The organism is Pontibacillus chungwhensis BH030062 (assembly GCF_000770675.1).
Lineage (GTDB): Bacteria > Bacillota > Bacilli > Bacillales > BH030062 > Pontibacillus > Pontibacillus chungwhensis.
The window spans coordinates 1-115,343 of sequence record NZ_AVBG01000012.1 but is presented as its reverse complement, the minus strand read 5'-3'; the positions used below and the strand labels follow the sequence as shown (position 1 = coordinate 115,343).

117 protein-coding genes, 1 other RNA gene and 2 other annotated features are annotated in these 115,343 nt (G+C 40.2%); of the genes, 24 read left to right on the top strand and 94 right to left on the bottom strand.

Annotation, left to right across the window (positions count from 1 at the left end):
- Positions 1 to 122: 122 nt before the first annotated feature.
- On the bottom strand, positions 123 to 740 hold the full coding sequence (locus N780_RS14875) for an NfeD family protein (protein ID WP_036785866.1): 618 nt from the start codon (positions 738 to 740) through the stop codon (positions 123 to 125).
- Between the two features lie 135 nt (positions 741 to 875).
- On the opposite strand from N780_RS14875, the gene yqfZ reads away from it, so the two are divergent.
- Both yqfZ and ispG read left to right on the top strand, forming a co-directional pair.
- The gene (gene yqfZ, locus N780_RS19330; protein WP_052115100.1) at positions 876 to 1,259 is read left to right on the top strand and encodes a protein YqfZ; all 384 of its coding nucleotides are present in this window, start codon (positions 876 to 878) and stop codon (positions 1,257 to 1,259) included.
- A gap of 104 nt (positions 1,260 to 1,363) precedes the next feature.
- Positions 1,364 to 2,476, top strand: coding sequence for a flavodoxin-dependent (E)-4-hydroxy-3-methylbut-2-enyl-diphosphate synthase (ispG, locus tag N780_RS14865; protein ID WP_036785833.1), 1,113 nt, complete (start codon positions 1,364 to 1,366; stop codon positions 2,474 to 2,476).
- 37 nt (positions 2,477 to 2,513) lie between these two features.
- Here ispG and N780_RS20110 read toward each other — a convergent pair whose 3' ends face one another.
- Both N780_RS20110 and N780_RS14855 read right to left on the bottom strand, forming a co-directional pair.
- Positions 2,514 to 2,981, bottom strand: a complete 468-nt coding sequence (locus tag N780_RS20110) for a DUF4190 domain-containing protein (protein WP_198135869.1) — start codon at positions 2,979 to 2,981, stop codon at positions 2,514 to 2,516.
- 177 nt (positions 2,982 to 3,158) lie between these two features.
- Positions 3,159 to 3,866: a transglycosylase SLT domain-containing protein gene (locus N780_RS14855; protein ID WP_052115099.1), complete on the bottom strand. Its 708-nt coding sequence runs from the start codon at positions 3,864 to 3,866 to the stop codon at positions 3,159 to 3,161.
- 194 nt (positions 3,867 to 4,060) lie between these two features.
- On the opposite strand from N780_RS14855, the gene N780_RS14850 reads away from it, so the two are divergent.
- A complete protein-coding gene (locus tag N780_RS14850) occupies positions 4,061 to 4,333 on the top strand; it encodes a DUF2624 domain-containing protein (RefSeq protein WP_036785853.1) in 273 nt (90 codons plus the stop codon).
- A 120-nt stretch (positions 4,334 to 4,453) separates the two neighbouring features.
- Positions 4,454 to 5,353 (top strand): deoxyribonuclease IV, encoded by a 900-nt coding sequence (locus N780_RS14845; RefSeq protein WP_036785831.1) that lies wholly within the window; start codon positions 4,454 to 4,456, stop codon positions 5,351 to 5,353.
- 228 nt (positions 5,354 to 5,581) lie between these two features.
- On the opposite strand, the gene N780_RS14840 is transcribed toward N780_RS14845, so the two are convergent.
- Entirely contained in the window at positions 5,582 to 6,910 is a 1,329-nt protein-coding gene (locus tag N780_RS14840; RefSeq protein ID WP_036785828.1) for a DEAD/DEAH box helicase, read from the bottom strand.
- A gap of 206 nt (positions 6,911 to 7,116) precedes the next feature.
- Here N780_RS14840 and N780_RS14835 point away from each other — a divergent pair, with 206 nt between their 5' ends.
- Positions 7,117 to 8,064 (top strand): 4-hydroxy-3-methylbut-2-enyl diphosphate reductase, encoded by a 948-nt coding sequence (locus N780_RS14835; protein WP_036785825.1) that lies wholly within the window; start codon positions 7,117 to 7,119, stop codon positions 8,062 to 8,064.
- Positions 8,065 to 8,102: 38 nt separating this feature from the next.
- On the opposite strand, the gene N780_RS14830 is transcribed toward N780_RS14835, so the two are convergent.
- The 23 genes from N780_RS14830 to rpsU all read right to left on the bottom strand — a co-directional run bounded on the left by N780_RS14830 (position 8,103) and on the right by rpsU (position 29,198).
- Entirely contained in the window at positions 8,103 to 8,600 is a 498-nt protein-coding gene (locus tag N780_RS14830) for a carboxymuconolactone decarboxylase family protein (protein ID WP_036785821.1), read from the bottom strand.
- A gap of 13 nt (positions 8,601 to 8,613) precedes the next feature.
- Positions 8,614 to 9,735, bottom strand: a complete 1,122-nt coding sequence (locus N780_RS14825) for a Nif3-like dinuclear metal center hexameric protein (RefSeq protein WP_036785818.1) — start codon at positions 9,733 to 9,735, stop codon at positions 8,614 to 8,616.
- Positions 9,728 to 10,438, bottom strand: coding sequence for a tRNA (adenine(22)-N(1))-methyltransferase (locus N780_RS14820; protein WP_036785815.1), 711 nt, complete (start codon positions 10,436 to 10,438; stop codon positions 9,728 to 9,730). Before N780_RS14820 ends, N780_RS14825 begins: the two co-directional genes overlap by 8 nt.
- 484 nt (positions 10,439 to 10,922) lie before the next feature.
- The gene (gene cccA / locus N780_RS14815; RefSeq protein ID WP_036785811.1) at positions 10,923 to 11,303 is read right to left on the bottom strand and encodes a cytochrome c550; all 381 of its coding nucleotides are present in this window, start codon (positions 11,301 to 11,303) and stop codon (positions 10,923 to 10,925) included.
- A 101-nt stretch (positions 11,304 to 11,404) separates the two neighbouring features.
- A complete protein-coding gene (locus tag N780_RS14810; RefSeq protein ID WP_036785808.1) occupies positions 11,405 to 11,941 on the bottom strand; it encodes a hypothetical protein in 537 nt (178 codons plus the stop codon).
- A gap of 101 nt (positions 11,942 to 12,042) precedes the next feature.
- Entirely contained in the window at positions 12,043 to 13,167 is a 1,125-nt protein-coding gene (rpoD, locus tag N780_RS14805) for an RNA polymerase sigma factor RpoD (RefSeq protein WP_036785805.1), read from the bottom strand.
- A gap of 36 nt (positions 13,168 to 13,203) precedes the next feature.
- Positions 13,204 to 15,027 carry a DNA primase gene (dnaG, locus tag N780_RS14800; protein ID WP_036785801.1) on the bottom strand — a complete coding sequence of 608 codons (1,824 nt, stop codon included), beginning with the start codon at positions 15,025 to 15,027 and terminating at the stop codon, positions 13,204 to 13,206.
- 501 nt (positions 15,028 to 15,528) lie between these two features.
- Positions 15,529 to 16,335: a pyruvate, water dikinase regulatory protein gene (locus tag N780_RS14795; protein WP_036785797.1), complete on the bottom strand. Its 807-nt coding sequence runs from the start codon at positions 16,333 to 16,335 to the stop codon at positions 15,529 to 15,531.
- 18 nt (positions 16,336 to 16,353) lie between these two features.
- Complete coding sequence (gene ccpN, locus N780_RS14790) at positions 16,354 to 16,983, bottom strand: transcriptional regulator CcpN (protein ID WP_036785795.1); 630 nt, start codon at positions 16,981 to 16,983, stop codon at positions 16,354 to 16,356.
- Positions 16,984 to 17,235: 252 nt separating this feature from the next.
- A complete protein-coding gene (gene recO, locus N780_RS14785) occupies positions 17,236 to 17,979 on the bottom strand; it encodes a DNA repair protein RecO (protein WP_332307821.1) in 744 nt (247 codons plus the stop codon).
- Positions 17,980 to 18,005: 26 nt separating this feature from the next.
- A complete protein-coding gene (locus N780_RS19575; protein WP_084599635.1) occupies positions 18,006 to 18,152 on the bottom strand; it encodes a YqzL family protein in 147 nt (48 codons plus the stop codon).
- Between the two features lie 95 nt (positions 18,153 to 18,247).
- Positions 18,248 to 19,150 carry a GTPase Era gene (gene era, locus N780_RS14780; RefSeq protein WP_036785789.1) on the bottom strand — a complete coding sequence of 301 codons (903 nt, stop codon included), beginning with the start codon at positions 19,148 to 19,150 and terminating at the stop codon, positions 18,248 to 18,250.
- An 807-nt stretch (positions 19,151 to 19,957) separates the two neighbouring features.
- A complete protein-coding gene (locus N780_RS14775; protein ID WP_036785786.1) occupies positions 19,958 to 20,329 on the bottom strand; it encodes a diacylglycerol kinase family protein in 372 nt (123 codons plus the stop codon).
- The gene (gene ybeY, locus N780_RS14770; protein ID WP_084599633.1) at positions 20,304 to 20,771 is read right to left on the bottom strand and encodes an rRNA maturation RNase YbeY; all 468 of its coding nucleotides are present in this window, start codon (positions 20,769 to 20,771) and stop codon (positions 20,304 to 20,306) included. The genes N780_RS14775 and ybeY overlap by 26 nt, the downstream gene beginning before the upstream one ends.
- A gap of 2 nt (positions 20,772 to 20,773) precedes the next feature.
- Positions 20,774 to 22,918 carry an HD family phosphohydrolase gene (locus N780_RS14765; RefSeq protein WP_232299547.1) on the bottom strand — a complete coding sequence of 715 codons (2,145 nt, stop codon included), beginning with the start codon at positions 22,916 to 22,918 and terminating at the stop codon, positions 20,774 to 20,776.
- A gap of 60 nt (positions 22,919 to 22,978) precedes the next feature.
- Positions 22,979 to 23,938 carry a PhoH family protein gene (locus tag N780_RS14760; RefSeq protein ID WP_036785780.1) on the bottom strand — a complete coding sequence of 320 codons (960 nt, stop codon included), beginning with the start codon at positions 23,936 to 23,938 and terminating at the stop codon, positions 22,979 to 22,981.
- Positions 23,939 to 23,941: 3 nt separating this feature from the next.
- Complete coding sequence (gene yqfD / locus N780_RS14755) at positions 23,942 to 25,129, bottom strand: sporulation protein YqfD (RefSeq protein ID WP_036785777.1); 1,188 nt, start codon at positions 25,127 to 25,129, stop codon at positions 23,942 to 23,944.
- 9 nt (positions 25,130 to 25,138) lie between these two features.
- On the bottom strand, positions 25,139 to 25,432 hold the full coding sequence (gene yqfC, locus N780_RS14750; protein WP_036785773.1) for a sporulation protein YqfC: 294 nt from the start codon (positions 25,430 to 25,432) through the stop codon (positions 25,139 to 25,141).
- A 79-nt stretch (positions 25,433 to 25,511) separates the two neighbouring features.
- A complete protein-coding gene (locus N780_RS14745) occupies positions 25,512 to 26,045 on the bottom strand; it encodes a YqfB family membrane protein (RefSeq protein WP_036785770.1) in 534 nt (177 codons plus the stop codon).
- Between the two features lie 34 nt (positions 26,046 to 26,079).
- The gene (gene floA / locus N780_RS14740) at positions 26,080 to 27,069 is read right to left on the bottom strand and encodes a flotillin-like protein FloA (RefSeq protein WP_036785767.1); all 990 of its coding nucleotides are present in this window, start codon (positions 27,067 to 27,069) and stop codon (positions 26,080 to 26,082) included.
- Positions 27,070 to 27,081: 12 nt separating this feature from the next.
- Positions 27,082 to 28,416 carry an NfeD family protein gene (locus N780_RS14735; RefSeq protein WP_036785764.1) on the bottom strand — a complete coding sequence of 445 codons (1,335 nt, stop codon included), beginning with the start codon at positions 28,414 to 28,416 and terminating at the stop codon, positions 27,082 to 27,084.
- Positions 28,417 to 28,562: 146 nt separating this feature from the next.
- Positions 28,563 to 29,009: a GatB/YqeY domain-containing protein gene (locus N780_RS14730; RefSeq protein ID WP_036785759.1), complete on the bottom strand. Its 447-nt coding sequence runs from the start codon at positions 29,007 to 29,009 to the stop codon at positions 28,563 to 28,565.
- A 15-nt stretch (positions 29,010 to 29,024) separates the two neighbouring features.
- A complete protein-coding gene (rpsU, locus tag N780_RS14725; protein WP_036785757.1) occupies positions 29,025 to 29,198 on the bottom strand; it encodes a 30S ribosomal protein S21 in 174 nt (57 codons plus the stop codon).
- A gap of 314 nt (positions 29,199 to 29,512) precedes the next feature.
- Here rpsU and N780_RS14720 point away from each other — a divergent pair, with 314 nt between their 5' ends.
- Positions 29,513 to 30,442 carry a Na/Pi symporter gene (locus tag N780_RS14720; protein WP_036785754.1) on the top strand — a complete coding sequence of 310 codons (930 nt, stop codon included), beginning with the start codon at positions 29,513 to 29,515 and terminating at the stop codon, positions 30,440 to 30,442.
- 78 nt (positions 30,443 to 30,520) lie between these two features.
- Here N780_RS14720 and deoC read toward each other — a convergent pair whose 3' ends face one another.
- The 13 genes from deoC to gpr all read right to left on the bottom strand — a co-directional run bounded on the left by deoC (position 30,521) and on the right by gpr (position 46,010).
- Positions 30,521 to 31,192: a deoxyribose-phosphate aldolase gene (gene deoC, locus N780_RS14715; protein ID WP_036785751.1), complete on the bottom strand. Its 672-nt coding sequence runs from the start codon at positions 31,190 to 31,192 to the stop codon at positions 30,521 to 30,523.
- A gap of 162 nt (positions 31,193 to 31,354) precedes the next feature.
- Positions 31,355 to 32,716 carry a tRNA (N(6)-L-threonylcarbamoyladenosine(37)-C(2))-methylthiotransferase MtaB gene (gene mtaB / locus N780_RS14710; protein ID WP_036785748.1) on the bottom strand — a complete coding sequence of 454 codons (1,362 nt, stop codon included), beginning with the start codon at positions 32,714 to 32,716 and terminating at the stop codon, positions 31,355 to 31,357.
- Between the two features lie 4 nt (positions 32,717 to 32,720).
- A complete protein-coding gene (locus N780_RS14705) occupies positions 32,721 to 33,473 on the bottom strand; it encodes a 16S rRNA (uracil(1498)-N(3))-methyltransferase (RefSeq protein WP_036785746.1) in 753 nt (250 codons plus the stop codon).
- Positions 33,474 to 33,491: 18 nt separating this feature from the next.
- On the bottom strand, positions 33,492 to 34,430 hold the full coding sequence (prmA, locus tag N780_RS14700) for a 50S ribosomal protein L11 methyltransferase (RefSeq protein ID WP_036785743.1): 939 nt from the start codon (positions 34,428 to 34,430) through the stop codon (positions 33,492 to 33,494).
- A 29-nt stretch (positions 34,431 to 34,459) separates the two neighbouring features.
- On the bottom strand, positions 34,460 to 35,584 hold the full coding sequence (gene dnaJ, locus N780_RS14695; protein WP_036785741.1) for a molecular chaperone DnaJ: 1,125 nt from the start codon (positions 35,582 to 35,584) through the stop codon (positions 34,460 to 34,462).
- 187 nt (positions 35,585 to 35,771) lie between these two features.
- Positions 35,772 to 37,598 carry a molecular chaperone DnaK gene (gene dnaK, locus N780_RS14690; RefSeq protein WP_036785737.1) on the bottom strand — a complete coding sequence of 609 codons (1,827 nt, stop codon included), beginning with the start codon at positions 37,596 to 37,598 and terminating at the stop codon, positions 35,772 to 35,774.
- A gap of 38 nt (positions 37,599 to 37,636) precedes the next feature.
- Positions 37,637 to 38,218 carry a nucleotide exchange factor GrpE gene (gene grpE / locus N780_RS14685; RefSeq protein WP_269746718.1) on the bottom strand — a complete coding sequence of 194 codons (582 nt, stop codon included), beginning with the start codon at positions 38,216 to 38,218 and terminating at the stop codon, positions 37,637 to 37,639.
- Positions 38,219 to 38,340: 122 nt separating this feature from the next.
- Positions 38,341 to 39,384, bottom strand: coding sequence for a heat-inducible transcriptional repressor HrcA (gene hrcA, locus N780_RS14680; protein ID WP_036785731.1), 1,044 nt, complete (start codon positions 39,382 to 39,384; stop codon positions 38,341 to 38,343).
- A gap of 87 nt (positions 39,385 to 39,471) precedes the next feature.
- A complete protein-coding gene (gene hemW, locus N780_RS14675) occupies positions 39,472 to 40,620 on the bottom strand; it encodes a radical SAM family heme chaperone HemW (protein ID WP_036785728.1) in 1,149 nt (382 codons plus the stop codon).
- Positions 40,621 to 40,775: 155 nt separating this feature from the next.
- The gene (lepA, locus tag N780_RS14670) at positions 40,776 to 42,599 is read right to left on the bottom strand and encodes a translation elongation factor 4 (RefSeq protein ID WP_438942511.1); all 1,824 of its coding nucleotides are present in this window, start codon (positions 42,597 to 42,599) and stop codon (positions 40,776 to 40,778) included.
- A gap of 686 nt (positions 42,600 to 43,285) precedes the next feature.
- A complete protein-coding gene (locus tag N780_RS14665) occupies positions 43,286 to 43,633 on the bottom strand; it encodes a DUF3679 domain-containing protein (RefSeq protein ID WP_036785722.1) in 348 nt (115 codons plus the stop codon).
- Between the two features lie 23 nt (positions 43,634 to 43,656).
- Entirely contained in the window at positions 43,657 to 44,835 is a 1,179-nt protein-coding gene (gene spoIIP / locus N780_RS14660) for a stage II sporulation protein P (protein ID WP_232299548.1), read from the bottom strand.
- Positions 44,836 to 44,906: 71 nt separating this feature from the next.
- Complete coding sequence (gene gpr, locus N780_RS14655; RefSeq protein ID WP_036785719.1) at positions 44,907 to 46,010, bottom strand: GPR endopeptidase; 1,104 nt, start codon at positions 46,008 to 46,010, stop codon at positions 44,907 to 44,909.
- Positions 46,011 to 46,185: 175 nt separating this feature from the next.
- On the opposite strand from gpr, the gene rpsT reads away from it, so the two are divergent.
- The gene (gene rpsT / locus N780_RS14650; protein WP_036785716.1) at positions 46,186 to 46,452 is read left to right on the top strand and encodes a 30S ribosomal protein S20; all 267 of its coding nucleotides are present in this window, start codon (positions 46,186 to 46,188) and stop codon (positions 46,450 to 46,452) included.
- Between the two features lie 327 nt (positions 46,453 to 46,779).
- Here the strand turns inward: rpsT and holA are convergent, their stop codons facing one another.
- Positions 46,780 to 47,817 (bottom strand): DNA polymerase III subunit delta, encoded by a 1,038-nt coding sequence (gene holA / locus N780_RS14645; protein WP_036785713.1) that lies wholly within the window; start codon positions 47,815 to 47,817, stop codon positions 46,780 to 46,782.
- A gap of 338 nt (positions 47,818 to 48,155) precedes the next feature.
- Here holA and N780_RS19570 point away from each other — a divergent pair, with 338 nt between their 5' ends.
- Positions 48,156 to 48,290 carry a YqzM family protein gene (locus tag N780_RS19570; protein WP_036785709.1) on the top strand — a complete coding sequence of 45 codons (135 nt, stop codon included), beginning with the start codon at positions 48,156 to 48,158 and terminating at the stop codon, positions 48,288 to 48,290.
- Positions 48,291 to 48,384: 94 nt separating this feature from the next.
- On the opposite strand, the gene N780_RS14635 is transcribed toward N780_RS19570, so the two are convergent.
- The 3 genes from N780_RS14635 to N780_RS14625 form a co-directional block, all read right to left on the bottom strand.
- Positions 48,385 to 50,610, bottom strand: coding sequence for a DNA internalization-related competence protein ComEC/Rec2 (locus N780_RS14635; RefSeq protein ID WP_036785706.1), 2,226 nt, complete (start codon positions 50,608 to 50,610; stop codon positions 48,385 to 48,387).
- A 14-nt stretch (positions 50,611 to 50,624) separates the two neighbouring features.
- Positions 50,625 to 51,203 carry a ComE operon protein 2 gene (locus tag N780_RS14630; RefSeq protein ID WP_036785703.1) on the bottom strand — a complete coding sequence of 193 codons (579 nt, stop codon included), beginning with the start codon at positions 51,201 to 51,203 and terminating at the stop codon, positions 50,625 to 50,627.
- A gap of 66 nt (positions 51,204 to 51,269) precedes the next feature.
- On the bottom strand, positions 51,270 to 51,845 hold the full coding sequence (locus tag N780_RS14625; protein WP_036785700.1) for a helix-hairpin-helix domain-containing protein: 576 nt from the start codon (positions 51,843 to 51,845) through the stop codon (positions 51,270 to 51,272).
- An 82-nt stretch (positions 51,846 to 51,927) separates the two neighbouring features.
- On the opposite strand from N780_RS14625, the gene comER reads away from it, so the two are divergent.
- The gene (gene comER / locus N780_RS14620) at positions 51,928 to 52,749 is read left to right on the top strand and encodes a late competence protein ComER (RefSeq protein WP_036785697.1); all 822 of its coding nucleotides are present in this window, start codon (positions 51,928 to 51,930) and stop codon (positions 52,747 to 52,749) included.
- Between the two features lie 56 nt (positions 52,750 to 52,805).
- On the opposite strand, the gene N780_RS14615 is transcribed toward comER, so the two are convergent.
- From N780_RS14615 to N780_RS14580, 8 genes are read right to left on the bottom strand one after another with little or no spacing between them, the layout of a single operon-like run.
- Positions 52,806 to 53,564, bottom strand: coding sequence for a class I SAM-dependent DNA methyltransferase (locus N780_RS14615; RefSeq protein WP_036785694.1), 759 nt, complete (start codon positions 53,562 to 53,564; stop codon positions 52,806 to 52,808).
- A gap of 1 nt (position 53,565) precedes the next feature.
- Positions 53,566 to 53,934: a ribosome silencing factor gene (gene rsfS, locus N780_RS14610; RefSeq protein ID WP_036785691.1), complete on the bottom strand. Its 369-nt coding sequence runs from the start codon at positions 53,932 to 53,934 to the stop codon at positions 53,566 to 53,568.
- A gap of 3 nt (positions 53,935 to 53,937) precedes the next feature.
- Entirely contained in the window at positions 53,938 to 54,519 is a 582-nt protein-coding gene (gene yqeK, locus N780_RS14605; protein WP_036785687.1) for a bis(5'-nucleosyl)-tetraphosphatase (symmetrical) YqeK, read from the bottom strand.
- Positions 54,506 to 55,075, bottom strand: a complete 570-nt coding sequence (locus N780_RS14600; RefSeq protein WP_036785684.1) for a nicotinate-nucleotide adenylyltransferase — start codon at positions 55,073 to 55,075, stop codon at positions 54,506 to 54,508. Before N780_RS14600 ends, yqeK begins: the two co-directional genes overlap by 14 nt.
- Positions 55,076 to 55,089: 14 nt before the next feature.
- Positions 55,090 to 55,380, bottom strand: a complete 291-nt coding sequence (gene yhbY, locus N780_RS14595; protein ID WP_036785681.1) for a ribosome assembly RNA-binding protein YhbY — start codon at positions 55,378 to 55,380, stop codon at positions 55,090 to 55,092.
- Positions 55,374 to 56,222, bottom strand: coding sequence for a shikimate dehydrogenase (aroE, locus tag N780_RS14590; protein ID WP_036785678.1), 849 nt, complete (start codon positions 56,220 to 56,222; stop codon positions 55,374 to 55,376). Before aroE ends, yhbY begins: the two co-directional genes overlap by 7 nt.
- An 18-nt stretch (positions 56,223 to 56,240) precedes the next feature.
- Positions 56,241 to 57,341, bottom strand: coding sequence for a ribosome biogenesis GTPase YqeH (yqeH, locus tag N780_RS14585; protein ID WP_036785676.1), 1,101 nt, complete (start codon positions 57,339 to 57,341; stop codon positions 56,241 to 56,243).
- Positions 57,329 to 57,859 (bottom strand): YqeG family HAD IIIA-type phosphatase, encoded by a 531-nt coding sequence (locus tag N780_RS14580; protein ID WP_036785674.1) that lies wholly within the window; start codon positions 57,857 to 57,859, stop codon positions 57,329 to 57,331. Before N780_RS14580 ends, yqeH begins: the two co-directional genes overlap by 13 nt.
- A 421-nt stretch (positions 57,860 to 58,280) precedes the next feature.
- On the opposite strand from N780_RS14580, the gene N780_RS19565 reads away from it, so the two are divergent.
- The 9 genes from N780_RS19565 (at position 58,281) to N780_RS20105 (ending at position 65,068) form a co-directional block, all read left to right on the top strand.
- Positions 58,281 to 58,421, top strand: a complete 141-nt coding sequence (locus N780_RS19565; RefSeq protein ID WP_084599643.1) for a sporulation histidine kinase inhibitor Sda — start codon at positions 58,281 to 58,283, stop codon at positions 58,419 to 58,421.
- A gap of 189 nt (positions 58,422 to 58,610) precedes the next feature.
- A complete protein-coding gene (locus tag N780_RS14575; RefSeq protein WP_036785671.1) occupies positions 58,611 to 60,944 on the top strand; it encodes a Na+/H+ antiporter subunit A in 2,334 nt (777 codons plus the stop codon).
- Between the two features lies 1 nt (position 60,945).
- Positions 60,946 to 61,284 carry a Na(+)/H(+) antiporter subunit C gene (locus tag N780_RS14570; protein ID WP_036785668.1) on the top strand — a complete coding sequence of 113 codons (339 nt, stop codon included), beginning with the start codon at positions 60,946 to 60,948 and terminating at the stop codon, positions 61,282 to 61,284.
- Complete coding sequence (locus tag N780_RS14565; RefSeq protein WP_036785665.1) at positions 61,277 to 62,758, top strand: Na+/H+ antiporter subunit D; 1,482 nt, start codon at positions 61,277 to 61,279, stop codon at positions 62,756 to 62,758. The genes N780_RS14570 and N780_RS14565 overlap by 8 nt, the downstream gene beginning before the upstream one ends.
- A 6-nt stretch (positions 62,759 to 62,764) precedes the next feature.
- Positions 62,765 to 63,241 carry a Na+/H+ antiporter subunit E gene (locus N780_RS14560; RefSeq protein ID WP_036785662.1) on the top strand — a complete coding sequence of 159 codons (477 nt, stop codon included), beginning with the start codon at positions 62,765 to 62,767 and terminating at the stop codon, positions 63,239 to 63,241.
- Between the two features lie 16 nt (positions 63,242 to 63,257).
- Positions 63,258 to 63,551, top strand: a complete 294-nt coding sequence (locus tag N780_RS14555) for a Na(+)/H(+) antiporter subunit F1 (RefSeq protein ID WP_156969197.1) — start codon at positions 63,258 to 63,260, stop codon at positions 63,549 to 63,551.
- On the top strand, positions 63,532 to 63,900 hold the full coding sequence (gene mnhG / locus N780_RS14550) for a monovalent cation/H(+) antiporter subunit G (protein WP_036785656.1): 369 nt from the start codon (positions 63,532 to 63,534) through the stop codon (positions 63,898 to 63,900). Before N780_RS14555 ends, mnhG begins: the two co-directional genes overlap by 20 nt.
- Positions 63,901 to 64,121: 221 nt before the next feature.
- Positions 64,122 to 64,841, top strand: coding sequence for an RNA polymerase sporulation sigma factor SigK (gene sigK / locus N780_RS14545; RefSeq protein WP_036785653.1), 720 nt, complete (start codon positions 64,122 to 64,124; stop codon positions 64,839 to 64,841).
- Between the two features lie 71 nt (positions 64,842 to 64,912).
- The gene (locus tag N780_RS20105) at positions 64,913 to 65,068 is read left to right on the top strand and encodes a hypothetical protein (RefSeq protein ID WP_198135868.1); all 156 of its coding nucleotides are present in this window, start codon (positions 64,913 to 64,915) and stop codon (positions 65,066 to 65,068) included.
- Positions 65,069 to 65,116: 48 nt separating this feature from the next.
- Here the strand turns inward: N780_RS20105 and N780_RS14540 are convergent, their stop codons facing one another.
- The 3 genes from N780_RS14540 to N780_RS14530 all read right to left on the bottom strand — a co-directional run bounded on the left by N780_RS14540 (position 65,117) and on the right by N780_RS14530 (position 66,908).
- A complete protein-coding gene (locus N780_RS14540; RefSeq protein WP_036785650.1) occupies positions 65,117 to 65,350 on the bottom strand; it encodes a YrhC family protein in 234 nt (77 codons plus the stop codon).
- A 70-nt stretch (positions 65,351 to 65,420) separates the two neighbouring features.
- Entirely contained in the window at positions 65,421 to 66,113 is a 693-nt protein-coding gene (mtnN, locus tag N780_RS14535; protein ID WP_036785648.1) for a 5'-methylthioadenosine/S-adenosylhomocysteine nucleosidase, read from the bottom strand.
- Positions 66,114 to 66,167: 54 nt separating this feature from the next.
- Positions 66,168 to 66,908 carry a YrrS family protein gene (locus N780_RS14530; RefSeq protein ID WP_036785645.1) on the bottom strand — a complete coding sequence of 247 codons (741 nt, stop codon included), beginning with the start codon at positions 66,906 to 66,908 and terminating at the stop codon, positions 66,168 to 66,170.
- Positions 66,909 to 67,081: 173 nt separating this feature from the next.
- On the opposite strand from N780_RS14530, the gene N780_RS14525 reads away from it, so the two are divergent.
- Positions 67,082 to 67,324 carry a hypothetical protein gene (locus tag N780_RS14525; protein ID WP_036785642.1) on the top strand — a complete coding sequence of 81 codons (243 nt, stop codon included), beginning with the start codon at positions 67,082 to 67,084 and terminating at the stop codon, positions 67,322 to 67,324.
- Positions 67,325 to 67,331: 7 nt separating this feature from the next.
- Here the strand turns inward: N780_RS14525 and N780_RS14520 are convergent, their stop codons facing one another.
- The 18 genes from N780_RS14520 to N780_RS14435 all read right to left on the bottom strand — a co-directional run bounded on the left by N780_RS14520 (position 67,332) and on the right by N780_RS14435 (position 86,848).
- A complete protein-coding gene (locus N780_RS14520; RefSeq protein WP_036785639.1) occupies positions 67,332 to 69,044 on the bottom strand; it encodes a peptidoglycan D,D-transpeptidase FtsI family protein in 1,713 nt (570 codons plus the stop codon).
- 935 nt (positions 69,045 to 69,979) lie between these two features.
- Positions 69,980 to 70,456, bottom strand: coding sequence for a transcription elongation factor GreA (gene greA, locus N780_RS14510; protein WP_036785633.1), 477 nt, complete (start codon positions 70,454 to 70,456; stop codon positions 69,980 to 69,982).
- A gap of 185 nt (positions 70,457 to 70,641) precedes the next feature.
- Positions 70,642 to 71,274, bottom strand: a complete 633-nt coding sequence (gene udk, locus N780_RS14505) for a uridine kinase (protein WP_036785630.1) — start codon at positions 71,272 to 71,274, stop codon at positions 70,642 to 70,644.
- A 125-nt stretch (positions 71,275 to 71,399) separates the two neighbouring features.
- A complete protein-coding gene (locus tag N780_RS14500) occupies positions 71,400 to 72,038 on the bottom strand; it encodes an O-methyltransferase (RefSeq protein ID WP_036785628.1) in 639 nt (212 codons plus the stop codon).
- 120 nt (positions 72,039 to 72,158) lie between these two features.
- Positions 72,159 to 73,277, bottom strand: a complete 1,119-nt coding sequence (gene mltG / locus N780_RS14495) for an endolytic transglycosylase MltG (protein ID WP_052115095.1) — start codon at positions 73,275 to 73,277, stop codon at positions 72,159 to 72,161.
- Between the two features lie 625 nt (positions 73,278 to 73,902).
- Positions 73,903 to 74,187, bottom strand: coding sequence for a DUF1292 domain-containing protein (locus N780_RS14490; RefSeq protein WP_036785625.1), 285 nt, complete (start codon positions 74,185 to 74,187; stop codon positions 73,903 to 73,905).
- A 9-nt stretch (positions 74,188 to 74,196) separates the two neighbouring features.
- Complete coding sequence (gene ruvX, locus N780_RS14485; RefSeq protein ID WP_036785622.1) at positions 74,197 to 74,616, bottom strand: Holliday junction resolvase RuvX; 420 nt, start codon at positions 74,614 to 74,616, stop codon at positions 74,197 to 74,199.
- Between the two features lies 1 nt (position 74,617).
- Positions 74,618 to 74,884, bottom strand: coding sequence for an IreB family regulatory phosphoprotein (locus N780_RS14480; RefSeq protein WP_036785619.1), 267 nt, complete (start codon positions 74,882 to 74,884; stop codon positions 74,618 to 74,620).
- Between the two features lie 90 nt (positions 74,885 to 74,974).
- Positions 74,975 to 77,620, bottom strand: a complete 2,646-nt coding sequence (alaS, locus tag N780_RS14475) for an alanine--tRNA ligase (protein ID WP_036785617.1) — start codon at positions 77,618 to 77,620, stop codon at positions 74,975 to 74,977.
- 88 nt (positions 77,621 to 77,708) lie between these two features.
- Positions 77,709 to 77,944, bottom strand: a binding site (T-box leader).
- Positions 77,945 to 78,000: 56 nt separating this feature from the next.
- Complete coding sequence (locus N780_RS14470) at positions 78,001 to 79,068, bottom strand: AI-2E family transporter (RefSeq protein ID WP_036785614.1); 1,068 nt, start codon at positions 79,066 to 79,068, stop codon at positions 78,001 to 78,003.
- Positions 79,069 to 79,667: 599 nt separating this feature from the next.
- Entirely contained in the window at positions 79,668 to 79,820 is a 153-nt protein-coding gene (locus tag N780_RS19560; protein WP_084599619.1) for a YrzQ family protein, read from the bottom strand.
- Positions 79,821 to 79,844: 24 nt separating this feature from the next.
- Complete coding sequence (locus N780_RS14465; protein WP_036785611.1) at positions 79,845 to 80,033, bottom strand: YrzR-like zinc ribbon domain; 189 nt, start codon at positions 80,031 to 80,033, stop codon at positions 79,845 to 79,847.
- A 145-nt stretch (positions 80,034 to 80,178) separates the two neighbouring features.
- On the bottom strand, positions 80,179 to 82,515 hold the full coding sequence (gene recD2, locus N780_RS14460; RefSeq protein WP_036785608.1) for an SF1B family DNA helicase RecD2: 2,337 nt from the start codon (positions 82,513 to 82,515) through the stop codon (positions 80,179 to 80,181).
- Positions 82,516 to 82,530: 15 nt separating this feature from the next.
- A complete protein-coding gene (locus tag N780_RS14455) occupies positions 82,531 to 83,202 on the bottom strand; it encodes a tetratricopeptide repeat protein (RefSeq protein ID WP_036785606.1) in 672 nt (223 codons plus the stop codon).
- Positions 83,203 to 83,459: 257 nt separating this feature from the next.
- The gene (mnmA, locus tag N780_RS14450) at positions 83,460 to 84,572 is read right to left on the bottom strand and encodes a tRNA 2-thiouridine(34) synthase MnmA (RefSeq protein ID WP_036785603.1); all 1,113 of its coding nucleotides are present in this window, start codon (positions 84,570 to 84,572) and stop codon (positions 83,460 to 83,462) included.
- 13 nt (positions 84,573 to 84,585) lie between these two features.
- Positions 84,586 to 85,731: a cysteine desulfurase family protein gene (locus N780_RS14445; RefSeq protein ID WP_036785600.1), complete on the bottom strand. Its 1,146-nt coding sequence runs from the start codon at positions 85,729 to 85,731 to the stop codon at positions 84,586 to 84,588.
- A gap of 21 nt (positions 85,732 to 85,752) precedes the next feature.
- Positions 85,753 to 86,172: a cysteine metabolism transcriptional regulator CymR gene (cymR, locus tag N780_RS14440; protein ID WP_036785597.1), complete on the bottom strand. Its 420-nt coding sequence runs from the start codon at positions 86,170 to 86,172 to the stop codon at positions 85,753 to 85,755.
- Positions 86,105 to 86,848, bottom strand: a complete 744-nt coding sequence (locus N780_RS14435) for a YczE/YyaS/YitT family protein (protein ID WP_052115102.1) — start codon at positions 86,846 to 86,848, stop codon at positions 86,105 to 86,107. The genes cymR and N780_RS14435 overlap by 68 nt, the downstream gene beginning before the upstream one ends.
- Positions 86,849 to 87,135: 287 nt before the next feature.
- On the opposite strand from N780_RS14435, the gene N780_RS14430 reads away from it, so the two are divergent.
- Together N780_RS14430 and N780_RS14425 are read left to right on the top strand one after the other, a co-directional pair.
- Positions 87,136 to 88,413: a replication-associated recombination protein A gene (locus N780_RS14430; RefSeq protein WP_036785594.1), complete on the top strand. Its 1,278-nt coding sequence runs from the start codon at positions 87,136 to 87,138 to the stop codon at positions 88,411 to 88,413.
- A gap of 112 nt (positions 88,414 to 88,525) precedes the next feature.
- A complete protein-coding gene (locus N780_RS14425) occupies positions 88,526 to 89,248 on the top strand; it encodes an RsfA family transcriptional regulator (protein WP_036785591.1) in 723 nt (240 codons plus the stop codon).
- A gap of 32 nt (positions 89,249 to 89,280) precedes the next feature.
- Here N780_RS14425 and N780_RS14420 read toward each other — a convergent pair whose 3' ends face one another.
- The 5 genes from N780_RS14420 to N780_RS14405 all read right to left on the bottom strand — a co-directional run bounded on the left by N780_RS14420 (position 89,281) and on the right by N780_RS14405 (position 94,170).
- On the bottom strand, positions 89,281 to 90,036 hold the full coding sequence (locus N780_RS14420; protein WP_036785588.1) for a tRNA threonylcarbamoyladenosine dehydratase: 756 nt from the start codon (positions 90,034 to 90,036) through the stop codon (positions 89,281 to 89,283).
- Positions 90,037 to 90,177: 141 nt separating this feature from the next.
- Positions 90,178 to 90,369: non-coding RNA, 6S RNA (gene ssrS, locus N780_RS19555), on the bottom strand.
- Between the two features lie 81 nt (positions 90,370 to 90,450).
- Positions 90,451 to 92,244, bottom strand: a complete 1,794-nt coding sequence (gene aspS, locus N780_RS14415) for an aspartate--tRNA ligase (RefSeq protein ID WP_036785585.1) — start codon at positions 92,242 to 92,244, stop codon at positions 90,451 to 90,453.
- Positions 92,241 to 93,524 (bottom strand): histidine--tRNA ligase, encoded by a 1,284-nt coding sequence (gene hisS / locus N780_RS14410; RefSeq protein ID WP_036785582.1) that lies wholly within the window; start codon positions 93,522 to 93,524, stop codon positions 92,241 to 92,243. The genes aspS and hisS overlap by 4 nt, the downstream gene beginning before the upstream one ends.
- A gap of 103 nt (positions 93,525 to 93,627) precedes the next feature.
- Positions 93,628 to 93,857 (bottom strand) — a binding site (T-box leader).
- A 136-nt stretch (positions 93,858 to 93,993) separates the two neighbouring features.
- The gene (locus tag N780_RS14405; protein ID WP_036785579.1) at positions 93,994 to 94,170 is read right to left on the bottom strand and encodes a helix-turn-helix domain-containing protein; all 177 of its coding nucleotides are present in this window, start codon (positions 94,168 to 94,170) and stop codon (positions 93,994 to 93,996) included.
- A 140-nt stretch (positions 94,171 to 94,310) separates the two neighbouring features.
- On the opposite strand from N780_RS14405, the gene N780_RS14400 reads away from it, so the two are divergent.
- A complete protein-coding gene (locus tag N780_RS14400; RefSeq protein WP_156969195.1) occupies positions 94,311 to 95,828 on the top strand; it encodes an N-acetylmuramoyl-L-alanine amidase family protein in 1,518 nt (505 codons plus the stop codon).
- Positions 95,829 to 95,948: 120 nt separating this feature from the next.
- Here N780_RS14400 and dtd read toward each other — a convergent pair whose 3' ends face one another.
- From dtd to N780_RS14365, 7 genes are all read right to left on the bottom strand, one after another.
- Positions 95,949 to 96,395: a D-aminoacyl-tRNA deacylase gene (gene dtd, locus N780_RS14395; RefSeq protein ID WP_036785573.1), complete on the bottom strand. Its 447-nt coding sequence runs from the start codon at positions 96,393 to 96,395 to the stop codon at positions 95,949 to 95,951.
- Between the two features lie 11 nt (positions 96,396 to 96,406).
- Entirely contained in the window at positions 96,407 to 98,617 is a 2,211-nt protein-coding gene (locus tag N780_RS14390; protein WP_036785570.1) for a RelA/SpoT family protein, read from the bottom strand.
- Positions 98,618 to 98,827: 210 nt separating this feature from the next.
- Entirely contained in the window at positions 98,828 to 99,340 is a 513-nt protein-coding gene (locus N780_RS14385; protein WP_036785567.1) for an adenine phosphoribosyltransferase, read from the bottom strand.
- Positions 99,340 to 101,691: a single-stranded-DNA-specific exonuclease RecJ gene (recJ, locus tag N780_RS14380; protein ID WP_036785563.1), complete on the bottom strand. Its 2,352-nt coding sequence runs from the start codon at positions 101,689 to 101,691 to the stop codon at positions 99,340 to 99,342. Before recJ ends, N780_RS14385 begins: the two co-directional genes overlap by 1 nt.
- 420 nt (positions 101,692 to 102,111) lie before the next feature.
- Positions 102,112 to 102,435, bottom strand: a complete 324-nt coding sequence (locus tag N780_RS14375) for a LapA family protein (protein WP_036785560.1) — start codon at positions 102,433 to 102,435, stop codon at positions 102,112 to 102,114.
- A gap of 352 nt (positions 102,436 to 102,787) precedes the next feature.
- On the bottom strand, positions 102,788 to 105,145 hold the full coding sequence (gene secD / locus N780_RS14370) for a protein translocase subunit SecD (protein ID WP_036785557.1): 2,358 nt from the start codon (positions 105,143 to 105,145) through the stop codon (positions 102,788 to 102,790).
- 195 nt (positions 105,146 to 105,340) lie between these two features.
- Positions 105,341 to 105,658: a post-transcriptional regulator gene (locus tag N780_RS14365; RefSeq protein WP_036785554.1), complete on the bottom strand. Its 318-nt coding sequence runs from the start codon at positions 105,656 to 105,658 to the stop codon at positions 105,341 to 105,343.
- A 143-nt stretch (positions 105,659 to 105,801) separates the two neighbouring features.
- Between N780_RS14365 and spoVB the strand changes: the two genes are divergently transcribed.
- Positions 105,802 to 107,352 (top strand): stage V sporulation protein B, encoded by a 1,551-nt coding sequence (spoVB, locus tag N780_RS14360; RefSeq protein ID WP_036785551.1) that lies wholly within the window; start codon positions 105,802 to 105,804, stop codon positions 107,350 to 107,352.
- A gap of 155 nt (positions 107,353 to 107,507) precedes the next feature.
- Here spoVB and N780_RS14355 read toward each other — a convergent pair whose 3' ends face one another.
- From N780_RS14355 to N780_RS14345, 3 genes are all read right to left on the bottom strand, one after another.
- Positions 107,508 to 108,188, bottom strand: coding sequence for a class I SAM-dependent methyltransferase (locus N780_RS14355; protein WP_036785548.1), 681 nt, complete (start codon positions 108,186 to 108,188; stop codon positions 107,508 to 107,510).
- A 63-nt stretch (positions 108,189 to 108,251) separates the two neighbouring features.
- Positions 108,252 to 108,920, bottom strand: a complete 669-nt coding sequence (locus N780_RS14350; protein ID WP_036785546.1) for a DUF421 domain-containing protein — start codon at positions 108,918 to 108,920, stop codon at positions 108,252 to 108,254.
- Positions 108,921 to 108,986: 66 nt separating this feature from the next.
- Positions 108,987 to 110,291 (bottom strand): ArsB/NhaD family transporter, encoded by a 1,305-nt coding sequence (locus N780_RS14345; RefSeq protein ID WP_036785543.1) that lies wholly within the window; start codon positions 110,289 to 110,291, stop codon positions 108,987 to 108,989.
- A gap of 128 nt (positions 110,292 to 110,419) precedes the next feature.
- On the opposite strand from N780_RS14345, the gene N780_RS14340 reads away from it, so the two are divergent.
- Entirely contained in the window at positions 110,420 to 110,797 is a 378-nt protein-coding gene (locus N780_RS14340) for a TIGR04086 family membrane protein (protein ID WP_036785539.1), read from the top strand.
- 43 nt (positions 110,798 to 110,840) lie between these two features.
- On the opposite strand, the gene yajC is transcribed toward N780_RS14340, so the two are convergent.
- From yajC to ruvA, 6 genes are read right to left on the bottom strand one after another with little or no spacing between them, the layout of a single operon-like run.
- Positions 110,841 to 111,110, bottom strand: coding sequence for a preprotein translocase subunit YajC (gene yajC, locus N780_RS14335; protein ID WP_036785536.1), 270 nt, complete (start codon positions 111,108 to 111,110; stop codon positions 110,841 to 110,843).
- 38 nt (positions 111,111 to 111,148) lie between these two features.
- Entirely contained in the window at positions 111,149 to 112,288 is a 1,140-nt protein-coding gene (tgt, locus tag N780_RS14330) for a tRNA guanosine(34) transglycosylase Tgt (protein ID WP_036785533.1), read from the bottom strand.
- A 21-nt stretch (positions 112,289 to 112,309) separates the two neighbouring features.
- The gene (gene queA, locus N780_RS14325) at positions 112,310 to 113,335 is read right to left on the bottom strand and encodes a tRNA preQ1(34) S-adenosylmethionine ribosyltransferase-isomerase QueA (RefSeq protein ID WP_036785531.1); all 1,026 of its coding nucleotides are present in this window, start codon (positions 113,333 to 113,335) and stop codon (positions 112,310 to 112,312) included.
- A gap of 21 nt (positions 113,336 to 113,356) precedes the next feature.
- A complete protein-coding gene (locus tag N780_RS14320; RefSeq protein ID WP_036785528.1) occupies positions 113,357 to 113,557 on the bottom strand; it encodes a DUF2905 domain-containing protein in 201 nt (66 codons plus the stop codon).
- On the bottom strand, positions 113,550 to 114,554 hold the full coding sequence (ruvB, locus tag N780_RS14315; protein ID WP_036785525.1) for a Holliday junction branch migration DNA helicase RuvB: 1,005 nt from the start codon (positions 114,552 to 114,554) through the stop codon (positions 113,550 to 113,552). Before ruvB ends, N780_RS14320 begins: the two co-directional genes overlap by 8 nt.
- A gap of 15 nt (positions 114,555 to 114,569) precedes the next feature.
- Positions 114,570 to 115,190 (bottom strand): Holliday junction branch migration protein RuvA, encoded by a 621-nt coding sequence (gene ruvA / locus N780_RS14310; RefSeq protein ID WP_036785522.1) that lies wholly within the window; start codon positions 115,188 to 115,190, stop codon positions 114,570 to 114,572.
- Positions 115,191 to 115,343: the final 153 nt, after the last annotated feature.

The window sequence follows — 115,343 nt, the reverse complement described above, 5'->3', positions numbered from 1 at the left end:
AATGAAAAAAGAGTAAATAATGGCACTCCTAACACCCCGTTAGAAAATATTTCTTATCCACCGAAGAGTATGCACGTTAAATATTAACGGAGTGTAAAAATGCACATAATTTAACGTAAATTTTATGTCTTTTTGACTAGGATTCTAGTCCCATCCACTTGTTCAACCACAATTTCTTCATCCTTTTCAATCCAATGACCATTTGAAACAGCGCTATATTCCTGCTCACCGATTTTAATTGTCCCAACAGGTCTTAATTGCGTGAGAGTGATTCCTGTCTGCCCACTTAAAGTCGCGTAACTTTCATTCATCGAATTGTATCCCGCTTCTGAAGAAAGCTTGTCAACGAGCGTAATCTTAGTCCACAAATCCCTTTTCGGAAATACTCTTAGAAATAATAAAGAACTGATTGCACCAATGAGCACACCACATACCCCGTAAGCTCCTGTTACCCAGTCAGGTGCACTCATACCGACTACAAGCAACATACTGATACTGCCTACCGTTGTAAGAGTACCATCATTGATGAACTTAGCATCCAAAATAATCAGAGCAAGGCTGATGACATATACAATCATCATAATAACGAACATACTTGGATCTAAATGTGTAAGAAAGTAAAACGTAATAAAGCCAATGCCAACGACACCAAAAATCCCTCTCATGTTGACTAACAATTCTCCAAATAAAAATAAAGTGCCAAGTCCCGTAATAACTAAAGCAAGCCAGGCCGCATCCATTGCAATCACAGCAAGCCCCCCTTTTCCTTCATATCTATTTAAGTATACGTTTGTTTTCATAATTTTGTTTCAAAAAGAATGGAATTTCATTTATTTGTAGAACTATTACTACAGGCCAAAAGGGAGTGAAAGTAAATGAATCCAATTCTGAAAAGAATGCTTTTCATTGTTACAATGATTTTATTTTTTGTTAGTATTGGACATGACCTGACTACAGGCACTTTTCCTAAGGAACTTGTTTCCAAAGCTGAAGATCAGGAAGCACAAGAAAATCAAGAATCAACGAAAAGCTCAGACCCTAGTATTGAACAAGAACGTTTCCGCGTTATTGAACACCGTGTCAAAGCAGGAGACACGGTCTTATCCATTATGGAGAAGATAAACAAGGATGGTCCACCAGTTACGATTGAACAAATGCTCGCCGATTTTGAGTCCATAAACAAAGGTCAAGACCCCAACACCATTAAAATGAACGAGATCTACTTATTCCCTTATTACCACAAAAACGAAAAACATTAGAAAATTTGAAGACTCGTGACTTCATATTTTTTTCTTTTGCCCTTATAATGAGTGTGGTATCTTTATAATCATGAAACATCGCATTTGTAAAAAGGAGCGATTATATGCCTATTACACACAGAAAAGATACGCGTCCTGTACGCGTAGGCGATCTTGTGATCGGTGGAAGCAATAAAGTTGTCATCCAGTCAATGACAACAACAAAGACGCATGATGTAGAAGCAACTGTTGCTGAAATCGAAAGACTAGAAGAAGCTGGTTGTCAGGTCGTCCGCGTTGCTTGCCCAGACGAGCGAGCTGCTGACGCTATTTCTGAGATAAAAAAACGAATTAACATTCCACTCGTAGTCGATATTCACTTTGACTATAAATTAGCACTGAAAGCAATTGAAGGTGGAGCTGACAAAATCCGCATTAACCCAGGTAACATCGGGAAACGTTGGAAAGTGGAAGCTGTTGTAAATGCAGCCAAAGCTAAAGGTGTACCGATTCGAATTGGTGTTAACGCAGGTTCACTTGAGAAGCGTATTTTACAGAAATATGGCTTCCCAACAGCCGAAGGTATGGTTGAAAGTGCTTTACACCATATCCAAATTTTAGAGGAATTAGACTTTCACGATATTATCGTATCGCTGAAAGCATCTGATGTACGCTTAGCTATCGATGCTTACGAAAAAGCAGCTGAGCAGATCTCTTACCCATTACACTTAGGGATTACAGAATCCGGAACACAATTTGCCGGAACTGTAAAAAGTTCTGCAGGTCTTGGCGCTATTCTTAACAAAGGAATAGGAAGTACAATGCGAATTTCCTTAAGTGCAGATCCGGTTGAAGAAGTAAAAGTGGGTCGCGAATTATTAAAATCGTTCGCCCTCGCTGATAATGCAGCTACGTTGATATCGTGCCCAACTTGTGGTCGTATTGAAATTGACTTAATTTCAATTGCCAATGAAGTGGAAGAGTACATTTCAACTATTAAGGCACCTATTAAGGTCGCCGTACTTGGGTGTGCTGTTAACGGTCCAGGGGAAGCGCGTGAAGCTGATATCGGTATCGCTGGTGCACGAGGAGAAGGATTATTATTCCGTCACGGAGAAATCATTCGAAAAGTACCTGAGGAAACCATGGTTGATGAACTTAAAAAAGAAGTCGATCGTATTGCTGAAGAGTACTTTGCCGAGAAGGCGAAGGAAGCTGCTGAAGCAGAAGCAAAATAATTCATTCAAAAAAGCTGGCCAATTGGCCAGCTTTTTTTTAAAATGGAGCAAATACAAGAGAGAGTACTACAGAAATAGCCCCAGCAACAATCGCAGTGTTCCCGAGCGTCTCTGCACCTCTTCGTCTTGCCATAAACCCAACAATAATTCCGGCAGCACCTAGAATTACTGGCATTATAAAGAAAGAGACAACTGAAAGAACAACCGCTAACCATCCCATACCGGCATGAACATCATTGTCCATATCTGATTCCTTTTCGTCGGATTTGATCGGTTCGCGAACTGTTTTAGCATCAACCGCTGCTTCTTGAGCGAACTCTACGTCTCCAGTACCCGCGTAAACTCCACCCTCAGCTACCTCAACCTCATTATAAACTTCATCATAAGATTGACCATCATCAATCTTTTTCATCTCACTCTCTTTTTCATCCCCATAGTGAGGTGCTTCTTCAACGTGTTCTTTATGATCATGGTTTTCTTTTTTATGCTGATCTTCGTATTCCATATACATCCCTCGCTTTCTGTAGAGGTGCACACTTAGCTTGTGAGAAATTAAGGAGAACTATGATGGTACATTTTGCATGAGTCAGGTTCCGATTGAAAAAACTTGAAGTCCGCGGATCTTCCACATATTTTCCTCCAAATAAAAAAGAGCCCTCTAAAGGACTCTTTCCATAAAGCGTTAAGGCGCTACAGCAACCGCGTCATGTGTTTTTGCTTTTTGTTGTATTTCAACAGCATACCAACTTTCGGCATGACCATTTTCTTCTTTATATTTTTCTAACCCTCCCATGCCACGATGGTAGGCAGTTAGAGCTTCATCCCAATTTCCATATTCATGGTGAAGATAATCAAGATAAATAAGTGATAATTGCATAGCATAATAAGGGTCAAATAGAAGTTCTTTCTTATAAGGTAAATCCCCCATATCTGCAATCCATGGTGCTGTATTTGTCATAAATTGAGCCATACCATAAGCATGTCCATATTTAGTTTCCGGTCCTACAAGGGTCGGATCAAACGTACCACCTGTTTCGACTTTTAGCAATTCATAAACAATATAAGGATTGATATCATAGCGTTTTGCTTCTCTTGCTAAATAGAGAGCCCAGGATTTCTCAAATTCTCCTTCACTTTCTGAAACCATACGGTCGGCGGTTTTTTCAAGTCCGGGCCACATGTCATATCCATTTTTCTCTTTAAACTCAGTAGGCATAGCGGTTAAGTATTGATTTTGGGATTCTAAATCTTTAACCTGCGCTTGCAGGTTTTTATTTTCTGTTTGGAGCTCTTTTGTCTGTTCTCCGTAAAAATACATAACAACAATAAAGAACAAAGTAATATATAAACAAACTAAAAGTAGCTGCACATAAGGTCTTGCACGATCCACAAAATCCCCTCCTCTTTATTTTTTTCTATATAAGTGTTGAGTCGAAAGGACCTAAACAATATTAACGACAGTTATATTGAAATGCAATAAAAACACTTCAAATCCAAATACATCCATCTTTTTAACACATTTCCTAATGAAAGCTCATAGGTTACTATGTAGAACTGCACAAATGAGGTGATGTTTTGAAAAAAGTGATCTCACAAGTAGTAAAACAAAAAATTAGAAACTTATCTGTTCATGATCTTTTAGAACAAAGCCGCGAATTCAACGTCCCCCTAACGAAAAGCCAAGCTACGGAGATTGTAGCGTTTCTAAAAAATTCAAATCTTAATCCTTTAGACGAAAAAGATCGAATGAAAGCCTTAAAAAAGTTAGCACAGATTACAGACCCCAAAACGGCTCAAAAGGTAAATAAAATATTCCAAGAAATGATTAAAGAAAACGGCCTTTCACACTGGTTTTAACGCCTTGTATATAGGCGTTTTTCTTTTTGTGTTCTATTTGACCAACAGCGCCAAGTTATTTATAGTAGTATAAGTTGCAAATAATGTATTCTTATACGTTTAATAAGGAGCTGACAAAGTATGCTAAAGCTAGGATCCCACGTTTCCATGAGTGGAAAGAAAATGCTTCTAGGCGCAAGTGAAGAGGCCGCATCTTATGGCGCTAATACATTTATGGTGTATACTGGTGCCCCTCAAAACACAAAAAGAAAAGCCATTGAAGAACTAAATATAGACGCAGGCATTGAACATATGAGTCAACATAACATCGATGAGCTGGTCGTCCACGCAGCTTATATTATCAATATAGGTAATACGGTCAAACCTCACGTATATGAGCTTGGTGTTGATTTCTTATCTAATGAGATTGAGCGCGTAGAAGCCCTGAAAAAAGCTTCTCAAATCGTACTACACCCAGGATCTCACGTCAGCCAGGGTGAAGAAGTGGGACTCAATCAAATTATTCAAGGCTTAAATGAAGTATTTGAGAATCATCCAAATACCACATGTCAAATCGCGCTTGAAACTATGGCTGGTAAAGGAAGCGAAATTGGTCGTAATTTCGAGCAAATCGCTAAAATTATCGATGGTGTCAAGCACAATGAACATTTATCTGTTTGTTTTGACACTTGTCACACACACGATGCTGGTTACGATATCGTCAACGATTTTGACGGTGTTCTCAACCACTTCGATAAAACAATAGGACTAGATCGCCTAAAAGTTCTTCACATTAATGACAGTAAGAATGAGCGCGGGGCAGGAAAAGACCGTCACGAGAATATCGGTTATGGACACATCGGATTTGATGCCTTAAATTATATCGTTCATCATCCACAACTTTCTGATCGCCCTAAGATCCTTGAAACGCCTTATGTAGGTGAAGATAAAAAGAATAAGAAACCTCCTTATCAATATGAAATTGAAAGCTTACGCAATCAAACCTTTACAGATTGGCGATCTAAATTACTACAGTCATAATAAACAAAACCATTACTTTGCTATTTGCACAAAGTGATGGTTTTTTATTTTTCCCATGCTTTTATACTAACTATCCTTTATTATGTGACTTCAAACCTATTTCGCAATATTTTTTATAAATTACACATGAGTAAGCCGTTGCTTTTAAACCACAAAATATTTAGGGGAAATTAATAAAAGCACCAAATCGCTTTAGCAATTTGGTGCTTTTTTAGCAAACATATAGAATTATTTTTTCTTATTTCGCTGCCTAGCTTTTTGTTTATTTAATTTCTTTTTAATCTGTTCTTGCTGATATTTCATTTTTTTCTTATAACCAGGCTTCACTTTTTTCGGTCGCTTTACGCGTGTCCATGCTTCTTTTTCTGTATCGTTCTCATCAATTTTACGCGTTGAACGCTGATTTCGGTCTTTAACAGGGACAAATTCACCCTTCTTAATATCATAACTATCAAACGTTAAGCCTGAGTTCTCAAGTTTTTTAATAAGAGATTCATCCGTTTCCGTGTACAGGTTAATCGCTGTACCTTCAAGACCCGCACGCGCGGTACGCCCTACACGGTGAATATAAAATTCTTCTTCTTTCGGTAGATCAGCATTGATCACGTGACTAACACCTTGGATATCGATACCACGAGCAGCAAGATCCGTAGCAACTATATATTGATAGCGCAGGTTTTTAATATCTTTGACCACACGTTTTCTCTCTCGCGGTGTTAAACCACCGTGAATGACCCCAACTTCTAAACCTTTATCCATCAGCTCTCGCGCTAATTCATTTGCTCTTTCTTTCTTATTGGCAAATATAATAGCCAAATAAGGATGGATGAGCTTTGTAATATTCATAATCATATCTGCTTTGTCTCTATGGCGAAGTGGGATGAGACGATGCTCCATTTTCTCAGGAGAGGGCTTATCTTCATCAGCTTGAATATAGGTTGGATTCTCCAAGTACTTCTTCAAGAATGGCTTTAATTTTATAGGGATCGTCGCAGAAAAGACGAGTAGCTGTAAATCGGCTTGCATACGAACAAGCACCTGATCGACATCTTCAATAAAACCTAAATCAAACATCAGATCCGTTTCATCAATGACGAAAGAAGAGGCTGTATACACATCAAGAGCTTCTTCCTGCACCATATCAAGGATACGCCCTGGCGTACCGACTATGATTTGAGGCTGATCTTTTAATTTGTCTATTGTTTTCTGTTTATCAGTGCCACCAATTAGAAGCTTCGCTTTTAGATCATCGCCATGTTCAGATAGCTGCACCATTTTACGAACTTCATCATAAATTTGAGTCGCTAACTCCCTTGTTGGAGCTGTGATCACGGTTTGTACTTCTTTACGGGAAACATCTATTCCATTTAGTAAAGGGATGAGGTAAGAATGAGTCTTCCCTGACCCTGTATGTGATTGTCCAATTAAACTTTCTCCTCTTAAAACAGAAGGGATTACTTTCTTTTGAATCGGTGTAGGCTCATGGAAACCTAACTGATCCACCATATCAATCATCTCTTTCGTAAGAGCCATTGATTTAAATGTTTGAACTGTCATATTCGTACTCCTTTACGATCGCTGTTGCTTTCTCATTATAGTAGAGTTCTCTCTATTATACCATCTTTACTCCTGCAACACTTAAGGATTTTTAAAGGGTTCTATCTCAAAGAATGGTCTAACTTTGTATTCTGCCCCATTTCCCTTTATAATATGAGGGAGATATGATATTTTCGAACTCAAGAGGAGTAAGAGGGGGAACAAAGATGGAAGTCATTAAAATAGCTCCAAGAGGCTATTGTTACGGAGTAGTTGACGCTATGGTCATAGCTCGTAATGCCTCTAAGGATCCAAACTTACCTCGTCCTTTATATATTTTAGGTATGATTGTTCACAATCAGCACGTAACAGATGCATTTGAGAACGAAGGCGTTGTAACGTTAGATGGTAAAAATCGTTTAGATTTATTAGAAGATATTCATGAGGGAACTGTCATTTTCACCGCTCATGGTGTATCACCTGAAGTGAAAAAGCGGGCCGAAGAAAAAGGGCTAACCGTCCTTGATGCTACATGCCCTGATGTAACACGAACGCATGACTTAATTCGTGAGATGGTAGCCGAAAATTATGAAATTGTTTATATAGGCAAACGAGGCCACCCGGAGCCTGAAGGTGCTGTCGGAGTTGCTCCAGACCATGTGCACCTCATTCAAAATGAAGAGGATATTGAGAACCTCACACTAACGAGTGAGAAAGTACTTGTTACCAATCAGACAACCATGAGTCAATGGGACGTCTATGACATTATGGAAAAAGTAAAAGAAAAATACCCTCAAACCGAAATCCATCAAGAAATCTGTATGGCTACTCAAGTACGCCAGGAAGCAGTAGCAGAACAGGCAGGAGAGGCTGACCTTACTCTTGTAGTAGGTGATCCAAGAAGTAACAACTCTTGCCGTCTGCAACAAGTATCTGAAGAGAAAGCAGGAACCACCGCTTATCGAATAGCTGATGTCAGTGAAATCGAACTTGATTGGTTGGATGGTGTTGAAACCGTTGCGATTACAGCAGGTGCTTCTACACCAACTCCACTAGTTAAAGAAGTGATCCGATTTATCGAAAGCTTCGATCCTTCAAATGAAGAGACATGGGACCGTACTTCTAAAGTGGAGCAGCGTAAAATCCTCCCTAAAGTAAAAACGAAGAAGACCTAACCAAAAAAGGATGCCCATTACGGCATCCTTTTTTAATCTCACAAACCAAGACCTATTGATATTTGATTTGTGTAACTTGTATAAGCAATTACATGATTCAATTCTACGATCTCTTTATCAGATAACCCTGCATCTTGTAACGCCTCTACATCTTCTTTTTTAACTTGAACAGGCTTAACGACTAGCTTCGATGCATATCTCAGCATCAATGTTAATGGTTGATCAAAATGACCTTCTTCAAAGGAAGAAAGCTTCGATAGTATATCCCCATCTCCTGTAAGCTCTATTAGCAACTGACTATGACTGTCCTTACAAAATTCACAACCATTTTGCATAGAGACATAAGTAATCAGCGTTTCTCTTTGAATATCTGTTAAAAATGTTTCCTTAACAGCTCGTTGCACAGGTGTGAACGCTTCTAATAGTGATGGGCTTTTCGCAATGAGTCTGTTAAACAAAGGCAGTGGTTGTTCTAAATCCTTTAGTGCTTCTATTTGTTTAACTTCTGCTTGCTTAGCCGGTTTAATCCAAGGCATTTAACAACCCCCTTTACATAAATTGAAATGGCTCTGTATGAGCTTTTGAAATCATTACATCTGTTGATATTTGTTTTTGTTCAAATTTTTCCTTAAGAAAATCATGAACAGTTCTCTTCATTACTTTCTCAACATGATGGCCAGGATCTATAACATTTAACCCCATTCCAAGAGCATCATGTGCCACATGAAAATATAAATCGCCTGTTACAAATACATCTGCTCCCTTACGCTTAGCGGCAGAAATATATTTGTTCCCATCTCCTCCTAAGACTGCAACATTCTTCACCATTTTCTTCTTATCCCCAACCAAACGTAAAGCTGGTACATCAAAGGCATCTTTCACCCGTTCCGCAAATGACTCAAGTGTCATAGGTTCATCTAGTTCTGCCATACGGCCAAGCCCTTTCTTTTCCCCTTGTAGTTCAAGAGGGTATACATCATATGCTACTTCTTCGTAAGGGTGGGCTTGATCCATGGCTTTTAGGACTGTCTTTAATACTGACTGCGGAACGATTGTTTCCATGCGCACTTCATCAACTTTTTCTATTTCTCCTTCTGTACCTAGGTAAGGGTCAGCGCCCTCTTCCGGTTTAAATGCCCCAATCCCTGGCGTTTGGAAAGTACAGTGACTGTAGTTACCGATATGTCCCGCTCCAGCGTCCCCTAGCGCTTCTCTCACTTCGTTCTCATGAGTTTGCGGGACAAATACTACAACTTTATAAAGGCGCTCTCTTTCTGTTTCAATTAGTACATCTTTAACATTTACTCCTAATGCTTCACACATGGCATCATTAACGCCTCCCCATGCTACATCCAAGTTCGTATGAGCAGCGTAAACGGTTATATCATGTTTAATAAGTTTTTGAACAATCCGACCTTTTTCATTATCTGGACTCACTTGTTTTAAGGGTTTAAAGAGCAATGGATGGTGAGCTATGATTAAATCAACATTATTCTCTATAGCTTCATCAACTACGCTCTCTAATACGTCTAAAGTGACCATGACCTTGTTAACCTTCTTATTTAATGTTCCTACATGAAGTCCAACAGGGTCTCCTTCAAAGGCTAATTGCTTAGGGCTCCACTCTTCGAACCATTTGATAATATCTTGACCTGTTGCTACTTTACTCATTTGTGATCTCCTCCTGTATCCAATTATATTGGGTTTCGAATTCTTTCACTTTATCGAGATCTGGTTGCTTCGCCTGTTTCATTTGGTTTAAGACAAACTGTAATTTGTCAGCTTCCCCTTGCCATTTAGAAATAAACGGTTCCGACTGTTCTTTTCGCAAAAACGGACCGAATAGAAGCTCTTTTTCACGGTCTATCCCGTAGGGCTTCCAAGGAGTATCACTACGATCTCCTATTAAGACTTCATAGATATGTCCATCTTCTTCAATGATCGTCTCTTCAATAAGCTCATATCCATTATGTAAGAACCATAAACGGACGATTTGAGCATCCAAGTTGGGCTGGGCGATAATTCTTTGCACCTTTCCTAACTTTTCCTTTCCTTCTTCTAGGATGGCTTTAATCAACTTCCCACCCATTCCTGCAATCGTTACAACTTCGACTTCATCCTCACTTAATACTGCAAGGCCGTTCCCTTTTCTGACTGTTACTTTATCATTTAATTGTTGCTTGTTAATATGTCTCTGAGCTGACTGATATGGACCATCATTCACCTCTCCGGCAATGGCTCGAGCATCTGGGTCCCGCTCGCACACATAAGCAGGCAAATAAGCATGGTCTGAACCAATATCTGCAAATGTAGCCCCTTTGTATATAAATGAGGCTACCGCTTTTAATCTTCTCGAAAGTTCTGTTTGTTTCATTTATCTCACCACTTTACTGAAATCTATTAATAGTCTTACCACACCACGCACAAAAAGTACAAGACATTTTCTAGGTTGGCTTCTCTTCCGAGAGAAAACGATCCCAGTCAAGGTGTTCCATATAAGCTCCCATATATGGAACAATCGAAGATGAGATATTTCAGCTGAAAGGGACCGTTATGTTTGATGAGTGGTTGGGCTTGCTCGGGGACTGCGAGACTCCCGTGGTCAGAAGAGCCTAGGTGAGCCTCCTTAGCCGGCGTCCCGGCTGAGGAGGCTCACCAGCTCCCCAAAGGAAAGCAAGTGGTTTCCAGGCCCACCTTACACCGTACTAAAGCTAACGGAAACATTCTCTCATCTTCGAGTGTTCAAAATTACTGCCCATATCATTAGCGGGGGCTAAGAGTAGGTTGCGTATGTTTGATATCTTATCATCTATAAAAAGAAAAGCCTTCTGCTAAGGCAGAAGGCTTTCCTTCATTTGTTATTTCTTTTCAGATAGCCATTTTGATACAGCTTCTGTCTTTTCAGCATTCAAGTTCTGAGCAGGCATACCGCCTTGACCATTTTGAATAATCCCTTTGATATCTTCTTTGGAAAGCTTACTACCGATGGTTTGTAGGTTAGGTCCTACTTGACCTGATAGATCTTGCCCGTGACATCCTGCACACGTCTGAGAGTAAATTTCTTCAGGATTAGCAGCACTTGCTTCGCCGCCACCTTCTTCAGCTGTTTTCTCCCCTTCGCCTTCTTTACCTTCCCCCGCTTGATCCATTTGGTTTAATCCTACAAAACCAATAATAATCATAAGGGTTATACCAAGTACAGCAATTAAAGCATAAGGCATAACTGGGTTTCGTTTCATGCTTATTTCCTCCTTATGTAATCCCCATTTCCACGGTTAGGACAAACTACATATATTTTACTTGAAAACGCTACTATAGAAAAGGGAAAAAGATGTTAAATCTAAAAAAAGATAAACAATAACCACATTACAAAGCCTATAATACCTGAAGCAATTAGGTAAAATACTTTCTTCCAAACTCCTATAAAAATCCATAATATGCAATTAATTAAGATTGTTATATGGAGCAGAACCATTTGTTGAGCTTTCATTTGTACTACATAAACAGAAAATATAAATACAATTAATAAAAAAACAATGATTGCGATATGTACATAGATGGAGTTAGCCTTTTTAAAATACCAATATCCAAGTGCACTAAAGGTTAAAAAAATTAAATGTAAACCCGTTTGCATTAGCATGGATATTTCAGTAAAATAAATGACAAGAAACGAACTCGGAAGAAGCGATAACAGAATCATAGCACAGACGAAAGTGAACCACGACTTATACGGAAACGCTTTCTTATCTGACGATCTATCTTCTTCTCCTTCAGTATATAAAGCAAGCAAAAAGTCGCAATATTCCTTAGGAAGCAACTGATGGTTTTTCCAGTAATGAATTTCATTTACAATAACTTGTTTCCGTGTGTCTTCCAATACGCTTCACCCCTTGAGACTCAAGGATAAAAAATACACAGCCACTGTGCACCCTATTAGGTACACAATGACTGAGTTGTATATGGCATTATCAATTTACTCTATTCCAAGAAATCCTTTAATCGTTTGCTACGACTAGGGTGACGTAATTTACGAAGTGCTTTCGCTTCAATTTGACGGATGCGTTCACGTGTAACGCCAAATACTTTCCCGACTTCTTCAAGTGTTCGTGTACGGCCATCGTCCAGGCCAAAGCGTAAGCGAAGTACGTTCTCCTCACGGTCCGTTAATGTGTCAAGAACATCTTCTAATTGCTCCTTCAGCAACTCATAAGCTGCATGGTCAGATGGTGATGTAGCTTCTTGGTCTTCAATGAAATCTCCTAAGTGAGAGTCATCTTCTTCACCAATAGGCGTTTCTAATGACACAGGTTCCTGAGCAATTTTCAAGATTTCTCTTACTTTATCAGGCGTGAGTTCCATTTCTTCAGCAATTTCTTCAGGAATCGGCTCGCGACCAAGATCTTGAAGCAATTGACGTTGCACACGAATTAATTTGTTAATGGTCTCGACCATATGAACTGGGATACGAATTGTACGAGCTTGGTCTGCAATAGCACGTGTAATTGCCTGACGTATCCACCATGTTGCATACGTACTAAATTTGTAACCCTTGCGATAATCGAATTTTTCAACGGCCTTAATAAGTCCCATGTTACCTTCTTGAATCAAATCAAGGAACAACATGCCTCTTCCCACATAACGTTTCGCAATACTTACTACAAGACGAAGGTTAGCTTCAGCTAAACGCCTTTTAGCTTCTTCATCCCCGTCTTCTATACGCTGCGCCAGATTGATTTCTTCTTCAGCTGACAATAGGTCCACACGACCAATTTCTTTTAAATACATACGTACAGGGTCATTGATCTTCACACCAGGTGGGACGCTTAAATCGTTTAAATCAAACTCTTCTTCCTTATCCAGCTGTTTCATGCTTGGATCTGCTTCAGAGTCACCGATTATTTCAACACCCTGGTCACTTAAATATTCATAAAATTCATCCATGGCTTCTGAATCTAGCTCATAACTGGATAAGCGCTCAGCTACTTCTTCATAAGCTAAAATACCACGCTTCTTCCCTAATTCAAGCACCTGTTCCTTCGCCTGTTCTAGGGTTAGCTCATTCTCTGTTGATTTCGAACTTGATGGCTGCTTTTGCTCTGCCATGAGTCCCCCTCCTTCCAAACTTCCTTCTATACCAAACTATTGAGATTTTAACTGCTTCTTCAACTCAATGATCCTCATTGCAATTTGCGCTGCTTTCACTGGATCATTTTGGCGTTCAGCTTCTTTCTGCTCCAGTTCAAGCGATGAAATGCTTTCCTGTTCGCTTCTCTTGTTAGAGATGACACGTATATAATCATTGACTTCCGCATCACTAAGGTCAGGTTGAAGCTTTAACATAGCAATTTCACTTACTAAACTTTGTAGTGAAGCATCTGGTAATTGTTCAATAAACTGCCCAGGATTGGCTTCATACCCTTCTTCGTAGTAAGCGTAAAGATATGTCACAATGACTTGATGCTCATTTAAATTAAAAGCTCCGCCCAATTGTTCCTGTACCTTATAAGACACAGAAGCATCATGCATCATATAATAGATCAATTGCCGCTCAGCATTATGAAATGCTGGAAGCAATTTCTGTTTCTTTCTAGAAGTTTCTTTGTAATTATTAGTATAGCTAGTCTCAGAATTCTTATCCTTATCAAGCCCTTGCTTTTTTCGGCGGTTTATGATTTCTTGTTCTAAAACATCTATTGAAAGATCATATTCGCCCGCTAGTTCTCTAAGATAATGATCCCTCTCTAGTGGTTTACTGATTTTAGAGACCTCATCTAACACACGTTCGATGTATTGGATCCGATCTCCTTCATTTTTTAAATTAAACCCTTGTTTCAAGTGGTTTATCATAAATCCCATATACGTCACAGCTGCATCTAGTACATGTTTTCGAAAGCTTTCACTTCCGTGTGACCGTATATATTCATCAGGATCTGATCCTTCTTTCATTTGTGCTATTCGTACATCACACCCTACTTTTTTCAGTAGGTTAGCAGCTTTATAAGATGCATCTTGGCCTGCTTTGTCAGCATCATAGCACACAACCACCCGTTCCACGTACCTGCGTATTAACTTAGCTTGTGGCTCCGAGATAGCTGTACCTAATGTGGCTATTCCATGTTTAATACCACCTTGGTAAGCAGATATAACATCCATTTGTCCTTCAAATAAGACGACTTCGTTTTGTTTTCGTATCTCTGAACGAGCTAAATCGAAATTATAAAGTAACTTCCCTTTTTGGAATAAATCCGTCTCTGGGCTATTTAAGTATTTAGGCTCGCCACCATTTACGCTACGTCCACTAAATGCAACCGTCTTTCCTTGATGGTTTCGAATGGGAAAAATAACTCTACCTCTAAAACGGTCACCGTAATGACCATCTTCTCGATATGAGAGCAAGCCTCCTTTAACCATCGTTTGAGGATGGAATCCTTTGTTCTCTAAAAATTTCATTGTAAATTCTTTAGAGTTTGGAGCGAATCCTAACTGAAAAGCATCAATCACTTCATCAGATAGGCCTCTCTCTTTCAGATGCTCATATCCATCTTTACCTTCTTTTGTATGTTGCAACAAATGATGGTACAATTTAGTTAACCAGCCATGCGCCTCAAGGAGTGTTTGGTTCTCTTGATGCTTTGGATCAGATTGATCTTCATCACCAGTATCCTGTTCTGGTACATGATGGCCACTTTTATCAGCAAGAATACGGATCGCTTCCTGAAAGGAAACGCCTTCGATCTCGCGAATAAAGGTGAGAACATTCCCACCCTTTCCGCATCCAAAGCAATGAAAAATTTGCTTATCGGAAGAAACGGAAAAAGAAGGAGTTTTCTCATTATGAAAAGGACAAAGGCCGAAGTAATTCCGACTTTTCTTTGTAAGTTGAACGTATTCACCGACAACATCTACAATGTCGTTGGAGTTTCTAATCTCCTCGATGATATTTTCTGGAATGCGGTTAGACATACAATCACCATGTTTACTTTTTATTCTAGAAGGAGCATAAAATCCCTTCAATATTCGACAAGATTTTTCAAGTCTTGCATAAAAACCCCACTAATACTAAGGTCATACAATCATTTAGTTATCCATTCGCTATATAAAAGGCGAGATTATGATGACCTCCACGTTACTTTAGAACTAAGAGACTCCCACATAGGGATCTTTCGACAATTCCTAGAAGAATGCCGGCTATAGTCATGTATTCTACATTCCTGTCAGGATTCCTTCCCTAAGAATATAAGTTTTAACTTTCTGAAAAGTCATTCCTTCTACTCAAATTACGGGACATAGCATTCATTCCCCACTATTTCCTTACGCAAACCATAGAAACATTTTTTCACAAAATACAATTATAATACAACAAAGATTGAATTACCACGATTTTTTTATTTAATAAGCGGATATATTTACACTAAAACGTCATAAATGCAAGAGAAAACACAGGCGCTCAACCTGTGTTTTGTTTTACGATTTAGAATGGATACGATTAAGAATCGTATTGGCAGTCTCTTCTACAGCTTTATTTGAAACGTTAATTACATCACACTGTATACGATCAACTACAGAATTAAAGTGTTCTAACTCATGATGGATGCGTTCCATATTAGCATAAGTCGCTTGGTCATCCAATCCTAAAGCTTTCAAACGCTCTTTTCGTATATCATTTAACTTCTCAGCGCTGATTTTTAAACCAATACACTTCGAAGGGTTTACTTTAAAGAGCTCTTCAGGTGGGTCGACTTCAGGAACGATAGGAACGTTGGCTACCTTCAAGCGCTTATGTGCCAAGTACTGAGATAGTGGAGTCTTAGATGTTCGCGAAACGCCTATTAGAACAACATCTGCTTTTAAGATTCCTCTTGGGTCTCTACCATCGTCATATTTCACAGCAAATTCAATGGCTTCGACACGTTTAAAATAATCTTCATCCAACTTGTGCACTAAACCAGGTTCTAAACGCGGCTTCTTTCCGTATTGTTTTTCAATTTGGTCAATAAAAGGACCTATTATATCAATTGCTGTTACACCATTCTCTTTAGCTTCCTGCAATAAGTATTCTCGGAACTCAGGAATGACTAGTGTGAAACCAATCATTGCCTCGTGATCTCTTGCTTGAAGTACAGCTTCTTTCAAAGTAGCTTTATCTTCAATATAGGGAATGCGTTGGATTTCAAAATTACTATTATTAAATTGACTTATAGAAGCTTTCACAACTAATTCAGCTGTCTCTCCTACTGAATCTGATACAACATATACAATTGGTTTGCCCATTCTTTCCCCTCCTCACATTTAGATCCGTTCATCACGACCTAGTTCAACCAATGCTTTGGTTAAATTCGTTTTTGTTAGTCGTCCAATGACTTCATAACCGTCCTCGTCATTTTTCACCACTGGTAGTGCATCGATCTGCTTGTCGATTAGCATTTGGCCTGCTTCTAACAGTAAATCCTCTTTATAACAAATCGTAACATTAGGCATCCTTGTCATTATAATATGAACGGGAATCTCTCGTAAATCCTGATTCCCTATACTTGCGCGCAGTAAATCTTTACGAGATAAAACGCCTACTAACTTAGCATGATCATTCACCACAAAGAGAGTTCCGACATCTTCTAAAAACATGGTGCATATCGCATCATAAACGGAAACATTCTCATGCACGACAACAGGGATAGATTGAAACTCCTGAACTTTAAACTTTTTTAATTTCTCGGTAAGAAGCTCAGATCCCGTCTTGCCGGTATAAAAATAACCAACTCTTGGTCTTGCATCTAAATAACCCGCCATTGTCAGTATAGCTAAGTCAGGACGTAAGGTCGCTCTTGTTAAACTCAGGCGCTCTGCTATATTTTCACCCGTAATCGGTCCGTTTTCTTTCACAATCTCAATAATGTGTTCTTGCCGCTGTGTTAAATCCACCTTTTCACCACCTATTACTATGTGTCATACTATTTTAAATATTATATCTCATTTTAGAGCGAGTGGGAAGAACTGTCCTTTTTGGACAACCTAAAGAAGAGCAAAAGGTTTTAAGAAATCATAACCCTTTAAAAGTGAAAAACCTCGTCCCTATACCTCTAACACTGAGGGATAAAGACGAGTGATCTTCATGATTATTCATTATGCGCTTAGCTAGAATACTGAACGGTACTTAAAATGTCAAACATTACGTTACTCTTTCAACCAGTCCAGCTGATTTAAGAATTTCTTTGATTTCAGATAATACCCACCGTAACGATCATAATATTCGGATATCATTTGTTTAAGTCTGTCCTTATTCTCTTGTTTAACGGATATGTTCCCAACTCTTGTCACATCGACCTCTAGACAAATACGCAGTAACTTTAAAAGATTTGGCGCAAGTCCGTAGGAGTGGGAATCTAAATGGCGGCATCTCATACATAAGATCCCCCCTTCTTGCACAGAAAAAGAAAAAGGCTCTTCTTCAGACCCACAATTCACGCATCGGTGAACTTCAGGTGCGAAGCCGCCTTTACGAAACATCTTCATCTCATACATAAAGAGCAAAATATCTAGATCTTTATCTTCTGTAATCCAAATAAATGTTTGTAAAAGCTGCTGAAACAAAAACGGATCTGGCTTGTTTTGCTCCTGCAGCTTATCAGTTAGTTCTGCCATATAAGAAGCATATGCCGTTTTAACAATATCTTCTCTAATGGAACGTAAGGAATACAGCACCTCTCCTTGTTGCAAAGTTCCCATATTGGAGCCCATTTGTACAAGAAAAGATGCATACACGAACGGTTGGGTGATGGCAGTTAAACGACTTTTAGGTTTTTTTGCACCTCTAGCCATCACTGCAATTTTACCCTTTTCTCGCGTGAACAAGGTGACAATTTTATTCGTTTCCCCGTAATCACCTGTCCGTATTACAATCCCCTCTACCTTTTCCAACAATTCAACTCACCTAACTTCTTTCTCTACAACTGTCGATCAAATTCTGCATAGTCTTCATTGTGTTCCCTAGCTTCTGAACCTTGACTATCAGTCGTTTCCAATTCCTTCAATAATAAATAGGTTTCAATGTTTCCTGTTTGACTAAAAACCTTCCAAGTAAAGTCTCGCACAAGAAACCCCACCTTTCTATTGGATTAAGAAAATGTATGATTGATCTTAGATTGACCGTAAACGGAGACCCTCATGTACCTTAATATTTACCAAATCAATATTCGTCTTCACGATATCCATACTCTTGTAGCTGATTAGCACGATTACGCCAGTCCTTTTGAACTTTTACGAAGAGTTCTAAATAAATTTTCGTACCAAGTAAAGATTCAATATCTTTACGAGCTCTTTGACCAATTTCTTTCAACATAGAGCCTTGTTTTCCAATAATAATACCTTTTTGACTTGAGCGTTCGACAATGATGGAAGCTTGCACATTCAACTTTTCATTCTCACGTTCTTCTATACCTTCAATCACAACCGCAATTGAATGGGGGACTTCTTCACGCGTTAGATGTAATGCTTTCTCACGGATTAGTTCACTAATAACAAAGCGTTCAGGGTGGTCAGTAATCATATCTTCCGGATAAAACTGTGGACCCTCAGGCATCTGCTCAACCATCAGTTTGAGTAAATTGTCTACATTGTTTCCCTCTAATGCAGAAATGGGGACAATCTCAGCAAAGTCGTATTTTGTACGATACTCATCAATGATCTTAATTAACTCATCTGGATGAACTTGATCTAGTTTATTTACAATGAGAAAGACAGGCTGTTTTACTTTCTGAAGCATATTAATAATAAACTCATCTCCACGCCCAAAGCCTTCTTTAGCATTAACCATAAATAATACAAGATCTACTTCGTTCATACTTTGTTCAGCTACATTAACCATGAAGCTTCCTAGTTTATGTTTTGGTTTGTGAATTCCTGGCGTATCAATAAATACCAATTGGGCATCGTCTTGAGTATAGACGCCTTGGATCTTATTACGGGTCGTTTGTGCCTTGTCACTCATAATGGCAATCTTCTCACCAATTACTCGATTCATAAATGTGGATTTTCCTACGTTAGGTCGTCCGATAATGGATATAAATCCTGATTTGAACTCTGATTCCATGTTGTATCCTCCATGCTTTGATGATTATTCCTTAAATCAACTTTGATTTTTTTCTATTTTACTACAAATTCACCTTCATTTCATGCAATCGACAAAAGCAGTTACGAAATTACAAGAAAACAAAAGGGATTCATCGCCCTACAAATTATGCGAAATTTCGATCCCCCACACCCCTTTTTTGCATTCACTATAACGCTATCGTTTCATTATTCTTTCTTAGTGTAGATCGGGTCGTTACGTTTGTTGAGTGCTTGGGGTGTCTGGGGAACGACTCGCTTTCCGCGGGCGAGCTGTCGAGCCTCCTCGGGGAAAGCACCCTGCGGGGTCTCGTCGACCTCTTTCTCCCGCAGGAGTCTCCCCGTTCCCCAGACACCCCTGGCTATTATTTTGCGAACGGCCCCGCGGGTGAAGGCTGAAGATATTGCTATATCGCATGTTTCCGTTACACCATATAGAGCAAAGGTGGTTCGGGAAATTGCGAGACTCCTGCGGCAGCAGGAGCCAGTCTAGTTCCGGCGTGGAGGACCTAGCGTGATAAGTCATCTTTTTTCCAAAGGCTGAACGCCTTTTCCAAAAAGCTGTCTTATCCGTACGGTCCTAGGCACCACGCCTGCACTTTTCAATCTAGGGGAGACCGCGGAAATCGCGGAGCGATTGAGGAGGCTCCCCAGCTCGCCGCGGAAAGCGAGTGATTTCCCGAATCACCTTACGCTCCAATAACGCTTACGGAAACATTCTCTCAGTTTAGAATCTTCAAGACCTCCACCAAATAAAAAAAGACCTGGAAAAAAGAGTTCCCAGGTCTTCTTAGAATAGTTTAGGAAGAAATATAATACACGCAATAATAACAGAAGCTAGTGCGGCAACGAGTACCGCTCCAGCTGATATATCTTTAATTTCCCCTACAAGGGGGTGATGCTCCGGGGATAAGAAATCCATAATTCGTTCAATTACCGAATTAATCATTTCTAATATAATTACCATTGCCATAATGGTAGTGACCGCCACCCATTCCCAGGCAGCTAAGTCAAAAAGCAAACCAGCCAGAACAACAATGGCCGATACAGATAAATGAATCCTGAAATTTCTTTCGGTCTTGAGAACTTTCCACACACCTTGAAAAGCAAAGGAAAAGCCAATCAACTTCTTTTTCTTAGTTTCGTTTGAGCCCGAACTCATGTAAAATTTCCTCTTGGCGTGAGAACATTTTCTTTTCATCCTCTTCGTTCATATGGTCATATCCAAGCAAGTGCAGGAAACCATGAAGAGCTAAAAAGCCAAGTTCACGCTCATAAGTATGGTTGTATTCTTCAGCTTGTTCCTTTGCCCGGTCAACAGAAATGACAATGTCTCCAAGAAGAAGTGGCATCTCAGCCCCCATGATCTTCATTTCCCCATCTCCTTCTTCTTGCATAGCGAAAGAGATCACATCAGTGGGTTCGTCCTTCTGACGGTAATTTCGGTTAATGATTTGAATTTCATTGTTATCAACAAAAGATACCGATAACTCGGCTTCATCTGTTATGTTCTCCTGATTTGAGGCGAAATCTAAGATGCGTTGAATTAAATCAATGTAATCTTCTTCTACAGAGTTCGTTTCATCGTGAAAATCAATGTACATGTTTATGCCTCCTTTACGGCCGCTTTAGTTTCTGGATATTGAATTCTTGAATGAAATATACCTTGTAACGTTTCACAAATCGCTGTTTGTATACGTTCTAGGTCTTTTAATGTTAAAGGACTATTCGACAATTGTCCATCCAAAAGACGATCAATGATGATCGAATGAACGAGGTTTTCAATGTCTTCTGGTGAAGGTGTTTTAAGAGAGCGAACGGCCGCTTCTACTGAATCACATATACACACAATTGCAGCTTCACTGGATTGTGGTGTAGGTCCTGGGTAACGATAGTCCATTTCTTGGACATTTTCGTTTTCCTGTTTAGCTTTGTGGTAGAAGTACTTTAAAAGGGTTGTACCATGGTGTTGTTCTGCAATTTCAATAATCTCTGCAGGCATCTTATGTTTTCGTAGCATTTCAGCCCCAATATAGGGATGAGCAATAATGATCTCCGCACTTTCCTTAGGTTCAAGCAGATCATGAGGATTCTTCATTCCCATTTGATTTTCAATAAAGTACTGGGGCTCTTTCGTTTTGCCTAAATCATGATAATAAGCCCCAACTCGAGCCAGTAAGCCGTTAGCACCTATGGCCTCACAAGCTGATTCACTTAAGTTTGCAACCATTACACTATGATGATACGTCCCAGGTGTTTGCGTCAGTATTTTTCGAAGCAAAGGGTGATTTGGATTAGACAAAGTAATCAACAGTGTATCTGATAGCATGCCCAATCCCGCTTCAAAGAATGGCATTAATCCAAATGTAAGAACTGAAGACAGAAAAGCGGATAGAACTGCATATCCAACCGTTATCGTTGTACCAGAAAGTGAAATAGGCTCATACGACAGCAATACAAAAACGATCACAACGACAATATTCACCACCGTAACTCCAAAACCCGCTTTAAGTATAGATGTTTTATCTTTTACATTATGAAGAAATATAATCGCTGCTAGTTGTGAGAACATAAAGTATATGCCTGCTTCAACATTTAACGTTCCGGGGATCTGTTCATTAAAAAAGATCGTGCCAAAAATCGCATAAACTATACTTAAAAATATAGCCATCCTTTCATGGATGAGAAGCGTTAATAGCATCGCCCCTGCAGCAACTGGTACAACATAATATAAATCATCAATAGAAGTTTGGAAAACACTCCCAAGTTTCATCATAAGAAAGACTAAGATACTAATAAAAAGGATTGCTAACACCTTACCATTATCTAATCCATCAGTCTTGCTCATCCTTTTCAGTTCATAAAGGAGGACTCCCAAAGAAAGAATGATGATTAAAATAAGACCTGAATATGGATACCAATTGCTTTTCCCATCTAATAATCCAACTAATTTTAACCGCTCGTATATATCATTAGAAATCGTTTCCCCTTGAAAAACCAAGACTTGTCCTTGCCTTATCATAACAGGGTCGACATCATTAGCTGCTTCGTTTTGAGCTTGAATTTTTTTATCTTCATCGATAAATGAATTACGAACAATCAAAAATTCAATTAACGATTGCACAGCCTCTTCTAGGTCAGGATCAAAACTCTCATATTGTAACTCATTCTTTACCTTTTCAATAGTTGAGCCAACATCCTCTTCTCGTACACCGGAGTGCAGCGCCTCTTTAAGCGCATTAGAGAGCATTTCCTCCGCCACATTTCGTTGTTCAGCTGGTGCATCCAACAAGCGCTCAAGAACTTTCGGGTTAACTTGTTTTGTAATATCTTCAGATAGCATAGATTGAAGTTTTTCGACTTTACTCTTTTCCTTATCGGAGTCAGTGGCATCTACTTTTTGTTCCTCTGATGCCTCTTGTTTATCAATCACTTCAACTGCATTAAAAATTTCTTCCATGTAGTTAATACGGGTATTCGTGATGAAATTTCTGATGGTGTACACGTCATCGACAGATTCCATAGCTTCATCTCGTTTTTCCTGCGTTTTATCTTTATCTTCTACACTAATCGGAGAGAGGATCGTATCTTTAGCCGTATCCAGTCTATCTACATCATAGGTTTTTGTTTGAACATTTGAAAAAGCAAGTAAAAAAATGACCAGCGCTAGGATGGTCATAGATGCTCCAATGGTGATCCACACATTTTGAAATACATTCCCCTTGATGAACTGATTCCACCAGTTTCTCACCGAATTCCCCTCCATTATCTTATACATAGAAAGAAGACCCTTAAAAAAGGGTCTTTCTACTTACTTTTCATCCTCATATGCATCAATAACTCGTTGAACAAGCGGGTGACGGACGATATCTGATTGTTCTAAGTAAGAAAAGGCTATCCCTCTAATACCAGATAGCTTCTTTTCTGAAGCTTTTAGCCCTGAAGTAACACCTTTTGGTAAATCTACCTGGGTAATATCTCCAGTAATAACCATTTTCGATCCAAAACCAAGCCTTGTAATAAACATTTTCATTTGCTCTGGTGTTGTGTTCTGAGCTTCGTCTAAAATTACAAAGGCATCATCCAATGTTCGACCTCGCATATAAGCCAGAGGAGCAATTTCAATCGTTCCACGCTCCATTAATCGAGCTGTATGCTCTGTTCCAAACAAGTCATGGAGAGCGTCATATAAAGGTCTTAGGTAAGGGTCTACCTTTTCTTTAAGATCTCCAGGTAAGAAGCCTAGACTTTCTCCGGCCTCAACGGCTGGTCTTGTTAATATAATACGTTTGACTTCATTATTCTTTAATGCCTGTACAGCCATAACGACAGCAAGATAGGTTTTACCGGTTCCTGCAGGCCCTATTCCAAACACTAAATCATGAGTTTTCATTCCAGAAACGTAATTTCGTTGACCAAGTGTTTTGACTCGAACAGGCTTCCCTTTTGCGTTTCGAATGATCTCATCTTCAAATAACGTTTCAAACTGTTGGAGTTCATTTTTCTTAGCCAAGTCGATGGCATAGATCACATCACGTTCAGAGATCGTTAAACCTCTACGAATGATTTTAAGCAACGCATGAAACACTTGTTCTACTAACATGACATGTTCTTTGTTTCCTGACACACTTACATGTTCGCCTCTCGTAACAATGGATACACTTAATTGAGATTCCATTTGTTTCAAATTACGATCGCCTGTCCCAAATAAGGCTAACGCTTCATTCGGATTATCTAATTGAATGTCGATTGTACGTAAATCTTCCTGCATGCTTCAGTCTCCTTGAGTGATAGGTTGAGGTTTAGAAATATCTTCATGAACTTTAAAATATAGGATTAATTTTACTTTACCATTCTCTTTCTGACGGTGCAAAACTTTTTGGGCGATAATCTTGGAATTTTGTGGGAGCTTTTGTTTCAATTCCATCTCAGCTTGTTTCACCCCTATTTGCAGAGCTTCTTCATCTGTGCGAGATTCTTTATACAACTCTGCTTCAGAAATCTCTTTAGAAGAGAAACCAATTGGTAACTCCCATTTAAATAAATAGAATGGTTTATTGTATTCCTCTTCATGCATGCGCTTAAACTCAGGTTCTTTGAATCCCCAAAGGGGCACTCTTAAGCCTCCCAGCTGTACACCATACTGGGTTTCTTTTTCACCAGTAATTACTTCATATTGCACATCAAGAGGGACAACGACTTCGCTTTTGTACCATGTCTCTGCAATGACTTCCCCTTCAGCGTGGACAAGTGTCGGTTCTTCTTCCCGCCCAATTGCTCCTGAAACGAGCAGGTCCCCAGACTCTACATAATCATTTAGTTCGACTGCAGGTTCCCCCTTTTCAACGTACATATCTACAATAATTCCTTTTTTACGGGCATAAAGACTTTGAGGACCACCTTCCTCTGGTTCTGTAACAATCGTTTTCTCTACCCCTTCTAAGTGGTAGGTTGTACCCTTTTCAGTGACACCGACCCACAAAAGTTCAGGTACATCAGCTAAAAGTTTTTGCTGCATTTGACCAGGGGTTTCAATCGTAAATTTCCACGCCCCTCGTTTAATTCCATAGTCTTCTAAATTCTCTTTAATTTTATACTCTACCTCTGGCGTAACTCCTTCGATCTTTATGCCCCACACCATGTTCGAAAGAAGAAAGATCGCAATCATTCCAAGTACAAAACCCGCTACAAGAGACCTTCTTTTAAGAAGAGAACGAATTAAGAAAGGAAGGCCATGCCTCTTTTTGAAACGGATTTTGTAATCCATTTGACTCCTGAGCTTCTTGAGGGCTGCTACATCTTCCAAACGCACATTGGCTTCACATGTCAACTCGTCTATCTTTTTCACATTCCAAACTGAAATTCCATTCTCAACACAACGGTTGAGAAAGAATTCCGGAAATTTCCCTTCAATCCTAAGCGTCGTGTACCCTGTGAAGAAAACCCCTTGCGTAATTTTCATACGTACCTCCTAACCGTTAGCCGTTTGATCTATAAAGGTCACTTCATGAATGGTTCCCTCGAGCAAGATCTCCTCAGGGAGCATCATGCGAAGCACAAACCCTTTCCCCTTGATTAACAACTGCCCTTGCTTCAATTTAAGGCGTAGCTCCTCATCAGAGAAAGAGATTAATCCCTTATGATTTTCCACATATGCATGTATTTGTCCGATGGTTGTTATTCTGGGTAGTTCGAGGATGACATCAGTTGGTAAATCAAGTTGTTGCGATAGCCAATTCCCTATACGTTGTTGCCATTTTTTCATCCGAGTGTGCCCCCTCTCACATACATATCTATGAAAAAAGCACGAAATGTATCACTACATTTCGTGCTTTCAATCAGGCTTATTTTTTTAAATGGGATCGGTAAGGATTCATTGAACGAGGTTTCCCTAACACTTCAGCCATAACAACACTTTCAGCAAGCTTCTTTTTTGATACGTTTTGCAAACCACTTACCTTTACAGAAGGTTTTGGCTTGCTTTCTTTCCGGTAAGGTACTTTTTCATCTCTTTGATAGCTTGGTTGAGTTGGTTGATCTGGTATCGCGTCATGTTCTCCTCCGATTTCACCTTTAAAGGCTTTCTCGTCTTGAGATTTCACTTCTGACCCTTTATCCTTCTGTTCACGTTTAAGGCTCCTATAACGCTCTCTTTGCTCTTCTGCGTATGTCTTTAAATCTTTCACCTTTTCTCGATCTGCAGAAGGTTCAGGTGAAGATGGATTCGTTTCCCTTTGAGGGGTCTTATTTTGCACAGGTTTCTTTTTTTGCTCCTTTTGCTCATCCTTACCTAAATTAGTGAGGAAGGCAAAAACACCGAAAATAATCGGTAGCAAAATTCCTATGTTGCTAAAGATAAGATCAAAGATATCTCCCATTCGTAATCAGTCCTCCTAAATAGGACTTCAAGCTCTATTTGTCCTCTTCTTCATTCTCGTTATTCATCTTTCCAATTACATCACGCATATCAGTATCCGCTTGGATGTTCTTCAGGTTGTAGTAGTCCATAACACCTATATTACCTGAGCGCAACGCTTCAGCCATAGCAAGCGGAACTTCCGCCTCAGCTTCCACAACTTTCGCTTGCATTTCTTGTACACGAGCACGCATTTCTTGTTCTTGTGCCACCGCCATAGCACGACGTTCTTCTGCTTTGGCCTGAGCGATATTCTTATCAGCTTCAGCCTGGTCGGTTTGAAGAATTGCACCAATGTTTTTACCGATATCAATGTCAGCAATATCAATGGACAAGATTTCAAAGGCTGTTCCAGCATCAAGACCTTTACTTAGTACATTTTGAGAAATACGGTCCGGATTCTCTAACACCTGATTATGGTCCTTAGAGCTACCAATGGTACTAACAATCCCTTCACCTACACGAGCAATAACGGTATCCTCACCAGCACCACCGACTAAACGATCGATATTCGCACGAACAGTAATACGAGCTTTCGCTTTTACTTCGATTCCATCCATCGCTACACCAGCAATAAATGGTGTTTCAATTACTTTCGGGTTTACACTCATTTGGACAGCTTCTAATACATCTCGACCAGCTAAGTCAATAGCTGCACAACGTTCAAAGCTTAATTCGATATTAGCTCGTTGAGCTGCAATAAGCGCATTTACCACACGGTCAACATTACCACCTGCGAGGTAGTGACTTTCAAGCTGATTTGTATCCACATCTACACCAGCTTTATGCGCTTTAATCAACGGATTAATAACGCGACTTGGCACAACTCGACGTAACCTCATTCCAATAAGTGTAAAGATACTAATTCGAACACCCGCTGCCAATGCACTAATCCATAGCATGATTGGAATAAACGTGAACAATACAGCAAGCGCAATAATAATAACTGCAATAAATATTATTGGTACTAAACCTTCTGATAACATAATTAATCCCCCTTATTCTTTTTCTTGTTTAATTTCTCGAACTACAATACGAGATCCTTCTACTCTGACAATTTTGATACTTGCCCCTGCAGAGATGAAACTTCCTTCTGTTACAACATCAATTCTTTCATCGTTAAATATTCCTGTACCAGATGGTCTTAGTGGTGTAACAGCTTCACCCATATTTCCTATAAGATCATCTCTATTATTTGATGAGAGGTAACCTTTCTCTGAGGAAGTAGAGTCACTTAAAACGATGTTTCTCAAAAATCCCCTGTCAAATCCTATCGTCTTGAATAAGATAACAGAGCCTATAATTGCCACAATAATAGCAATGAGAAGACTCATCGTCATATGCCCAATGTCATCGGTCGACATAAATAATGAACCTACAACGCCACCTGTTCCAATAATCCCGAGGATTCCACCCGGGACAAAGAACTCTAGAACAATGCACACTACCCCTAACCCGAATAAGATAATAGCTTCATAACCCGCAAGTCCTGCAATCATATGTCCATAGAAAAACAACCCTAAAGCAAGTAGTCCCATGGAACCAGCTATTCCAAACCCAGGGGAATAAAGCTCCGCAACAAACCCCAAGCTAGCTACAGAAAGCAATATAGGAACGACAACAGGATGAGTAATCAATCGGGCAAGCCGCTCAGTAAATGTGGGGTTAGTCGTTATGATTTCAGAGTCTGACAACCCTAGTTCTGATAACAATTGCTCTCTTGAATCTACTACTCCTTCTGCATATCCAACTTCTAGAGCTTCAGCTGCGCTTAGCGTTAGGTATTTTCCTTTTCCAGCCTTATATTTTGGCAAATCAATATCCGGGTTAGCCATTGCTTCTGCATATAACGGATCTCTATTATTCAATTCGGCTGCTGTACGCATCTTCTTTACCCAATCGGATTGAGCTTTCTTATTAGCTGCATTCCCATCTGAAGTTATAACTCCTGCTGAGCCCATGGTTGTGTTTGGCTTCATATAGATTTGATCAGCATTTAGTGATATGTATGAGCCTGCAGATAAGGCTTCCTGGACCACATAGGCGGTATTGGGAATTTCAATAGACTGAAATAAATTTGCGATTTCTGCCGCCGCATCTACCCTGCCACCAGGAGTGTTCACTTCAAAAATGATATGGTCCGCGCCCTGATCTCTTGCCTCATTCACACTTCTTTTCAAGAAAGAAGAAAGTCCTTTCTCCACTGTTTCTGTTATAGGAACAACATAAACCGTCTCTCTTGTTCCGTCTGCAGAGCTCGTTGGACTTAGGAATGATACCAACATTAACAATAACAACGACAAAACCATAGCATATCGTAGAAATCTTCTCATAATCCCCCCCCTTTCTCTTTTATTATATACGAGTTAGCAAAACTAAACGTTTCATGATAAAAAAATTTTATTTTATAGATTATCCATGCTTAATAAAAACCGACCAACATATGAAAAAAACCGCCTTATTATAAGGCGGTTCGTGTTTAAGATAAATGTTTTTGTACAAATTGTTTAACTAGAGAGCCATCCGCTTTGCCTTTTACTTTAGGCATAATGGCACTCATCACTTTGCCCATATCCTGCTTAGAAGAAGCACCGACTTCAGCAATCGTTTCTTGAACGATTGCATCTAATTCATCTTCAGAAAGCTGTTGGGGCATATATGATTGAATGATTTCAATATCTCTCTCATCTTTTTGCGCAAGATCGTCACGACCTGCACTTTTGTACTCTTGGAGGGAATCTTTTCGTTGCTTTATCTCTCGGGACAAAACAGTTAATTCTTCTTCCTCAGTCAATTCATCTTTTCCAAGTTTTAAAGCTTCATTTTGTAAAGAAGACTTCACCATACGGATGACGGATAGTCTTTCTTTCTCTTTGTTACGTAAAGCCTCTTTCATATCTTGGTTTAGACGCTCAAGTAATGACATCTACCTTACACCCTCTTACTTACGCTTTCTAGCGGCTTCTGATTTCTTCTTACGACGGACGCTAGGCTTCTCGTAATGTTCACGCTTACGATACTCAGCTAGTGTACCATTCTTAGATACGCTGCGCTTGAAGCGACGAAGAGCATCTTCAAGAGACTCGTTTTTACGCACGCGAGTGTTGTTTGACATGCTATTACCCTCCCTCCAAAGCAAAAAAGACAGTTTCAATGAACACGTGAGTATCTTTTCCTCACATGCCTCTGACAATTATAAACCATTCTCCAGACAGTTTCAACTATTTTTATTAAGGATCATTCGGAGAATTATATTGTCGTTGCTCTGTCATATCATCCACTTTAACATAAGTTGAGCAAGCAAGATAGAGGGTAATGCTTAATTTCGATAAATTGGGTCTCCCTTCTTCATTGAAACTTGGATAGTAACGTCCTTTTTCTGTCATGAATTCATGTCTTGTCCATAGTATGGTATAGAGGTGAACAACCGTGGCTGATCTAATTACACTTTTTACTGTTTTCTTAACCATTTTCTTATTTGGTATGACTGTATTAAGAGTTGGTTTGTATCAATTGTCTTATCGTAACATGAAAGTATTACTAGAACGGTTTGCAAATAACCCTTTGAAAGGAATGCTAGCAGGCATCGTTGTAACAAGTGTGTTACAAAGTAGCTCCTGTACCATGGTGATTGCTATTGGGCTTGTTGCTGTGGGGGTTCTCAATTTCAAACAATCTATTGGGATTATTCTTGGAGCTAATATCGGAACTACTGTTACAGCTGAATTACTCACCTTTTCAAACTCTATTCCTCTTTGGCCACTCTTAATCATTGGAGCAGTACTACTAATCATACCTAAACAAACATGGTTTGGAGCTGGCGGAATTCTATTTGGTTTAGGATGCATCTTTGTTGCTTTAAACGGATTCGAGTCATTAGCAGAACCTTTGAAGCAATTCCCAATCATTCAAGATAGTCTGGCCTATACAAACGACTATCCTAATGCCAGCATATTTATCGGAACAGCCATGACAGCCATTATACAATCATCTACTGCAGCTACAGGAATATCAATGAGCTTTTTAAACGAAGGGATTTTTAGCCTCACATCCGCTATTGGGATCATGTTAGGTGCCAATATCGGAACTTGTATCACTGCCTGGGTGGCTTCACTCGGAAGCAATCGTGAAGCTCGGCTTGTTGCCATGGCTCATATCTGGCTTAATGTCTTAGGCGTATTACTTTTTGCACCATTTATAGATGAACTGGCAGCTTTATCCCAATGGCTATCAAACGACCCAGCCCAGCAACTTGCTCACATCTCTGTTGTGTTTAATGTTTTGTCTTCACTAATTGTTTTACCTTTTGTCCAACACTTCACTAAATTTGTTATGTTCGTTCATAAATATAAAGAATGATGACCCTTATCACATAAGGATCATCATAAACATCAGAACAAAAAAAGGTGTCCTCTGAAGAGGCCACCCTTTTATTTATTAATAATCAGAAGTTCCTTGTCCACCAGATACGATGGATACACCAGCACTAGCTCCAATGCGAGTAGCGCCTGCTTCAATGACAGCATCTGCTCCTTCACGGTCGCGAACGCCTCCAGAGGCTTTAACTCCCATGTCAGGTCCTACTGTTTTACGCATTAGTTTAATATCTTCTACTGTAGCGCCTCCACCTGAGAAGCCTGTAGAAGTCTTAACGTAGTCAGCTCCAGCAGCTTTAGCTAATTCGCAAGCTGTTACCTTTTCTTCGTCTGTAAGAAGAGAAGTCTCAATGATGACCTTTGTTAAAGCGTTGCCTTCTGTCGCACGAACAACGGCTTCAATGTCAGCTTGTACTGTTTCTTTATCTCCACTCTTTAGAGCGCCGATGTTAATCACCATGTCTACTTCTGTAGCTCCGTTTTCAATTGCTTGTTTTGTTTCATAAGCTTTTAATTCTTTTGTATTGGCTCCTAGAGGGAAACCAATAACCGTACAAACTTTTACGTCTGTATCTTGAAGACGTTCGTAACAGAAAGGTACCCAGTAAGGGTTTACGCATACAGAAGCAAAGCCATATTCTTTAGCTTCTTGGCAAATCTGTTCAATTTTTTCTTGTGCTGTATCTGGTTTTAACTGTGTATGATCAATCATTTTAGCTAATTTAGCATCCATTTTAATCTTCCTTTCTTACTTAGGTTGTCCGTACCTCTTTCATCTTAGCATTATGTTTTAAAAAATGCTACTCCCCCTCTATTAAATCGCTTACTTTATTGTCTCTAGAAGTCTGTGTGTCATACATAAAAGACCTAGCTGAATACTCAGCTAGGTCTTTTATTAGGAAGATAACTCGATAGAATCGTCGGTTAAACTTGGGCGATCCATGACTCGGACAAATTGACCTGCGTTATAAGGATACCCAGCTTGAGTAAGCTTAACGCGGACAATTTCACCTACCATATCTTCTTTACCTTCAAACACAACTTTTAAATAATTATCGGTATAGCCTACATATCGATGATCATTTTCGTCATCTTTAAACTTCTCTTCTGGTATAACTTCAAGGACTTCTCCGTCATACTGTGATGCATATTCTTTAGCTTGTTGGTTTGATAATTCAATAAGTTGGTGAACACGGTCGTTCTTAACTTCTTCATCAACTTGATTATCCATACGTGCTGCAGGTGTTCCTGTACGCTTCGAATAAGGGAACACGTGAAGTTCAGAATAACCGATCTCTTGAATGAAGCGATACGTTTCATTGAATTCTTCTTCCGTCTCACCTGGGAACCCAACAATTACATCTGAGGTAATCGCAAGACCTGGTAACGCCTCTTTAATACGGTCTACCCGCTCTTTGTAAAACTCAGTTGTGTATTTACGACGCATACGTTTAAGAACAGTGTTTGATCCTGATTGGAGAGGGATATGCAGGTGACGTACGATCTTATCAGACTCACGAAGAACATCAATAACGTCATCTGTGATTTGGCTTCCTTCGATAGAAGAAATCCGAATCCGTTTCAGCCCATTTACCCTTTTGTCTAATTCACGTAGTAACATAGCAAGATTATAATCTTTCATGTCCTCGCCGTAACCGCCTGTGTGAATTCCTGTTAATACGATTTCTTTATATCCTGCATCCACAAGCTGTTGTGCCTGTTGAATAACTTCTTCCGGATCACGAGAACGCATCAAACCACGTGCCCAAGGAATTATACAAAACGTACAGAAATTGTTACAGCCTTCTTGAATTTTTAATGAAGCGCGTGTTCGGTCAGTAAAATCAGGGACATCAAGCTCTTCATATGTACGAGTTTTCATGATGTTTGTAACGCCATTGATGGGCTGACGTTCTTCCTGATATTGTTTAATGTACTCTAGCATTTTACGTCGATCTTGTGTACCTACCACAATATCTACCCCAGGAATGTCCATAATCTCAGCAGGAGATGTTTGGGCATAACAGCCCGTTACACAAATAACAGCATCAGGATTTTTACGGATAGCACGTCTAATTACTTGACGACTCTTTTTATCTCCTGTGTTCGTTACTGTACATGTGTTAATCACGTATACATCAGACGAGCGATCAAAGTCCGTACGCTCATATCCTTCTTCTTTGAACAATTGCCAAATGGCTTCCGTTTCATAATGGTTTACTTTACAACCAAGTGTATGAAAGGCTACTGATGGCATAGGATCACCCCAATTCCTCTAATTGATAGGACAGAGCTGAAAGAAAATATGTAGCAGCGGTTTCTGTTCTTAATATCCTTGGTCCCAAACGTACCGCTAGCGCCCCCGCTTCCTTCAGCGTCTGCACTTCTTGTTCACTGAATCCGCCTTCTGGTCCAATAATGACGAGAATACGCTGCCCTTGCTGAACCTGCGTAAGAACTTCTTTTAATGACCTAAATGAATGACTTTTCGCCTCATCCTCATAAGCAAATACAATCCAATCATAGCTAGCTTGAAGGGCTATTAAATCTCGCAAGGTATGCAATTGCGAGATAGAGGGAATCGTCGTTCGATGAGATTGTTCGCTCGCTTCTTTTGCAATTTTTTGGTATCGTGTTATTTTCTTTTGTGATTTCTTTTGATCCCATTTTACAATGGAGCGCTCTGCTTCAAAAGGAATAAATTGTGATGCTCCGAGTTCCGTTCCCTTTTGAATCACATGCTCCATTTTATCTCCTTTAGGTAACCCTTGTGCAATCGTAACAGAGGCTGGAAGTTCTTTTTGCTCTTCCAGCCACTCTACGATCTGACATGTGACAGCTTCTGTCGTAATATCAGTAATTTCACATTTAGCCAGGTCACCCTCTGGTGTACAACATAAAATGTGATGTTCAGGCTTCATTCTCATTACCTTTCCGATGTGATGGACATCTTCTCCGGTAATCACGACTTTAGAGTCATCCCATCCTGATGAAGGAACAAAATAACGTTGCACAATGGGCACCTGCTTTCTTTATGGTTTACGTGCGATAATAGATGTCCAGTCTTCCATTACATTTGTCTCAACAATTTCAAAACCAGTTTCAATAAGCTGATCCTTTACTAACTGACGTTTGTTCTTAATAATCCCGGACGTAATAAAGTAACCGCCAGACTTCAGTTTATTGAAGGCATCATCCGTAAATTGAACAATGATTTCAGCCAAGATGTTGGAAACAATTAGATCAGCTTCGACATCAACACCCTGAAGAAGGTTGTTTTGCTTCGACTCAATTTGGCCTTCCACTTTATTTAATTTAGCGTTAATCGTAGTACTCTTCACTGCGATATCGTCCAAATCAAATGCGTGAACATATTTTGCGCCCAGTAATACTGAAGCAATACTGAGAACTCCAGAGCCAGCTCCTACGTCTAGAACCAAATCATTTTCCTCTATATACTGCTCAATCGCTTGGATACTTAAAACAGTAGTAGGGTGTGTCCCTGTACCAAATGCCATACCAGGATCTAGTTCTATAATGATCTCATCACTTGAAACAGGCTCGTACTCTTCCCATGTAGGGATGATTGTTACCTTTTCTGAAATCTTAACTGGTTTATAGTACTTCTTCCAAGCGGTTGCCCAATCTTCCTCATTCAACTCACTAATTGTCACGTGGTTATGACCGATATTAATATCGAATTCGATTAGATTGGTAATTGCCTGTTTAATTTCTTCTACCGTTTCACCTAAGAAACTATTCACGGGAAGGTATGCTTTTACATACACACCTTCTGCCGGATAGTCGTCAGGATTTAATTCATAAATCTCACCCATAAACGTATCTCGCTCTTTCATAAGGTCTAGAGGGTCTTCAATGACTACTCCACTAGCCCCAGCCTCATGAAGAATGTTCGATATAGGTTCGATTGCTTCATTTGTTGTATGAATACATATTTCAGACCATTTCAATGGGATCAACTCTCTTTACTCTGGATTCCTTAGTCCCCTTTAAAGGCACGCTTAACACGTTGGAAGATGTTATCGTGTTGCTCTTCTGTGGGTTGGTTTCCACTAATATCATGGAACTCACGTAGTAATTCTTTCTGACGATCGGTCATGTTTGTTGGTGTAACAACACGGATCTTCACGTGTTGATCTCCATGACCATATCCACGAACGTTTGGAGCACCTTTTTCTTTCAAGCGGAATGTTTTCCCATTCTGAGTGCCTGCTGGTATCTTAAGCTTCACATTTCCGTGTACAGTTGGGACTTCGATTTCATCTCCAAGTGCAGCTTGCGTAAATGTAAGAGGCATCTCACAGAAGATATGGTCTCCTTCACGTTTGTAAAATTCGTGTGGACGAATTTGAACAACTACATACAAGTCGCCTGTAGGACCACCGTTTTCGCCCGGTTCACCTTGACCAGATACGCGAATACGCTGACCTTCATCAATACCAGCTGGAATAGAGATGTGGATGTTTTTACGTTTCGTAACTCTTCCAGCTCCTCCGCACGTATTACACTTATCTTTAATGATTTGCCCTGTTCCTTCACAGTAATGACATACACGGCGGTTTACTACACGTCCAAATGGTGTATTCTGTTCCTGGTTTAACTGGCCTGCACCTTGACAGTGAGAGCAAGTTTCTGGTTTCGTTCCTGGTTTTGCACCAGATCCGTCACATGTTTCACATTCTTCTTCTTTTGGAATTTGCACATCCGTTTCTTTACCGAATATAGCTTCTTCAAAATTTAACGTCATTGTATATTGAAGATCTGCACCTCTACGAGGAGCATTCGGATCGCGACGGCGTCCTCCGCCACCGAAGAACATGTCAAAGATGTCTCCAAAGCCTCCGAAGTCTTCGGCACCACCAAAGCCTCCGAAACCACCCTGGTTAGGACCTGCATGACCAAATTGATCATATTGTTGGCGTTTCTGATCATCACCTAGTACGTCCCAAGCTTCCTGAGCTTCTTTAAACTTGTCCTCAGCATTGTCTTCTTGACTGACATCTGGGTGATATTTTTTTGCTAATTTACGGTACGCTTTCTTAATTTCATCTTTAGAAGCATCCTTAGATACACCTAAAATCTCATAATAGTCGCGTTTACTCACTGAAGATCACTCTCCCGACTCTCTACTCACATAAAGTTTATATTAACATGGTTTCATATTCGATTCAAAGTTAATTCATTAACATTCTTCCCTTAACAAGGGAGACAAAATTCATGCAGTAAAAAAGTCAAAGCCAAGATACCCCCTGACTTTGACTTTTTTTATCTGACTAACCTAATATGGTTGCTTACTTCTTCTCGTCTTCGTTTACTTCTTCAAAGTCTGCGTCAACAACGTCTTCTTCTGACCCTTGGCCTTCAGCACCTTCTTGGGCTTGTTGAGCTTGTTGTGCTTGCTCATACATTTTTACAGAAAGCTGTTGTACTTGCTCTTGAAGAGCATCTTTCTTCTCACGGATTTGCTCAAGGTCTTCACCTTCAAGTGCCGTTTGAAGTTCAGATTTAGCAGTCTCAGCGTTTTGCTTGTCTTCTTCTGTTACAGATTCACCAAGGTCTTTGATTGTTTTATCTGTAGTGAAGATTAGTTGATCTGCTTCGTTACGAAGCTCTACTTCTTCACGGCGCTGTTTGTCCGCTTCAGCATTTTCTTCAGCTTCTTTAACCATTTGCTCTACTTCATCTTCAGAAAGACCAGAAGAAGATTTAATTGTAATGGACTGTTCTTTGTTTGTGCCTAAGTCTTTTGCTCCTACGTTAACGATACCGTTCGCATCAATATCGAAGGATACTTCGATTTGAGGTACACCACGTGGTGCTGGTGGGATATCAGTTAACTGGAAACGACCAAGCGTCTTGTTATCTTGTGCCATTTCACGCTCACCTTGAAGTACGTGGATATCTACAGCTGTTTGGTTATCAGCAGCAGTAGAGAACGTTTGCTTCTGGCTTGTAGGAATTGTTGTGTTACGTTCGATTAGCTTCGTAGTTACGCCACCCATTGTCTCAATACCTAGAGAAAGTGGAGTAACGTCTAGAAGAACAACGTCTTTAACGTCACCTTGAAGTACGCCACCTTGTACAGCTGCACCTAGTGCTACTACTTCATCAGGGTTAACGCCTTTAGAAGGGTCTTTGCCTACTTCTTTCTTAAGAGCATCTACAACTGCAGGAATACGAGTAGAACCACCTACTAGAAGTACTTTATCAATGTCGCTTGAAGACATGTTTGCGTCTTTAAGCGCACGACGAGTTGGTTCCATTGTACGTTCTACTAAACTAGAAGAAAGCTCTTCGAATTTAGCACGAGTAAGGTTCATTTCTAAGTGAAGTGGACCTGCTTCTCCTGCTGTAATAAATGGAAGAGAAATCTGTGTTTGAGCTACACCAGAAAGATCTTTCTTCGCTTTTTCTGCAGCGTCTTTAAGACGTTGAAGTGCCATTTTATCTTTAGAAAGATCGATGCCATTCTCTTTCTTGAATTCTGCTACCATGTGATCGATGATTACTTGGTCAAAGTCGTCACCGCCTAGTTTGTTGTCACCAGCAGTTGATACAACTTCGAATGTACCGTCGCCGATGTCTAGGATAGATACGTCAAATGTACCGCCACCAAGGTCGTAAACAAGAAGAGTTTGATCTTGTTCTTGGTCAATACCATATGCAAGAGCCGCTGCTGTAGGCTCGTTAATAATACGCTCTACTTCAAGCCCTGCAATTTTACCAGCATCTTTAGTAGCTTGGCGCTCAGCATCGTTGAAGTAAGCTGGAACTGTGATTACAGCTTTTTCAACTGTTTCTCCAAGATAGTCTTCTGCGTAAGACTTGATATACTGAAGGATGATAGCAGAGATCTCTTGTGGAGTGTGCTCTTTTCCTTCAATTTCTACTTTATAGTCTGTACCCATGTGTCTTTTAATAGACTGAATTGTGTTAGGGTTTGTGATTGCCTGACGTTTCGCAACCTCACCAACCTGACGTTCACCATTCTTGAATGCAACAACGGAAGGAGTCGTGCGAGAACCTTCTGGGTTCGGAATTACTTTAGACTCCCCGCCTTCCATTACAGCGACACAAGAGTTTGTTGTACCTAAGTCAATACCAATAATTTTACTCATGACAAATTTCCTCCTTTATCTTCATATGTAGAGCGAGCTTATTGATTCACCTTCACCATTGATGGGCGAATAACGCGGTCGTTTAGCTTATACCCTTTTTGAAGCTCCTCTACGACAACATTTGATTCATAGTTTTCATCTTCAACTTGCATGACTGCTTGGTGCATATGAGGATCGAATTCTTCTCCTACGGCCGGAATCTCTTCAAGGCCTTCTTTCTCTAATGCACTCTTAAGCTGTTTATAAACCATGTTCATACCTTCTGCATACTTCTCATCTTGAGCTTCAACTTGAAGCGCTCGTTCGAAGTTATCAAGTGCAGGTAATAGCTCCTCAATAAGTGATTGAGATTTATATTTACGGTCGTTCTCACGATCTTTCTGCGTGCGACGACGGAAATTATCATAATCTGCTTGTAAGCGTAACAAACGTTGGTACGTTTCATCCTTTTCTTGCTGGAGTTTTGCTACCTCATCCATTTCAGCAGCCTCTTCTTCAACAACTTCTTGTTCAGGATTTTCAACGACCTCTTCTTGTTCGACTTCTTCTGTTTGTTGTTTATTTTCGTCCATGTTTGTCACCTCCTCTAAAGCTCGTTCATTTACACCGGTTAAGAATATATCAGAAATTGAATCTAAACTAAACCGATAACCCTTCAATTTTGGGTATTTTTTATAAAAAGTCAATTCAACCTTACTTTTATAGTAAGAAGAGAACAAGCATCCTTAAATGCCTTTATCATCTATTCCCCAGTTGAACCTTTTTGATACCAGGAATGGAATGTTTCGGTCATACGATCAGAAAGTAAATTCAATAATGAAATGACTTTTGAGTATTCCATCCGAGTAGGACCGAGTAAAGCAATCGTCCCTAGTTGTGTGTCCCCTATTGAGTAGGACCCTGTAATAATACTGAGATCCTTCATGGCGTTCACTTCATTTTCAGTCCCTATCGATACTTTAATATCACTGGAATTGTGACGAAGTAAGTGAGCAATCTCTGTTTCCTCTTCTATCATCGAATACAGTGTCCTCACTTTATCAATATCCCTAAACTCAGGCTGCATGAGAATATTGGTCTTGCCGCCAACATAAAGCTTGGCTGGCTGTTCGTCAAATAGAGCAGCTCGTAAATACTGATAGGCCTTTTCAAATTCACTTGTATGCTTTTTAAGCAGTTCGGCTATCTCGGTATTCAGCTTATGATGCAAGTAAATAATCGGTACACCATTTAACCGCTCATTTAAAATGTTAACCATCTTCTCTAAGTCAGCTGGTTTAATTTCTACAGGGATCGTAAACGACCTATGCTCAACATGGCCTGTATCCGTTACAAGAATGGCTACAGCAGATATTTGCGATAAGGGAATGATTTGTAATTGCTTTAATTTCGTCTCGTATACTTCAGGTCCAAGAATAATTGACGTGTAGTTCGTCAACTCGGATAAAACCCGCGCAGACTGCTGAACGACTTGTTCAAATTCTACCATTTGATGATTAAATGCCTGTTTCACAAACGTTTTCTCTTGCCCAGATAAGTTAAAGGGTGACATCAAATGGTCAACATAAAAGCGATACCCTTTCTCTGAAGGAACCCTCCCCGATGAAGAATGGGTTTTCTCCAGAAATCCAAGCTCTTCTAAATCAGCCATTTCGTTTCGAATCGTAGCTGAACTATAGGAAACGTTGTCTTTCTTTGAGATCGTCCTAGATCCTACAGGTTGCGCAGACTGGATGAAGTCATCAATAATCACTTGTAATATCAACAATTGTCTCTCTGTTAACATGATGATCACCTCTGTTAGCACTCTTTAATTGCGAGTGCTAAATCTAATAATAAATTATCAAATGCCCCGCTCCTTGTCAACGATATTTCACTGAAGCTTTTCATCTTCAATCAAAAATTGTGCAAAAACCTCATTACCAAAGAGGCGGCCCTGTGTTGTAAGTGCAACATTGTCCTCTGTTTCTGTTATCCAGTTTTTCCTCTTTAAATAATCTAATTCACTCGAATAAAGAGAATGAATGGAACGACCGAAGCGATTCTCAAATTCACTCATAGATACTCCAGATGTTTTACGCAACCCGAGAAACATTTGCTCTTCCATCTCTTCTTTATAGTGCACGGGTTCAACGTGCAGTCGCGGAAGCCCTGTTTCCTTGCCTTTCTTTGTATACTGATTTAAAGGCTTGATATTAACGGTACGCTCACCAGGTAAATACCCATGTGCTCCTGCACCAAACCCATAATAATAATCATTGTTCCAATAGGTTAGATTGTGCTTGCTTTCAAACCCTTGCTTAGCAAAATTACTGATTTCATATTGATAAACACCCTTTTGATTCATCTCGTTCATTAATAACTCATACATTCTCGCTTCTTCTTCCTCTACGGGTTTATGCAACTTCCCTTTTTTATGACGAAGATAGAAGATTGTCTTCGGTTCAATTTGTAACGAGTAAGATGAATAATGGGGAAGGTCTAACGCAAGAGCTTCATCAATTGTTTTCTTAAATTGGTCATACGTTTGGCCCGGTAGTCCGTACATTAAATCAACAGACACGTTTTCAAACTGTTGCTTTTCAAACAGGCGAAGACTATCATAGACGTCTTTTACTCGATGATTTCGACCTAATTTTTCAAGAAGTTCGTCATCAAAAACCTGTACACCGAATGAAATTCGGTTTACACCGTATTCTTTTAGTAGCGCTAGTTTCTTCTCATCAAATTCACCAGGATTTGCTTCAAACGTATATTCTAAGGGAGCCTCAACATCGAAAGACTTTGCAATCATTTTGAGCAGTCTCTCAAGTTGCTCGTAAGATAGTGCTGTTGGAGTGCCTCCACCCACAAAGATTGTTTTCATTTGTCGCTTGTCTGTGCCAACTGCTGTTACAATCTCATTCTCTAATGCATCCAAATATTGATCTGCAAGCTCAGGATTGTAGAAAAATTTCGTGAAATCGCAATAATGACAGATCTTGTGGCAAAACGGTATATGAATATATGCTGATGTAATCATGTTTGTCACGTTCCTTTAAATAAAATAGCTTTGTTCACGCATCTAAAATAATTAGGTCCACATGCGTCACCCTTGAAGTAAAACATACAAGTTAACAAAGTTGAAAGCATAAAAACCGCAAGAAATCTCCTGCGGTTTTTACTCATTAATCCTTATTAATCGTCAGAATCCATTTCTAGCACGGCCATAAAGGCTTCTTGCGGTACTTCAACAGACCCAACCATCTTCATTCGTTTTTTACCTTCTTTTTGTTTCTCTAGCAACTTACGCTTACGAGAAATATCCCCGCCGTAACATTTTGCAAGTACATTTTTACGCATTGCTTTAATGGTTGAACGAGCCACAATTTTATTCCCAATTGCTGCTTGAACAGGAACTTCGAATTGTTGACGTGGGATTAATTCAACAAGCTTGCTCGTAATGGCTTTACCGCGATCGAATGCAAAATCTCTGTGTACGATAAAGGACAAGGCATCAATCGTATCACCATTTAACCAGATATCCATTTTCACGAGATTCGACGCACGATAGCCTGCTAAGTCATAGTCAAAGGAAGCATAGCCTTTTGTTTGAGACTTGAGCTGATCAAAGAAATCATACACAATCTCAGACAGTGGGATATCATACGTGATATTAACACGGTTGTCGTCAAGATATTGCATATCTACGAAAGAACCGCGCTTCTTCTGACAAATTTCCATCACAGAGCCTACATAGTCGTTCGGGACCATCACGGTTGCATTTACAAACGGCTCACGAACTTCACTAATTGACTGCGGATCTGGCATTAAGGATGGATTATCAACCGTAACCGTTTCCCCATCAGCAAGTACTACTTCGTAGATTACACTTGGCGCAGTTGTAATAAGTTGAATATTAAATTCACGTTCGATACGTTCTTGTATAATCTCCATGTGAAGGAGCCCTAAGAATCCGCAACGGAAACCAAAGCCCAATGCCTGAGATGTCTCAGCTTCATACTGAAGGGAAGAATCGTTAAGCTCTAGGCGCTCTAGTGCTTCACGTAAATCATTGTAATTGTTCGCATCAACTGGGAACAACCCACAGAACACCATCGGATTTAAACGTTTATAACCCGGTAATGGTACTGGAGCCGGATTGTCTACTCGGGTAATCGTATCACCTACGCGGGAGTCACCTACATTTTTAATCGATGCTGTTAAATATCCAACATCTCCAACCGTTAATTCATTTTTAGGAGTTGGCTTTGGATTGAACACACCAATTTCGTTTACTTCAAACTCTTTCCCAGTCTGCATCATGCGAATCTTTTGACCAACCTTTACAGAACCTTCCTTTACGGCAATCGACGCGATTACCCCTCGGTATGGATCATATAAAGAGTCAAAGATCAAAGCTTTCAATGGATCTTCTGGCTCACCAATAGGGGAAGGAATACGTTCTACAATGGCTTCTAGTATCTCTTCAATTCCTTTCCCCGCTTTAGCTGAAGCTAAAATAACCTCATCCTTTGTTACACCAATAAGATCCTCAAGTTCTTTCGTCACACGGTCTGGATCAGCCGCTGGAAGATCTACTTTATTAATAACTGGAATAATTTCTAAATCGTTATCTAATGCAAGGTAAAGATTGGCCAACGTTTGAGCCTCAATCCCCTGCGCCGCATCTACTACTAAGATAACCCCTTCACACGCTGCTAAACTACGGGATACCTCATATGTAAAGTCGACGTGTCCTGGTGTATCAATCAGGTGGAATAAATAATCTTCTCCCTTATTAGGAGAGCTATATCTTAATTGAACTGCGTTTAATTTAATCGTAATACCACGTTCACGCTCTAAATCCATCGCATCAAGAAACTGCTCTTTCATCTCTCGCTGAGTTAAAGCTTTCGTTTTCTCTAAAATACGATCGGCTAATGTCGATTTGCCGTGGTCGATATGAGCGATAATTGAAAAATTACGCACATTCTCCTGTTTAATCTTGTCGCTACTCACATTCATCACTCCTACTTTAATCCGAAACCATAGCTAGCTTAGATTATAGCAATGTAGAGGAAATACTTCAATAACGAAAAGCGCAGGCGGGGTGACCAGGGCCGTACGGATAAGCAAGATGGCGAAAATAAGCGTAGCTTATTGTAGTCATATTGCTTATCGCGCTAGGCCCTCCCCGCCGGAGCTAGATCTCATTCGAAAAGCGCAGGCGACTGTTCAGCAAAAGAGGAAGTTCGGTTAAAAACGGCACGTCAATAGCCAACACCGAACTGACCTGCATCCTGCAGGCCCGCATAAGCAAAATGCCGGAAGTGGCGCTAGCCACTGCAGGTAGTTTGCTTATGACGCTAGGGGCTAGGAGCAGGAGCTAGACATCATCGAAAAGCGCAGGCGGGGTGCTTAGTGGAAAAAGGAAGCTCGACTAAAACCGCCGCGTCCTGCGGCAACGTCGAACGACCCCACATCGTGTGGGGCCGGATAAGCAAACTGGCCGGAAATGGCGTTAGCCATTGGAGGTCATTTTGCTTATCGCGCTAGGCCCTCCCCGCCGGAGCTAGATCTCATTCGAAAAGCGCAGGCAACTGTTCAGCAAAAGAGGAAGTTCGGTTTAAACCGGCGCGTCAATAGCCAACACCGAACTGATCTGCATCCTGCAGGCCCGCATAAGCAAAATGCCGGAAGTGGCGCTAAAAGAAAGCAGAGAATATGTGATAGATCGTGTAGATGATTGTATTGTACACCCAATTCACTACTCTTTCTAAGGTGACAGCTAATTTTTGAAGGCCTCGGGCTTCGTTGTGGTCCTCGTATTGCTGTTGTTTTTCCTCAACAGATACTTGCGCGAAGTCTTTACCTAACACTTGCACTTCATAGTCACCTGTTTCCATTTTTTCCGTTTGAACAGCTTCTTGAAATGTACCACTTGAGAAGCCACGCATTTGAATCATCCCAATGCTAGCTTGATTCATACCGACCAAAACGCCACCGAGGAATAAAACTATCATAATTAGAAAGGTCACTGTGAAGCGCGCCATAGCGGTCATCTCCTTATTTCTGCTTACTGATCTCCACTCACTTTTTCCGCTTGCCAATAAAAATCACTAAACACACCCGCAACTGCATCCGCACTACGATAAAGCTCTTCTAATGTATTCTCTACTCCCCCGAACTCAATAAGAATAGCATTTTGAGATAAGTCTTGATTAAACTTCCCATTCGTACCTGAACCCTTTTTTGTCATTACACCTCGACTGAGCCCAGGATATTCCTCTTCCATTTTGTTATGAAGCTCATTAGCTAGTTTTAAATTTTGTTCGTAATGAGCATATTCTCCGCCTATTACAAAGAAGATTCTCGCAAACGACTCACCATTTATATCTGTAGTTGTATATTGCTTGTCGATGGAATCCCTGTGAAGATCAAAATAATATTGTAAATCCGCCTCTGTACTCATCGCTTCTTGCACAACAGACCTAGACATATCATACGACTCATAATACTCCATATCTTTTTCTTTCAGTTTCTTTGTTATATCAGTTTTATCGACTTTAGCACCAATGCCATTATCTTCTAAGCTTTGAGCCAGACGATCGCCTACAAGTGTAATATTCGCTTTAGAATGAAAGGCATCTGTTGCGTCTTCTGGAAGGAGAGGAAAATAAGATTCTCGATTATGGGTGTGGTAGATCAACACAACATCCCTATCACCAGTAGTGGGTAATGCTTGATCAGGAGAAGTTTGATCTTCTTGTTCAACTGGTTGCTCTTCAGTAACTACTTCCTTTTCCTTTTCATCAAAAATTTCCATAGGAGGAGCTGATTCAACTGCCATCGTCGTATAGTTTGTCCCCTCACCTGCTACAACAATTTGACCGTCATATGCCGAAAAACCCGGCAACTCTCTACCTAAGAAGGAACGCGGATCATCAGGCTGTATGCTTGTAGCTGTTTGAAAAATCATCTCAGAGATGCGAAGGTCTTCATATCCTTCCGGGTACGCCCCCTGAAACACACGATTCTCCATGCTCATTAATCGTAAAAAAGAGGAACCATCTACCTGACTTGTCCATGTATGCAATGTAGAAGAGGACAGCCGATAAGCTGGCTGTATAGATGTCAGTAAACCGATCAATAAAAAGATTCCTATTAAGCCTAGTAGATAGATGCCGCTTCGTTTATACCATTTCTTCAATTCTCTATGAGCAAGCATTAAGCCTTTAGAATTCAATGAGGTCACCCTTTCTCTCATGTTTCCTAACTCTAGTAAACTCTATGAAAACTAGAGAAAGAGTAGAACCTTCTTCTATTTTATCTTGTAAAAGAATCCTCTGTGTCTGGCTCCACATCTTGGTGTAGAGCAGCGTTCAGGCCACTCGCCACTACATGAGCCATATCTTTCATAAATCCGTCTACTTCTTTAGGGGTAACCATTAAATTGTGACCAATAGGAGTTAGGACCTCTTGAATAAGTGTTCTCTTCTCCTGAGCTGACAATCCACCAATCATTCCCATAACAGCTTTTCGTTGGTCTTCATTCGGCAGGTCTTCTTCTGTTAATTCTTTTTTCTCGCCAAAATCCATACCAGCAGGAGTTAAAGACTTAGATGGTTTCTCCCGCTCATCCCACTCACGCCCAAAATGTTTGAGCATATAGTCAATCGTGTCACTTGTAATGGTTACAGCATCGACAACAGTCGGTATACCTAAAGAAATAACCGGAATCCCTAAGGTTTCTTCACTTAATTCTTTACGTTTGTTACCTACACCAGATCCTGGATGAATCCCTGTATTGGAAATCTGAATCGTGCTATTCACACGGTCAATTGATCGAGAAGCTAAAGCATCAACCGCAATGACAAAATCAGGTTTCACCTTCTCAATTACACCAACAATGATATCGCTCGTCTCTAAACCAGTAACCCCCATCACACCTGGAGTAAGAGCTGACACAGGACGAAAACCTTTATCAACAGTCTCTGGCTGAAGTTCAAACATATGGTTTGTGACAAGCAGTTTATCAACTACCATAGGACCCAATGCATCAGGTGTAACATTGTCATTCCCTAAACCTACTACCAGACATGTTGCATCAGCAGCTACATTACTTTTAACAAGTAACTCTTCTAATTCTCTCGCTACTACAGAAGCCGTATGATGCATAAGGCTCGTATCATGCTTTCGTATGCCTTGAGATTCAATGGTAATATAAGAACCCGGTTTCTTACCGATTTGTTCTGCTCCGTTTTCATCAACTTCTACATAAGTCACCTTTATGTCTTCAGCTTCCTTCTTCTCTTGAACGCGTACTCCCTCACTATTAGAAGAACCTTGCTCTTTTTTCTCTGAAACCATGTCTTTTGCTTCAACAGCTAAATCTGTACGAATTTGAAAATGATCTAGATTCATTGACATACGAAAACCCTCCGTTTTTTTACTAGGATGCACGTCCATTTTGGCTTTCATACATAATAGAAAATCATGTGGTATTATATTTATGTTGAAAACTGCTGTGTGCTCTGATAAAATGTCTCTTGTTCGAATAAATGCTCTATAAAGCAGGTTCAATTTCTCCAGGAGGTGAAAATAGATGGCTAATATCAAGCAAGCTAGAAAACGTGTTATTACACAAAACAACCAGCGCGCACAGAACAACTCTTTCAAATCTGACGTTCGTTCTGCAATGAAGCGTGTTGACAACCTAGTTGACAACAACAAAACTGAGGAAGCTAAAGAAGCTTTCAAAGATGCTGTACAAAAGATCGATAAGGCTGTAGGCAAAGGTCTTATGCACCGTAACAAAGGTAACCGTCAGAAAGCTCGTCTTTCTCGTCGCGTTAAATCCGTTACAGCGTAAATAAGTCATTCCGTTTTTATGACCAACCAACAAACGATCCTACTAAGAGGGTCGTTTTTTTATGCAAAAAAGAGGATGCTACAATGAGTAGCATCCTCTTTTTTGTCGACGTTAAGATACATCAGCTGAAAGGGCCCTTACGTTTATGAGTGTTTGGGCTTGCTCGGGGACATCGCTTTCCTGCAGGGAGCTGGGAAGCCTCCTCAGCTCGCCGCGGAAAGGGAGTGATTTCCCGAACCACCTTACGCCCCAATAACGCATACGGAAACATTCTCTCGCTTTCAAAGCCAACTAAAAAAGCAACCTAAATTAGGTTGCTTTTTGGTGTTATGCTCTTTTCTTTTTAACATGGACAAGTTGATACAGGAGAAGTTCAAAGGCTAAGTTCTTTTCCATTCGGCCTTGTTTCATCGCTGCATCCGTGTCGGTAAGGAGTTGCATGATGGTTCCTAGTTGTTGTTCGTTAAAGCCGCGGGCTCGTCCTAATGCCATTTTTATTGCAAATGGGTGGGCTTTAATTTGTTGCGTCATTTGATTTTGTGTATATCCTTTTTGTTGAAGGAGTTTGGACTGATAAATCAGTCTAAACTGAGATGCTAACAGAGCTAGTAAGGCAATTGGTTCCTCATTTTGTTTCTCGAGGTCTTTATAGATCAAAATAGCCTTTTCAACGTTTTGATTCATCACGGCATCTACTAACTTAAGGGCTGAAGACTGAGAGTTATGGGCAGCTAACAAATCAGCCACTTCTTTTGTGATTGTTCCGCCTTCTCCTACATATAACGCCATCTTTTCTAACTCATTTTGAATAGACATAAGGTTTGTCCCGTTTTCTTGAATAAAAACATCAATGGCCGGGGATTCTATGTCTATATGTAAACCTTTTGCCAAGCTTTGCACCCAACTAGACATTTCATGTTCTTTGAGCGATTGACAAGGAATGACTTTTCCTGATTTTTTCATTTGTTTAACGATTTTCTTTCGTTCGTCAATTTTCTCATAAGGTGCTATAAAAACCACAATCGAATACTCAGCTGGTTGTTCCAAGTAACGTTGCAGTACCGACACATCATGTTCAATTTGCAATTTATCAGGTTTAGCCTTTAAGAAACTTGGATTTTTGCATAGTAGTAGCTTTCTTTCTCCGAGGAAAGGAAAGGTTTCTGCATCCATCATGACTTCTTGTATAGGAACTTCCTCTAAATCATATACGGATAAGTTTACATCTTGCTCCTCATCTGGAACAGCATTCTTTACAAGCGCTTGCTGAATATCCTGGATGAGATAGGTTTCTGTTCCATATAGTAAGTATACTGGATCAAATTGCTTCTTCTTTATTTCTTTAAGGGCATCAAAATATACCATCGTACCTTCCTCCATTCGGGTCTAACAGTATGGTATATGGAAATCGGAAGGCTTTCAAGTGTTGAATTATACAGAGTTTTAGCAAGGATAAGCAGAAGAGGGAAATGGTTCCCATTCCCCCCCACAAGTCATCTATATAAACGCATCACCTGAACCCCTAGGTAAGCCCAGGTGATAACGATGTTTTGACCGATACTTATAGCCTAGCCAAAACGAAAAAAACTATGGGTGTTAACTCTTGTCAACAAAGGGAACCGTATAATTACGAAATCTTCATGCATTGTAGATTTTTTTTATGAAACCGTTTATACTAATAACTGGTATAGGAGGGGTTAAACGTGAACGAGTTCAAAAAAGAAGTTCAATCACCAACGAACGACGTTGTAGACTCTGCCAAAGGATTCGCGTTTTCGTTCATCTTTTTCTTTGTTATTTTCGCGATTGGCGTGGGTATACGACTTATCGGCAACTAGCATTTATGCAACACATTATGAAAGAGGCTGTCAAACAGTCTCTTTTTTATGTTTGTAGAAAGAATAAATCAGGTAGCAATTAGTACAGAATATCCTATGGCAAATGACTATAAAATGTACCTGTCTCACCAGAAAATTGATAGATCACCGCTCCTTTCTGATCTGTCCTTATAATCTGTACGTCTTGTTGGTTTAAACGGTTCATTACTTGTTCATGCGGATGTCCGTAACGATTGTTAAGCCCAGCCGATATCAGAGCCACCCTTGGTGTTACAGCATCTAACCATTGTTCCCCTGTAGAAGTGTCACTGCCATGATGGGCAACTTTTAGTACATCTGCATCAAGCTCATAGGATAATGAACTGATATTTTCTTCCCCATTTTTCCCAACATCACCTGTAAACATCCAAACCAATCCACCAAGTTTGAAACTGATGACTAAGGAATTATCATTTTTATCTTCTGACTCCTTAATTGGATATAGTACATCAAAAACTGTCTCTTCAATAACGAACCGATCCCCGCTACTGACTTTCTTCCACTTCTCTTCTATTATCTGAAGATCTCCTCTAAAAAAAGAACTTGTTATTAATGTATCCACACTAAATCGAGTGATCACTTCTTCGGCTGCACCAATATGATCTTGATCAGCATGAGTCAGCAACAATGTGTTAACTTTTGTGATCCCCCTTTCATGAAGATAAGGTTGGATAATTCTTGTAAACGTTTCATCTTCCCCTCCTTCTAACACACCTGCAGCATCGATCATCATGACATGATTTCGATTAGGCCACTCTATAATGAAGCAATCTCCCTGCCCTATATCAAGCATCGTGACTCGGCCTGGCGAAAATAAAAACGGCACACTCGCTTCTGCTATTAAAATAAAGGACAAAACAACGCCCCACAAGAAGGATTTCCTTTTCTTCCCTAATTCCCATCTCTTCATCATCCACACAAACGCGAATACAAACAAAAGAATGCTAACAAAGGACATTTGGCCAATTACCCACTCTACAGCAAACTTATCCATTCCCCTAAGTGGAAGGAAACATAGCTCTAATGACTTCTGAAAAACAGTATCTAACTGATTAAGCAAGGAAGAAGGAAGGATATATACGCCTACAAGAATAATGAAACAAACGGGAAGCACAAATATAGACATTAAGGGGACAAACAGGAGGTTAGCTAAAAGAGATAGTGGATTAAAGAAGTAGAAAGATTGAAGTTGTAAAGGGAGGACAACTAATTGGCATAAGAGGGAAATCCTAAGAAGAGAATCAATGGGATGAACACTTAAGCTGATCCATTTTTTTGATACAAGAATTCCAAAAGTAACTATAAACGAAAATTGAAAGCCCAATTGATGGACAAGCGAAGGTTTCAAGATAAGAATGCTACAAAATAGGTAACTAATGATGTCTGTCATTGGCCATTTCTGTTTAAGAAGCGATAAAAGCATAGCTGCTTCCGCCATACAAACAGCTCTGATTACAGACGGTGCGCCTCCTGCAAATATAATGTAAATGGGTAGAAGAAACAAAAGGCAAATGATCAATTTACGCTTAGTTAAAAGGGAAAAACGAAGGGTGAGATAAGAGAAGAGTGCAATACATAACCCGACATGAAGGCCAGATATAGCTAGTAAATGAGAAAGACCCCACCGCTGAAAAAGATCGATGGTCTCATCCGGTAAATCACGATCTTCTCCAAATACTAAGGCACTCACCCATGATGATGTTAAAGGGGAAAGATTTTGATCTAAGTTATCTAATGCTTCTTTTCGTTTGGAGAACAACTCTTTATACCAGCTGCCCCCTTGGCAATGTAACTGAGAAACATCTACAATGATCGTCCCACGTATGCCTTTAAGAAGCATGAATGTTTCATAATTAAATTCTCCAGGGTTCCGGGAAAATGGATGACGTTCTACTTTACCAGACAAGGAACACTTCGACCCAATTTGAACAGATCTATGGTCCAGAGGCGAAAAAAGGAACGCATTCCATTTCTGTTTAGTCTGATGATCTTCAAAGATAAAGGAAGTATACTCTTTTGCAAATGTAGGATTCCCCTTTACAATACCACTCAATTGAGTCGAAGAGGAATGTAGGTCTGGAGGATTCGGAGACTTGAACGAAACAGAGGTTGAACATGTAATAAAGAGCACACACGATACAAATAAAAGTGGGCGATTAGCTGAACGGATAAATATCAATCCGCCCAGCCCCACAATACCGCCTATCCAGCTGTAAGAAACAGGCGCGAGGTAAACGCCTAGAGCTGAAGCTATAGCTAGCCAATAGCCATTTCCTTTCACAATCTGCCTCCCCATTAAGTTGTTATATGATGAGATGAAAATAAGTTCATAGCTTCTTCTTTCAAGCTTTCTATCTCTTCTTTAGGTGCACCTGCATGAGATAAACGTTCGATTAACCCATTTATATATTCGAGCTTTTCGAGTGCTTTAGGGTCAACTCCAGTTTCTTTTACTTCTACTTGAACAGTTTGTACACCCGCTTCCTTAAATAGCTCAATGGCATAAGGATGGTTTTTATAATCTTGTGCGTAATAAACAGTTTGAATGCCAGCTTGAATTAAGGCTTTGCAGCAGTGAAGACATGGAAAATGCGTAACATAAATTTCAGCCCCTTCTGTGGCAACGCCAAACTTGGCACACTGAAGTAAAGCGTTCATCTCTGCATGAATTGTTCTTACACAATGACCATCAATTACGTAACATCCTTCATCTATACAGTGAACGCTCCCTGAAACGCTCCCATTATATCCGCCTGCAATCATCCTCTTGTCACGTACGACTGTGGCACCTACGGCTAACCTTTCACAAGTGCTTCTTAAGGCTAATAAATGACTTTGAGCCATGAAATACTGATCCCAAGAAATACGGTTCATTATCGATCACCTTCTCTATTTTCATTTCCATTCAGTGTACTGCTTGTCCAGTTGTACGTCAATCAACTAAGGGACCTGAATATCTTCTACAAGTCCTTCTAAAGTTTTCTCTCCAATACCACTAACTTGAAGAAGGTCATGAACATCTTGAAAGGGGCCATTTTTTTCACGATATTCAAGAATAGCTTTAGCCTTGGATTCACCAACCCCAGATAAGGTTTTTAACTCTTCTAAAGAGGCTTGATTAATGAAAACCTTCTCCGTCATACTCCCCCCACCTTCAGGAGAGGCTGTTCCTCCCCCTTTAGCAAGAACAATCACAACCATCTCATCTTGTACACGCATAGCTAAGTTTACGGATAAAGGATCTCCTGACGATGTAAGACCTCCTGCCATTTCAATAGCATCTTCCACCCTGCTTCCCTCATTCAAATGATATACACCAGGACGTTCAACCTCCCCTTTAACATCTACGTACATAAGTGTTTTTTCAGCTGACGCATTTACCTTACTTTCTTCTTCTTCTTCTTTTTCGTGATTGATTACGAACTCATCATCAGAAGGTGAAGTTGGCCAAAGTATCCAAAGGATAAACCCTGCTAAAACAGCTATAGATAGAAAATACTTGTAGATTCGACTCATAAACGATCTACCTTCTTTCATATATTTGTTAACGGAACAGTAATTGCATGAAGAGATTATCTTGTAAAGGAGGGGACCTAACATGAAGTGGGGCATTATTGGTACGGGTAATATGGGAAAAATCTTGATAGAAGCGTGGATTGATTCAGGAATGATTGAAGCTGAGCAGCTTTATGTAACAAACCGAACCCTTTCAAAAGCGAATTCATTACAAAAAAACTACCCAGGAATTACGGTTTGTGAAGGAGCTGAAGAAGTAGCAAAAGAAGCCGACATGCTTTTTATATGCGTTAAGCCATTGGATATTTACCCCCTTCTCAATAAAATACAATCATACCTTACTGAGCAACAGTGCTTGGTTTCGATTACAAGTCCTTACAGTGTAGAGGATCTTGAAAATGAGGTGCCTTGTCAGGTTGTTCGGTGGATCCCAAGCATTACGAACCGCGCTCAATCAGGTGTAACCCTGTTAACATTTGGAGAACGTGTATCACCTTTAATGAGGGCTTATGTGGAGCAATGTTGCAAAGCATACTCTAAGCCTGTTCAAATTAACGAAAACGTCACTCGCGTATCCTCAGATATCGTCTCATGTGGTCCAGCATTTTTTAGTTACTTACTTCAACGATTTGTGGATGCGGCATGTGAGGAAACAAAGATTTCTGAACAAGAAGCTACAACTATGGTTACAGAAATGGTAATCGGGTTTGGAAAGCTTCTAGAGGAAGGACACTATTCATTGCCTACTTTGCAAGAGAAGGTTTGTGTAAAGGGAGGCGTAACTGGAGAAGGGATAGAAGTACTGGAGACAGAAACAGGTGAAATGTTTCATCATCTGTTCCAGAGAACTCATCGTAAGTACAACCAAGATAAATGGGAACTAGGAGAACAAAAGCGGGATTAATACTTTATTCTTCAATCTTCAACAAAATCCTTCAAGAAAAAACCGAAGAAGAGTGTTTACTCTTCTTCGGTGGGTTTTTGACATATAAAAAAGATGCGATCATTCTCTTCTTCATCATATCCACTTTCTTGTGAAAAGTCACTATGGATGCCTAAAACATGGAAACCAATATCTTGCAGCCATGCTACATATGTTGAAACAGGGAATGTTCTTTGGCTGTGGTATTCATCAAAACGCTCATATAGATCGTCCTTTTTCACAAAGAAAGTTAAATCGTGGGCTACAGAATGATCTTCTCGCTTTTCATCACAGAACCAAATGTAGCTTATCTCATCTGTTACGGCACTAAAAGTCTGACCGCTGAGGTACCCGTCTATATAACCTATCGAGTGAACATCAAACAAAAACAAGCCTCCTGGTTTTATCACATCGTGGGCATGCTGGAACGTTTGCTGAACTTCTTGCTCGTCCGTAATATAATTAATTACATCACAATAGCTAATAGCCATGTCATATTGGACAGGCATATTTAATGATGATATATCTTGCTTTACCCACTCCACAGAAGCGTTTTGTTCTATTGACTTCCGATTCGCTACAGCTAACATATCTTCTGAAAGATCCACACCTGTAACGTTGTATCCTTCTTTAGCTAAACGTATCGAAATCTCACCAGTTCCAGCTCCAAGGTCTAAGATACTCTCTACTCCTACCTCAGTGGAACGAATTGAGGATTGAGTAAACGTTACCCAATCCTGATAAGGAACATCTTCCATCAATTCGTCATAGATTTCAGCAAAACGACCATAACTCATATTACACCTGGTCTTGATTTGGTGTAATTTCTTGCATGCTATAGGAAGGAGCATCTCCCCATAGACGTTCTAGGTTGTAGTAGTTACGTTCATCTTTGTGGAAAATATGGCAAACCACGTCGTCTAGATCCACAAGAATCCAACGAGATTCTTCGAAGCCTTCCATGCGTTTAACAACCATGCCCTGCTCTTCTGCTGCTTCCTTAATCCCTCTTGCAATCGCTTGAACTTGACGTTCATTTGTTCCATGACAAATAATAAAATAGTCTGCAATTAAAGACACGTTTTGCATGTCCATTGCAACAATATCTTCAGCTCGTTTATCTTCACATGCCTGCGCGGCAATTTTCATAAGTTCCTTACTTTCCATGTTTTACTTCCCTTCTTGTTTGTTATTCTTACTTTTTGTTAAAGCGTTATACGCATAAAAAGTATCAGGATAAATAGGTTGATTTTTGCTCATTAAAAAGGCAATGGTGTTTTTTGTTGCCATCCAACATCCATAATCCAAGCTCACCTGAGCAGCTTCTCTTACATCGTCAATACCAGGGAACCTGCGACCAGGCTCAATATAATCAGCCAGAAAAATCACTTTATCCAAGGGTGTCATATGAGTACGGCCTGTTGTGTGATAATGAATGGAATCCAGGATTTCTACATCTGTAATTCCAACTTCCCTCTCGACCAATAACGCTCCTACAGGACCATGCCACAACTCATGATGGTAGTGCAGCAAATCTTTTGGTAAATAAGTCGAAGTGATCCATTTCTTCATTTCTTCTGTCGGTCTGTATTTGGCATAATCATGAAAAATGGCTGCTATTTCTGCCTTCTTTTCATCTACTTCATACATCTCCGCTAATTCAATAGCAGTCTCCATTACTCTCACTGTATGATCATAGCGCTCCTGCTTTAGGTGAGGTTTTAGTATAGCTAATGCTTCATTCTGATCCATACAATCCCTGCTCCTTTATAAAAGATTCTACAGATTGAGGTAACAAATACCGCGCTGAACGGCCCTGCATGATTCGTTCTCGAATAAACGTAGAAGACACTTCGAATACTGGGATGTCAATGGTTTGAATAGGGTATGGAGATGTAAGATCATGTCCTTTACGCTTTACCCCAACAAACGTGATCATTTCGACTAGTTCATCTATTCTATTCCACTTTGGCAAGTATTCGACCATGTCTCCTCCCATTATAAAGTAAAATTGAATATCCTCAAACTCATCAATTAATGTCTTAACCGTATCAAACGTATAAGAAGTTCCAGATCGTTCGATTTCAATTGTATTTATCTTAAAATGGGGGTTAGAATCTATCGCTAATTGCGTCATCTCTAAACGATCATTCACTTTTGTATTGGTTGCCGTTTTGTGAGGGGGATCATTTGAAGGGATGAACCACACCTCATCAAGCCCAAGTTCTTGGTACACCTCTTCCGCTATGAGTAAATGCCCCATATGAGGAGGATCAAATGTACCACCTAACAATCCAATTTTCTTCATACTAAACTCCTTTTTTACGGTAGTTTAATCTGCTTATTCTCATCTGATTCTTTGTAAAGAACGATCGTATTACCGATGATTTGAACGATGTGAGCTTCTGCTCCATCAGCAATGTCCTTTGCTACCTCATCTTTATCTTCAAAGCAGTTTTGTAAAATACTGATCTTGATAAGCTCTCGTTTCTCAAGTACATCAGAAATTTGATCAATCATATTTTCATTCACACCTGTTTTTCCAACTTGAAAAATCGGATTCAGGTGGTGGGCTTTCGAGCGTAAAAATCGTTTTTGTTTTCCTGTTAACATGTTGTATCACCTTTCAGTTGCTGTTCAAATTTAGTTACAATATCGTTTGCTTCAACAAACGTTTCTGTCCATTGTTCAAAGGCTAAGGCCGCTTGATAAATAAGCATACCGTGGCCATTTAGCACACGAGCTCCTCTATTTTTTGCCTCTTTCAAAATGGAGGTCTCAAATGGTTTATACACAATATCACTTACTATGGCATTATGACTTACATTACGTAAAGAAATAATTTGATCACTTTCATTAGGGGTCATACCTACTGAAGTCGTCTGCACAACCAGATCATAATGAGAAAGACCCTCTTCAGCTTTTTCAAGTGAAAGGACCGCCGATTCCGTGCTTTCACATCGTAGTTTGCGTAGTGCTTCTCCGCGTGAGGCTGTTCGGTTAGCGATATCAATGACAGGGGCACCAGCCTCCGCCAACGCTCTGTAAATCCCCCTCGCTGCTCCTCCTGCTCCAAGTAGCAACACCCGGGTTTTGTTTAAGTTTGTGTCCGGATATTCTTCAAGAAGAGAACGAACATAACCTTTACCATCTGTGTTGTACCCAATCCACTTACCGTCTTGGACGTGAACAGTATTAACTGCACCAACAGATGAAGCATAGGAATCAACTTCATCAAGATAAGGAATGATCTCTTCCTTATATGGAACAGTGACGTTAAAGCCATCTATTTCAATCATTTTCAGTGCCTGAAGTTTATCTTTCAATAGATCAGGGCTTGTTTCAAATATACGATAAGCCCCCTGTTCACCTTGCTTTTTAAGAAATTGCTCATGAATCCAGGGAGACTTGGAATGTTTAGCTGGGTAGCCGATTAGTCCAAATAAATAGCTCATCGTTAACCATCCACCTTTTTAAATTAATGAAGAACGAAGGGAAACACGTACACCTTCTGGTAAATGTGCCGTCACAGTAACTCCACCATGTGGTACTGTAATCCACCCAAGACCAGAGAATACAATGTCCGTTTTATCTTCTAGAACTTGAAAACTTTGTGCTTTTAAAGGTGGCAGTTTAGACTTCGTATCCTGATCAGGAGGAGAGAGTAGTTCTCCTAAATGAGTCTCATATAATTCATCTGCTTTTTCTAGCTTTGTTCGATGAATATTTAGTTGATTTGAAAAGTAACAAACAAAAGAATGCTTCTCACCTTTCGTAAAATCAAGCCTTGCAAGCCCGCCAAAATAAAGGGTTTGATCCTCATTCAATTGGTAAACGCGTGGCTTAATTTCTTTTTGAGGCGTAATGACTTTCAAATCCTTTTCTGATACATAATGTGCCATTTGATGCCTATTTATAACACCTGGCGTATCAAATAGTGACGCCTTTTCATCAAGGGGAATATCAATAAATCCTAGTGTTGTACCAGGGAAATAAGAAGTCGTTATTGCTTCTTTCTCACCTGTAGAATCTTGAATTAAATGATTAATAAATGTCGATTTCCCTACGTTTGTACACCCAACAACATATACATCTTTCCCTCGGCGCTGATGTTCAATTGAACCTGCGACCTCTTCCATACCTTCACCAGTCTTTGCTGACACCAGGAAAACATCATTCACTTTAAGCCCTTGTTCCTTAGCCAGACGTCTCATCCACTGTTTCACTTTATTATGGTTAACGGACTTCGGCAATAAATCAACTTTATTCCCTACAAGAATGATGGGTTTATTCCCAGTGAAACGTGGGAGACCTTGAATAAAACTTCCATTAAAATCAAAGATATCCATCACTTTCACAATCATTCCATCCGTATCACGGATTTGGTTCAACATTCTAAGAAAATCATCATCTGTTAAATCAACGTCTTGCACTTCATTATAATGCTTTAATCGAAAGCATCGTTTACAAATAACTTCTTCACGCTCTAAAGCAGAAGCAGGAGCATATCCAGGAGCTTTTGGGTCTTGTGTCTGAATTTCAGCTCCACATCCATAACAAATTACTTTTTCCATTCTTTATCCTCCCAATTAAGCATTCCTCGACTTTTCATCCAACCTAAGATCTGTCGCTCAATTTTTCGATTAATTCTTGTCCACAACCCATCTGTTTGAACGATAGGAACGACTAGCACCGTATGGAATTCAGCGCGATTGCCACCTAATACGTCAGTCAAAAGTTGATCTCCAACAACAACGATTTCTTCCTTATTTAAGTTCATCTCTTTCCTAGCTTTGCGAAAAGCTTTCCCAAGCGGCTTCCTCGCACTGTATATAAATGGAATGTTTAATGGTTCAGAGAAGAAAGTGACGCGACTTTCGTTGTTATTTGAAACGACTGTTACTTGAATATCGTTTTCTTTCATTAATTTAAACCATTGCACAATTTCTGGTGTTGCATCTGCTTGATCCCAAGCAACTAGCGTATTATCTAAATCGGTAATGATTCCTTTTATTCCTCGTTCCTTTAATTCGGAAGGTCTGATTTCAAATACAGATTGAACATGTTCATCTGGAAGAAACTTCTTTAACACCTTTATCACCTCGTTTTATGCCTTTTACCGTACAAATGGACCACTTATCCATGATATAGAATTTATCATTCCCTTTCAAAAGAAAGTTTACCTTCAAATAGAAAAAAAGCATATTTTATGTGCCACCTACTCATTTAGAAGAAAAAACGTTCGACAAATTCCTACACCATTTTAGTTGTGGATAACTCTATACACAAAACACACAAGGTAATCACCCTATTTGTGTACAATTTTTCCAATTTACCCACAACTTATATACAGTTGGTTGTGGATATACATGGTGTTGTAGCCCAATATGATTCGTGATACATTTAGTTCACACTAAAACAAAACATAATCTTATCACATATAAAGATGAATCTACATAGTCAAGTAAAATTAATTGCGGGAGGTGTAAGCCAACAAATTGTTGGTGATTGCTATGGAACATTTATCAGATGAATTGCTTATAGAATCATACTATAAAGCCACAGAACTTAACCTCAGCGCAGAGTTTATAAAGCTCATTGAAGAAGAACTACAACGGAGATCAATCATTCAGAATATTAAAAGAACAAGCTAAACGATCCGCCTATTGCTAGTAGCAATAGGCTTTTTTAATTGTCACAAAATCGTCAAACTCTTTTTAAATAGTATAAAGTTGCTTCTTACCTCTTTTTTTTATTACAATGGAGTGGATATTAAGCATATTGAAAACCGTATGTTAAAAGGGTACATTCTTTTATTCATATCGAGGGAGGACTTAGACTGAATGTTAACCGCTATTTTTTTACCACTGATTTTAGCATGTTTTATACCATTCCTAAGTAAATGGAAACATTCCATTCACACAGGCTGGTTCGTGCTACCTATTCCCTTCAGTATATTTGTTTACCTTATCACTCAGGTGGGTACACAATTCTCTCCTTTTGAGCGATCTTATTCTTGGATCCCATCCTTACAAATCAATTTCGATCTGTATCTAGATGGACTAAGTTTATTATTTGGGTTGCTCATTAGTGGCATTGGCTCTCTAGTTGTACTCTATTCTGTATATTACTTACATAAGAGTGAACAGTTGGGCCATTTCTACGTGTATTTACTCATGTTTATGGCTGCCATGTTCGGAGTCGTATTCTCGGATAACGTATTTGCACTTTATACGTTTTGGGAACTTACTTCCCTTTCTTCCTTTCTTCTAATCGGATACTGGAACCACAGAAAGGGCTCAAGGTATGGGGCGTTAAAATCAATGCTCATTACCGTATTTGGAGGCCTTAGTTTACTGGGTGGACTCTTACTCTTAACCATTGTTACAGACACCACAAGTATTCAGGCTATGATGGATCAGAAAGAAACGATTATTAACAGCCCACAATTTGGATGGATACTAGGGTTTATCTTCTTAGGTGCTTTTACAAAATCAGCACAATTTCCATTCCACATATGGTTACCAGATGCAATGGAAGCTCCTACTCCAGTTAGTGCTTACCTTCACTCAGCCACAATGGTTAAAGCAGGGATCTTTTTGATCGCCCGCTTCTTACCGATTTTCTCAATGAGTGAATGGTTCTTTATTATTGTTAGTACGGTAGGAATTGTAACGTTATGTTGGGGATCTTATATGGCTGTTCGCCAAACAGATCTAAAAGGAATATTAGCCTTCTCCACGATAAGCCAACTTGGTATGATTATGGCTATGCTCGGATTTGGAACGAAGGTTGCTGTATTTGCAGCTGTATTTCATATCTTGAACCACGCTACATTTAAAGGTAGCTTGTTCATGGTCGCAGGTATTATTGATCACGAAACAGGTACACGAGACATACGCAAATTAGGCGGTCTTATGACGCTCATGCCAATTACTGCAACACTTGCGGTGTTTGGTACGTTTTCAATGGCTGGCGTTCCTTTACCATTCCTAAATGGTTTCTACAGTAAAGAGCTGTTCTTCGATGCTTCTCTGCACCTTGAAGGAGAAGGTCTTGCCCAAACGCTTGCTGCGATTATCCCATATCTAGCTGTGTTTGGTAGCATCTTTACATTTGTATACTCCATGTACCTCTTCTTTGGGACATTCAGAGGAGAATACAAAGAGAAAGAATTGCCTCAAAAGCCACACGAGGCTCCGATTGGGATGCTCATCTCTCCTATCATCCTTGTGCTATTAGTCATTACAATCGGTTTAATTCCTGAGCTATTTAACAGTGCATTAATCGATCACGTAGCAGAGTCGGTAAAAGGTGAACCGATGGAGAAGGAGATTAAGTTCTGGCATGGCTGGGACGGGACACCACTTCATATGTCACTTATAGTTGTGGCACTCGGTGCATTGCTTGTTAGCTTCCGTTCATATTGGGCAGGAGTATATAAAGCAGTGCCAGGTGCTTTAAGCCTAAACAAAGCTTACGACTGGTTAGTAGATCGTACTGAGAAGTATTCAAGCACAATCACAAATGGGTATATGAATGGATCTTTAAGACGTTATGTACGCCTATTGTTGATCGCAATGCTTCTTGGGACGATCGGTACAATGCTTCTTACGGATGGATTAGCTTTAAACCCGACAGATGTAGAAGATGTTACCTTCCCTGAAATGTTAGTTGTTATTATGATGGTGTTAGCAGCACTTGCTACAATATTCACTAATAACCGAATCGCAGCTATCTTAATACTTGGCGTTGTCGGTTATGGTCTGGCCATACTTTTCGTTCTTTACCGAGCTCCAGACTTAGCATTAACTCAACTTATCATTGAAACGGTTACGGTTGCTTTATTCCTGCTTGTATTTATGCACCTGCCAGAGCTTAGAAAGCGCCACGAGTCAGCAGGAACAATACTAATCAACGCTTCTATTGCCATTCTGTTCGGAGCAATGATGACGATTGTTGGAATATCTTCTTATAACAGTAAATGGTTCGACCCCATTTCAGATTATTTCCTTGAAACGTCTGTAAAACTTGGTGGTGGCCACAACGTGGTCAACGTAATCCTTGTAGACATGCGTGGACTAGATACGTTATTTGAAATTGCGGTACTAGGGATTGCAGCACTCGCGATCTTTAACATGATAAAGCTACGCCGTAAGAAGGGGGCGGAAGAATAAGATGGAAATGATTACGTCCCTGTTAGCGGGTATTCTTTTCGCAACAGGAGTATACAACTTACTGCAGAAGCAGTTGCTACGCATTGTCATTGGAACAGCCCTTATCTCTCATGGGGCTCACCTTTTCATCCTGACGATGGGGAAGTTAAAGCGAGGTAATCCTCCTATTATTGTGGAAGGGGTCGAGAACTACGTCGACCCTTTACCACAAGCATTAATCTTAACGTCTATTGTTATTAGTTTTGGTGTTACGAGCTTCCTACTTGTTCTGGCTTACCGCGCCGCCAAAACAAATGACACCGACAATATGGACGAGTTAAGGGGTAACGAAAATGAGTAATTTAGCTGTTTTACCAATCTTACTACCACTATTAGCAGGTATTATCGTTGCGTTTTTCAACACAAAACTGACTGCGGTCCGTTTGTTTTCAAGAATTGTAGCCATCCTTAACCTTGTTGTTGTTTTATATATCGGATGGGATGTCTATCAGAACGGCACAATCATTCTTGAAACGGGTGGATGGAAAGCACCTTATGGAATCGTGTTAGTAGCGGATATGTTAGCAATGCTCCTTATAATCACAACGAACATCATTGCTGTTGCTTGCGTATTCTTTGCTTCTAAATCTTTAAGTGATAGGAAGGAAACGTATTACTTTTACACGTTTTTCTTCTTACTCATTACAGGGGTCTCTGGTGCGTTTTTAACAGGAGACCTATTCAACCTATTCGTATTCTTTGAAGTCCTTCTTATGGCTTCATATGCTTTAATTGTACTAGGAGGAGAAAAGGTTCAACTAAGAGAATCATTAAAATACGTTCTCTTAAACCTCTTCTCTTCTATGCTTTTTGTAACTGTGATTTCTTTCTTATATTCCGTAGTCGGTACGGTTAATATGGCACAAGTTGCTGAACGCGTACAAGAAGTTGAGCAAAAGGGGATCTTGACTACCATTGGAATTCTATTGTTCTTTGTTTTTGCTACAAAGGCAGCAGTATTCCCGCTTTATTATTGGTTACCAAAGTCCTATATTGTACCAAACCCCGTTGTTTCTGCTCTATTTGGAGCATTACTCACGAAGGTCGGAATCTATTCGATCCTTAGAACATTTACAATTATCTTTCATCATGAAGTTGACATTACGCACCAGCTCTTCCTTTGGTTAGCCGCTTTTACCATGTTGTTTGGAGTAATCGGCTCACTGTCTACTCATAACATCAAGCTCATTGTGGCTTACAACATCATTCCAGCTGTCGGATTTATGTTAATGGGAATTGCTCTATTTACAGAAACTTCTGTAGCAGGGACCGTCTATTACTTAATTCACGACATGATTGTAAAGGGAGCCCTCTTCCTACTCGTTGGGGCCATTGCAATATTAGCTGGAACAAGTGATTTACGGAAGATGAATGGACTCATTCATCATTATCCCGTCATTGGATGGCTATTCTTTATAGCAAGTATTACATTAGCGGGGATTCCTCCGTTTAGTGGATTTATTGGAAAAATCCTATTAATGCAAGGCGGTTTAGAAAAGGACCAATATGCAGTCGTGATAATTGGACTTCTAACAAGTTTACTCATCCTTTTCTCTATGATTCGCATCTTCATTCAAGGCTTCTGGGGAGAGAAAGACGAAACATTTACTCCTGATAAAAAAGGAGCGCGAGGCTTTACATGGCCTATTGCATTTCTTGTCTTCTTCTCGATTTATTTAGGAGTCGGAGCAGAAACCGTTTATCCAATTGTTGAGGAGATCTCTAAGTCCTTATTAGATCCTTCTCAATACATTGAGTCCGTGTTAAAGGAGTAAACCAATATGCCTTTTCAGATCGTATTAAATATTATCATTGCTATTATGTGGACGTTCCTTCAGGAATCGTACACATTTGGTAGCTTCTTCAGTGGATATTTATTTGGAATCCTGCTGCTGTTTACACTGCAGCGTTTTATCCCAGATGAGTTTTATATGAAGCGTTTCTTAAAGATTATTAGCCTTATCTTACTATTTATAAAAGAGCTCCTTTTATCTAATGTGACGATATTAAAATGGGTATACAAACCGAAGTTAGATATGGAGCCAGGAATATTTGCAGTACCTGTTGATCTTAAAAGCAATTGGGAGATCACACTGTTAGCGAACTTAATTACGCTAACTCCAGGTACACTATCTATCGCGATCTCAAACGATCATTCTTATATTTATGTTCACGCTATGAATATTGAAGATGTTGAAGCTGAGATCAACTCCATTAAAGAATCATTCGAACGAGCGATTAAGGAGGTGACAAGATAAGATGTTAACTGTAGAAATGACAAAAGATATGTTACACATTGTAACGGAGATCTGTATTGTTGTTACATCGATCTCTATCATCCTTTTGTTATACAGAGCTGTTGTAGGCCCCACTAACCCAGATCGTGCAGTTGCACTAGATACGATCGGGATTAACCTTATGGCCCTTGCTGGATTGATTGCCATCTATCTTGTTACGGCACAATTAAACGATGTTATTTTATTAATTGGAATTTTGCTGTTTATCGGTACGGTAGCCATTGCAAAATTCTTAGAAAAGGGTGTTATTATTGAGCGGGACATGGATTGAAATCGTTTGGGACCTCATCATTATGGTATTCTTACTAGCAGGTACCTTCTTCATCATCTCCTGCTCGATTGGAATCATAAGATTCCCAGACGTATACACAAGACTTCACGCTGCTACAAAAGGTGCCACTCTTGGGGTATCTGGAATTATGATCGGAGCTTTTCTGTTTCTTTATATTGAACACGGAATGATTAGCGGGAAATTAATCTTAGGGATTATCTTCGTTTTACTAACTGCCCCTGTATCCGGTCATATGATCTCAAGAGCTGCCTATCGCAGTGGAGTTCAGTTATGGGATCACAGTATTAAAGATGATTACAAAAAGGTCGTTGAATCAGACGATAAATAAACTCAAAAAAACCGTTCAGCTGAATCAGCTGAACGGTTTTTTTGGTTATTACGATTATTATACACATGTAGTGTAGATTGCCTGAGGCCGTGGTGCTTATAAGTACTAGAGCAGTCTTTGGGTGGGGTGTAATTCATGGAGGACAGACACTTTTCTCCATATAAGCGCATAAGGTGACTATATAGGCCATTGCCTAAATGTTTATGTGGAGGTGTATGCGCTTGTCTAGTTTATTGTCAGCTCTCGCCCTTTTTATTAAAGACACCCTATTCTTTGTATCCTACGTAAAAAACCATGCCTTCCCGCAACCCCTTCCACCAGAAGAAGAAGCCAAATGCCTGCAAAAAATGCAAGAAGGAGATGAGGAAGCTAGAAACAAACTGATTGAACACAATTTACGACTGGTAGCACATATTGTGAAAAAGTTCGAGAACACAGGGGAGGATAACGAGGATCTCATTTCTATTGGAACTATAGGTTTAATCAAGGGAATCGAGAGCTTTTCTTCTGGCAAAGGGACCAAACTAGCTACCTATGCGGCTCGCTGTATTGAAAATGAAATCCTCATGCATTTAAGAGCTTTAAAGAAGACTAAAAAGGACGTTTCTTTACAAGACCCGATCGGCCAAGATAAAGAAGGAAATGAAATTAGCTTAATCGACATATTAAAAGCTGAAAATGCAGATGTTGTAGAATTGATTCAGTTAAATATGGAAGTGGAAAAAATCCGAGAATACTTACAAATCTTAGATAAAAGGGAGAAGGAAGTCATCATTGGACGGTATGGGTTGGGATTAAAAGAAGAAATGACACAAAGAGAAATTGCTAAGACGTTAGGCATTTCGAGAAGCTACGTGTCTCGAATTGAAAAAAGAGCTTTAATGAAGATTTTCCATGAGTTTTACAGAAAAGAACATCAAAACACTTCCCAAAACGGATAGAAAATGTTTATCACAAAACACACCACTCTTTCATATGGTATAGCAAATACCTATAAGAGAGGTGAATACCTATGGGGTATTGTGGCTATGCAGGATACCCTTACACCCCCTATCCCGTACCATATCCATATGCACCTTATGGCGGTTATGGTCTAGGGTTAGCAGTGGTGTTGCTTATCTTATTGCTAGTGCTAGGCGGAGGATACTATTATTACCGGTTTGCTTAAACGTAAAATATAAAAAAAACAGATTCAATATTCATTGAATCTGTTTTTTTATTGAGATTCCTGATCTTGTAATGCTTGGCTGCACTTCTTCCATCGTAAAGTAAAGAAGAAAGCCCCTCCCATACTTAATGCAGTAAGTCCCATCATAATAGTTTCGTAATTCGATTCTGTTAAATAAGTGGTAATAATCGTACCCAGATAAAAGTATACGCTTAATATGAGCAACGTTATGATAAATCGAGCATAGTCTTCCATTCTTGCTTTCAAATGATCTGTATTCATGTAAAAACCTCCCCCTGTGTCCATTATAATAACACGGATACAGAGAGAGGTGATTAGTGAAATATTGGAATTACATTTGACGAAGCATACCTTGAATTAGAGTTGCTGCGTTTTTTCCCGCTGTTTCTAAATACTGATCAAATGACACATTCGATTCTTTCCCTGCTATGTCAGATAAAGAACGTATAATGACAAAAGGTGTCCCATAATGATGACTAACTTGCGCAATCGCAGCCGCTTCCATTTCAGCAGCTTGTAATTGAGGAAACTTACCTCTCACAAATTCAACACGTTTAGCTTCTTGCATAAACGCGTCCCCCGTTGCAATTAAACCTCTCACTGTATGAAGGTCAGGTAACTCCTCAGCAGCTTTTTCAGCAACTTGTACAAGTTCTTCATTAGGCTCATAAAAGGCAGGCATATCAGGTACTTGCCCGTACTCATAATTAAAGGCAGTCACATCCACATCATGGTGGCGTACCTCAGAAGAAATGACTAAATCCCCTACTTTTAACTCTTTAGCAAAACCACCTGCTGATCCTGTATTAATAATATGAGTAGGTTGATAACGCTCATGTAAGATCGTTGTCGCCATACCTGCGTTTACTTTCCCTATATTCGATTTCGTTAAAACGACATCTTTTCCTTCTAATTGACCTTTATAAAACGTACAACTGGCTACCGTTTCTTCTTGTTCAATCGCCATATTACTTTTTAATAGTTCTACTTCTTCATCCATTGCTCCAATAATACCAATTGTCAATTCTATCTCTCCCTTACGTCCTACACCGTCTTTATACGAAACTTACTGCTCGTCCTAAGACTGAGACTTGTATTTATTTTCTTTGATGACTTCCACCTTCATAGGCTTCCATCCTTTTCCTTCTACCCATGCTGTGTACACTCGATAAGTCTTTTTATCAGCTTTATCAGAAATCGTGGCTACAGCTGTTTGATTATCGCCACCATTATGTACCCTCCATAAAGTAGAATTATCCTTCGAAAGGCCAGAACCTAGATAAATTGAATCCAACATTTCATTCCAGTCTTGAGTCGTATCGTCAAATGTTGCTACATGTTTACCTTCTTGTTCTGTCTGAACCGCTTGCCATTTATCTTGATACACTTCAATAACATTATCTTCTTTTGTAACCGAAGGAATCTCTATGTATTCATCGGAATCTACTGTTTCTTCCTGATCTTCTGAACCCTCTGTTGATTCTGCTTCTGAACGGTTCTCTTCCACATCTGATGCTTGCTCATCTTTTGATGCTTCTTCTTTTTCTTCGGAAGGTGAATCCTGAGTTGTTTGAGTAGCCTCTTCTTTTGTGCCTTCCTGGTCTTCATCTTGTTTATCAGAATCCGTTTCATCCACTTCATCATCTTGACTAGCAGAATTCGCTTCTACCTGCTTGCCATCTTCCTTAGCCTCATTACCACCAAATGGCCATACAATTATGCCAAATAATAGGACTGCAAATACAACCGCCAAAGTACTAAAGCCTGTCACTAACTTCGTATTCTTACGTTTCTTTTCATAAAGATTCACTCGGCTCATTCTTCTTCCCCCTTTCATTCATTATACTATGCAAAATGGATAGAACCAAGAAATCCTAAGAAAGGTTTTGTGAATTTTTGTCGATTGTTTTCTAATTTTGGTGAATTAGAGGAATCATTTGTATTTTGTCTAATATAATGTGTACAAGAATAGAAAATAAGGTGGTGGAGCAAATGAACGTAACTAACTTTAACAAGAAAGCGTGGAATTTATCTCATTTCAGCAAAATCGGATACTGTAAAGAAAAGAAACGTTTGTGCATCTACTTCCTTAACGGGTTTACGATGGAAGTATACGATGTGGAAGAAAGTGTTGTGTTTGAATTTATTATCAGTTTAGAGAAAGAAGCCTTTATACGAAACAACTTGGCATCACAATATTGCGTCTCTTTTTATGCAAGCCCACTACGCGCCTGAAGGGCTCCTACTCAAAAGCAGGGTCCCTTCTTTTCATTTCTTCCATATTTTCTTGTTCATATAGATAGGAGACCATGTCTTTATATACTGAATAGGTAGGTTCTGATTGTTTGGAATTCAACGTTACCACCACCATGGCATACTTTGGTTTATCATAGGGGAAATAGCCTGCAAACCAGTGGTGAAAAATCTCCTTCTTCCTGCCGTCCTCATTTTCTACTTCTGCAGTACCTGATTTTCCAGCTATGTTCAACCCTTGTAATTTGCTGGCTGTACCTTGTCCAGTAGGTACCTGTTGCAATAATTCTTGAAGCTTTAAAGCACTGTATGAGGAAAGACGATTATCCAAATCTATATGCTCAGGAAATGCGATAAACTCTGATCCGTTCTTATACAGTATTTCCGTCACACCACGAACTTCCTTCTTGATTCCTTTAGATGCAATCGTCGCCATCATATTTGTCATGGATAGAGGACTGATTTTAACATCTAATTGACCAATAGCAGTTTGCGAAATAGCTAGTGGAACCATTTTCTGAGGGTCAGATCCCCATATTTGATTGCGATCTTCCCGCCCAAATTGCTTGAAATCCTTGAGACGGAATAGATCTCCCTTCCATCCAACAAAATCTGTTATACCAAGCTTAGCTGCATAATTCTCAAGCACATCTTTATCATACGCCATCATTTCATTGGCAATCTTAGCAAATGTGTAATTACAACTTTGCGCAAAGCTTTCTTCAAATGTTAAAAAACCAAGAGAACGACTTGGCTCCTTCCCTTCATTTATACTTAAATTGCAATTATATGTCTCTCTTATATTTACATTAGGATGCTCAATGGCAGCCGCAGCGACAACTGTTTTAAATACAGAACCAGGGGAATAACTTTTTATCATATGATTTTCATATTTATTAGGATCATTTGAGTCCACTTCAGGACGACTTACCATAGCGAGAACATTTCTTGTTTCTATATCCATTAAAACTAATCCGCCCTCCTCCATACCTGAAGCATCAATTAATGTTTCAGCTTGTTGCTGGAGTTCAAGGTCAAGGGTCGTTTTAACCTGAACAGGGTAATACGGATCTTGTTGTCCTAAATAGTTTACATTTAGACCAAACAAAGGATCCCCTTTTCCATCTACGTGATATAATAACTTTTCTTCATCTTCAGACGATAAGAATTCTTCAAATGTCTCCTCTAATCCCGACGCCCCTTTATTCCTTACAACACCTAAAAAGTGCGTTGCCACATCCGGATCGCCTGGCTTCGCCCTATTCACGGAAATCATTCCAGGGAAATTAAGTTCTTGAAAAGCTTTATATTCTTCATTGGTTAATGTACGGCCTATTTGATCTGACATATAAAACGGCTCCACGCTTTGATTAATCCATTGTTTCAATTTCCAAGAAGGTTCATTAACTAGTGCCGCCACTTCTTCCATTGGAACATCGATCTTTTTAAGAAACGGAAAGAATACAACGTCTAATTGGGGAGGATTCGTTACTGAAACCCCATTACGATCCAAGAAACTTCCCCTCCCGTTATGAAGCAGAACAGACTGCGTTCGCTGGTCTACACTCGCTTCTAATAAATTTACATCTTTCTTACCAAACCGCTCGGTTGAGATTAATTGGATGTCAGCTAATCTATATAAAAGAACACTAAATAAAAAGATTAAACTTATGGCTACAACTATCGTTCGCTTCACCTTCACAACGCGTCACCTCACGCATCATTATCTCCAGTCTAATGACGCACTAAACCCCGCGGACCTTCGATATTCATATCCCTCTATGATAAATCCATATAACCCCCCCTCATATGGAACACTCGAATCTGGGAGAATGTTTCCGTTTGCTTTAGTTGAGTTTAAGGTGGGCCTGGAAACCACTCGCTTTCCTGTGGGGAGCTGGTGAGCCTCCTCACCCGGCAAGGCCGGGCTCCGGGGTCTCACCTAGGCTCTTCTGCCCACGGGAGTCTCGCAGTTTCCAGGCCCACCTTTCCCGTATTGGGAGATACGGAAACAAGCCACATGTAGATTTAATTAGGCATCAGGAACGCCCAAGTAGCGGGGCCGTTCGTACTTCACATGGCAAAGGGTGTCTAGGGAACGGGGAGACTCCTACGGGAGAAAGAGGTCTACGAGACCCCGGAACGAAGTGAGTAAGGAGGCTCTAAAAAGAAAGGGGAAGTTCGACTAAAACCGTCACGTCCTATGACAACGTCGAACGACCCCACATCGTGTGGGGCCGCCCGTGGAAAGCGAGTCGTTCCCCAGCCCCCCGCTGATGTTTTCGAACGTTCCTACATCTCCAAGGGTGAGAGTTGCGAGGGCACCACATATGGTATGTTTCCGTTACACGTTATATGGCAGAGGTGGTTCGGGAAATTGCGAGACTCCTGCGGCAGTAGGAGCCTAGGGGAGACCCCGGAGGGAGCGAATGCGACTGAGGAGGCTCCCCAGCTCGCCGCGGAAAGCGAGTGATTTCCCGAAACACCTCACGCGCTAACAACGCAAACGGAAACGGAAACATTCTCTCAACTAGATTGTTCAACAATCCTGGTCCTTGAACAAGATTGTCTTAAACAATAACCATATAAAAAAGCCCATTGGAGAGGGACTCCGATGGGCTTGTCTGTATTTATTTACTATTCAACATTAACAATTTTAACGTTGATATCGCCACCAGGGGTAGCGACTGTTACTTTTTCTCCAATAGTATGTCCTAAAAGACTTTTAGCCATTGGAGAGTCGTTTGAGATTTTTCCTTCAAACGGATCAGCTTCTGCACTTCCGACGATTGTGTATGTTTCTTCATCACCGTCAGGGAGTTCTTGGAATGTGACTGATTTACCAAGTGAAACCTCGTCACTATTTCCAGCATCGCTTTCGATGATTTCTGCATTACGAATCATGTTTTCCACTTGGGAAATACGTGATTCTACAAATGCTTGTTCATCTTTAGCAGCGTCATACTCTGAGTTCTCGGAAAGGTCCCCGAAACCACGAGCAATCTTAATACGTTCCACAACTTCTTGACGCTTTTCTGTTTTCAAATACTTCAGTTCGTCCTCTAACTTCTGCAAACCTTCTTCGGTCATATAATAACTTTTTTCTTCAGACATCCTCAATCACTCCTTCATACAATACAAAAGAAATACCCAAATCCTTATATAAAAATGAGCGGCACAATAGCTGTGCGCTCAAACTAAACGTTATTATTTTATAAAAGAAAATGGCGTTCTAGAACTACTACCACATATCATGGCAGATTTTTAATCCGTTTTCAACAATTTTATCTATTTATGCTCTAATTTCCCTTTTCTTGGATAATGGTCTTGATTTTAGAAGCCATCAAGTCGATTGCAACATGGTTTTGACCACCTTCTGGAATGATGATGTCTGCATACCGTTTTGTAGGCTCTACAAATTGAAGGTGCATAGGGCGTACAACGTTGATGTACTGTTCAATAACCGAGTCGATTGTTCTGCCTCTCTCTTTAATATCACGCAAAAGACGGCGAACAATACGCACATCTGCATCCGTATCAACAAAAACTTTAATATCCATTAAATCACGAAGACGTGGATCCTCAAGAACCATAATTCCCTCTAGAATGATGACATCCTTAGAATCAACTGGAATCACATCCTCTGAACGTGTATGGATTTTGTAATCATACACCGGCTTTTCTACTGATTCTTTTTGGATGAGCTTTTGTACATGCTCGATTAGTAAATCGTTATCGAAAGCGAGTGGATGGTCGTAATTGGTTTTTAAACGTTCCTCAAAAGGTAAATGGCTTTGATCTTTATAATAATAATCTTGTTCCATCATCAAGATTGTTTTGTCAGTGAACTGCTGAATAATAGAACGGGTAACGGTTGTTTTCCCTGATCCAGTTCCACCAGCGACACCTATGACTACGGGCTTATCACTCATGCTGCTTCTCCTTTCGATTGTTCGTACGATTATGTTATGAGGCAATAGAATTATCATCACGAGTTCATTATCTATTTTATTAAACTCAAGATTTAATTCACTAGAAGTACCTCTTTCTTATTCTTCTATCTCTTTACGCTAATAGCTACTCCATCTCCAACCGGAACGATTGTGGTCTGGTATTCTGGATGCTGTACGAGCCATTCATTATAGGTTCTGATTTTACGAGCAATTTTAGCAATATTAGATCCATCAGCTGGATCATCTGCAACAAATCCTTTAAACAAGACATTGTCAGAAATAACCATACCATTTGACTCTAGCTCTGGTGTGAATAGCTCGAAGAACCTTTGGTATTGGCCTTTAGCTGCATCGATAAACAATACATCAAATGGCCCTTTTGCTTTTAAACTATCTGCTAAATCAAAAGCATCTCCAAACAATACGTGGACACGATTTTCTAGACCTAGTTTCGTTATATTGCGAACAGCTTCCTTATACCTTTGTTCATCTCTCTCAATAGATACAACTTCACAATTTGGGTAGCTCTTCGCCATTTGTATGGCAGAATATCCAATTGCTGCACCGATCTCTAATATTCGTGCAGGTTGTTTAATTCGAATCATTTGTTGCAAAAATTCTATCCCTAAGGGTTCCATAATCGGTACATGATTCTCATTTGCGTAAGATTCTATTGCCTTAATGTCATCTTCTCTTTGGTCAATAGTTTGCATCAAATAGTGTTCTAATTTTGGATCGATCATACCTCTTTCCCCCCTTAACATAGAATTTAATCATATTTTCTTGGTTTATCACAACCCTCTTATTTTAGCATAAAAAAAGTAGGAAATGCGAGAGGTTTTGCCCTCACATCCCTACAAATATTAATTAATGTATTTATTTTTCTTTCTGTTATGCTCATCTAACGTTTCAGAATAGTAAATCGTACCATCTGAAGCAGCTAAGAAATATAAATTGTTGGAATCCGTTGGGTTTACAGTTGCTTCAACTGCATTTTCCGCAAAGTTCGAAATTGGCCCAATTGGCAAGTCTTTTACATGGTAGGTGTTATAAGGCGATTCTACCTCTAAGTCTTCGTACAACACGCGATCTTTATGTTCACCTAAAGCATACAACACCGTTGGGTCTGTTTGAAGAGGCATCCCTTCTTCTAAACGGTTATAAAACACTTCCGCAATTTTTTGTCGATCTGCCTTTGTCTTGGCTTCATTTTCTACCAGGGAAGCCATAGTAACCCCTTCATGAACACTTAATCCACGATCTTTCATATTAGCAATATAAGGTTCTAGAACCTTCTCTGTTTTATTAATCATTTTCTCTACAATTGTCTTTACTGAAGGATCCTCTTCATAGAAATCATAGGTTGCAGCAAATAAATATCCTTCAAGAGGCGTTCTAATCTCAGGATCTAGAATCGCTTCAGATAAAATTAATGGATGTTTTTCAATTAATGATTCAATATACTCAGGATCATTAACTTGCTTCATAAATTCTTCTTTTTTAATGCTTGTCTTTTTGGAATAAATATCAGCAATTTGTTCTATCGTTTTTCCTTCTGGTATGGTTACCGTTAATAAAGGATCTTTTACCACTTTACCTGTCTTTAATGCTTCAATGAGATCCTCAGGCGTCATAGCTTGGGTGAAAGAATATTCACCTGCTTGAAATCCAGATTCGTTTTTAAACTTCACATAGAATCGAAACACACGACTATCCTTGATCACATTTTGCTCTTCTAAAATGGAGGCTATTTGTGACACGGAAGAACCTATTGGAATTTCTACCTTTTCTTTTGTCGTGTCATCTGGGTCTACCGGTTCTAAAGCGGAGCTTATGTAGACATACCCCGTTATCCCAACAACAGCTATTACCGTTATAACTACAGCGAGTACGATGGCTACGATTTTACGAACAGTTTTCGCTTCCGCACTACGCTTGATTTGGTTATCTTTCATTGGATCATCATGATTCGACGAAGACATGACATTTCCTCCTTCCATCCGCTATATTATACTATAATTCCCCTTTATGTTTCTATCATTTGCTGAAAATTTACATCTTTTGATATTTATTTTGTCGTATTCAGAAAACTTGAAGTTGAGACATTTTATAGTGTTTGAGGCCGTTACGTTTATAAGAGCAAGGGCAGGCTTGGGGACAACTCGCTTTCCTGCGGGGAGCTGGGGACCCTCCTCGAACGCTTTCGCTCTCTGCGGGGTCTCCCCTAGGCTCCTTCTCCCGCGGGAGTCTCGCAGTCCCCAAGCCTGCCCTGACGTTAATTAGATGAACGGACCCGCTTCTTTATAGTTGCTCTTAAATCTCCTACCTCCCAAATATGACGCATTTCACTCTCTCCCCATTTGAAAAAGGTGGGAATGAATATTGCGAGACCCCTGCGAGAGAGCTAGACGAGCTGAAAAGAAAGTGAGAGTTCCACCAAAGCCGCCCACCCTGTGACAACTTCGAACGCCCACGTCGTGTGCAGCCGCGAAAAGCGAGTCGTTCCCTAGACACCTAACATTTAATAAAAGTAACGGTCCTATTCTTACTAAAATATACCGGCCTCATTTGGACATAAAAAAGAGGCCCTTGTGGGGGCCTCATTTTTTATTCTTGTTCGTCTACTAGTGTGTTTAGTACTTCTTCAACCATTTCCCACTCTTCATCAGATTCGATCTGGTATAGAGCTAGGTCATCGTCGTCGTTTTCTTTTTCTTGGTAACGGAAAGCAAATACTTCAACTTCTTCGTCTGATTCTTGTTGCTCTGCTGGAACAACAGCGATATAAGAGTGACCTGTTTGGTCAACATCGAAGCTGAATAGTACTTCGAATAAATGTTCTTCACCGTTTTCATCTGGAATAATAATTCGCTCTTTTTCTTCTAGACTCATATTAACACCTCAATTTGAATTAGCATCTAAATAGCTTTGTAAAATCATTACAGCAGCCATTTTATCAATGACTTTCTTTCGTTTACTACGACTGACATCTGCATCTAGCAACACGCGTTCTGCTGCCATTGTAGTTAGTCGCTCGTCCCATAAAACTGACGGAACGTTGAAGTAAGCCTCTGCTTTTTCTGCGAAGACTTGAGAAGCTTCACCTCTTGGTCCAATCGTACCATTCATGTTTTTCGGAAGTCCAATAACTAGTTTACTCACTTCATGTTCTTTCATGTATGGTTCTAGTTTTTTAAAGGCATCTTCATACTCACCTTCTGTCCAGCGAAGGGTTGTTAACCCTTGCGCTGTCCAGCCAAAAGCATCGCTTACTGCGAGCCCTATTGTTTTTTCTCCTACATCTAAAGCAATTGTTTTCATGTTAACCCTCTTGTTGTTGTTCTAGATAGAATTTCACTAGTTCTTCAATCAATTCATCACGTTCCATCTTGCGAATTAGATTCCGAGCATCTTTGTGACGAGGAATGTAAGCAGGATCCCCGGATAATAAATAGCCCACGATCTGATTGATCGGGTTATACCCTTTTTCCCTTAGAGCTTCATGAACCGAAAGCAAGACTTCTTTTACATTTTCATCAAACGGTTCTTCTGGAAAATTGAATTTCATTGTTTTATCCATGGAACTCATACAATCACCTCTCTATAGATGTACCCACATATCGCTTACGTGTAAGCTTCATTTTGAGAATACAGCTAGTTTTTAACTATCTATTTCCTATTATCCTTGATTTGCAACGGTTTGAACATATGTTTTTGCATAGTTTACCGCTTCTTCTACTTGATCAGGATTTTTACCTCCTGCTTGTGCCATATCAGGACGGCCACCTCCGCCGCCGCCGCAACGAGTAGCTACTTCTTTGATCAGATTCCCTGCGTGATATCCTTGATCGATTAAATCTTTTGTTACACCTGATACTAACTGTACTTTACCATTGTTAACAGATGCAAGAAGAATAATGCCTGAAGATACTTTTTGTTTTAAGTCATCTAACATATTCCTTAGTGCATTCATATCAGATACGTCGACTTGCTTAGCTAATAGAGAAACGCCTTCTACTTCTTCAAATTGATCTAAGATAGAAGATGCTTCAAGATTAGATAATTTAGCAGAAAGAGATTCTTTCTCTCTTTGTACTTCTTTCATTTCTTGATAAAATCCTTCAATACGCTCTGGAACAGTGTCTGGTTTCGTTTTTAATAGGTCAGCTGCTTTGTTTAATAGAACTTCTTTCCCGTTCATATACTCATAGGCACCTTTTCCGGTAACAGCCTCAATACGACGAGTACCCGCGCCTATGCCAGATTCTGCAATAATCTTAAACAAACCAATTTCCGCTGTATTGTAAACGTGGCAACCCCCACATAGCTCAACAGAGTAATCGCCAACTTTAACAACACGTACTTCATCGCCGTATTTCTCTCCAAACAGAGCCATCGCACCCATGTCTTTTGCTTCTTGCAAGGTGTGGTTATCGATCGCAACCGGTATGGATTCCCATACTTTTTCATTTACTGCTGTTTCAATCTGCTCGATCTCTTCTTCTGAAACGGATCCAAAGTGAGAGAAGTCAAAACGCAAACGATCTCCGGTTACAAGAGAACCAGCCTGATTAACATGTTCACCTAGAACATCTTTTAGAGCTTGGTGCAACAAGTGGGTAGCTGTATGGTTTTTAACAACGTGAGAACGATTTCCGCGTTCTACTGTAGCTCTTACTTGCTCGTCTTTTCCAATAGTTCCTTCTTGAACAATCGCACGATGTAAATTCTGACCGTTTGGCGCTTTTTGAACATCTAATACTTCAAGGGTTGCAGATTCAGTTTGGATATATCCTTTATCGGCAATCTGTCCACCACTTTCTGCATAGAAAGGCGTTTTCTCTAGGAAGATATAAACCTCTTCACCAGCTTGTGCCTCAGATGCGAAATCTTTATTCTTCACAAGCTCTGTAATGGTGGTATATGTTTCAAGATTGTCATAGCCAACAAATTCACTAGCTACTGTTACTTCTCCCAGCACACCTTCTTGTACAGACATAGAGTCTACTTTCTGACGAGCATTACGAGCGCGCTCTCTTTGACGTTCCATTTCTTGCTGAAAGCCTTCTTCGTCAAGTGTGAATCCTGCTTCGTGAACGTATTCCTCGGTCAATTCTTTAGGGAACCCATATGTGTCATATAAGCGGAACACTTCTGTACCCGGGAATACATTCTTCCCTTTAGCCGTTTCCTCTTTAATAATTTCCGTCAAGATTGATAAACCATCATTTAACGTCTCATGGAAGCGTTCTTCTTCATTTTTAACAACCGTCTCAATAAAGTCTTGCTTTTTCTTCACTTCTGGATAGAAATCTTCCATGATGTCTGCCACATGTTCAACTAACTTAAACATAAATGGTTCATGGATTCCAATTTGTTTAGCGTAACGTACTGCACGACGAAGCAAACGACGAAGAACATACCCACGACCTTCATTGGAAGGAAGAGCTCCATCTCCAACAGCAAACGTTACGGTACGCACGTGGTCCGCAATAACTTTAAAGGAAACATCCTTCTCTTCGTCTTTACCGTACGATGTATCTGCTAGCTTTTCAGTATGCTCAATAACAGATTTAAATAAGTCTGTTTCAAAGTTGGTTGGTGTATCTTGAATAACAGAGACAATACGTTCTAGACCCATCCCTGTATCAATATTTTTCTTTGGAAGTGGTGTATAGGTGTCATCTGGATTGTGGTTAAACTGGGAGAACACCAAGTTCCAAATTTCAAGATAACGCTCATTTTCCCCACCTGGGTAAAGCTCAGGGTCCTTTGGATCATTTCCGTATTTCTCACCACGATCATAGAAAATTTCTGTGTTTGGACCACTCGGACCTTCACCAATATCCCAGAAATTCTCTTCAAGACGAATGATGCGCTCTTCTGGTACGCCTACATCATCTTTCCACATGTTGAATGCTTCATCATCTTCAGGGTGAACGGTTACGGATAACTTCTCTGGATCAAAGCCAATCCAATCAGGGCTCGTTAAGAATTCCCAAGCATATTCAATGGCTTCTTTCTTGAAGTAATCTCCGATTGAGAAGTTCCCTAGCATTTCAAAGAATGTATGGTGACGTGCTGTCTTACCTACATTTTCAATGTCATTCGTACGAATCGACTTTTGCGCGTTTACAATACGAGGATTGTCAGGGATCACACTACCGTCAAAATATTTCTTTAAAGTTGCTACCCCACTATTAATCCAAAGTAGTGTTGGGTCTTCGTATGGAACAAGAGATGCACTAGGCTCAACGCTATGTCCTTTCTCTTTGAAGTAATCAAGGTACATTTGGCGCACTTGTGCAGAGGTTAATGTTTTCATGGAAGGGGCCTCCTTATATTTTCGAATACAACAGCGTATAGATCGAGTATGTACAATTAAACATAAAAAACTCCCGTCCTGCATTATATGCAGGGACGAGAGTTTTCGCGGTACCACCCTGATTATGAATTTATTAAAAAATTCATCACTTTATGTAGAGTTTGTTATACCTCTACTCCCGCTATAACGGAGCGAAACCCGGCAGTATTTACCTGCACTCAGGAATTAGCGTTCCATAGCCCTTCATCTAAAACTCCTTCCAGCCAAGGGAGTTTCTCTCTAGTCAGATGGTCTGCTATGTACTCGATCCTTCTACGTATTGTTTATCCGATTCTAGTCATTTGTTTATGCCAAAATTATAGAAAACAAAATGCCAAATGTCAACGTTCCTGCCGAAACATCTTCGTATGATGGATTAGAACTCGAATAATGGTGAGAACTGGAACAGCTATAATCATACCGATAATGCCACCGATCTCTCCTCCAATTAACAGAGCAAAGATAATAAGGACTGGGTGCATGTGGAGACTCTTTCCCACAATAAATGGTGACAATAAGTTACTTTCTATGAGTTGAACGATAAATACAGCAATAACGACGAAAAGCACCATCTTCGTCGACATCGTAAATGCAATCACCACGGCTGGCACCGCTCCAATAATCGGACCAAAATAAGGAATAATGTTCGTAATTCCCATAACCCCTCCAAGGATTAGAGGGAACTTCATTCCAATCAACCACAATGCAAGCATTGAAATCAAGCCAACAAATAAACACACAAGAAGCTGTCCACGAATGTAACTTCCTAAGCTTTTATCTATATCACGTAAGACTTCCTTCCCCTCTTCTCGGTACCGCTTTGGAGTTAATTTATAGAGCGTTGTAGACATAATTGGATAATCTTTCAACATGTAAAAAACGAGAACAGGAATGACCGCGAGAATAATAAATACATCAAACATACCGGTTAAACGGTTTCCAATAGAAAGAATGAAATCCTCACCCAGTTGTTCTACATTTGTTAACATGACATCCATGCGGTCATGAACAGTCTCTGGCAGGAACGACGTCCGTTCATACATCTCATAGATCCACTGCCTATACGTTTCAACAAACCCCGGCAAACTTTCACTTAAACCTTTAACTTGCTTTAAAAATAACGGATAAGCTTTATATACCACATATCCAATTCCACCAAAGACAAAGATATAAATCATTGTTATGGCAAGCCAACGTGGAACATTACGATGATATAATCCCTCTACTATAGGGTGCAGTAAATATGCAATAAACAAGGACACGATGAATGGGATAAAAAGACGAAATAAAATTTGCAAAAACGCTTCATAAAAAGGAAAGAGCTTTACAATTAAATATACGATTAATAACACTAACAACACTAATACAGACCTATAAATCCATTGAAGCGTTAAAGATCCTTTTCCCATCAATTTCACCCCACTCTCCTATTTATATTAGGTTGAATGGTTTATGAAGCTTTTATACCTATCGCTTACAGATTTTCTAGTTAAGCTATTACGCAACCTCTGCCACAAAAGCCCCTGTAGCTGAGAAAGTGTTTCCGTGAGCTAGATTAAGCGTAAGGTGATTCGGGAAATCACTCCCTTTCCGCGGCGAGCTGTGGAGCCTCCTCAATCGCTACGCGCTTTCCGGGGTCTCACCTAGGCTCCTAGTGCCGCAGGAGTCTCGCAATTTCCCGAATCACCTTTGCCACAGATAGAAACAACGGAAACACGCGACATGAGCAGATTGGTGTTGAACCCGCACGCGTAGTCAGGGGGCCGTTGCGCTACTTATAGCTAGGGGTGTCTGGGGAACGGGGAGACTCCTACGGGAGAAAGAGGTCGACGAGACCCCGGAGCGAGCGAAGGGAGTGAGGAGGCTCGACAGCTCGCCCGTGGAAAGCGAGCCGTTCCCCAGACACCCCTACCACACAATAAACATAATGGCCCTATTCACGCTAAAGTGTCTCAGGCATATTTGAAAATAAAAACAGGCCCCGCGGTGGCGGGGCCTGTTTCTTTATTTAGCGGAAAGCTTTACTTACTCTCTTACGCATACGCTTCATTGACCGTTTTGAGAACATATCGGAGAAGTCTTTCTTGCGACCTCTTTTCGATCTGGAGTAAAATGCGGCTGCACCCACTCCAAGTGCTACAAGAGAAGAGAACCTGTTCATTCGCTTCACCACCCGTAAATGGATTTACCATTGGGCTGTTTGCTCTTCGTCTCCAAACAAGTCATCTAGAGAGCTTAGGGAGCCATCTTCTTCAACTTGGTGTACGTGAACCTTGCCTTTAGTTGTTGAAAGCTCTATAAAGCAGGTCCAGCAGTAATATTGGTTATTTCCAATTTTCCCGATATCTTTTCGCTTACAGTTTGGACAATGCATATTGGCAACTCCTTACTCTTGTAAGTTCTAGTTGCCATTATTGCCCAGAAAAAGATCAGTCATACACTTTTAAGATGAATTTTACTGGCACCCAATGGTATGCTCCACAATAAATCATTCGTGGAACAGTTATAGTATGTGCGATTCACATGAAGTCATAAGGGGAAAGTTCTTCCTCATTCAGTTCTTCTTCATCTTTGACTTCTGCTTCCATATAAATTTTAATCTTATCAGGTAAATCTGTGAAACGGCGATTCGTGTCTACCGTATCTACCCCTCGCTTGAAAGCTTCTTGGTCTCCGCAAATAATAAGCGATTGTTTACTTCTTGTCACAGCAGTGTATAGGAGATTTCTCTTAAGCATTCGGCTATAACCTCTCACTACAGGTAAGATGACGATCGGAAACTCGCTCCCTTGTGACTTATGAATGGAGGTACAGTAAGCATGCATAAGTTGATTGAGATCTTTACGTAAATATTCCACTTCTTTTCCTTCAAATGAAACAACAAGTTTTTCTTTTTGTTCTTTTGTTTCATCGGCTTTGTAGATCGCGACAATCTCACCTATGTCCCCATTATATACTCCAGACTCAGGTTGATTCACAAGCTGGATGACTTTATCACCGGAGCGATAAGTCAAATCATCTTTCATTTTAATTTCCCTGCGCTGTCTAGAAGGAGGATTAGCCAATGCTTGTATCTCCTGATTTAGCTGATGGATGCCATTTTTTGTTCGATACATAGGTGCAAGGATTTGAATATCCTTTAACGTATGTCCTCTTGCCATCGCCTTTTGATAAACTTGCTGAATGACAGGTAACACTTGCGGTTCATGACAAGTGATAAAAGAAAAGTCATGAGACTTAGCTAAGGACTCTTCGTCACATTTCCCTTTTTTCATGTCGTGGGCCAATCGAATGATTTGTGACCCTTCTTTTTGACGATATACTTCTTGAAGTTGTGTGGCCGGTATGTAATCAGTCGACAACAAGTCAGACAACACTTGTCCGGGGCCAACAGATGGTAATTGGTCTTCATCCCCAACCAATAACACCTGCATATCAGATGGGATCGCTCGGAATAGTTGATTCGCAAGCCAGATATCAACCATAGAAAATTCGTCTATAATTAAGATCTTTCCACTCAGTTGGTTATTCTGATCTTTGTCAAAGGACTCCCCACCTGTCCACCCAAGCAAACGGTGAATCGTTACAGCCGGTAAGCCTGTTGACTCATTCATACGTTTAGCAGCTCTTCCTGTGGGAGCAGTCAGAAGGAATGGGAAGGGTTCATCTTTACCATAATCAGCAGGCTTTAAAGACTTCCGCTTCAATTTAGCATAAGCATTAACAATGCCTTTAATAACAGTGGTCTTCCCTGTTCCCGGTCCACCTGTTAGAATCATCATTTTAGAATGAAGGGCTTTCTCAATAGCATCGTACTGCTCTTTCCCGTAACTTATGCTTTCCTCATCTTCAATTTCCCCAACTACTTTCATTAACTCTGCCTGTGTAAATTCTTCTTCAAGTTCTGAAAGCATAACTCTGTGAAGCTGCTTAGCAAATCCTGCTTCCGCAAAGAAAAGCGATGGTAAATATACCTTATCTTGTTCGACCAGTACTTTCTCATCTTCGACAAGTTGCGCTATTTCTCGGGAAATAATCTCATGTGTAATAACACCAGATGAACCTTGGAGTATGCTTAATACTTCATCCTGCAAAGCTTCAAAGGTCATGTAGACATGTCCATGACTGCTGCCTTGATTTAAGGCATACATACAAGCTGCCTGAATCCTTGTAGGATGATCAAATGCAATATTGTTGTGAGAAGCTACTTCGTCTGCTCTTTTGAAACCAAAGCCCTGAATATCAAACACAAATTGATAAGGGTCTTCCTGTAGAATTTCAAGCGCTTGATCTTGGTACGCTTCATATATTTTCTGAGCCATTTGTAAGCCAAACCCATATTCGGATAACCCAATAACAATATGCTCAAAGCCCTGATGCTGCTTCAAATCAGCAACAAGCCTATCAGCTTTATCTTGTTTCAGCCCAGGTACATCCTTCAATACAGATGGATCTTGAAGGATGCGACTAATGGTTTGTTCTCCAAGTATAGCGACAATATTTTCTGCGGTTCGTTTTCCTATTCCATAAAATAAATCACTTGAGAGGTATCCCACTATGCCTTCTTTAGAAGTAGGAACTTCCTTTTGGTAATGTTCAACTTGATACTGCTCGCCAAATTTCGGATGGTTGGTCACACGTCCATAAAACGTGTAATGCTCCCCTTCGTCTAATGGGGAAAAGTGTCCTTTTAATACAATTTCTGATTCATCAAAGGATTCATTTGTATCGATGATTTTAACCAGTGCAATGGAAAAGTGTTCTTCATCATTATGATAAATCATCCGCAGTGGTTCCCCTTTGATGAAGCCTTTCTCCGGTTCAAAATTCTCTTCTAATTGCTTCTCCATTGCCATAGGGTTCTACTCCTTTTATTCTCCCTGATTTTGCTCTAGTAGCTCTTCCACTTTAGCTTTAGCATTGGCCGCTAGTAAATGGTCCGGCTGGATATCAATAGCCAGTCCAAAATGTTTCAAAGCTAGTTCCGGGTCTTCTTTATATAGATAGGATACACCTAAATTGTAATGAGCATCACTGTGTTCATCGTTTAGCGTCAGGACTTTCGTAAACGTTTGAATAGCTTCATCAATCATACCTACTTGCGCCAAGCAAAGACCATATTGAAAATGCACTTCAGCATCGTCTGGTGAAAGCTCTGTAGCACGTTGTAAATAGGCAAGAGCAAACTTGAATTGCTCCTGATACAGTAAACTTAGTCCCAGCATATAATAGGCATCGCTCTCTTCTAAGCCTTTTTGAATAGCTTTTTGAAACGGCTCTACTGCTTCATCGTATTTTTCCTGTTCATAATAAACATTACCTAGTCCGTAATGAGCCGTTGCGATGTCCTCATTTAACTCAATCGCTTTTTTAAAAAAGCGCTCAGCTCGCTCCCGATCATTCATGTGTAACAAGAGATTTCCGAAATTCACATAACCTAATGGTTCATTTGGGTTTTCCTCAATAGCTTGCGTAAATGCTTGTGCCGCTTCTTCATATTTTTGCTCCTGCATATATTGAATACCTTGTGTTAAGTAATCCATTCATACTTCCTCCTACATCAAAATGCTAATTATGATTACCGTCTAGTTGTAATCGGTTGTTTATAAATCGCTAACGGGAGAGGACTCTCCCTCTCTCAACATTGTATCAGAAAATTTATTTCTGGACCTGTTCGTATAAGAAAGAGCCTATGCTTTTCCTTTAAAAAAAAGAGGTGCCCCAGGACGGTTCCCCATTCATGACCATTCTAAAAAGTCATTTAACCAGGGGCGTACTCGCTTCGGGACATCCTCTTATATTATCCTACATATGTTAGATATTCGCCATTTTTTACAATTTGATCAATTGTTCCTCCACCAAGACAAACTTCGCCGTCGTAAAATACAACTGCCTGACCTGGAGTCACTGCACGTTCTGGCTCATCAAAGACGACTTTAACTTGCCCATCTTCAAGTGGTGTAACGGTAACTCCACTATCTTTTTGGCGGTAACGGAATTTCGCAGTACACGTGAACGTTTCTGTAGGTACGACACCAGTAGCCCAGTTCAATTCAGATGCCTCAAGACCATCTGAGTATAAATGATCGTTATGGTACCCTTCTCCGACATAAAGAATATTCTCTTTTACATCTTTACCAATTACAAACCAAGGACCACCTGGACCTCCAATACCCAGACCTTGACGTTGGCCCAATGTATAATACATCAATCCATCGTGCTTGCCTTTTACTTCTCCGTCCATCGTTTCCATATTCCCTGGTTGAGCAGGAAGATATTGACTAAGGAATTCTTTGAAATTGCGTTCCCCGATAAAGCAAATGCCTGTTGAATCCTTCTTAGTGGCTGTTGCTAATTCACGTTCTTTCGCAATTTCACGAACTCGTGATTTATCAATATGCCCAAGCGGGAACATGACTTTAGAAAGGACATCTTGAGAGAGTTGATTTAAGAAGTACGTTTGATCCTTGTTATCATCAATACCACGTAACATTTCATAACGCTCTCCATTATGCTGAACTTGTGCATAGTGTCCTGTTGCTAAATAATCGGCACCAAGAGACATAGCGTGGTCCATAAAGGCTTTGAACTTGATCTCTTTATTACACATTACATCTGGGTTTGGAGTACGCCCTTTTTTATATTCATCCAGGAAATAAGTGAAAACTTTATCCCAGTATTGTTTCTCGAAGTTTACTGCATAGTAAGGAATATCTAATTGATTACAAACACGAATAACATCATCGTAATCTTCTGTAGCTGTACAGACGCCATTCTCATCTGTATCATCCCAGTTTTTCATAAAGATCCCTACTACATCATATCCTTGTTCTTTCAGTAGAAGTGCAGCAACAGATGAGTCAACACCACCTGACATGCCGACGACTACCCTTGTATCTTTCGGATCTTTCATTGTTGTCACCACCCTAGGTTGTCTTTGTTACTCGCTTCACGATGGAAGCAACTTTTTCTGCCCCTTCACGAACATTATCTTCCGTGTTCTGAAGACCAAAGCTAAATCGAATCGAGTTTCTTGTACGCTCATTTCCTTCGCCAAACATTGCACTTAAAACGTGAGAAGGCTCAATGGAACCTGCGGTACAAGCAGAACCACTTGATGCCGCAATACCCGAGAGATCAAAGTTCGTTAGAAGCGTCTCTACGTTCGCACCTGGGAAACTGACGTTGACGATTGTAGGAAGATTGATACGATCTCCGTTCACTTCAAAAGAAACGTCTTGTTCTTTCAGTGTATCCATAAAAATCTTCTTATAAAGCTTGTACTGCGTAAGACGAGCCCTTTGCTCTTCTTCAACGAGCTCAACAGCTTTAGCAAGACCCGCTACTGCTGCTGTATTTTCAGTTCCAGGGCGACGCTTTCTTTCTTGCTCGCCTCCATGTTGCCTTGCTTCAAGGAGGATCCCTTCCTTGGCATATAAACACCCTACACCTTTTGGTCCATTAATTTTATGACCAGAAAAGGTGAGCATGTCTACATTTAAAGCACTCACGTCAATAGGCATTGTTCCAAACGCTTGAACAGCATCTGTATGGAATAAAGCCTGATGATCTTCAAGCAGAGCTCCCATTTCAGCAATAGGCTGGATTACACCTGTTTCATTATTAACATACATAACAGAAACTAGGATTGTATCTTCTCTCAGTTCACGTTTAAAGTCATCCATTGAAATTCGGCCTGATTCATTAACCGGTAAATACGTCACATCAAAACCTTCAGATTCGAGATGTTCTGCTGCATGTAATATAGCATGATGTTCAATTGAAGTCGTAATAATATGCTTACCATTATGCTGGTTCGCCTTTGCTCCTCCTATTAGAGCAAGATTATCCGCTTCAGTACCACCACTTGTAAAGATGATATCTTTTTCATTCGCATTTAAGAAAGAAGACACCGTGCGGCGAGCGTCATCTAATATCTTACGAGCTTTTCGCCCATAGGAATGAACACTCGATGGGTTTCCAAATGTTTCTTCCATCACAGGAACCATTGCCTCAATGACTTCCTTTCTCATAGGAGTTGTTGCCGCATGGTCGAAGTAAATTGAATTCATATTAGAGAACCTCTCATTTCTTTAAATATAGAACATGTACGCTTCTTGTTCATCAGAATCGTCATGTTGGGCAAGGTCGTGCAACGTTGTCGTATCTAGCACATCTTTCACAGCATCACGGATCCGCAACCAAAGCGCTTGTTTCGCAGGCTCTTCGTCTTCAATCCCCTCAACTGGACTAATTGGTCCTTCTAGCACCCGAATGACATCACCAGATGTAATTTGATCTGGGTTCCTGGTTAACATATAGCCGCCATATGCCCCACGAACGCTTCGAACTAAGCCTGCATTTCGTAGTGGAGCAATCAGTTGTTCCAAATAGTGTTCAGATAAATTGTTTTCTCGAGCAATGGATTTTAAAGATATCGGACCATCACCGTATTTCTTGGCTAGTGCGATCATGATGGTCAGACCGTAACGTCCCTTGGTAGAGATTTTCATGAGCTTCACCTCTTCGTATCATATAGTCTAATAATTTCTTAGTTTGGGGCAAAGAATACCCAACAATCGTTCCAAGACCTAGTGCGATGACGACTGTGCCGACACCAACTGGTCCACCTAAAAGCCAACCTAAAAGGAATACCGTCACTTCAATACCATTTCGTACCCATTGGACTTTCCAGCCAGTTAAATCACGAATGACTAACATTAAACCATCTCGTGGCCCAGCCCCTAGTCCTGGAGCGACGTAAATTCCAATTCCATATGCTAATACCGTAATCCCCAACAAAAATACAGCCATGTTACTCCATAAAGTTTCCGGGGACGGTAGCACGTAGTTAAAAATATCAATGAAGACACCAATAAGAAGCATATTTAATATTGTACCAATTTGGGGCCATGATTTTGTGACAATCGATGTAAAACCGACAACCACTAAACCCGCAATAATTGACCATGACCCAACGGTTAATCCGAATTGTTCATTAAGACCAACATGGAAGACATCCCAGGGCCCAATTCCGAAACGATCCGCTTTAATCGTTAGCGATATCCCTAACGCTAGAATAATTAGCCCTACAACAAAAAAAGACCAACGTATGAATGTTGCACGTTGAGTAAATGTTTGCTTCTTCACCGGATCTTTAGAATGAACACGTTTATTCTCTGTTGTCATATTCATGATCCTTTCTATATAGAGAGCGTAATCACTCCTATTTTAACACCAATAGATATTATAGCACGAATGGCAACCTTCTTGCATTTTATCGTCTATATCTTTACCCTTTAAGAATAATCCATAGTTTCGGAGTTCTAGAAAATGATTCCGTTAGCTTTAGTTGAGTATAAGGCAGGCCTAAAAACCGAGTTTTCCCCCGAGCAAGCCCAAGCACTCATCATAAGTAACGGCTCCATCCATATTGATAGATGAATAAATTCAAATTGTAAAGGAGTGTGTCCCTTTTGAGCCAACAACCATTAGCGTTTCGAATGCGACCGAAACATATTGACGATATTATTGGACAGAAGCACCTTGTAGGGGAAGGGAAGATGATTCGTAGAATGGTAGATGCCAAGCGTTTGGCCTCTATGATTCTTTTTGGGCCTCCAGGTACAGGCAAGACATCGATGGCGATGGCTCTTGCAAAAAGCTTAAACTTACGCTTTAAAACCTTAAATGCTGTCGTAGATAAGAAGAAAGACATGGAGATCGCCGTAGAAGAAGCGAAGATGTCAGGTCAACTTGTCTTGATTCTAGATGAAGTACACCGTCTTGATAAAGGAAAACAAGACTTCTTACTTCCACACGTGGAAAGCAATTTAATTACACTTATTGGCTGTACAACGAGCAATCCATATCATTCCATTAACCCAGCCATTCGAAGTCGCTGTCACTTGTTTGAAGTAGAACGGTTAAATATCGAAGAAGTAAAAGATGCAATAAACCGGGCCATTGCTGATGAAAACGAAGGCTTAGGCCACTTAAATATCGATGTATCTAATGAGGCTATGGATCACTTCGCTCACTCTGCAAATGGTGACTTGCGTTCCGCATTGAACGGGCTAGAGCTGGCAGCTTTTTCAACCCCTGAGACGGAAAATGGACAAATAGAAATTGACCTCGATACAGCTGAACAGTGCATGCAAAAGAAGAGTTTCTCCCATGATAAAGATGGTGACGCTCACTATGATGTTCTCTCAGCTTTCCAGAAATCGATCCGTGGCAGCGATGTTAATGCCGCCTTACATTACTTAGGCAGACTTATTGAAGCAGGTGACCTTGATAGCATAGCGCGCAGAATGGTGGTAACCGCCTATGAAGATATAGGGTTGGCTAATCCCCAAGCAGGACCAAGAGCAATGGCAGCGGTTGAAGCGGCCGAGAGACTTGGCTTCCCTGAGGCTCGTATACCATTAGCCAATGCGATTGTAGAACTTTGTTTATCACCTAAGTCTAACTCAGCATACAAAGCGCTAGATTCTGCTTTATCAGATATACGTAAAGGAAAAAGTGGTGAAGTGCCAGCCCACCTTAAAGACGCTCATTATAAAGGAGCAGAAAAATTAGGGCGAGGAATTGAGTATCAATATCCACACAACTATGAGAATAGCTGGGTAGATCAACAGTATCTTCCTGACTCTATTAAAAACGCCCTCTACTATTCACCTAAGAAGACAGGTAAGTTTGAAAAAGGGCTTGCTCAAGTGTATGAAACGATTCAAAAACAAAAGAAAAAGTAAATATTTGTATCGCATCAGGTATATTTTCTTTCATCTCTCCCCATAATAGAAACAACATTAACAAACTAGTTCTAGTAATTTCATTGGTTTATTAGAAAAGGAGAGAATGAATATGGTAAAAGTAAGACAAGATGCCTGGTCTCATGAAGACGATTTACTATTAGCAGAAACCGTTCTGCGTCATATCCGTGAAGGTAGTACACAGCTAAAAGCTTTCGATGAAGTAGGTGACCATTTAAATCGTACATCTGCAGCTTGTGGATTTCGCTGGAATGCTGAGATTCGCAAGAAATATGATCAAGCCATTGATTTAGCTAAGCGTCAGCGCAAAGAAAAGAAACGTGCTCTTGCTAAACAACAAAAGGTTGCTACAACTTCCTCGCCAACATTTACAAGAGAAGAACATCAACTTCCAGCACCTGCTTCTTCTCTAGTTGTTGAAGAAGAAGAGTTCGAGACTGTAGCTATAGAAGCTTCTGATTATGCAGACACCGCCGCCGTCTATCAGGAAGAAGTATCCACTGTTTCGTTTGATCACATTATTCGCTCATTAAAAGAGCTAAAACGCCAAACACATAACACGCACCAATCACAATCACACATTAAGCAAATTGAAGAAGAGAACCAGCAGCTACAAAACGAAAACAATCAGCTACAAAATAAACTCCGTAAAATGGAGAAACAATACCTTATGATTCAAGAAGACTATCAAGTATTAATGCAAGTTATGGATCGAGCTCGGAAAATGATTGCATTTGATGAAGACGAACAGTTTTCATCGAAGCCCGCTTTCCGTATGGAGAAGAATGGCAACCTTGAACAAGTAGCTCGTTAAGAGCAAACAAAAACCCGGCTATGCCGGGTTTTTTAGTAGCGTTCAATACTAATGGGTTTTAAGATCTCTTGTACAACATGACTTGCCATAATCAATCCTGCTACTGAAGGAACAAACGCATTTGAAGACGGAGGCTGCTCCGCTTTCCGGGTGTTTGGGTTGTCTGGAGTAATTTCTTGACGAACATCTTCCCTTATTTTAATAGGCTGTTCCTTAGAGAAAACGACTGGTATCCCTTTTTTGTAGCCTTCTTTTCGCAATTTTGTTCGAATGACACGTGCAATGGGGTCATAACTTGTGTCAAAAATATTTGCAATTTCAAATTTCGTAGGATCCATCTTATTTGCAGCACCCATAGATGAAATAATCTGAATATCACGGTCGATACATTGCTTAATTAGATGAATTTTGTATGAGATCGTATCACTTGCGTCGACTACAAAATCTAAATCATGTTCAAATAATCGCTCATACGTTTCGTCCGTATAAAACATATGTAAACGAACCACTTCACACTCAGGGTTAATATCTTTGACGCGGTCAGCCATTAAATCCACCTTAGATTGACCAATAGTAGACATTAACGAGTGAATTTGGCGATTTATATTGGTTATATCTACATCGTCTTTATCAATAAGTATTAATTTGCCTACTCCACTTCTTGCTAATGCCTCTACACTGAAAGAGCCAACTCCGCCTATCCCAAGAACGGCAACAGTCGCGCCTTTCATTAAATCTAACCCCTGCTGACCAATGGCTAGCTGATTTCTCGAAAATTGATGAAGCACTTGTCTCACTCCTCTTTAACATTTTCTATGATCTAGTATTCCTTTTCCTATAGTCCCATAAACACAACCTAAGGAAACGGAAACATAAAAATAACCTTAAGGCTGCCCTTAAGGATTTTTCGAAACTTATGTAAAAAGAAAGCCAATCCCAATCGTGCCGTCACAGTCCAATGTTTTGAACCCCGCTCTTGGCAAGTGGGTGCTTTGTTCTGTAATTTATGCGTCCTCTAAGTAAGTGAAACAAGGCTTGCATGCCTTACAGAAACTTCAAGCTCCCGTAGTTCAAAATGTTCGGTCAAAACGATTGTTGGATGACGTACACATCAGGATCGGCTTGTTTAGTTTGTAATCAAATCATAGCATACCTAATGAATCTTGGCAACAAAAAGGAACGTTACAGTATGATTACAATCCTTACTGTTTGTCCAATTGTTCTTGCTTTGCTTTCTCATTAAGCTCAAGATGTAATTCTGTTAATTGCTCTTGGCTCACAGGCCCCGGAGCTTGAGTCATTAAGTCTGAAGCTGAAGCTGTTTTCGGGAATAAAATCGTATCCCGTAAGTTAGATCGATCCGCTAAAATCATAACAAGACGATCTAATCCTAGTGCGATTCCACCGTGTGGAGGGGCACCAAATTCTAAAGCTTCTAATAAGAAGCCAAATTGACTTTGAGCTTCCTCTTCTGAGAAACCTAATACTTTAAGCATTTGGTCCTGAACTTCCTTTTCATAAATACGAAGACTTCCCCCGCCTAATTCATAGCCGTTTAATACCAAGTCATAAGCTTGAGCTCGCACTTCTTGTGGTTCAGTTTCAAGTTTCTCAATATCTTCACGCTCAGGCATTGTAAACGGATGGTGCGCTGCGAAATATCGGCCTAGTTCTTCGTCATATTCAAATAATGGCCAGTCTGTTACCCAAAGGAAGTTAAACTGCGTTTGATCAATCAGATCAAGTTCTCTGCCTAGCTTTTGACGGAGAGCACCAAGGCTATCATGAACAACAGAAGTTTTATCTGCTACAAATAGAAGTAGATCACCATCTTCTGCTGAAAGAGCTGTACGAAGGTTAGTTGCTTCTTCTTCGCTAAAGAATTTAGCGATAGGTCCTTTCAATTCACCTTCTTCTACTTTCAGCCAAGCTAATCCCTTAGCATCATAGATTTTAACAAATTCTGTTAGCTTATCAATATCTTTACGGGAGAAGTCATTTGCTTTCCCTTTTACATTAATTCCGCTCACAGTCCCGCCTGTTTCAACAGCAGATTTGAATACTTTAAATCCTGAGTCCTTCACAATTTGAGAAAGGTTGACTAACTCCAGACCAAAACGCGTATCCGGCTTATCAGATCCATAACGGTCCATAGCTTCATCATAACTCATGTGCTTGAATGGGGTTTGAATGTCTACACCTTTTGTTTCTTTAAGCACTTTCTTCATCATACGCTCAGTCATGCTTTGAATTTCTTCTTGGGACATAAAGGATGTCTCAATATCCACTTGTGTAAATTCTGGCTGGCGATCGGCACGTAAGTCTTCATCACGGAAGCAACGAGCAATCTGATAATACTTTTCAAAACCTGACATCATAATAAGCTGCTTAAACAACTGCGGTGATTGAGGCAATGCATAAAACTCACCTTCATGCACACGACTTGGAACTAAATAGTCGCGAGCACCTTCGGGAGTACTCTTTGTTAACATTGGAGTTTCCATCTCTAAGAACTCTTCGCTATTCAAGAAATCACGAATGGCTTGTGTTGTTTTATGGCGAAGCTTAAACGTTTCTTGTAACGGGTTACGACGTAAATCCATATAACGATATTTAAGACGAAGGTCTTCTGCCACATCTGTTTCATCATGTAATTGAAATGGTGGGGTTTTGGACTTATTTAAAATGGTAATATCAGTTGCTAACACTTCTACTTTACCTGTAGCTAATTGAGGATTAATAGTTGCTTCATCGCGAGCAACAACCTTCCCTGAAATCTCAACAACATACTCCGTTCGAACTTTATCTGCTGTCTCGATTGCATCAGTAGAATCTTCAGGATTAAATACAACTTGTACTAATCCAGAACGGTCACGAAGGTCAATAAAGATTAACCCACCAAGGTCTCGTCGTTTCTGAACCCATCCTTTTAATAAGACCGTTTCTCCAATATGGTCCTCTCTAATTTTACCACTTAATTGACGATGCTCACTCATGATTGCTCCCCCTCAAATTCATTCTTCATATACTCCACAACATCCGCCAGCGGAATCGTTTCTTGGTCCCCAGTCGCCATACGCTTCACATTAATTTGTCCGTTAGCAAGCTCATTCTCGCCAAGAACTAATACATATTTAGCCTGAAGACGATCTGCCGATTTAAATTGTGCTTTGATTTTTTTACCAGCATAATCCTTATCTACCTGAATCCCTGCTTTACGAAGCTGATAAACAACCCCTGCCGCCTCTTTCTCTGCTTCTTCTCCAAGAGCTACAATGTAACAATCGAGCTTCTCTTCTAGTGGCAGGGTCACACCTTCTGCCTCTAATGCCATTAATAAGCGTTCAATACTCATAGCAAAGCCAATACCAGACGTTTCAGGCCCGCCTATTTCTTCTACTAAGCCGTTGTAGCGACCGCCTCCAGACAGCGTTGTAATAGCTCCAAAGCCTTCAGATTCACTCATAATTTCAAATGCAGTATGATTGTAGTAATCAAGACCACGAACGAGATTAGGATCAATCGTATAAGGAATTCCCATTTTATCGAGATAGCTCTTTACGTTCTCGAAATACGTGCGAGAATAATCATTTAAGTACTCAAGGATTGACGGTGCTGTTGACATTGCAGGATGATCTTTATCCTTCTTACAATCCAATACGCGCATTGGATTTTGATCAAGTCGTACCTGGCAATCTTCGCACAATTCCTCTCGATGAGGATCAAAGTGGGATATGAGCGCTTTACGGTGTTCTTCACGGCTTTCTTGATCTCCTAAGCTGTTTAATACAAGCTTAAGGGACTGTAAGCCAAGTTCCTGGTAACTATTCATCGCAAGAGCAATTACTTCAGCATCAATAGCTGGGTCATCACTGCCTAAGGCTTCAATTCCAAATTGAACAAATTGTCGCATACGTCCTTGTTGAGGGCGTTCATAACGGAACATTGGTCCAAAGTAATAATACTTAGTTGGTTGGTTGGGTAAACCATACACTTTATTTTGGACGAACGAACGTACTACGGAAGCCGTTCCTTCAGGACGAAGGGTAAGACTACGACCACCGCGATCTTCAAATGTGTACATCTCTTTTTGTACGATGTCTGTAGAGTCACCCACCCCACGTTGGAACAACTCTGTATGTTCAAAGATCGGAGTACGAACTTCCTTATAATTATAGCGACGACATACGTCTGATAATACAGATTCTACAAACTGCCATTTCTCAACTTCTCCAGGTAATATATCCTGGGTACCACGAGGTCCTTTTAGACTCATGTACACTCCTCCTAAATTATATAAATCTTATTGTTTATAATTGTGACACGATTCTATAGGCATATAAAAACTCCCGCCCCATATTCGATACACAAAGGTATCGAATAGGGACGGGAGATATTACCCGCGTTGCCACCCTAGTTGAAGTATTTACAATACTTCCGCTTTAACAGTTAACGCCTGTCACGTCCAACACCTACTAACCTTTTGCTTTCGATGTGGAACCTAAGGAATGTCTTTCACTAAGGCGATTTAGAGAGATACTTTCAGCCTGATGGTATCTCTTCTCTTCTCCAAACGTCCCTTAGCTACTCTTTCCCTCAACGGTACTCATTATAAATGTATGTGAAAAAGTACTTTCTAGCCTGATAAGAATTTTAATACGGGTCTCGCATAATTTCAACACTTTTTTCCTACATACATGTATGAAAGGAATTGTTTATTATCATAATGTTGACGTTATAGAATGTCAAGCGCGGTCCATACTTTCTTTCAATTTCTTAACATCTTTTAAAGAAACCCCAAATTCCTCAGCCATTTCCATGCGTGTTAGGTGCGGTTCCTTTTCTAAAAAGTCATGAAATTGAACTCCAAATACGCTTTTACTTGCTTGTGATGAGTTTGAATGCTTACGACTTTGCCTCATAATTCACACCTCTTTGTGGCTTTTTATCTATTTTCCCCAAAGCGGCATAAAAATTTCACGGTAGGAAAGGTTTTTTTATAAGGATGTCGAAAGAAAGATAAATACTCGTATAAATAAAATAAGAAGGAGGCATATTCACCTTGTTTAAACGACGCAGTACCACCATGCTCTTTTTGTTAATGATTAGCTCATTATTCTTCTTGAGCACGGAAATTAACGCAGCACAGAAAGCCATAATTAATGTAGAGCCTCTAAATGTAAGAAGTGGGCCTGGGATAACCTATAATAAAGTAGACCAAGTGCATAAAGCGGAAGCATTCACTGTCCTACAAGAAAAAGACAAATGGGTTCAAATTCAGCTCAATGATAAAAAGGGATGGGTTGCTAAGTGGCTCATCGATTTAAAGGAAGACAATCGTTCCTCAGAAGCTTCAGGAGTTACATCTAATGTTGATGATTTACGAGTAAGAAGCGGAGCAGGTACAACTTACAGCGTGATTGGGAGTATGGATAAAGGTGATACATACCCGCTTAAGAGTACATCTGGAAATTGGGTTCAACTTTCTTATAAAAATGAGAGCGGTTGGGTCTGGAAACAATTTGTTACGACAGAACAATCAAGTGAAACGACAAACCAAACTGTAGTCTTAAATTCTTCACAATCCCAGTCTCCACCTCAGACAGAAAAGGGAGAAATCATTATCAAGACTCCTGTTTTAAACGTAAGAAGTGAGGGCAACTTGGGAAGCAAAGTAGTTAGTCAGGTCAGAGAAGGTGAACAGTTTGCGTACATACAAGAAAAAGGTTCTTGGTTTGAAATTAAATACGCTTCAGGGAAAACAGGTTGGGTAGCGAACTGGCTCGTAAAGAAAGTCCCTTCAAAACCTGAAGAAACTCATTCTGTTACCTTATTGTATAATGGAACAAACATTCGAAAAGGTCCATCAACCAACACCGGTATTATCGGCAGAGGATCTAAAGGACAACAGTTTAATGTAATTAGTCATGGAAACAAATGGTATGAAATAGAATATAGCGATGGATCAGCTTATGTCGCTGACTGGATCGTTACAAGCCGCTCTTCAAGTGTTGAAGAGCTATCAAATGAAGAACAAAGCATCTCTGGGAAAACGATTGTGATCGACGCTGGTCATGGTGGACGAGATGTAGGGACGATTGGACATGATGGAAATTATGAGAAGAACCTTACCTTAACGACTGCAAAGCGTTTAGCACAACGTTTGGAGTTAGCGGGAGCTAAGGTGATCCTAACTCGTCCTAATGACTCCTATATTGCTCTTAGCTCTAGAGCTACGAAGTCAAACGTGTTAGGCGCAGACGCTTTCTTGTCTCTTCATTACAACAGTTTCCCACAATCTCCAAGCGTATCTGGCATTGGAACTTATTACTATCATAATAAGCATAGGGCTTTTGCTGAAGCTGTTCAAAATGCAATGGTAAAAGCAACTGGACTTAGGGACAGGCAAGCAAAGTTTGGAGACTTCCATGTTATCCGAGCAAATCGCCAACCTGCCTTACTATTAGAACTAGGATTCTTATCAAACGCACAAGAAGAAGCATTAGTGCACACGAAAGGTTTTCAAGATAAAGTAACGAATGGAATTGTCCAAGGCATTATTGATTATTTAGGAGAATAACCACATTCTTTAGTTATGGTTTTCTTTTAAACTCAAAAAGCGCTCCAAGTCTTTAGACTTGGAGCGCTTTTACTATAGGAAGAGTTTATTTTACAAATGAAACAATTATAAATCACATATTTAACGGTCTTTACTTTCTAAAATCAATGTGACAGGTCCTACGTTTGTAAGTTGAACATCCATCATCTCACCAAAAGCACCCGTTTCCACAGTAATCTCCTGGTCTTTAACGAAAGCATTGAAGGATTCATATAACTCGTTAGCAGGCCCTGGTTTTGCCGCATTCATAAAGTTCGGACGTCTCCCTTTACGAGTGTCTCCGTACAATGTGAACTGAGAAATAGAGAGCATTTGACCACCAATATCTTTTAAGGATAAATTCATTTTGCCTTGTTCATCCTCAAAGATACGAAGGTTTACAATTTTGTCTGCAAGATATTTCGCATCTTCTTCTGTATCCTCATGGGTGACCCCTAGAAGGACGACAAGACCATTATCTATTTCGCCTGTCACTCTGTCTTCAACCGTAACTCTGGCGTTCTGACCACGTTGAATAACTGCTTTCATACGAACTCTCCTTACTGCAGTACACGACGAACTGTGTATACATCTGGGATCTGCTTAATTCGATCAACAACTTTACGCAAATGACTAATGTTTTGAATCATGATAGTCATGTGAATCGTTGCCATTTTATTACGATCTGATCTCCCTGTAACAGCCGTAATATTTGTCTTGGTTTCATTAACAGCCTGAAGCACCTCGTTCAAGAGACCTCTTCGATCATAACCTGAAATTTCTAAGTCAAGGCTGTATTGCTTACTGTCTTCACCAGTATTCTCCCACTCTACAGGAAGAAGTCTGTTCCTGACATCATCCGTTTTAACATTCGGACAGTCAGAACGATGGACAGAAACGCCACGTCCTTTCGTGATATAACCTACTATATCATCACCAGGGACAGGGTTACAGCAGCGCGAAAGTCTTACAAGTAAATTATCTACGCCTTTCACGCGCACGCCTGAGTCCTTTTTCTTCTTGTTCGATTGAGAAGGACGTTTTATATCGTTTTGAACACCTTCGAGTGTTTCTTCAAGATCTTTTTCTTTATTCTGCTTACGACGAATCTTCTCAGTTAGCCGAGTTGCAATCTGAGCAGCGGTTATTCCCTGATACCCAACAGCAGCATACATATCATCATCGTTTGTGAAATTAAACTTCTCAGCAACCCGATCCAGATTATCAGCGTTCAGCACTTCTTTAGGCTCAAGTTCCATCAATCGGATTTCTTTCTCGACAAGCTCTTTACCTTTAGCGATGTTTTCATCACGGCGTTGCTTCTTAAAGAATTGCTTAATCTTATTCTTGGCTTGTGACGTCTGACTAATCTTAATCCAGTCCTTCGAAGGGCCGTAAGAATGCTTCGACGTCATGACTTCCACAATGTCCCCTGTCTTCAGTTTATAATCCAGAGGTTCCATCTTACCGTTCACCTTAGCTCCAATCGTTTGATTCCCAACTTCTGTATGAATTTTATAGGAAAAATCAATTGGAACAGAGCCAGAAGGAAGTTCTATAACATCTCCCTTTGGAGTAAAGACGTAAACCATGTCAGAGAATAGGTCTACTTTAAGAGACTCCATAAACTCTTCAGCATCATGCGTTTCGTTCTGCCATTCCAAGATCTCTCTAAACCAAGTTAAACGTTCATCAAAGGATTGAGTATTCGACTCTACATTTAATCCTTCTTTATAAGCCCAGTGGGCCGCGATTCCGTATTCAGCAATGTCATGCATTTCATGTGTCCGAATTTGAACCTCTAAAGGATCACCCTTAGGTCCAATAACCGTTGTATGAAGAGATTGGTACAAGTTAGGCTTAGGCATCGCAATATAATCCTTGAACCGTCCAGGCATTGGCTTCCAGCACGTATGAATAATTCCAAGTACTGCATAGCAATCTTTAATGCTATTCACCAACACACGTACAGCGAGAAGATCATAAATTTCATTGAACTGTTTGTTTTGCAGTACCATTTTCCGGTAGATGCTATACAAGTGTTTGGGACGTCCAGAGATCTCTGCTGTAATATCCACTTCGTCGAGTTGGTTGTGAATTTCATCCATAACTTCGCCAATATAGTACTCTCTCTCATTACGCTTTTGTTTCATGAGGTGAACAATGCGATAGTACTGTTGAGGGTTTAAGTAACGAAGAGCAGTGTCCTCTAATTCCCATTTAATTGTAGATATACCCAAACGATGAGCTAATGGCGCAAAAATCTCGAGCGTTTCGTTAGAAATTCGACGCTGTTTCTCAGGAGGTAAATGCTTTAGCGTTCTCATATTGTGTAAACGGTCCGCTAATTTAATGAGAATGACACGAATATCCTTCGCCATGGCGACAAACATTTTACGATGATTCTCAGCTTGTTGAGCTTCTTTTGACTTATATTTAATTTTCCCTAACTTTGACACACCATCAACGAGCATTGCCACTTCTTCGTTAAACTGATTCTTGAGCTCTTCTACGGTTACATTTGTATCTTCTACAACATCATGTAAGAAACCGCCAGCAATCGTTACAGGATCCATCTCTAGTTCAACGAGGATACTCGCTACTTGGACAGGATGAATAATATACGGCTCACCAGATTTACGGTACTGTTCCTTATGCGCCTCTTGAGCAAATTCATAGGCACGACGAACAAAACCTGTATCTTCCTCAGATAAATACTGGCTCGCTTGTTCTACCACTTCATCAGCTGTCAAAATTTTATCTTTAGACATCCTATCACCTGATTATTAGAAATTCGTCATAGGTATAGACGTAGCATATATATGTGTTTAATTATCGAAAATTCTAATGAGAATGTAAAGAGGAAAGACTCATTTTATGTCGAAAACCTCTACTCCTACCTATTGGACGTGTTTCAATCGTTATTACGTTCGTATGATAAAAGAGTACTCCCATAACTTTGAGAGCACTCTTCGTTCCTTTTAGTATTGCATTAATGTTAGAACATCATAACCGTCTAGTTTCTCACGGCCATCTAAATATGTTAATTCTACAAGGAAAGCACAACCTACTACAATTCCGCCTAGTTGTTCAACCAAGTTTATTGTAGCCTCAATCGTACCGCCTGTTGCAAGAAGGTCATCTGTAATTAAAACACGTTGACCAGGTTTAATGGCATCCTTATGAATGGTTAATACATCTTTTCCATATTCCAAGCCGTAGTCGACTTTGATCGTTTCACGAGGAAGTTTACCCTCTTTACGCACAGGAGCAAATCCTACTTCCATTGCGTAAGAAACCGGGCAACCAATAATGAAACCACGTGCTTCAGGTCCAACAATAATATCGATTTCTCTTGTATTTGCATATTCTACAATTTCGTCAATTGCTGATTTAAATGCAGGTCCGTTATCCATCAAAGTTGTGATATCTTTAAATTTTATGCCCTCTGTCGGCCAGTCTTCCACAACCGTAATATATTGTTTTAAATCCATTAACTAATTTCCTCCTTAACGTCCGAAACTCGATCCATTTGCTCGGTAAACCAAGCTTTTAATTGAGGATAGGATGAGAAATATAACGTTTGTTCCACTTGTAATTGTTCGTGTTTTTGTTGGTATAGAGCTGATTCTGCCAAATCTTTTTTAGAAGGATTCGGATTCAGCGTTAAAAGTCCATTATCTATTCTAACAAATTCTAGTTCAAAAAACACCTGTGATATAAATTCCACCGAATCTTTTGACCATCCCTTATAATCTGCTAGTTTCGGTCCTTCTGTTTCTAGATGAAATTTCTTGCGTTTCACCAACATACCATAGAACCATTTGAAATGGTCACGGGTAGGTAACGTTTTTAAGAATGCCGCATCATCTGTTCGATAACATGCATAAATGTTGTGAGGTGTCATTTTTTGAACGACAGCACTGATCTGTTCCATAGATGTCGGAAGATCCATAAGAACCATATGTTCGATCTCGTCTAATGGCAAATCATCAATAAGTTCAGGATCATGGTTTAACTCAATTACCGGATAGTAATCAAACACCCACGCTGTGTTTTCAGTCGCCTCCCCAAAGAAGATAGCAACAGTATGATCAAATGGTAACTGCGGCATAGCCTTTTCAAGGTGGCGATTTCCTCTCAGGTCAAAGAGTTGCCAGTTATCGACGCGAAGGTCTTTCATCATAACCTGAGGTTTACGCTTACCGTTCCATTCATTGATAGAAAGTTCACCAACGATTGATACAGGCGATTGAGGAGCAAGACGAGGGTATAAATCCCCCATTCCAAAGCCGATGGTATCAATATCTGCCCCATTTGCTTTAAATCGCATCTTTAGATGATTTAGTTTACTCCCAATTTGCCTCAGCTCAGCAGGTATTGCTTCTTCAATGCGGAAAAGAGGCTTAGGATTCCCCATTCCAAACGGCGCTAGCTTCGCAATCTCTTCAATTGTTGATATCGTTATATCTTCGAGTTTTACGGTTCGGTCAATCGTTAAGAGTTGCTTAAAATCTTCAGGTGCTAGCTTTTGTTCTGCCAACTCATTTAGTGCCTCTCGAAGTGTTGCTACGTTCTCAAGTGGCAAGGTCATTCCAGCTGCTTGAGCATGACCTCCGAAATGAGTAAACTGACCACGAACTTCCATGCAATTTGTAAACATATCAAATGCATCAATGCTTCTGGCAGATCCTTTAGCTGTCTGAGCCTCAGGGTCGACCGTTAAAACAATCGTTGGTCGATCATACTTATTTACAAGACGAGATGCTACAATACCAAGCACGCCCTGATTCCAACCTTCTTTAGCAACAACAATGACAGAAGGAAGATCATCTGCCTGAGCATCAAGCATAGCTTCTGCTTCTTCAGCAATCTCAGCAACAATCTTCTGACGTTCTTGATTGAGCGCGTGAATTTGATTAGCTAACGCTTCTGCTTCTGAATCACTCTCTGTTAATAATAGATCAACAGCAGGAAATGCATCTTGCAATCGACCCACAGCGTTAATACGAGGTCCTATAGCAAAGCCAATGTCTTCTTCGGTGATGTCACCTTCAATGCTACACACTTTCTTTAAAGCTTGTACACCAGGTCGAATAGACCTTGAGATAGCTTTAAGTCCGTGTGCGGCTAATATACGGTTTTCATCATGCAACGGAACCAAGTCCGCTATTGTTCCGATAACAACTAAATCCAGTAAGTGTTTTGGGAAATCTCCTAATAATGCATGTGCGAATTTGAACGCAACCCCTACACCTGCAAGTTCCTGAAATGGGTACGTATCAGATAATTTAGGATGCACAATTGCAAAAGCATCTGGTAGTTCAGTTTGAGCCTCGTGGTGGTCGGTAATGATTAAGTCAATGCCCAATTCTTTCGCTACAGACGCTTCATGATTAGCCGCTATACCTGTATCTACGGTAATGATTAAGGTGATCCCTTCTGCATGTGCATTTCGAAAAGCTTCTTCATTAGGACCATATCCTTCTGTAAAGCGGTTCGGAATGTAGTAATCTACATAAGCCCCCATTTCACGAAGGGCTTCGACCATTAAAGCAGTTGAGCTGACCCCATCCGCATCATAATCACCAAACACCCATATATATTCTTCCTGTTCAATCGCTCTCTTTACACGATCAACAGCTTTGTTCATATCATTCATTAACATTGGATCATGTAATTGTTCCAGTTGAGGAGATAGAAATAATTTTGCAGCTTCTTTCGTTTCAATACCTCTTTTTCTTAACAAGTCTTGCGTCAAAGAAGACAATGATAAAGAGGAATCAATCGGAAGAGTTGGCTCCTCTTCTTGGGTTAAATTCCATTTTGCTTTACTCCGTAACATAGATTCACCCCTAACAGACCCATTATACAAGAGCAAGGTAAGGGGAGCAAATGAATTTCAGTTGGAAAAGGTAGACATGAAAAGTGCAGGCGTGGTGCTTAGGGATAAAAGGAAGTTCGACTAGGATCGTCACATCAATAGCCAACGTCGAACGACCCCACATCGTGTGGGGCCGGATAAGCCAGCTTTTTGGAAAAGGCGATTAGCCTTTGGAAAAAAGATGGCTTATCTCGCTAGGTCCTCCACGCCGGAACTAGCCTACTCCTTCTTCCACGGACGCCTTACATCCCTCCCAGGCCAAATGGACCACCTTAAAGATAAGGGCTAAAATCAAACCCCACACTTAAATTTCTATTGGACTTTATCACAAAAAATTAGGATGAAATCATATGATTTCATCCTGCCAGTACAATTGTTTATCTATTTAGCACGTTCTTCTTCAATTGGCTGATTCTTATCTTCTTCTGCCTTACGTGCAGTCACACGCTCAGGATCCTCTCCTAATTGTCTCAGTTTTTCTTTTAAAGCACGATTATCCCGCTGAAGCTGATAATTACGAACGGTTCCAAAAATCCCAGCAATCAAACCGCCCATTAATACGGACCCTAAAATAATAAGAATCAACGGAGCCTGTCCTGTTCCGAATAAGTAATTCACTTCAACCGCGTCGACATTAAACACCGCGAAAATAGCTACAATAAGAGCAAATACTAACGCTAATATAAAATTCTTCTGTCCCTTCAAAGAACCCATCTCCTTTCTCAAAACCTTCAATTATTTTACTCTTCCTTTCTTCTTCTATTCCCAAGTGGAGCTGTCTTGAAAACTTATCGTAGATATTAGCTGTTTCCGTTAACTTTGGCTAGGAGTAAGGAGGGCCTGGAAACGCGTCAGGGCAGGGAGATCGCTCAGCTCACAACCTCAGATACCTTGTCTCGTGAGGGGTTAAAGAAAAGCGCGTTCTAAGGGAGAATCCCCAATCACTCCTTCAAGGAACGGACCTTTTTAGCATAGAGTCTCAATGTAGAATATACCAAAACACATAAATCCCCATAAAAGTAAAAAAAGAGCTCTCCGAATGGGAGAGCTCTTACACTTATACTTGTGGTCCGCCAGTTTGTTTCTTCTCTTTGTACTCAATCGGTTTACGCTTAAGCATACTTCCTCTCCATACTAACCACAGCTGAGCTGCGATGAATAGAGAAGAATACGTACCAGCAATTAAACCAACAACAAGACCAAATGAGAAGTTCGTGATGGCTGTTGCTCCGAATAACAGAAGCATTAAGGCAGCAAATACGACCGTTAGGACGGTATTAAGACTACGAGCTAATGTTTCCATTAAACTCTTATTCACGATCTCTGCTAACTCAGAGAATGTCTTCACTTTCTTCTTCAGCTTCAGATTCTCACGGATACGGTCAAACGTAACGATTGTATCGTTTACGGAATAACCAACGATGGTAAGAATCGCTGCAATAATCGTAATATCAAATTCGAGCTGCGTTAAGCTAAACAGCGCGATGATAAAGAAGGCATCATGAAGTAGAGCCACTATAGCCGTTAATGCGAAATAAATTTCGAATCGAATCGTCACATAGATGATAATCCCAATGGACGCAATTGCCACGGCGTACACAGCATTCTTCACAAGTTCTTCACCCACAATGGATGATACAGTGCTCACACTTGGATTGCTTCCGTAAAGTTCATTAAAGTGACCTTTAATGTCTGCAATTTCAGATTTAGATAACACGCTAGTGAAACGGGCTACACCAATTTCGTCATCGTCACCTGAGATCACAATCGTCTTCGGTGTATATCCAATCTCTTCGAATTCTTCTTTTAATGTTTCTTCTGTAACTGGCTCATCCGCTAGTACTTGCACGCGAGAACCACTTGTAAAGTCAATCCCTAGATTTAGCCCCATTGCACCTAATGCAATTGCACCAGAGAGAATAAGAGCAATTGAAATACCAAAGAATTTCTTACGGTGTTTAACAAAGTCAAAGGAACGGCCAAAGACTTTCGCCTCTACCTCTTCGCCTTTCTCTATGTCTTTCACCTGGCTTGGTTTAACTCCAAAGAAACCTGGTTTCTTATTCAAAGCCCTGCTCTTAACAAGTAAACCTAGCATCAATCGAGAGCCATAAACAGCTGTTAAGAAGCTGACTAAAATACTGATAATTAACATGGTCGCAAACCCTTTTACAGAGCTTGTACCGAATATAAATAGGACAATCGCAGCCAACATGGTTGTAATATTGGCATCAAGTATCGTTGCTAAGGATCTGCTATTACCTGCTTTAAAGGCAGATAGTGTAGATTTACCCGCTTTCATCTCTTCTTTAATACGCTCATACGTTATAATGTTCGCGTCAACTGCCATACCGACACCGAGCACGAGTGCAGCGATTCCTGGTAGTGTCAGAACTCCGTTCATTAACTCAAATACAAGAAGAATTAAGAAGATGTAGGTTGATAGAGTAATGACAGCGACTACACCTGGAAGGCGGTAGTAGAAAAGCATATAAACAAAGACTAAAGCAATACCAATGGCACCGGCTATAATCGTTTTGTTTAATGCTTGCTCACCAAACTGCGCTCCTACAGACGTAGAATAGAGCTCTTTCATATCAACTGGCAATGAACCGGCATTTAAAATATTGGCAAGTTCTTGAGCACCATCCACCGTAAAGTCGCCTGTAATCATTACTTCTTTCGTAAGTAAAGGTTCGCTTACGCGTGGGGCTGATATATACCCTTGTTCTTCTGGATTGTTAAAGTCAGCTATAAAGGAATCTTCTTCCCCAAAGTCCATCCAGATTACCATAGAATTCTCACTGTAAGGAGTCGATGGGTCGTCTCCTAACTGAGAAACTTTCTTGGTTACACTTTGAAACTCTTTCGCATCTTTTACTTTTAACGTAACAATCGGTGCTTTCGTATCAGGATGAAATTCTTGTTGGGCACTGCCTTCTACAAGATTTGATCCGTTGAAAATTTCTCCATTTTCTGTGTCTGGCTCATTATTATCATCCTCTTCATCCATTTCCAATGAGAGAGGTTCATCATTGATGCGAATTTCATCATCATCAACGGTTCTAAATGACAGACGAGCGGAGGTACCAATGAGCTCCCGAGCTTTGTTCTGGTCTTCAATTCCAGCAAGCTGAACCCGGATACGGTCCTCTCCTTCAATATTGACGCTCGTTTCACTAATTCCTAGTGAATCCACACGTCTATAAATCGTTTCAACAGTTGCTTCTAAAGCATCCCTGTCAATCTCTTGATCTTCATCAATTGGTGTAACCTCGTACAAAATTTCAAATCCACCTTGAAGATCAAGCCCAAGGCGAATATCCTTTGTAATTCCTTGTATCGTTGTTCCTATCGTACCTGCAAAGATAAGCAAGAGTAGAAAAAACGCAACGATACGACCGCGTTTTACCATGAGTATAAGTGCCTCCTTCTGACTTCTCCAACAACCGTTTTATGAAATAGTAATACATCCTTACGCATAAAAGAGTGGTCTAAGTAATACCACTCTACAACTACGTGAGCCTTTTGTATGTATAGAAAAAATGATCATTGTGACTATAATGCCACACGCCAATATTGTAATTATAGAAATCTTTGGGAAGCACTGTCAATACGACGTTTCATTTTCTTGTTTATTTGGATCATGGTTCCTTAATGCTTCTACCTGAGCAAGTAGATCATCACTCTGGTAAGCTTGTACAGTTAAATAACTCATATATGTACCTACACTTAAGTGAAACACATCCTGTACTGCCCTATGTAAACGTAACGTTGGATTGCCCTTCCAAACTTTCTTCTCTAGGCACTTCCATATATCTTCCTCATGTGCTTTGCTATACCCAAGCAAGTGAAATTCTTCTTTCTTGCTTTGTAATACAGGATAAATCGTCTTCTTCCACTGTATTACAGGTTTTCCTTCTTCCATATATGATACCCCTCTCATTCAGCTCTACAAATCACACAGCAAATGTTTCAATCAATTACGAATGATTGTCATGCTTGCCCACCTTTTCTGCATATATTCATTGTATACGAATTTCAATTCTTTGAGAAGGTAGGTCGTAATGAATGACCAAACAAACCTTTTTACAAGGTACTCTGATTTTAATTGCAGCAGGCATGATTACTCGCTTCCTTGGGTTTGTCAATCGGATCGTCGTAGCACGCATCATGGGGGAGGAAGGTGTAGGCCTTTATATGATGGCCATCCCAACCCTCATCTTAGTTATTACCCTCACCCAATTCGGATTACCTGTAGCTATATCGAAACGGGTAGCAGAGGCTGAAGCTATAGGAGATTTAAAGAAAGTAAAGAAAATTCTAGTGATCTCTCTCACTGTCACAGGTGTATTGAGCATCATCTTTACAACAGGAATGGTTCTTTTAGCTCCATTGTTATCTCAAACTTTGTTAACAGATGAACGGACCCTATATCCTCTTCTTGCAATCAGTCCTATTGTTCCTATTGTAGCGATCTCCTCTGTGTTACGAGGGTATTTCCAAGGTCGCCAAAATATGAAGCCCCAAGCTTACTCACAGGTAATTGAACAGATTGTACGCATCAGTTTTGTAGCGTTATTCACGAAAGCACTCGCTCCATACGGAGTCGAATACGCTGCAGCAGGTGCAATGATTTCAGTCGTATTAGGAGAGTTTTGTTCTTTGTTGTACATGCTTCATATGTTTAAAGTGAAAAAACGTGTGAAAGTCAGAAGAAAGTTTATGAGTTACATTAAAAACGGTAAAGACACATTCAATGAACTCATGTCTATCGCCCTTCCGACTACCGGGAGCCGAATGGTTGGGTCCATATCCTTTTTCTTAGAGCCAATACTTGTAGCACAAAGCCTAGCTATTGCAGGCGTACAAACCGCTATGGCGACGAAACAGTATGGAGAACTAACGGGATATGCACTCCCTCTTTTGTTACTTCCAACGTTTATTACACAATCTCTTTCCGTCGCTCTTGTTCCAAACATTAGTGAAGCTGGAGCTAAAGGGGATCAAACGTTAATACACTACCGTATTCATCAAGCTATTCGTTTATCCTTTGCTTCAGGAGCTATTGCGACCGTTATATTAACCATTTTCGCTACACCAATCTTAACGTTTATGTATGGTCATGGAAATGCATCCAGGTTCTTACTTGTAATGGCACCATTCTTCTTAATGCTTTATTTCCAAGCCCCTTTACAAGCTGCTCTACAAGCCCTTGATTTAGCGAAAGCTGCCATGTGGAACAGCCTAATAGGAGCTGTTGTAAAGTTCGCTGTATTACTATCGCTAGCCACTCAACCTGAATTCGGTATTATGGGAGTAGCGCTTGCAATCGTAGTGGGTGTTATTCTCGTTACGTTCTTACATCTAGCAACACTAATGAAAGCGATCCAGTTCCGAATTCCACTTGTTGATATTGGAAAGATGGTTCTATTAATGGGAAGCACATGGTTTATTGGCTATAAAATGAACGAACTATTCAAAGAAGCCACCATGGCCCCTATACCATTTCTATTGTTAATATCCGTATTCACAGGTGTCTACATCATCTTCCTATTCGCTTTCCGCTTTATAACTAAAGAAGAACTGCAACAGTTACCTTTCTTTCAAAAAAAGCGATAAACTAAAATAAAAACCAAGTATAAAATCAAATCTGATTTTATACTTGGTTTTTTTGATAGGGAGGTCGATGGATAGGTACCATCTATTCCTCGTTCTTCGATATATCACTCCCTATTAAAAGCGTCTTCACAAAGAATGAAACCGCCTTGCAGCTTTTATTGCTTCTCTACTATAAAGACCCACAAAAAGGTCAGCGCTTGCTTTAAGGGTTTTGGTAAACCTTCTATATCTTCTTCACTTACCCCCTCTTTAAAAACCCCGTATCCATCAACGATTTTCCAACCATTCTCACCCGCGAGCTGTTCAAATTCCCAGGGCATCATCGTATTACAAATGACATCTTCACCATACAACCTTCTGTAGCTATTTTGACGAGGGCCTGCAGTTGGACCAAGGATCGCTATACACAAACGGCCTCCAGGCTTTAAGACTCTTCTCAGTTCTTCTAAGGCCCCTTTTGGATCCTCTGTCCATTCAAGTGAGTTGATGGCCATTAACCCGTCATATGTATCTTCAGCAAAAGGAAGATCGGCCAAATCACCTTGTGTAAAATTTAGTCGCTCCCCATTCATTCGTTTTGCATGCTCTATCATTTTAGGAGAAATATCAACTCCCGTTACATGGTATCCCGCTTCACTCAATAGATATGCCCCATAACCGTCCCCGCAGCCAATATCAGCTATTTGGCTACCCTCCGGTATATAGTGTTTAATGAATGGAATGATCCCAGCACGGGACCCTTGACTCCACATAGAACGACTCTTTTCACTCCAAAACGAAACATTCTGATCCCACTTTTTTGTGGCTGCCTCATGCCAATTGAATGATTCACTCATAATCCTGCCTCCTTAGGTATAAAAAAGAAGATGCCTTCAATACTGAGGCACCTCCTCTTTATATTACTGTTTTTCATCATATTCGTCGATGTACCATTTATTTTTATGATCTATGGTTAGTAAGGAAATTTGTTCAGGGTGTTCATAACCCCGCTTACGGATTTCCGTTAACAGCCATTTCTCATCTTTTCCATTACGCTTTAAGTTCTCCTCTTGTACCTTGCCGTCTGTAATAAACGGCATAAGAAATCCATTCATATCTTGAGAGGAATTGTCTTGTTTTTCGATAATGGAAAGCTTACCAGAAGGCTCCAATAAAGCAAAAGCTACTTCATTAACAGACGAGGTACCATTTTCCCTTAATTGTTGTAGTAAATCATTAAAATTGTACCTCTGTTTCCTCATTTCATTTTCGTCAATCTTTCCGTTCTGAATAATAACAGAAGCTTTCCCATCAACCTTTTCTCTAAACCATTGACTTTTTAAAGAGAACCACGCACTCAACCTTTGAATCAGCAAAAGAACAAGCATTGGGATTACTGCGTGGATAAATTCATCCTTAGGCTCTTCAATCGAAAAGACTCCGATCTCAGCAAGCATGATAAAGACCACTAAGTCGAGTATGGATAGCTCACCTATCTCTCTTTTTCCCATTACCCGAAAAATCACTAATATTACAAAATAAGTGGCAAACGTTCTCCAAATAATAATCCATGTTTCCTCTAAATTCACACCAGGTTCACTTCTTTCTATTGTCCCTAATGTTCCTAGTGTGAACCGATTTGACGCTTACTATGCTTACATGCCAGCTTGCATAAATGGAACAAGATATCGAAACCAAACGTAAACCGTACATACGACAAGCGAAAAGAGCACAACAGGCATTCCATATAGCATAAACTTTAAAAATCCAATGGGGTGTCTGGCACTAGAAGCCAATCCTGCTACGACCACATTAGCTGATGCCCCTATTAGCGTTCCATTTCCTCCTAGACAAGCCCCAAGAGCAAGAGACCACCACAAAGGGTCTAAATTCGTCATCCCATAGGACTGAAACTCTTTGATAACTGGAATCATAGCTGCCACAAACGGTATGTTATCAACGATTCCTGAGAAAAGACCTGATATCCATAAAATCATAAGCGCCGTTGATGGCAGATCACCTTCTGTTAACCAAATCATCCCCCTGGCCAACTCATCAATCACACCAACTTGTTCAAGCCCGCCAACGAGCATAAATAGCCCCATAAAGAAAAACAAGGTGACCCATTCAACCTCTTCAAAGACTTTTTCTGTATTTGATTCTTTTTCTGTAAGTAAAAGTAACAGAATGGCTCCACAAACAGCGACGGTCGTTAAATCAACATGCACAAATGCGTGCAGCAGAAAACCAAGAATGGTCATAGAGAGTACCGCAACAGACTGATAAAGCATTGGGGTTTTCTTTAAGTATGAAGAAGGATCTAATTCCATTAATGTACGGACATGGTCCCCCTCTCCCTTCACAAGGGATTTTCTAAACAAGAGGACTAGTCCAAATAAAGTAGCTGTAAAAATGATCACAACAACCGGGCCAAGATGAACCAGAAAAGACATAAACGTAAAATGATCGACAGCTTGCCCAATCATAATGTTTGGAGGATCGCCTATTAAAGTAGCTGTTCCTCCAATATTCGCACATAAAATTACCGTTAATAAATAAGGGAAGGCAGGCAATTTTAACTTTGAAGTCAGAGTTAGCAAAATAGGTACAAATAAGAGGACTGTTGTTACGTTATCTAGTAAGGCCGAACCTATAGCTGTTAACACACCCGATACAATGAGAAGCGGGATAGGAGCACCTTTAACCCGCTGAGCTAAAAGAATAGCTATGTATTCGAATAAGCCTGTTTTTTTCGTAATTGAAACGAGCACCATCATAGAGAATAAAAGCGTAATAGTAGACCAATCAATGAAGCTAGTGAACGCCTCTTCCCAGCTATATATGCCACTTAGTAACATAAGAACCCCGCCCGCTAAAGCCACCAATGCACGATTTATCTTCTCTGACATAATAAACACATAGCTAACGATAAACACAGCAACCGCCAGGGTCGTTTCCATTAGTACCCCCCTTTTTTCTTGTCCATTTTTACTACTATATTCACGTACCTTAGGAAAATATTTTATTCTATTTTATTTTTTTATGAATAAAGTGGTAAAAAGATGGACGAACAGGGAGGAGAATAAATATGGTTAAAGAAAGAATGATGGCACTCGCCTATGGATGGGGCACCATTCTTATTATTATGGTATTGAGCAGCTTTACACTGGCCTTATTCCTTAAATTCTCGGAAATGTCACAACCAACTCTGCAATGGGCAACACTTGTAATAGGATTAATTACACTATTTATCGGAGGATTTATAGCAGGAGCAAAAGGAAAAGAACAGGGCTGGTTGCTTGGTTTATTAACAGGTTTAGGATTCCTTGTATTTGTTCTCTTGTTTCAATACCTAGGGTATCAACAAGGCATGTCGACATCTCAACTTCTTTATCTGGGCGGTTATGTGGTCATGGCTCTCTTAGGGGGAATGATGGGGGTCAATGTAGGAGGAAAATCTAAATAAAAAACGCGCTCATCTCTAGCTAGAGATGAGCGCGTTTTTTTCACTATGCCTTCTGATTCACAACTTCACGGATAGCTGAACGATCGTATGTAAGTTTCGTTCCATCCTCTACCTGTAAAATAAGCGTGTTTTCATCTAGCGCATGAATGGTTGCGTGCATGCCGCCAATTGTAATGATATGATCTCCTTTTTGAAGATCAGATTGCATTTGTTTGACTTGCTTTTGACGCTTTTGCTGCGGTCGGATAAGCAAGAAGTAAAACAGTACAAACATTAAAGCTAGCATAATTAATGAACCTGCAGAACCTGCCATGGATTTTTCCCTCCTTTCAATTAAGAAGCTTCTATCATTTAGAAGTTTTTAGCATCTGGTTTATTGAAACCATATTGTTCAAAGAACTCTTCACGGAAGTCACCAAGACGGTCTTCGCGAATCGCTTCTCGGACTTGCTTCATTAATTTTAACAGAAAATAAAGATTATGATAAGTTGTAAGTCGGAAACCAAACGTTTCGTTACACTTAATTAGGTGACGAATATAAGCTCTTGAGTAATTTCGGCATGTATGGCAATCACATTCAGGATCAATCGGACCGAAGTCACGAGCAAACTTGGCGTTACGAACAACTAAACGACCTTGTGAAGTCATACATGTTCCGTTACGAGCAATACGTGTAGGTAATACACAATCAAACATATCAATACCGCGCATTGCACCATCGATAAGAGAGTCAGGAGAACCTACTCCCATTAAGTAGCGAGGCTTATCCGTCGGAAGATATGGTGTTGTGAAATCTAGCACTCGGTTCATAACATCTTTTGGCTCCCCTACGGATAAACCTCCAACCGCGTAACCAGGAAAGTCCATAGAGACTAGATCATTAATACTTTGACGACGAAGATCTTCATACTCCCCACCTTGAACAATCCCAAATAGACCTTGATCGTGTGGACGTTTGTGAGCCTCTAAACAACGCTCCGCCCATCTACTTGTTCGTTCAACGGACTTCTTCATATATTCGTGACTCGCTGGATATGGAGGGCACTCGTCAAACGCCATCATAATATCAGCACCAAGAGCGTTTTCAATATGCATTGCTTTCTCAGGTGAAAGGAATAGCTTCTCACCGCTAATATGATTACGGAAATGAACTCCTTCTTCTTTGATGTCACGCAGCTTACTTAGGCTAAAGACCTGAAAGCCACCGGAGTCCGTTAAAATGGAACCGTCCCAGTTCATGAACTTGTGAAGGCCACCTGCTTCTTCTACGATATCTTCTCCTGGCCTTAACCATAAGTGATACGTATTAGAGAGGATGATCTCCGCTCCCATCTGCTTTAGCTCTTCTGGTGCCATCGTTTTAACCGTAGCGAGCGTTCCTACCGGCATAAACATTGGAGTTTCAAAAGAACCATGGGGTGTATGAACTCGCCCTAAACGAGCTCCTGTTTGTTTACATGTTTTTATGTGTTCGTACCTAATTGGCATCATTCATACCCTTTCTATCTCTCATTATAAAATTAGCATTGCATCGCCGAAACTAAAGAAGCGATACTGTTCATCCACAGCTTCCTTGTATGCACGCATAACAAATTCCTTACCAGCAAGTGCACTTACAAGCATGATTAGTGTAGATTTAGGCAAGTGGAAGTTCGTAATTAACCCATCAATCGCTTTAAAGTCGTATGGTGGGTAAATGAAAATATCAGTCCAACCAGATGCTTCTTTAAAAGAACCATGATCTCTTGCAATGGTTTCAAGAGTTCTAGTAGAAGTCGTTCCAACTGGAATAACGCGACCACCACTCTCTTTGACGCGATTTAATTGATCAGCTGTGTCCTTAGACATCTGATAAAATTCAGCATGCATATCATGCTCCTCTACAGAATCCACACTTACAGGACGGAATGTGCCAAGACCAACGTGGAGTGTGATATAAGCAATTTCTACACCTTTATCCTGAATCTCTTGTAATAGTTCTTTCGTAAAGTGAAGACCTGCTGTAGGAGCGGCTGCTGAACCTTCCTCTTTAGAATAAACGGTTTGATAACGCTCCCGGTCAGACACTTGTTCCTTAATGTAAGGAGGAAGCGGCATCTCACCTAAAGATTCTAATACTTCAAGAAAGATTCCCTCGTACGAAAATGTCAGAATACGACCGCCATGATCTTGTAACTCTGTACATTCAGCCACGAGTTTTCCATCTCCAAATGAAATCTTGCTCCCTAGCTTAATCTTTTTAGCTGGTTTCACAAGAACTTCCCACTCGTCTCCTTGACGTTGATGAAGAAGCAATACTTCCACTTTAGCACCTGTGTCTTCCTTCACACCGTATAAACGTGCAGGAAGCACTCTTGTATTGTTCAAGACTAAACAATCACCAGGCTTTAAGTATGAGGTGATGTTGTAAAAATGTTTATGATCTATGGTTTCCTTATCACGGTCCATCACAAGTAACCGAGAAGACGTTCGATCTTCCAAAGGAGTCTGTGCAATTAACTCTTCTGGTAAATCAAAGTCGAAATCGTTTATGTTCATATGTCTCTCCCTATCTAGTTCTTATCGAAATTTCCCAATAATATATAGCACAACGCTTGCAACAACACTCACTATAATAGACGTCATGATCGGAAAATAAAAGGTTGTATTTCCTTTTTTAAAGAGGAAGTCTCCAGGAAGCTTCCCGAAAATGCTCCAAATGAGGCCTATCACAATGAAGAGAACACCTAAAACGATAAACATCTTAGGGAATTCATTCACTTCCAGGCACCTCCCGATTAAAGTGTTCATAGGCTAAATGTGTTACTAGTCTGCCCCTTGGTGTACGTTGAATAAACCCTTTTTGTAAGAGAAATGGTTCGTACACATCCTCAATCGTTTGTGACTCTTCGCCAATCGTTGCCGATATCGTATCAAGTCCAACTGGTCCGCCTCTGAAGTGATCCATAATACCGAGTAACAACTTATGGTCCACGTGATCAAGACCTGCCTGATCGACTTGAAGCATATTCAATGCTTGATCTGTTGTTTCACGAGATATAACACCTTCCCCTTTTACTTGCGCAATATCACGCACCCGCTTCAGAAGACGGTTGGCGATACGCGGGGTTCCCCTAGAACGACGGGCTATTTCCACAGCCGCCTGATCATCAATTTCCACATCAAAGATTTCAGAGGTTCTCTTCACAATTTCACAAAGGTCATCTGTAGTGTAGTAATCCAAACGACTTAACACACCAAACCTGTCTCGAAGGGGAGCAGAAAGTAAACCAGCCCGCGTCGTAGCACCAACGAGTGTGAATGGAGGAAGATCTAGCCGTATGGATCTTGCTTCTGAACCTGAGCCAATGACAATATCAAGGCAAAAATCTTCCATAGCAGGATAGAGCACTTCCTCAACTGACCTTGGCAAACGGTGAATCTCATCTATAAACAAGACATCTCCTGCTTCAAGAGAAGACAGAATAGCAGCTAAATCACCAGCCCGTTCAATTGCAGGACCAGCCGTTGTCCTAAATTGGCCGCCCATCTCACTTGCTATAATGGAAGCTAATGTGGTTTTACCAAGACCCGGAGGCCCATAGAGAAGAACATGGTCTAGAGGTTCATTTCTCATTCTCGCAGCTTCTATAAAAATTCGTAGGTTTTCTTTGGTCTTCCCTTGCCCAATATATTGAGCAAGCGTTTGTGGTCGGAGACTTAATTCGACTGAAGCATCATCTGTCATGGCCTCCCCACTAACCATCCGATCATCCATGGTAACCCTCCTTACTTACGCTTTCTGCATCATAAGGGCTAACCCTTTACGTACATATTCGTCGACACTTGAACATTGTTCTTTTTGAAGCTTAGGTCGAATGGATTTAATTTCTTTATCCGAATAACCAAGCGCCTTCATCGCCTCGAGCGCTTCATCTACATAGTTTGACTGTTCCTCATGCGTATGTTCACCTTCAAAGAAGATGCTCGTCTCGTCCTGTTCCACAGGTAACCATTCGGTCAGTTTTCCTTTTAGATCAAGGATCATCTGTCTAGCCGTCTTCTTCCCAACTCCAGGGAAACGAGTTAAGAATTTGTCATCCTCCCGCTCAATTGCCGAAACCACTTCACCAACAGACGTTGAACCAACAATGGCAAGAGCACCCTTAGGTCCTATGCCAGATACATTTAATAACTTAGAGAAGATCACCTTCTCCTCAGACGTCTTAAAACCATACAACGTCTGTATATCTTCCCTTACATAATGATACGTATATACAAGCGTTTCCTTCCCCTTCATCGATTGAAAGGCAAACGGATTCGCACATAAAATTTCATAACCAATGCCATTCGCTTCTAAAATAACATTCTCAGCCGACACAGCAGCCACATTCCCTCTAACATAAGCTATCATTACAATCGTTCTCCCTTACATCCGTAGTCACCTCTATATATTTTAACATATGAACCCCAAAAGCGCAGGCCCCCGTTTTGCTCCGTTAGGCATAAGACAAAGAGCGGAGGGAGGCGTCCTTCCCTCCCGCAGTTCTTTGACTTATGACCCCGA

Excerpts from the sequence above, each read along its gene's own strand:
- N780_RS14875 (WP_036785866.1), bottom strand. The coding sequence starts at position 740 with ATGGATGCGGCCTGGCTTGCTTTAGTTATTACGGGACTTGGCACTTTA.
- yqfZ (WP_052115100.1), top strand. The coding sequence starts at position 876 with ATGAATCCAATTCTGAAAAGAATGCTTTTCATTGTTACAATGATTTTA.
- ispG (WP_036785833.1), top strand. The coding sequence starts at position 1,364 with ATGCCTATTACACACAGAAAAGATACGCGTCCTGTACGCGTAGGCGAT.
- N780_RS20110 (WP_198135869.1), bottom strand. The coding sequence starts at position 2,981 with ATGGAATACGAAGATCAGCATAAAAAAGAAAACCATGATCATAAAGAA.
- N780_RS14845 (WP_036785831.1), top strand. The coding sequence starts at position 4,454 with ATGCTAAAGCTAGGATCCCACGTTTCCATGAGTGGAAAGAAAATGCTT.
- N780_RS14840 (WP_036785828.1), bottom strand. The coding sequence starts at position 6,910 with ATGACAGTTCAAACATTTAAATCAATGGCTCTTACGAAAGAGATGATT.
- N780_RS14835 (WP_036785825.1), top strand. The coding sequence starts at position 7,117 with ATGGAAGTCATTAAAATAGCTCCAAGAGGCTATTGTTACGGAGTAGTT.
- N780_RS14830 (WP_036785821.1), bottom strand. The coding sequence starts at position 8,600 with ATGCCTTGGATTAAACCGGCTAAGCAAGCAGAAGTTAAACAAATAGAA.
- N780_RS14825 (WP_036785818.1), bottom strand. The coding sequence starts at position 9,735 with ATGAGTAAAGTAGCAACAGGTCAAGATATTATCAAATGGTTCGAAGAG.
- N780_RS14820 (WP_036785815.1), bottom strand. The coding sequence starts at position 10,438 with ATGAAACAAACAGAACTTTCGAGAAGATTAAAAGCGGTAGCCTCATTT.
- cccA (WP_036785811.1), bottom strand. The coding sequence starts at position 11,303 with ATGAAACGAAACCCAGTTATGCCTTATGCTTTAATTGCTGTACTTGGT.
- rpoD (WP_036785805.1), bottom strand. The coding sequence starts at position 13,167 with ATGGCAGAGCAAAAGCAGCCATCAAGTTCGAAATCAACAGAGAATGAG.
- dnaG (WP_036785801.1), bottom strand. The coding sequence starts at position 15,027 with ATGTCTAACCGCATTCCAGAAAATATCATCGAGGAGATTAGAAACTCC.
- N780_RS14795 (WP_036785797.1), bottom strand. The coding sequence starts at position 16,335 with ATGGGCAAACCAATTGTATATGTTGTATCAGATTCAGTAGGAGAGACA.
- era (WP_036785789.1), bottom strand. The coding sequence starts at position 19,150 with ATGGAATCAGAGTTCAAATCAGGATTTATATCCATTATCGGACGACCT.
- N780_RS14775 (WP_036785786.1), bottom strand. The coding sequence starts at position 20,329 with ATGAGTTCGGGCTCAAACGAAACTAAGAAAAAGAAGTTGATTGGCTTT.
- ybeY (WP_084599633.1), bottom strand. The coding sequence starts at position 20,771 with ATGTACATTGATTTTCACGATGAAACGAACTCTGTAGAAGAAGATTAC.
- N780_RS14760 (WP_036785780.1), bottom strand. The coding sequence starts at position 23,938 with ATGCAGGAAGATTTACGTACAATCGACATTCAATTAGATAATCCGAAT.
- yqfD (WP_036785777.1), bottom strand. The coding sequence starts at position 25,129 with ATGAAAATTACGCAAGGGGTTTTCTTCACAGGGTACACGACGCTTAGG.
- yqfC (WP_036785773.1), bottom strand. The coding sequence starts at position 25,432 with ATGAAAAAATGGCAACAACGTATAGGGAATTGGCTATCGCAACAACTT.
- N780_RS14745 (WP_036785770.1), bottom strand. The coding sequence starts at position 26,045 with ATGGGAGATATCTTTGATCTTATCTTTAGCAACATAGGAATTTTGCTA.
- floA (WP_036785767.1), bottom strand. The coding sequence starts at position 27,069 with ATGTTATCAGAAGGTTTAGTACCAATAATATTTATTGCAGTTATTATT.
- N780_RS14735 (WP_036785764.1), bottom strand. The coding sequence starts at position 28,416 with ATGAGAAGATTTCTACGATATGCTATGGTTTTGTCGTTGTTATTGTTA.
- N780_RS14730 (WP_036785759.1), bottom strand. The coding sequence starts at position 29,009 with ATGTCATTACTTGAGCGTCTAAACCAAGATATGAAAGAGGCTTTACGT.
- rpsU (WP_036785757.1), bottom strand. The coding sequence starts at position 29,198 with ATGTCAAACAACACTCGCGTGCGTAAAAACGAGTCTCTTGAAGATGCT.
- deoC (WP_036785751.1), bottom strand. The coding sequence starts at position 31,192 with ATGGATGCTAAATTAGCTAAAATGATTGATCATACACAGTTAAAACCA.
- mtaB (WP_036785748.1), bottom strand. The coding sequence starts at position 32,716 with ATGCCATCAGTAGCCTTTCATACACTTGGTTGTAAAGTAAACCATTAT.
- dnaK (WP_036785737.1), bottom strand. The coding sequence starts at position 37,598 with ATGAGTAAAATTATTGGTATTGACTTAGGTACAACAAACTCTTGTGTC.
- hrcA (WP_036785731.1), bottom strand. The coding sequence starts at position 39,384 with ATGTTAACAGAGAGACAATTGTTGATATTACAAGTGATTATTGATGAC.
- hemW (WP_036785728.1), bottom strand. The coding sequence starts at position 40,620 with ATGATTACATCAGCATATATTCATATACCGTTTTGCCACAAGATCTGT.
- N780_RS14665 (WP_036785722.1), bottom strand. The coding sequence starts at position 43,633 with ATGGCGCGCTTCACAGTGACCTTTCTAATTATGATAGTTTTATTCCTC.
- gpr (WP_036785719.1), bottom strand. The coding sequence starts at position 46,010 with ATGTCAATGAATCTAGATCATTTTCAAATTCGTACAGATTTAGCTGTT.
- rpsT (WP_036785716.1), top strand. The coding sequence starts at position 46,186 with ATGGCTAATATCAAGCAAGCTAGAAAACGTGTTATTACACAAAACAAC.
- holA (WP_036785713.1), bottom strand. The coding sequence starts at position 47,817 with ATGGTATATTTTGATGCCCTTAAAGAAATAAAGAAGAAGCAATTTGAT.
- N780_RS14630 (WP_036785703.1), bottom strand. The coding sequence starts at position 51,203 with ATGAACCGTATTTCTTGGGATCAGTATTTCATGGCTCAAAGTCATTTA.
- N780_RS14625 (WP_036785700.1), bottom strand. The coding sequence starts at position 51,845 with ATGAGTCGAATCTACAAGTATTTTCTATCTATAGCTGTTTTAGCAGGG.
- comER (WP_036785697.1), top strand. The coding sequence starts at position 51,928 with ATGAAGTGGGGCATTATTGGTACGGGTAATATGGGAAAAATCTTGATA.
- N780_RS14615 (WP_036785694.1), bottom strand. The coding sequence starts at position 53,564 with ATGAGTTATGGTCGTTTTGCTGAAATCTATGACGAATTGATGGAAGAT.
- rsfS (WP_036785691.1), bottom strand. The coding sequence starts at position 53,934 with ATGGAAAGTAAGGAACTTATGAAAATTGCCGCGCAGGCATGTGAAGAT.
- yqeK (WP_036785687.1), bottom strand. The coding sequence starts at position 54,519 with ATGGATCAGAATGAAGCATTAGCTATACTAAAACCTCACCTAAAGCAG.
- N780_RS14600 (WP_036785684.1), bottom strand. The coding sequence starts at position 55,075 with ATGAAGAAAATTGGATTGTTAGGTGGTACATTTGATCCTCCTCATATG.
- yhbY (WP_036785681.1), bottom strand. The coding sequence starts at position 55,380 with ATGTTAACAGGAAAACAAAAACGATTTTTACGCTCGAAAGCCCACCAC.
- aroE (WP_036785678.1), bottom strand. The coding sequence starts at position 56,222 with ATGAGCTATTTATTTGGACTAATCGGCTACCCAGCTAAACATTCCAAG.
- yqeH (WP_036785676.1), bottom strand. The coding sequence starts at position 57,341 with ATGGAAAAAGTAATTTGTTATGGATGTGGAGCTGAAATTCAGACACAA.
- N780_RS19565 (WP_084599643.1), top strand. The coding sequence starts at position 58,281 with ATGGAACATTTATCAGATGAATTGCTTATAGAATCATACTATAAAGCC.
- N780_RS14575 (WP_036785671.1), top strand. The coding sequence starts at position 58,611 with ATGTTAACCGCTATTTTTTTACCACTGATTTTAGCATGTTTTATACCA.
- N780_RS14570 (WP_036785668.1), top strand. The coding sequence starts at position 60,946 with ATGGAAATGATTACGTCCCTGTTAGCGGGTATTCTTTTCGCAACAGGA.
- N780_RS14565 (WP_036785665.1), top strand. The coding sequence starts at position 61,277 with ATGAGTAATTTAGCTGTTTTACCAATCTTACTACCACTATTAGCAGGT.
- N780_RS14560 (WP_036785662.1), top strand. The coding sequence starts at position 62,765 with ATGCCTTTTCAGATCGTATTAAATATTATCATTGCTATTATGTGGACG.
- N780_RS14555 (WP_156969197.1), top strand. The coding sequence starts at position 63,258 with ATGACAAAAGATATGTTACACATTGTAACGGAGATCTGTATTGTTGTT.
- N780_RS20105 (WP_198135868.1), top strand. The coding sequence starts at position 64,913 with ATGGGGTATTGTGGCTATGCAGGATACCCTTACACCCCCTATCCCGTA.
- N780_RS14540 (WP_036785650.1), bottom strand. The coding sequence starts at position 65,350 with ATGAATACAGATCATTTGAAAGCAAGAATGGAAGACTATGCTCGATTT.
- N780_RS14530 (WP_036785645.1), bottom strand. The coding sequence starts at position 66,908 with ATGAGCCGAGTGAATCTTTATGAAAAGAAACGTAAGAATACGAAGTTA.
- N780_RS14525 (WP_036785642.1), top strand. The coding sequence starts at position 67,082 with ATGAACGTAACTAACTTTAACAAGAAAGCGTGGAATTTATCTCATTTC.
- greA (WP_036785633.1), bottom strand. The coding sequence starts at position 70,456 with ATGTCTGAAGAAAAAAGTTATTATATGACCGAAGAAGGTTTGCAGAAG.
- udk (WP_036785630.1), bottom strand. The coding sequence starts at position 71,274 with ATGAGTGATAAGCCCGTAGTCATAGGTGTCGCTGGTGGAACTGGATCA.
- N780_RS14500 (WP_036785628.1), bottom strand. The coding sequence starts at position 72,038 with ATGATCGATCCAAAATTAGAACACTATTTGATGCAAACTATTGACCAA.
- mltG (WP_052115095.1), bottom strand. The coding sequence starts at position 73,277 with ATGTCTTCGTCGAATCATGATGATCCAATGAAAGATAACCAAATCAAG.
- N780_RS14490 (WP_036785625.1), bottom strand. The coding sequence starts at position 74,187 with ATGAGTCTAGAAGAAAAAGAGCGAATTATTATTCCAGATGAAAACGGT.
- ruvX (WP_036785622.1), bottom strand. The coding sequence starts at position 74,616 with ATGAAAACAATTGCTTTAGATGTAGGAGAAAAAACAATAGGGCTCGCA.
- N780_RS14480 (WP_036785619.1), bottom strand. The coding sequence starts at position 74,884 with ATGAGTTCCATGGATAAAACAATGAAATTCAATTTTCCAGAAGAACCG.
- alaS (WP_036785617.1), bottom strand. The coding sequence starts at position 77,620 with ATGAAAACATTAACCTCTGCACAAGTGCGCCAAATGTACCTTGATTAC.
- N780_RS14470 (WP_036785614.1), bottom strand. The coding sequence starts at position 79,068 with ATGGGAAAAGGATCTTTAACGCTTCAATGGATTTATAGGTCTGTATTA.
- N780_RS19560 (WP_084599619.1), bottom strand. The coding sequence starts at position 79,820 with ATGAACAGGTTCTCTTCTCTTGTAGCACTTGGAGTGGGTGCAGCCGCA.
- N780_RS14465 (WP_036785611.1), bottom strand. The coding sequence starts at position 80,033 with ATGCATTGTCCAAACTGTAAGCGAAAAGATATCGGGAAAATTGGAAAT.
- recD2 (WP_036785608.1), bottom strand. The coding sequence starts at position 82,515 with ATGGCAATGGAGAAGCAATTAGAAGAGAATTTTGAACCGGAGAAAGGC.
- N780_RS14455 (WP_036785606.1), bottom strand. The coding sequence starts at position 83,202 with ATGGATTACTTAACACAAGGTATTCAATATATGCAGGAGCAAAAATAT.
- mnmA (WP_036785603.1), bottom strand. The coding sequence starts at position 84,572 with ATGAAAGATCCGAAAGATACAAGGGTAGTCGTCGGCATGTCAGGTGGT.
- N780_RS14445 (WP_036785600.1), bottom strand. The coding sequence starts at position 85,731 with ATGAATTCAATTTACTTCGACCATGCGGCAACAACTCCTATGAGAAAG.
- cymR (WP_036785597.1), bottom strand. The coding sequence starts at position 86,172 with ATGAAAATCTCTACCAAGGGACGTTACGGTCTGACCATCATGATCGCA.
- N780_RS14435 (WP_052115102.1), bottom strand. The coding sequence starts at position 86,848 with ATGACAACAGAGAATAAACGTGTTCATTCTAAAGATCCGGTGAAGAAG.
- N780_RS14425 (WP_036785591.1), top strand. The coding sequence starts at position 88,526 with ATGGTAAAAGTAAGACAAGATGCCTGGTCTCATGAAGACGATTTACTA.
- aspS (WP_036785585.1), bottom strand. The coding sequence starts at position 92,244 with ATGAGTGAGCATCGTCAATTAAGTGGTAAAATTAGAGAGGACCATATT.
- hisS (WP_036785582.1), bottom strand. The coding sequence starts at position 93,524 with ATGAGTCTAAAAGGACCTCGTGGTACCCAGGATATATTACCTGGAGAA.
- N780_RS14405 (WP_036785579.1), bottom strand. The coding sequence starts at position 94,170 with ATGAGGCAAAGTCGTAAGCATTCAAACTCATCACAAGCAAGTAAAAGC.
- dtd (WP_036785573.1), bottom strand. The coding sequence starts at position 96,395 with ATGAAAGCAGTTATTCAACGTGGTCAGAACGCCAGAGTTACGGTTGAA.
- N780_RS14390 (WP_036785570.1), bottom strand. The coding sequence starts at position 98,617 with ATGTCTAAAGATAAAATTTTGACAGCTGATGAAGTGGTAGAACAAGCG.
- N780_RS14385 (WP_036785567.1), bottom strand. The coding sequence starts at position 99,340 with ATGGATTTAAAACAATATATTACGGTTGTGGAAGACTGGCCGACAGAG.
- recJ (WP_036785563.1), bottom strand. The coding sequence starts at position 101,691 with ATGTTACGGAGTAAAGCAAAATGGAATTTAACCCAAGAAGAGGAGCCA.
- secD (WP_036785557.1), bottom strand. The coding sequence starts at position 105,145 with ATGGTAAAACGCGGTCGTATCGTTGCGTTTTTTCTACTCTTGCTTATC.
- N780_RS14365 (WP_036785554.1), bottom strand. The coding sequence starts at position 105,658 with ATGGAAGAAGGAAAACCTGTAATACAGTGGAAGAAGACGATTTATCCT.
- spoVB (WP_036785551.1), top strand. The coding sequence starts at position 105,802 with ATGACCAAACAAACCTTTTTACAAGGTACTCTGATTTTAATTGCAGCA.
- N780_RS14355 (WP_036785548.1), bottom strand. The coding sequence starts at position 108,188 with ATGAGTGAATCATTCAATTGGCATGAGGCAGCCACAAAAAAGTGGGAT.
- N780_RS14345 (WP_036785543.1), bottom strand. The coding sequence starts at position 110,291 with ATGGAAACGACCCTGGCGGTTGCTGTGTTTATCGTTAGCTATGTGTTT.
- N780_RS14340 (WP_036785539.1), top strand. The coding sequence starts at position 110,420 with ATGGTTAAAGAAAGAATGATGGCACTCGCCTATGGATGGGGCACCATT.
- yajC (WP_036785536.1), bottom strand. The coding sequence starts at position 111,110 with ATGGCAGGTTCTGCAGGTTCATTAATTATGCTAGCTTTAATGTTTGTA.
- tgt (WP_036785533.1), bottom strand. The coding sequence starts at position 112,288 with ATGATGCCAATTAGGTACGAACACATAAAAACATGTAAACAAACAGGA.
- queA (WP_036785531.1), bottom strand. The coding sequence starts at position 113,335 with ATGAACATAAACGATTTCGACTTTGATTTACCAGAAGAGTTAATTGCA.
- ruvB (WP_036785525.1), bottom strand. The coding sequence starts at position 114,554 with ATGGATGATCGGATGGTTAGTGGGGAGGCCATGACAGATGATGCTTCA.
- ruvA (WP_036785522.1), bottom strand. The coding sequence starts at position 115,190 with ATGATAGCTTATGTTAGAGGGAATGTGGCTGCTGTGTCGGCTGAGAAT.